The 112,757-nt window shown below is 63.8% G+C and carries 103 protein-coding genes, 4 tRNA genes, 1 pseudogene and 2 riboswitches (2 of these 110 running past the window's edge); of the genes and pseudogenes, 56 read left to right on the plus strand and 52 right to left on the minus strand.

The genetic code is table 11. From position 1 onward, the window contains the following. A protein-coding gene (locus AC2T3R_RS09235) for an HPP family protein (RefSeq protein ID WP_041506157.1) crosses the window boundary here: on the plus strand, positions 1–1,019 show its 3' portion. The gene continues 136 nt to the left of window position 1, outside the view; only the last 1,019 of its 1,155 coding nucleotides appear in the window; its start codon lies off the left edge, out of view; it ends in the stop codon at positions 1,017–1,019. Here the strand turns inward: AC2T3R_RS09235 and AC2T3R_RS09240 are convergent. Continuing rightward, the gene (locus AC2T3R_RS09240; protein WP_023663489.1) at positions 993–1,859 is read right to left on the minus strand and encodes a LysR family transcriptional regulator; all 867 of its coding nucleotides are present in this window, start codon (positions 1,857–1,859) and stop codon (positions 993–995) included. The two genes, AC2T3R_RS09235 and AC2T3R_RS09240, sit on opposite strands and share 27 nt — an antisense overlap. 180 nt (positions 1,860–2,039) lie before the next feature. On the opposite strand from AC2T3R_RS09240, the gene AC2T3R_RS09245 reads away from it, so the two are divergent. Continuing rightward, on the plus strand, positions 2,040–3,929 hold the full coding sequence (locus AC2T3R_RS09245; protein WP_486744960.1) for a propionyl-CoA synthetase: 1,890 nt from the start codon (positions 2,040–2,042) through the stop codon (positions 3,927–3,929). A gap of 127 nt (positions 3,930–4,056) precedes the next feature. Here AC2T3R_RS09245 and zapE read toward each other — a convergent pair whose 3' ends face one another. Next, positions 4,057–5,127: a cell division protein ZapE gene (zapE, locus tag AC2T3R_RS09250; RefSeq protein WP_015269727.1), complete on the minus strand. Its 1,071-nt coding sequence runs from the start codon at positions 5,125–5,127 to the stop codon at positions 4,057–4,059. Between the two features lie 158 nt (positions 5,128–5,285). Here zapE and AC2T3R_RS09255 point away from each other — a divergent pair, with 158 nt between their 5' ends. Next, positions 5,286–5,711 carry a DUF1810 domain-containing protein gene (locus AC2T3R_RS09255; protein ID WP_003256418.1) on the plus strand — a complete coding sequence of 142 codons (426 nt, stop codon included), beginning with the start codon at positions 5,286–5,288 and terminating at the stop codon, positions 5,709–5,711. Position 5,712: 1 nt separating this feature from the next. On the opposite strand, the gene AC2T3R_RS09260 is transcribed toward AC2T3R_RS09255, so the two are convergent. Then, positions 5,713–5,955, minus strand: coding sequence for a DUF465 domain-containing protein (locus AC2T3R_RS09260; RefSeq protein ID WP_013971925.1), 243 nt, complete (start codon positions 5,953–5,955; stop codon positions 5,713–5,715). Between the two features lie 260 nt (positions 5,956–6,215). Here AC2T3R_RS09260 and AC2T3R_RS09265 point away from each other — a divergent pair. Beyond that, a tRNA-Gln gene (locus AC2T3R_RS09265) sits at positions 6,216–6,290 on the plus strand. A gap of 93 nt (positions 6,291–6,383) precedes the next feature. On the opposite strand, the gene AC2T3R_RS09270 is transcribed toward AC2T3R_RS09265, so the two are convergent. Genes AC2T3R_RS09270 through AC2T3R_RS09280 form a run of 3 tightly spaced genes read right to left on the minus strand, consistent with a single transcriptional unit; the run spans position 6,384 to position 11,511 of the window. After that, on the minus strand, positions 6,384–8,771 hold the full coding sequence (locus AC2T3R_RS09270; protein ID WP_100413134.1) for a hybrid sensor histidine kinase/response regulator: 2,388 nt from the start codon (positions 8,769–8,771) through the stop codon (positions 6,384–6,386). Positions 8,772–8,784: 13 nt separating this feature from the next. Continuing rightward, positions 8,785–9,246: a response regulator gene (locus AC2T3R_RS09275; protein WP_015269730.1), complete on the minus strand. Its 462-nt coding sequence runs from the start codon at positions 9,244–9,246 to the stop codon at positions 8,785–8,787. 15 nt (positions 9,247–9,261) lie between these two features. Next, on the minus strand, positions 9,262–11,511 hold the full coding sequence (locus AC2T3R_RS09280; RefSeq protein WP_410952165.1) for an ATP-binding protein: 2,250 nt from the start codon (positions 11,509–11,511) through the stop codon (positions 9,262–9,264). A 263-nt stretch (positions 11,512–11,774) separates the two neighbouring features. Here AC2T3R_RS09280 and AC2T3R_RS09285 point away from each other — a divergent pair, with 263 nt between their 5' ends. The 7 genes from AC2T3R_RS09285 (at position 11,775) to AC2T3R_RS09315 (ending at position 18,103) form a co-directional block, all read left to right on the plus strand. Further along, positions 11,775–12,302, plus strand: coding sequence for a Csu type fimbrial protein (locus AC2T3R_RS09285; RefSeq protein WP_405047146.1), 528 nt, complete (start codon positions 11,775–11,777; stop codon positions 12,300–12,302). 30 nt (positions 12,303–12,332) lie between these two features. Next, a complete protein-coding gene (locus AC2T3R_RS09290) occupies positions 12,333–12,869 on the plus strand; it encodes a Csu type fimbrial protein (protein WP_410952164.1) in 537 nt (178 codons plus the stop codon). An 18-nt stretch (positions 12,870–12,887) separates the two neighbouring features. After that, a complete protein-coding gene (locus AC2T3R_RS09295) occupies positions 12,888–13,418 on the plus strand; it encodes a Csu type fimbrial protein (protein WP_054573133.1) in 531 nt (176 codons plus the stop codon). A 3-nt stretch (positions 13,419–13,421) separates the two neighbouring features. Then, positions 13,422–13,925 (plus strand): Csu type fimbrial protein, encoded by a 504-nt coding sequence (locus AC2T3R_RS09300; RefSeq protein ID WP_486744961.1) that lies wholly within the window; start codon positions 13,422–13,424, stop codon positions 13,923–13,925. A gap of 39 nt (positions 13,926–13,964) precedes the next feature. Continuing rightward, positions 13,965–14,741 carry a fimbrial biogenesis chaperone gene (locus tag AC2T3R_RS09305; RefSeq protein ID WP_023662546.1) on the plus strand — a complete coding sequence of 259 codons (777 nt, stop codon included), beginning with the start codon at positions 13,965–13,967 and terminating at the stop codon, positions 14,739–14,741. A 99-nt stretch (positions 14,742–14,840) separates the two neighbouring features. Further along, positions 14,841–17,138 carry a fimbria/pilus outer membrane usher protein gene (locus AC2T3R_RS09310; protein WP_486745270.1) on the plus strand — a complete coding sequence of 766 codons (2,298 nt, stop codon included), beginning with the start codon at positions 14,841–14,843 and terminating at the stop codon, positions 17,136–17,138. Next, positions 17,135–18,103, plus strand: coding sequence for a Csu type fimbrial protein (locus AC2T3R_RS09315; protein WP_486744962.1), 969 nt, complete (start codon positions 17,135–17,137; stop codon positions 18,101–18,103). The genes AC2T3R_RS09310 and AC2T3R_RS09315 overlap by 4 nt, the downstream gene beginning before the upstream one ends. A 193-nt stretch (positions 18,104–18,296) precedes the next feature. On the opposite strand, the gene AC2T3R_RS09320 is transcribed toward AC2T3R_RS09315, so the two are convergent. The 5 genes from AC2T3R_RS09320 to AC2T3R_RS09340 form a co-directional block, all read right to left on the minus strand. Further along, positions 18,297–19,445 carry a M14 family metallopeptidase gene (locus tag AC2T3R_RS09320; protein ID WP_024086645.1) on the minus strand — a complete coding sequence of 383 codons (1,149 nt, stop codon included), beginning with the start codon at positions 19,443–19,445 and terminating at the stop codon, positions 18,297–18,299. 109 nt (positions 19,446–19,554) lie between these two features. Continuing rightward, entirely contained in the window at positions 19,555–20,328 is a 774-nt protein-coding gene (locus AC2T3R_RS09325; RefSeq protein ID WP_023662542.1) for an AraC family transcriptional regulator, read from the minus strand. Positions 20,329–20,364: 36 nt separating this feature from the next. After that, positions 20,365–21,597 (minus strand): MFS transporter, encoded by a 1,233-nt coding sequence (locus AC2T3R_RS09330; protein WP_486744963.1) that lies wholly within the window; start codon positions 21,595–21,597, stop codon positions 20,365–20,367. Positions 21,598–21,834: 237 nt separating this feature from the next. Beyond that, complete coding sequence (locus AC2T3R_RS09335; protein ID WP_085721258.1) at positions 21,835–22,068, minus strand: hypothetical protein; 234 nt, start codon at positions 22,066–22,068, stop codon at positions 21,835–21,837. Continuing rightward, positions 22,058–22,840 (minus strand): MlaA family lipoprotein, encoded by a 783-nt coding sequence (locus AC2T3R_RS09340; RefSeq protein WP_191472933.1) that lies wholly within the window; start codon positions 22,838–22,840, stop codon positions 22,058–22,060. Before AC2T3R_RS09340 ends, AC2T3R_RS09335 begins: the two co-directional genes overlap by 11 nt. Positions 22,841–23,008: 168 nt before the next feature. On the opposite strand from AC2T3R_RS09340, the gene AC2T3R_RS09345 reads away from it, so the two are divergent. Both AC2T3R_RS09345 and AC2T3R_RS09350 read left to right on the plus strand, forming a co-directional pair. Then, positions 23,009–23,719: a response regulator gene (locus AC2T3R_RS09345; protein ID WP_003256403.1), complete on the plus strand. Its 711-nt coding sequence runs from the start codon at positions 23,009–23,011 to the stop codon at positions 23,717–23,719. Beyond that, complete coding sequence (locus AC2T3R_RS09350; protein ID WP_486744964.1) at positions 23,716–25,071, plus strand: ATP-binding protein; 1,356 nt, start codon at positions 23,716–23,718, stop codon at positions 25,069–25,071. Before AC2T3R_RS09345 ends, AC2T3R_RS09350 begins: the two co-directional genes overlap by 4 nt. Here AC2T3R_RS09350 and AC2T3R_RS09355 read toward each other — a convergent pair whose 3' ends face one another. From AC2T3R_RS09355 to AC2T3R_RS09375, 5 genes and pseudogenes are all read right to left on the minus strand, one after another. Beyond that, positions 25,072–25,536, minus strand: coding sequence for a nuclear transport factor 2 family protein (locus tag AC2T3R_RS09355; RefSeq protein WP_486744966.1), 465 nt, complete (start codon positions 25,534–25,536; stop codon positions 25,072–25,074). A 96-nt stretch (positions 25,537–25,632) separates the two neighbouring features. Next, positions 25,633–26,118, minus strand: a pseudogene (locus tag AC2T3R_RS09360) (LLM class flavin-dependent oxidoreductase); the annotation flags it as partial. A 4-nt stretch (positions 26,119–26,122) separates the two neighbouring features. Beyond that, entirely contained in the window at positions 26,123–26,926 is an 804-nt protein-coding gene (dkgB, locus tag AC2T3R_RS09365) for a 2,5-didehydrogluconate reductase DkgB (RefSeq protein ID WP_253152919.1), read from the minus strand. 355 nt (positions 26,927–27,281) lie between these two features. Next, positions 27,282–27,776 (minus strand): DUF934 domain-containing protein, encoded by a 495-nt coding sequence (locus tag AC2T3R_RS09370; RefSeq protein ID WP_013971943.1) that lies wholly within the window; start codon positions 27,774–27,776, stop codon positions 27,282–27,284. Next, the gene (locus AC2T3R_RS09375) at positions 27,760–29,412 is read right to left on the minus strand and encodes a nitrite/sulfite reductase (RefSeq protein ID WP_013971944.1); all 1,653 of its coding nucleotides are present in this window, start codon (positions 29,410–29,412) and stop codon (positions 27,760–27,762) included. Before AC2T3R_RS09375 ends, AC2T3R_RS09370 begins: the two co-directional genes overlap by 17 nt. Positions 29,413–29,625: 213 nt before the next feature. Here AC2T3R_RS09375 and AC2T3R_RS09380 point away from each other — a divergent pair, with 213 nt between their 5' ends. Further along, complete coding sequence (locus AC2T3R_RS09380; RefSeq protein WP_015269746.1) at positions 29,626–30,702, plus strand: ABC transporter substrate-binding protein; 1,077 nt, start codon at positions 29,626–29,628, stop codon at positions 30,700–30,702. Between the two features lie 263 nt (positions 30,703–30,965). Here the strand turns inward: AC2T3R_RS09380 and AC2T3R_RS09385 are convergent, their stop codons facing one another. Next, positions 30,966–31,181 (minus strand): DUF2970 domain-containing protein, encoded by a 216-nt coding sequence (locus tag AC2T3R_RS09385; protein ID WP_003256398.1) that lies wholly within the window; start codon positions 31,179–31,181, stop codon positions 30,966–30,968. Between the two features lie 160 nt (positions 31,182–31,341). Further along, complete coding sequence (gene metH / locus AC2T3R_RS09390) at positions 31,342–35,049, minus strand: methionine synthase (protein ID WP_061302708.1); 3,708 nt, start codon at positions 35,047–35,049, stop codon at positions 31,342–31,344. Positions 35,050–35,232: 183 nt separating this feature from the next. On the opposite strand from metH, the gene AC2T3R_RS09395 reads away from it, so the two are divergent. The 5 genes from AC2T3R_RS09395 (at position 35,233) to AC2T3R_RS09415 (ending at position 40,733) form a co-directional block, all read left to right on the plus strand. Next, a complete protein-coding gene (locus AC2T3R_RS09395) occupies positions 35,233–37,533 on the plus strand; it encodes a fatty acid cis/trans isomerase (protein ID WP_486745271.1) in 2,301 nt (766 codons plus the stop codon). A 209-nt stretch (positions 37,534–37,742) separates the two neighbouring features. After that, a complete protein-coding gene (locus AC2T3R_RS09400; protein ID WP_100413124.1) occupies positions 37,743–38,777 on the plus strand; it encodes an acyltransferase family protein in 1,035 nt (344 codons plus the stop codon). Positions 38,778–38,835: 58 nt separating this feature from the next. Then, complete coding sequence (nfuA, locus tag AC2T3R_RS09405) at positions 38,836–39,420, plus strand: Fe-S biogenesis protein NfuA (RefSeq protein WP_003250416.1); 585 nt, start codon at positions 38,836–38,838, stop codon at positions 39,418–39,420. 221 nt (positions 39,421–39,641) lie between these two features. Continuing rightward, positions 39,642–40,250 (plus strand): SCO family protein, encoded by a 609-nt coding sequence (locus tag AC2T3R_RS09410; RefSeq protein WP_024086651.1) that lies wholly within the window; start codon positions 39,642–39,644, stop codon positions 40,248–40,250. Then, a complete protein-coding gene (locus AC2T3R_RS09415) occupies positions 40,251–40,733 on the plus strand; it encodes a copper chaperone PCu(A)C (protein WP_015269749.1) in 483 nt (160 codons plus the stop codon). It begins immediately after the preceding gene. Between the two features lie 44 nt (positions 40,734–40,777). Here AC2T3R_RS09415 and AC2T3R_RS09420 read toward each other — a convergent pair whose 3' ends face one another. From AC2T3R_RS09420 to AC2T3R_RS09455, 8 genes are all read right to left on the minus strand, one after another. After that, positions 40,778–41,005 (minus strand): hypothetical protein, encoded by a 228-nt coding sequence (locus tag AC2T3R_RS09420; protein ID WP_003260451.1) that lies wholly within the window; start codon positions 41,003–41,005, stop codon positions 40,778–40,780. Positions 41,006–41,077: 72 nt separating this feature from the next. Continuing rightward, positions 41,078–41,911: an AraC family transcriptional regulator gene (locus AC2T3R_RS09425; RefSeq protein WP_015269750.1), complete on the minus strand. Its 834-nt coding sequence runs from the start codon at positions 41,909–41,911 to the stop codon at positions 41,078–41,080. Then, a complete protein-coding gene (locus tag AC2T3R_RS09430) occupies positions 41,908–42,222 on the minus strand; it encodes an AzlD domain-containing protein (RefSeq protein ID WP_003260448.1) in 315 nt (104 codons plus the stop codon). The genes AC2T3R_RS09425 and AC2T3R_RS09430 overlap by 4 nt, the downstream gene beginning before the upstream one ends. Continuing rightward, positions 42,219–42,911, minus strand: coding sequence for an AzlC family ABC transporter permease (locus tag AC2T3R_RS09435; protein ID WP_013971958.1), 693 nt, complete (start codon positions 42,909–42,911; stop codon positions 42,219–42,221). Before AC2T3R_RS09435 ends, AC2T3R_RS09430 begins: the two co-directional genes overlap by 4 nt. Positions 42,912–43,133: 222 nt before the next feature. Continuing rightward, entirely contained in the window at positions 43,134–43,829 is a 696-nt protein-coding gene (locus tag AC2T3R_RS09440; protein ID WP_015269752.1) for an SEL1-like repeat protein, read from the minus strand. A gap of 138 nt (positions 43,830–43,967) precedes the next feature. Beyond that, entirely contained in the window at positions 43,968–45,050 is a 1,083-nt protein-coding gene (locus tag AC2T3R_RS09445) for a hypothetical protein (RefSeq protein ID WP_137137323.1), read from the minus strand. Between the two features lie 39 nt (positions 45,051–45,089). Further along, entirely contained in the window at positions 45,090–45,716 is a 627-nt protein-coding gene (locus AC2T3R_RS09450; protein ID WP_015269754.1) for a LysE family translocator, read from the minus strand. Between the two features lie 2 nt (positions 45,717–45,718). Next, positions 45,719–46,507: a YqcI/YcgG family protein gene (locus tag AC2T3R_RS09455; RefSeq protein ID WP_015269755.1), complete on the minus strand. Its 789-nt coding sequence runs from the start codon at positions 46,505–46,507 to the stop codon at positions 45,719–45,721. A 159-nt stretch (positions 46,508–46,666) separates the two neighbouring features. Here AC2T3R_RS09455 and AC2T3R_RS09460 point away from each other — a divergent pair, with 159 nt between their 5' ends. The 7 genes from AC2T3R_RS09460 to AC2T3R_RS09490 all read left to right on the plus strand — a co-directional run bounded on the left by AC2T3R_RS09460 (position 46,667) and on the right by AC2T3R_RS09490 (position 57,696). Then, positions 46,667–47,587, plus strand: a complete 921-nt coding sequence (locus tag AC2T3R_RS09460) for a LysR substrate-binding domain-containing protein (protein WP_003260436.1) — start codon at positions 46,667–46,669, stop codon at positions 47,585–47,587. 154 nt (positions 47,588–47,741) lie between these two features. After that, positions 47,742–50,102: a DNA polymerase II gene (locus AC2T3R_RS09465; RefSeq protein ID WP_253153198.1), complete on the plus strand. Its 2,361-nt coding sequence runs from the start codon at positions 47,742–47,744 to the stop codon at positions 50,100–50,102. Positions 50,103–50,183: 81 nt separating this feature from the next. Then, positions 50,184–54,671, plus strand: a complete 4,488-nt coding sequence (locus AC2T3R_RS09470; RefSeq protein ID WP_486744967.1) for an NEL-type E3 ubiquitin ligase domain-containing protein — start codon at positions 50,184–50,186, stop codon at positions 54,669–54,671. Between the two features lie 199 nt (positions 54,672–54,870). Then, complete coding sequence (locus tag AC2T3R_RS09475; protein ID WP_015269758.1) at positions 54,871–55,425, plus strand: DUF4174 domain-containing protein; 555 nt, start codon at positions 54,871–54,873, stop codon at positions 55,423–55,425. Positions 55,426–55,588: 163 nt separating this feature from the next. Continuing rightward, positions 55,589–56,080, plus strand: coding sequence for an HvfA family oxazolone/thioamide-modified RiPP metallophore (locus AC2T3R_RS09480; RefSeq protein WP_013971966.1), 492 nt, complete (start codon positions 55,589–55,591; stop codon positions 56,078–56,080). A gap of 76 nt (positions 56,081–56,156) precedes the next feature. Continuing rightward, positions 56,157–57,005, plus strand: coding sequence for an HvfB family MNIO-type RiPP peptide maturase (locus AC2T3R_RS09485; protein ID WP_486744969.1), 849 nt, complete (start codon positions 56,157–56,159; stop codon positions 57,003–57,005). Further along, positions 56,998–57,696: an HvfC family RiPP maturation protein gene (locus AC2T3R_RS09490; protein WP_486744970.1), complete on the plus strand. Its 699-nt coding sequence runs from the start codon at positions 56,998–57,000 to the stop codon at positions 57,694–57,696. The genes AC2T3R_RS09485 and AC2T3R_RS09490 overlap by 8 nt, the downstream gene beginning before the upstream one ends. 135 nt (positions 57,697–57,831) lie before the next feature. Here the strand turns inward: AC2T3R_RS09490 and AC2T3R_RS09495 are convergent, their stop codons facing one another. The 4 genes from AC2T3R_RS09495 to AC2T3R_RS09510 all read right to left on the minus strand — a co-directional run bounded on the left by AC2T3R_RS09495 (position 57,832) and on the right by AC2T3R_RS09510 (position 61,224). Continuing rightward, on the minus strand, positions 57,832–58,320 hold the full coding sequence (locus AC2T3R_RS09495; RefSeq protein WP_061550506.1) for an HvfX family Cu-binding RiPP maturation protein: 489 nt from the start codon (positions 58,318–58,320) through the stop codon (positions 57,832–57,834). Between the two features lie 14 nt (positions 58,321–58,334). Continuing rightward, the gene (locus tag AC2T3R_RS09500; protein ID WP_486744971.1) at positions 58,335–58,952 is read right to left on the minus strand and encodes a ferric reductase-like transmembrane domain-containing protein; all 618 of its coding nucleotides are present in this window, start codon (positions 58,950–58,952) and stop codon (positions 58,335–58,337) included. Between the two features lie 248 nt (positions 58,953–59,200). Beyond that, positions 59,201–60,487: a sensor histidine kinase gene (locus AC2T3R_RS09505; RefSeq protein WP_410952147.1), complete on the minus strand. Its 1,287-nt coding sequence runs from the start codon at positions 60,485–60,487 to the stop codon at positions 59,201–59,203. Continuing rightward, positions 60,484–61,224, minus strand: a complete 741-nt coding sequence (locus AC2T3R_RS09510; RefSeq protein WP_003250463.1) for a response regulator — start codon at positions 61,222–61,224, stop codon at positions 60,484–60,486. The genes AC2T3R_RS09505 and AC2T3R_RS09510 overlap by 4 nt, the downstream gene beginning before the upstream one ends. Positions 61,225–61,444: 220 nt before the next feature. Between AC2T3R_RS09510 and AC2T3R_RS09515 the strand changes: the two genes are divergently transcribed. Further along, complete coding sequence (locus AC2T3R_RS09515) at positions 61,445–61,720, plus strand: DUF2790 domain-containing protein (protein ID WP_410952146.1); 276 nt, start codon at positions 61,445–61,447, stop codon at positions 61,718–61,720. Beyond that, positions 61,710–62,246: a thioredoxin family protein gene (locus tag AC2T3R_RS09520; protein WP_013971973.1), complete on the plus strand. Its 537-nt coding sequence runs from the start codon at positions 61,710–61,712 to the stop codon at positions 62,244–62,246. The genes AC2T3R_RS09515 and AC2T3R_RS09520 overlap by 11 nt, the downstream gene beginning before the upstream one ends. Positions 62,247–62,365: 119 nt before the next feature. On the opposite strand, the gene AC2T3R_RS09525 is transcribed toward AC2T3R_RS09520, so the two are convergent. Further along, positions 62,366–63,214, minus strand: coding sequence for a shikimate dehydrogenase (locus tag AC2T3R_RS09525; RefSeq protein ID WP_486744972.1), 849 nt, complete (start codon positions 63,212–63,214; stop codon positions 62,366–62,368). Beyond that, complete coding sequence (gene aroQ, locus AC2T3R_RS09530; protein WP_013971975.1) at positions 63,211–63,660, minus strand: type II 3-dehydroquinate dehydratase; 450 nt, start codon at positions 63,658–63,660, stop codon at positions 63,211–63,213. The genes AC2T3R_RS09525 and aroQ overlap by 4 nt, the downstream gene beginning before the upstream one ends. Positions 63,661–63,942: 282 nt before the next feature. Between aroQ and AC2T3R_RS09535 the strand changes: the two genes are divergently transcribed. The 3 genes from AC2T3R_RS09535 to AC2T3R_RS09545 all read left to right on the plus strand — a co-directional run bounded on the left by AC2T3R_RS09535 (position 63,943) and on the right by AC2T3R_RS09545 (position 69,685). Then, positions 63,943–65,163 (plus strand): TolC family protein, encoded by a 1,221-nt coding sequence (locus tag AC2T3R_RS09535; RefSeq protein WP_410952145.1) that lies wholly within the window; start codon positions 63,943–63,945, stop codon positions 65,161–65,163. Positions 65,164–65,322: 159 nt separating this feature from the next. Next, a complete protein-coding gene (locus tag AC2T3R_RS09540; protein ID WP_410952144.1) occupies positions 65,323–66,522 on the plus strand; it encodes an efflux RND transporter periplasmic adaptor subunit in 1,200 nt (399 codons plus the stop codon). A gap of 16 nt (positions 66,523–66,538) precedes the next feature. Continuing rightward, positions 66,539–69,685 carry an efflux RND transporter permease subunit gene (locus AC2T3R_RS09545; protein WP_486744973.1) on the plus strand — a complete coding sequence of 1,049 codons (3,147 nt, stop codon included), beginning with the start codon at positions 66,539–66,541 and terminating at the stop codon, positions 69,683–69,685. 113 nt (positions 69,686–69,798) lie between these two features. Here AC2T3R_RS09545 and AC2T3R_RS09550 read toward each other — a convergent pair whose 3' ends face one another. The 13 genes from AC2T3R_RS09550 to nhaR all read right to left on the minus strand — a co-directional run bounded on the left by AC2T3R_RS09550 (position 69,799) and on the right by nhaR (position 86,706). Beyond that, positions 69,799–71,136 (minus strand): MFS transporter, encoded by a 1,338-nt coding sequence (locus AC2T3R_RS09550; RefSeq protein ID WP_023662525.1) that lies wholly within the window; start codon positions 71,134–71,136, stop codon positions 69,799–69,801. A 263-nt stretch (positions 71,137–71,399) separates the two neighbouring features. Further along, a complete protein-coding gene (locus tag AC2T3R_RS09555; RefSeq protein ID WP_208209259.1) occupies positions 71,400–73,550 on the minus strand; it encodes a TonB-dependent receptor in 2,151 nt (716 codons plus the stop codon). 70 nt (positions 73,551–73,620) lie between these two features. Then, complete coding sequence (locus tag AC2T3R_RS09560) at positions 73,621–74,031, minus strand: DUF2946 family protein (RefSeq protein WP_322492200.1); 411 nt, start codon at positions 74,029–74,031, stop codon at positions 73,621–73,623. Positions 74,032–74,115: 84 nt separating this feature from the next. Then, positions 74,116–74,892, minus strand: coding sequence for a ParA family protein (locus AC2T3R_RS09565; RefSeq protein WP_486744975.1), 777 nt, complete (start codon positions 74,890–74,892; stop codon positions 74,116–74,118). Between the two features lie 228 nt (positions 74,893–75,120). Next, positions 75,121–76,692 (minus strand): sensor domain-containing diguanylate cyclase, encoded by a 1,572-nt coding sequence (locus AC2T3R_RS09570; protein WP_486744976.1) that lies wholly within the window; start codon positions 76,690–76,692, stop codon positions 75,121–75,123. A gap of 78 nt (positions 76,693–76,770) precedes the next feature. Then, positions 76,771–77,250 (minus strand): hypothetical protein, encoded by a 480-nt coding sequence (locus AC2T3R_RS09575; RefSeq protein WP_486744977.1) that lies wholly within the window; start codon positions 77,248–77,250, stop codon positions 76,771–76,773. A 208-nt stretch (positions 77,251–77,458) separates the two neighbouring features. Further along, complete coding sequence (locus tag AC2T3R_RS09580; RefSeq protein WP_486744978.1) at positions 77,459–78,799, minus strand: OprD family porin; 1,341 nt, start codon at positions 78,797–78,799, stop codon at positions 77,459–77,461. A gap of 16 nt (positions 78,800–78,815) precedes the next feature. After that, positions 78,816–79,604: an ABC transporter ATP-binding protein gene (locus tag AC2T3R_RS09585; RefSeq protein WP_486744979.1), complete on the minus strand. Its 789-nt coding sequence runs from the start codon at positions 79,602–79,604 to the stop codon at positions 78,816–78,818. Then, the gene (locus AC2T3R_RS09590; RefSeq protein ID WP_486744980.1) at positions 79,601–80,617 is read right to left on the minus strand and encodes a FecCD family ABC transporter permease; all 1,017 of its coding nucleotides are present in this window, start codon (positions 80,615–80,617) and stop codon (positions 79,601–79,603) included. The genes AC2T3R_RS09585 and AC2T3R_RS09590 overlap by 4 nt, the downstream gene beginning before the upstream one ends. Then, positions 80,617–81,627: an ABC transporter substrate-binding protein gene (locus tag AC2T3R_RS09595; RefSeq protein WP_410952133.1), complete on the minus strand. Its 1,011-nt coding sequence runs from the start codon at positions 81,625–81,627 to the stop codon at positions 80,617–80,619. The genes AC2T3R_RS09590 and AC2T3R_RS09595 overlap by 1 nt, the downstream gene beginning before the upstream one ends. A 111-nt stretch (positions 81,628–81,738) precedes the next feature. Further along, positions 81,739–81,936: riboswitch (cobalamin riboswitch) on the minus strand. Positions 81,937–81,964: 28 nt separating this feature from the next. Continuing rightward, positions 81,965–83,131: an acetyltransferase domain-containing protein gene (locus AC2T3R_RS09600; protein ID WP_486744981.1), complete on the minus strand. Its 1,167-nt coding sequence runs from the start codon at positions 83,129–83,131 to the stop codon at positions 81,965–81,967. 203 nt (positions 83,132–83,334) lie between these two features. After that, positions 83,335–85,461: a TonB-dependent receptor gene (locus AC2T3R_RS09605; RefSeq protein WP_486744982.1), complete on the minus strand. Its 2,127-nt coding sequence runs from the start codon at positions 85,459–85,461 to the stop codon at positions 83,335–83,337. A gap of 109 nt (positions 85,462–85,570) precedes the next feature. Next, positions 85,571–85,778, minus strand: a riboswitch (cobalamin riboswitch). 34 nt (positions 85,779–85,812) lie between these two features. Beyond that, positions 85,813–86,706: a transcriptional activator NhaR gene (gene nhaR, locus AC2T3R_RS09610; RefSeq protein ID WP_013971990.1), complete on the minus strand. Its 894-nt coding sequence runs from the start codon at positions 86,704–86,706 to the stop codon at positions 85,813–85,815. Positions 86,707–86,840: 134 nt separating this feature from the next. Here nhaR and AC2T3R_RS09615 point away from each other — a divergent pair, with 134 nt between their 5' ends. Beyond that, positions 86,841–87,080, plus strand: a complete 240-nt coding sequence (locus tag AC2T3R_RS09615) for a hypothetical protein (protein ID WP_085663444.1) — start codon at positions 86,841–86,843, stop codon at positions 87,078–87,080. Between the two features lie 29 nt (positions 87,081–87,109). Continuing rightward, entirely contained in the window at positions 87,110–87,862 is a 753-nt protein-coding gene (locus tag AC2T3R_RS09620) for a TerC family protein (RefSeq protein WP_003260907.1), read from the plus strand. A 132-nt stretch (positions 87,863–87,994) separates the two neighbouring features. On the opposite strand, the gene AC2T3R_RS09625 is transcribed toward AC2T3R_RS09620, so the two are convergent. Beyond that, positions 87,995–88,171: a hypothetical protein gene (locus AC2T3R_RS09625; RefSeq protein ID WP_015269782.1), complete on the minus strand. Its 177-nt coding sequence runs from the start codon at positions 88,169–88,171 to the stop codon at positions 87,995–87,997. Positions 88,172–88,336: 165 nt separating this feature from the next. On the opposite strand from AC2T3R_RS09625, the gene AC2T3R_RS09630 reads away from it, so the two are divergent. Continuing rightward, positions 88,337–89,071, plus strand: a complete 735-nt coding sequence (locus tag AC2T3R_RS09630) for a peptidase C39 family protein (RefSeq protein WP_013971993.1) — start codon at positions 88,337–88,339, stop codon at positions 89,069–89,071. Between the two features lie 111 nt (positions 89,072–89,182). On the opposite strand, the gene AC2T3R_RS09635 is transcribed toward AC2T3R_RS09630, so the two are convergent. Then, on the minus strand, positions 89,183–90,466 hold the full coding sequence (locus AC2T3R_RS09635; protein WP_486744983.1) for an NAD(P)/FAD-dependent oxidoreductase: 1,284 nt from the start codon (positions 90,464–90,466) through the stop codon (positions 89,183–89,185). A 203-nt stretch (positions 90,467–90,669) separates the two neighbouring features. Here AC2T3R_RS09635 and AC2T3R_RS09640 point away from each other — a divergent pair. The 4 genes from AC2T3R_RS09640 to AC2T3R_RS09655 all read left to right on the plus strand — a co-directional run bounded on the left by AC2T3R_RS09640 (position 90,670) and on the right by AC2T3R_RS09655 (position 92,356). Beyond that, positions 90,670–90,746, plus strand: a tRNA-Val gene (locus tag AC2T3R_RS09640). Positions 90,747–90,912: 166 nt separating this feature from the next. After that, positions 90,913–90,989: transfer RNA gene (locus tag AC2T3R_RS09645), tRNA-Val, on the plus strand. A gap of 131 nt (positions 90,990–91,120) precedes the next feature. Further along, positions 91,121–91,690, plus strand: coding sequence for an SPOR domain-containing protein (locus AC2T3R_RS09650; protein WP_003260952.1), 570 nt, complete (start codon positions 91,121–91,123; stop codon positions 91,688–91,690). A gap of 240 nt (positions 91,691–91,930) precedes the next feature. After that, complete coding sequence (locus AC2T3R_RS09655; RefSeq protein WP_061302673.1) at positions 91,931–92,356, plus strand: HD domain-containing protein; 426 nt, start codon at positions 91,931–91,933, stop codon at positions 92,354–92,356. 12 nt (positions 92,357–92,368) lie between these two features. Here AC2T3R_RS09655 and AC2T3R_RS09660 read toward each other — a convergent pair whose 3' ends face one another. Together AC2T3R_RS09660 and AC2T3R_RS09665 are read right to left on the minus strand one after the other, a co-directional pair. After that, positions 92,369–92,611 carry a DUF1654 domain-containing protein gene (locus AC2T3R_RS09660; RefSeq protein ID WP_003260955.1) on the minus strand — a complete coding sequence of 81 codons (243 nt, stop codon included), beginning with the start codon at positions 92,609–92,611 and terminating at the stop codon, positions 92,369–92,371. 125 nt (positions 92,612–92,736) lie between these two features. Beyond that, positions 92,737–93,825 carry an asparaginase gene (locus AC2T3R_RS09665; RefSeq protein WP_024086733.1) on the minus strand — a complete coding sequence of 363 codons (1,089 nt, stop codon included), beginning with the start codon at positions 93,823–93,825 and terminating at the stop codon, positions 92,737–92,739. Between the two features lie 406 nt (positions 93,826–94,231). On the opposite strand from AC2T3R_RS09665, the gene AC2T3R_RS09670 reads away from it, so the two are divergent. The 7 genes from AC2T3R_RS09670 to AC2T3R_RS09700 all read left to right on the plus strand — a co-directional run bounded on the left by AC2T3R_RS09670 (position 94,232) and on the right by AC2T3R_RS09700 (position 101,259). Beyond that, positions 94,232–95,188, plus strand: a complete 957-nt coding sequence (locus tag AC2T3R_RS09670) for a substrate-binding domain-containing protein (RefSeq protein ID WP_486744984.1) — start codon at positions 94,232–94,234, stop codon at positions 95,186–95,188. 21 nt (positions 95,189–95,209) lie between these two features. Continuing rightward, positions 95,210–96,763, plus strand: a complete 1,554-nt coding sequence (locus AC2T3R_RS09675; RefSeq protein ID WP_054572715.1) for a sugar ABC transporter ATP-binding protein — start codon at positions 95,210–95,212, stop codon at positions 96,761–96,763. Then, the gene (locus AC2T3R_RS09680) at positions 96,760–97,755 is read left to right on the plus strand and encodes an ABC transporter permease (RefSeq protein ID WP_015269786.1); all 996 of its coding nucleotides are present in this window, start codon (positions 96,760–96,762) and stop codon (positions 97,753–97,755) included. Before AC2T3R_RS09675 ends, AC2T3R_RS09680 begins: the two co-directional genes overlap by 4 nt. A 4-nt stretch (positions 97,756–97,759) precedes the next feature. Then, positions 97,760–98,782 (plus strand): LacI family DNA-binding transcriptional regulator, encoded by a 1,023-nt coding sequence (locus tag AC2T3R_RS09685; RefSeq protein WP_486744985.1) that lies wholly within the window; start codon positions 97,760–97,762, stop codon positions 98,780–98,782. A gap of 15 nt (positions 98,783–98,797) precedes the next feature. Continuing rightward, the gene (gene rbsK / locus AC2T3R_RS09690) at positions 98,798–99,706 is read left to right on the plus strand and encodes a ribokinase (RefSeq protein ID WP_486744986.1); all 909 of its coding nucleotides are present in this window, start codon (positions 98,798–98,800) and stop codon (positions 99,704–99,706) included. Then, a complete protein-coding gene (rbsD, locus tag AC2T3R_RS09695) occupies positions 99,703–100,101 on the plus strand; it encodes a D-ribose pyranase (RefSeq protein WP_486744987.1) in 399 nt (132 codons plus the stop codon). The genes rbsK and rbsD overlap by 4 nt, the downstream gene beginning before the upstream one ends. Positions 100,102–100,257: 156 nt before the next feature. Continuing rightward, positions 100,258–101,259, plus strand: coding sequence for a nucleoside hydrolase (locus AC2T3R_RS09700; protein WP_486744988.1), 1,002 nt, complete (start codon positions 100,258–100,260; stop codon positions 101,257–101,259). On the opposite strand, the gene AC2T3R_RS09705 is transcribed toward AC2T3R_RS09700, so the two are convergent. Next, positions 101,231–101,443, minus strand: a complete 213-nt coding sequence (locus tag AC2T3R_RS09705) for a hypothetical protein (protein WP_003260960.1) — start codon at positions 101,441–101,443, stop codon at positions 101,231–101,233. The two genes, AC2T3R_RS09700 and AC2T3R_RS09705, sit on opposite strands and share 29 nt — an antisense overlap. A 276-nt stretch (positions 101,444–101,719) precedes the next feature. On the opposite strand from AC2T3R_RS09705, the gene AC2T3R_RS09710 reads away from it, so the two are divergent. Next, positions 101,720–102,040: an I78 family peptidase inhibitor gene (locus tag AC2T3R_RS09710; protein ID WP_486744989.1), complete on the plus strand. Its 321-nt coding sequence runs from the start codon at positions 101,720–101,722 to the stop codon at positions 102,038–102,040. 223 nt (positions 102,041–102,263) lie between these two features. Here the strand turns inward: AC2T3R_RS09710 and AC2T3R_RS09715 are convergent, their stop codons facing one another. Next, the gene (locus AC2T3R_RS09715) at positions 102,264–102,476 is read right to left on the minus strand and encodes a cold-shock protein (RefSeq protein WP_003250656.1); all 213 of its coding nucleotides are present in this window, start codon (positions 102,474–102,476) and stop codon (positions 102,264–102,266) included. A 154-nt stretch (positions 102,477–102,630) separates the two neighbouring features. Beyond that, positions 102,631–102,945, minus strand: coding sequence for a hypothetical protein (locus AC2T3R_RS09720; protein WP_486744990.1), 315 nt, complete (start codon positions 102,943–102,945; stop codon positions 102,631–102,633). A gap of 338 nt (positions 102,946–103,283) precedes the next feature. Here AC2T3R_RS09720 and thrS point away from each other — a divergent pair, with 338 nt between their 5' ends. From thrS to AC2T3R_RS09770, 10 genes are all read left to right on the plus strand, one after another. Next, positions 103,284–105,206 (plus strand): threonine--tRNA ligase, encoded by a 1,923-nt coding sequence (gene thrS / locus AC2T3R_RS09725; RefSeq protein WP_023662468.1) that lies wholly within the window; start codon positions 103,284–103,286, stop codon positions 105,204–105,206. Beyond that, positions 105,206–105,757: a translation initiation factor IF-3 gene (gene infC / locus AC2T3R_RS09730; protein ID WP_013972005.1), complete on the plus strand. Its 552-nt coding sequence runs from the start codon at positions 105,206–105,208 to the stop codon at positions 105,755–105,757. Before thrS ends, infC begins: the two co-directional genes overlap by 1 nt. Positions 105,758–105,818: 61 nt before the next feature. Continuing rightward, on the plus strand, positions 105,819–106,013 hold the full coding sequence (rpmI, locus tag AC2T3R_RS09735; protein WP_003250667.1) for a 50S ribosomal protein L35: 195 nt from the start codon (positions 105,819–105,821) through the stop codon (positions 106,011–106,013). Positions 106,014–106,040: 27 nt separating this feature from the next. After that, entirely contained in the window at positions 106,041–106,397 is a 357-nt protein-coding gene (gene rplT / locus AC2T3R_RS09740; RefSeq protein WP_003250671.1) for a 50S ribosomal protein L20, read from the plus strand. Between the two features lie 109 nt (positions 106,398–106,506). Further along, positions 106,507–107,523, plus strand: a complete 1,017-nt coding sequence (gene pheS / locus AC2T3R_RS09745) for a phenylalanine--tRNA ligase subunit alpha (protein WP_013972006.1) — start codon at positions 106,507–106,509, stop codon at positions 107,521–107,523. 31 nt (positions 107,524–107,554) lie between these two features. After that, positions 107,555–109,936, plus strand: a complete 2,382-nt coding sequence (pheT, locus tag AC2T3R_RS09750) for a phenylalanine--tRNA ligase subunit beta (RefSeq protein WP_102083871.1) — start codon at positions 107,555–107,557, stop codon at positions 109,934–109,936. 4 nt (positions 109,937–109,940) lie between these two features. After that, a complete protein-coding gene (ihfA, locus tag AC2T3R_RS09755) occupies positions 109,941–110,243 on the plus strand; it encodes an integration host factor subunit alpha (RefSeq protein WP_003250679.1) in 303 nt (100 codons plus the stop codon). Further along, complete coding sequence (locus tag AC2T3R_RS09760) at positions 110,224–110,580, plus strand: MerR family transcriptional regulator (protein WP_003250681.1); 357 nt, start codon at positions 110,224–110,226, stop codon at positions 110,578–110,580. Before ihfA ends, AC2T3R_RS09760 begins: the two co-directional genes overlap by 20 nt. Before the next feature lie 114 nt (positions 110,581–110,694). Beyond that, a tRNA-Pro gene (locus AC2T3R_RS09765) sits at positions 110,695–110,771 on the plus strand. Between the two features lie 857 nt (positions 110,772–111,628). Next, positions 111,629–112,757 carry the 5' portion of a type II restriction endonuclease gene (locus AC2T3R_RS09770; RefSeq protein ID WP_486744991.1) on the plus strand. 104 nt of this gene lie beyond the right edge of the window, so 1,129 of the gene's 1,233 nt are visible here — the first part of the coding sequence; its start codon is at positions 111,629–111,631; its stop codon lies beyond the right edge, outside the window.

The raw sequence follows: 112,757 nt of genomic DNA on the forward strand, positions 1-112,757 counted from the left end.
CCTACGGCCCCAGCATTGCCTTGCACCTGCTCGGCCCGCTGGCGGCTTCGGCCGTGCTGGTGTTCGCCGTGCACTCCGGCCCATTGGCCCAGCCCTGGCCTGTGCTGGGCAGCTACGCCTTGGCCGGTGCGGTCGGCCTGGCCATGCGCCAGGGCTTCGGCCCGCAGCTGTGGGTTGCCGCTGCAGCCCTGGGTATCTCGATTCTGGTGATGTGCCTGCTGCGCTGCCTGCACCCGCCAGGCGGCGGGGTGGCGGTGAGCGCGGTGCTGGCCGACCCCGGGCTTACCGCCATGGGCGACCACCTGCTGGAGCCGGTGCTGCTCAACGCGTTGATCCTGGTAGCGGTGGCGATCCTCTACAACCACCTCACCGGCGTGCGCTACCCGAAAGGCGCGGTGCCGCGCAAGGACCTGCACCACACCCATGACCCGCTGCCCAGCGAGCGGGTCGGCATCCGTGGGGAAGACCTGGATCAGGCTCTGGAAGAACTGGGCGAGTTCGTCGATGTCACCCGTGACGAACTGGAGCGCATCATCCTGGCCACCGAGCAACACGCCCTGCAGCGCAGCCTCGGCGGCATCACCGCGGCCTCGGTGATGTCCCGCGACGTGCAGTTCGCCACGCCCGACACCACTCTGGAGCAGGCCTGGAAACTGCTGGCCAGCCACCACCTGAAAACCCTGCCGGTACTGCAGCAGGGCAAGTTGGTGGGAATAGTCAGCCTCAGCGACCTGGTCGGCCCGGCCATGCAGCGTGGCCGCTTCAGTTGGCGCGGGTTGTTCGGCCGCAAGGCGGTGCGCATGGAGCAGGTGATGAGCCGCCGGGTAATCAGCGTCAGCAGCCAGCACCCGCTGGAGCGCTTGCTGCCATTGCTGTGCGAACAGGGCCTGCATTGCCTGCCAGTGCTCGATGCCGACCAGTTGGTGGGGGTGATCACCCAGACCGACCTGATCGCCGGCCTCAAGCGCCAGCTGCTCAGCAACGCCGAGGTTTCAGATAAGCGGGTCCCAGCGTTGTGACCAGTCGCTGGCGCCGGCGGCTACCAGCCGGCGCAGGATGGCAAAGGCCTGTTGCAGGGCTTCGCTGTCGCGCTTGCGCGGGTACACCAGGAAGGTCGGGTAGGTGAATTCCGGCGCCTGCGGTACCCGCTCGAACACCCCGCTGTCCAGATAGGCCTGCACTACCCGCGTGCGGAAGTAGCCACTGCCGCCCTGGTCGAGTATGAACTGCAAGGCCAGCGGGCCCAGGTTGAAACTCAGCGCCGGGCGCGCGCAGTCGGGCAGGGCGGCATCGTGCTGGCGACGGAAGGCTTCGCCCCAGTCGATATAGATGTACGGGTCTGGCTGGGCGACCCGGCGCACACGGATCAGCTTTTCCTCCATCAGCTGCTCCACCTGCAGGCCCGGGCCGTAGGTCGGCTGGTAGACCAGCGCGGCATCCAGCAGGCCCATCTCGACCTTGCGCAGCAGCGATTCGCCGTCGCTCACCTCGCTGCGGATGGCATGGCTGGGCAGCTCGCGATGCAGGGCACTGACCCAGTCGAGCAGCATCGGGTTGCCCAGGCTCACCTCAGCGCCCACGTGCAGCACTTGCTGGCAGCCTTCGGGCAGCGGCAGGTCGCGACGCGCCGCTTCCCAGGTTTGCACCATCTGGTTGGCGTAACTGACGAATGCCTCGCCGTCGCTGGTCAGGCTGGCGCCGTTGCGGCTGCGCACGAACAGCTGGCAGCCCAGTTGCTGCTCCAGGCGCTGCACCCGCGCGGTGATCGCCGTTTGTGACACGAACAGGCGTTCGGCGGCGGCGACCAGGCTGCCGCAACGCACGATTTCCAGAAAGGTACGGGCCTGATCGATGTCCATGAGCTGCTCGGTGGCTGAAGGGGTGGCCTATTCTAGAGGCTTTGCACCGTTATGGGGCGTTTTTGCGTTGTCTGCAAATTTGCAGGTCGGTTGTGACTTTAGTCCCATGGCGGCGCGGGTGTAGCGGTCCATACTCAAGTTTCGCCCTTCAATAACAACAAGTACCGGGTTTCTTTCGATATGAGCTACCAGCACAGCTACGCCCATTCCATTTCCGACCCTGCCGCTTTCTGGGCGGAGCAGGCCGCGCACCTGGCCTGGCACCGCAAGCCGGCCCTCACGCTGCAAGAAAATGCCGACGGTACCCACCGCTGGTTTGCCGATGGCCGCCTGAACAGCTGCTACCTGGCCCTCGATCACCAGATCGAGCAGGGCCGTGGCGAGCAGCTGGCGCTGATTTACGACTCGCCGGTGACCGGTGTGCAACAGGCCTACACCTACCACCAACTGCGTGACGAGGTGGCGCGCCTGGCCGGTTTGTTACGCCAGTTGGGGGTGAACAAGGGCGATGGCGTGATCATCTACATGCCCATGGTGCCGCAGGCGGCCATGGCCATGCTTGCCTGCGCGCGGATTGGCGCAGTGCACTCGGTGGTGTTCGGTGGCTTTGCCGCCAACGAGCTGGCCTTGCGCATCGACGATGCCCGGCCGACGCTGCTGCTGACGGCGTCCTGCGGGCTGGAGTTCGACCGGGTGATCGAATACAAGCCGCTGGTCGATCGTGCCCTGCAACTGGCCCGCCACCAGCCGCGCAACGTGCTGGTGCTGCAGCGCCCGCAGGCGCGTGCCCAGCTGCAGCCAGGCCGCGACCTGGACTGGCAGGCGGCATTGGCCAAAGCCGAGCCGGTGCCACCGGTGGAACTGGATGCGGGTGATCCGCTTTACATCATGTACACCTCTGGCACCACCGGCAAACCCAAGGGCATCGTGCGGGAAAACGGCGGCAATGCCGTCGCGCTGTGCTACGCCATGCGCCATATCTACGGCATGCAGGCCGGCGATGTGTGGTGGGGCATATCCGACGTGGGCTGGGTGGTTGGCCATTCGCTGATCGTCTATGGGCCGCTGATGAGCGGCTGCACCACGGTGTTCTACGAAGGCAAGCCGATCCGCACCCCGGATGCCTCGGCCTACTGGCGGGTGGTGGAGCAATACAAGGTCAATGCATTGTTCTGCGCGCCCACGGCCATGCGCGCCATCCGCAAGGAAGACCCCGAGGGGGAGCTGATCCGCAAGCACGACCTGAGCTCGCTGCGCCAGTTGTTCCTGGCTGGCGAGAAACTGGATTCCAGCACTCACGAATGGCTGGAACGGGTCAGTGGCAAGCCGGTGCATGATCATTGGTGGCAGACCGAGACCGGCTGGCCGGTCACCGCGCCCTGCGTAGGGCTGGAAGGCAGCGCGGCGAAGCCCGGGTCGAGCAACCGGGCGGTGCCGGGCTATCACGTGCGCGTGCTGGATGACGAGGGCAACCTGCTGGGGCCGAACCACCAGGGCTCGATCGTCATCGCCCTGCCATTGCCGCCCGGGTGCAGCCAGACGCTTTGGGGCGACCACGAGCGTTACCTGCAGGCTTACCTGCGGACTTACCCGGGGTATTACCACACGGGTGACGGTGGCTACCTGGACGATGACGGCTTCGTCTACATCATGGGGCGCACCGATGACGTGATCAATGTGTCCGGGCACCGGCTGTCCACCGGCGAGATGGAAGACCTGGTGGCACGCCACCCGGCAGTGGCCGAGTGCGCGGTGATTGGCGTGCATGACGAGATCAAGGGGCAGGTGCCGTTGGCGCTGGTGGTGCTCAAGGACGGCGAGGGCATTGCCGAGGCGCAGTTGCTGGTGGACCTGGTGGGCAGCGTGCGCGAGGAGATTGGCGCGTTGGCGTGTTTCAACCGGGTGCGGTTGGTGAAGCGACTGCCCAAGACCCGCTCCGGGAAGATTCTGCGGGCGGTGCTGCGCAAGATTGCCGACGGGCAGGACTATTTGCCGCCTTCGACCCTGGATGACCCGGCGGTGCTGGGGGAGATCGAGGCGGTGCTGGGGGATTTGCCCAGGGCTGGCTGAGGGTTTGACCTTGCTGGCCTCTTCGCGGGTAAACCCGCTCCTACAGGGATGTCACAGGCCTTGAGAACTGTGCAATACCTGTGGGAGCGGGCGTGCCCGCGAAGAGGCCGGCCCGGGCAAAGCAGTTCTAGGGTCCTACCTGATGCAGCTGCCCCAACCGGCTGCGCGTACGCATCAGGTCGGCAAGCGGCCCGCCCAGGCTTTCTTCCAGTGGCCGCTTGCCGATCACCAGCACCTGCCGGTCCTGGTCATACAGCACATCCACCAGGTTGACGAAGCGCTGCTGCGCCGCCAGGGAACATTCCGACAAGTCATCCAGCCCATCGATGATCCACTCATCGTATTGCCCGGCCAGCACCAGGTAGTCGATCACTGCCGTGGCCTTTTCGCACAGGTCGTCGAAGCCCAGCACCACCCGCCGGCCGTCCACCGCCAGTGCGCGCAGCGGGCGCTTGTTCACTTCCAGCATCACCGGCTGCGGCTCGGGCACATTCAGCGCCTGGCGCTGCGCTGCATTGCCCGGCCAGACATAGTGGCCCCGGGTAAAGCGCTGATGTTCGCGGTTGGCCGGCAGGCTGCGGAAATCGGTATCGCCCCCCACTTCCAGCACTTCCATCGCGCTGTTGATCAGGCGGATCACCGGCAGGAAGCGCTCGTGGTACAGCGGGTTGGGCAGCAGCCCTTCGGGTGCATAGTTGGACGTCACCAGCAGGAATACGCCACGGCTGAACAACGCATTGAACAGCCGCGTGAGCAGCATGGCATCGCCAATGTCGTGCACATGGAATTCGTCGAAGCACAGCACCTGGCAATCACCCACCAGCTCGTCGAGGGTCGCGCCCAGTGCATCATCCAGCGCCCGGTGGCGGTGCATGCCCTGGTGCAGGCGGGCAAAGAAGTCATGGAAGTGCAGGCGCAGCTTGGCCTGCACCGGCACGGCCTGGAAAAAGCCGTCGAGCAGCCAACTCTTGCCACGGCCCACCGAACCGTACAGGTACAGGCTGCGTGGCTGGCCTTGTTCGAGCTGCGCCAGCTGTTCGGCCATGCAGTGGATTACCCGGCGTTGGCCGTCGCTGAGTTGGTAACCGCGGCTGTGCGCCTTGTCCTCGAACCAGCCGAGCAGTTCGCTCTGGTTGGCGGCGGCGCCGCGCAGGCGTTGGCCAAGCTGGCGTAGCGGGGTAGGGATCCAGGCAGGCAAAAGCAAAGCTCCTTGGGCGATGGCAGGGCAGGGTGCAGCTTGCCCGAGGGCGGCCATTTTGACTAATACAGAAAGTGCGCGGCAATCATCGCCTGACGAGATAGGTTCGCCATGCAGGCGTACAGTAAAGGCTGGAACCGGTGCGAGGAGGGGCGAGCATGCACGCCGACTTTGATCTGCAGCGCTTCGTAGAGGCGCAGAACCCTGTGTATGACCAGGTGATGCAAGAGCTGCAGGCCGGGCGCAAGCGCAGCCACTGGATGTGGTACGTGTTTCCGCAGCTCGATGGCCTGGGCCACAGCGCCATGGCCGAACGCTATGCGCTGGCCGGTATCGACGAAGCCCGTGCCTACCTGGCTCATCCGCTGCTCGGCCCGCGCCTGCAAGCGTGCGTGACTGCGCTGCTGCAGCACCATGACAAGAGTGCCCGTGAAATGCTCGGCAGCCCTGACTACCTCAAGCTGCGCTCGTGCCTGACCCTGTTCGCCCAGGCCGCGCCCGGCAACCCGTTGTTCCAGCTGGCGCTGGTGCAGTTCTACGACGGTGAGCCGGACGCCCTGACGCTGGCCATGTTGCAGGGTTAGTTCAGGCCTTTTGCTCCAGTTGGCGCTCGATCATGTACTTCACTGCCAGCCGACGTTCTTTCAGGCGGCGCAAGTCTTCATCCTCGAAGTTGCCCGCCGAAATCGACTCGGCGGCCAGCACCTGGTTGTCGATGTCCATGTATTCGTCCAGCAGACGGTCCAGTGCCTTGTCCTGCTGTCGGCGCTGCTGGACGATTTCGCGCGGGTAGTGCAAGTCCTGGTAAAGATCGTGGGAGACAGGCATGGGGTCCTCCTTGGTCAATGCAGATGGTTCATCTGATTGGAAGGGAGGAATGCGATTGTGTTGAAGCCAAGCGGGCGGAAAGCGACGGATGGTCGCCTCGCCAACCGCGAAAATGACTAACTCGCTGTTTTTTGGTAATTTTTTTTCATCAGGGGGTTCACAGACCGAAAGTTTGTTGTTAAAGTGCCGCGCATTCCAAGACAACAACCCAGTTGTCACTCAGTTGGAATTGTCAGAGCAGCAGATGCTGCATCCGATACAGGGGCGTCGCCAAGCGGTAAGGCAGCAGGTTTTGATCCTGCCATGCGTTGGTTCGAATCCAGCCGCCCCTGCCATTTTCTTGCTTCAAACGTATCTCGGTCCGGTGCTTGGAAATACAAGCGCTGGGCTTTGTCGTTTCCACAGGTTTTGCCGAAGGCTCTGTTCGGTCACCTGGCCGTTCCAAGCATCTCGTTCAGCAAGCGGGCCAGTTCATCGGCCTGTACCGGCTTCTGGATCACCAGGCTGCCCGGCAACTCCAGTCCCTGCAACTCTGCATAACCGGTAAGAAGCACCACCGGCAGGTGCGGGTAGCGCTCGCGCGCCGCCAGGGCCAGTTGCGCACCGTTGAACTCAGGCATGGCGAAATCGCTCAGTAGCAGGTCGATCTGCTCATCCAGCAAGGCCAAAGCCTGTTCGCCACTGTGCGCCTGGCGTACCTGGTAGCCGTACTGGCGCAACACATCACCAAGCATGTCGCGTACCAGATGGTCGTCATCCACCAGCAGCACGGTGCGATTACAACCGCTTTCGCTAGTCGAGTGGCTGAGCAGCGACGGCATCGGTTCGTTGACGGCTTCACCCTTGACTGCCGGCAGATACACGGCCACCTGCGTACCACGCCCCGGCGTGGTGTCGATGCGCACGCCACCCCCGGACTGTTTGGCGAAGCCGAATACCTGGGCCAGGCCCAGGCCCGAACCCTTGCCGATATCCTTGGTGGTGAAGAACGGTTCGAACACCTTGGCCAACACCTCTTCGCTCATGCCGCAGCCGGTATCGCGGATACTCAGCATCACGTACTCGCCCGGGTCCGGGTCTTCCGGGCGCTGTGGACGTGCGTCGATCCGGGTGTTGCGGGTCGACAGCGTCAGCTGGCCACCGTCGGGCATGGCATCGCGGGCATTGATCGCCAGGTTGAGAATGATCATTTCGGTCTGGGTCGGATCGGTCAAGGCCTGCCACAGGGTTGGTTCCAGGTCCAGGCGCACCGAGACATTGCCGCCCAAGGTGCGGCGCAGCAACTCTTCCAGCCCGGCCAGGGTGCGGTTGAGGTTCAGCGCCACCGGCTCCAGGCGCTGGCGGCGGGAGAAAGCCAGCAACTGCGAGGTCAGCTTGGCGCCGCGCTCGCCGGCTTCGCGGATGTGCTTGAGCCGCGCACTGGCCTTTTCCAGGTCGGCTTTGGCCAGGTCGCGCTCAAGGAAGCTGGCGCCGGTGAGGATTACCGTCAGCAGGTTGTTGAAGTCGTGAGCCACACCGGCGGTCAGCTGGCCGACCGCTTCCAGGCGCTGCATCTGCTGCAGCGCGGCCTCGATGCGTTCGCGTTCGGCGATCTGCTCGCGCAGGCGGGCGTTGGCTTCGGCCAGGCCCAGGGCGGCCTCGCGCTCGCTGGTGATGTCGCGTGCCACCACATACAGCAGGGTGTCTTCCGGCACCACCACCCAAGACAACCAGCGCTGCTGACCACCGGCATCCAGGATGCGCCCGACAAAGCGGGCGCTGGTGCGCCCATGGGCGAGGGCGGCCAGTTCGGTGAGCATCAGTTCCTGGTCATGCTCGGGCAGCAGGTGCAGCAAGGACGACTGGCTCAGACGTTCGCGGGACAAGCCCAGGCTGGCTTCCCAGGCGGGGTTCAGCGCGACTGGGGTCAGGTCCTTGTTGAGCACGGCCAGCAAGTCTTGCGACAGCTCCCAGGCACGGTCGCGTTCGCGGGTGCGGCGCTCGACCCTTTCCCCCAGCATTTCGTTGAGCTGGCGCAGTGCCTGGGTGGCCAGGCGTTGGGTGTGGATGTCCTGCAACACCCCGGAAAAGCGCACGCACTGGTCGTTGACGAACCGGCTCTGGCCGCTGCTGAGCAACCAGCGCGGTTCCAGGCCGTCGGGTTGGGCGATGCGGAATTCGACCCGATACAGGCCGCCACCTTCCGGGCACATGGCCTGTTCCACCGCCTCGCGCACCTGCGGCAGGTCGTCGGGGTAGATGCCGGCGTAAAACACCTCGAGGCTCATTTCAGTATCGGTGGGTAGACCGAACAGGGTCTTGCAGCGGTCATCCCACAACAACAGGCCTTCCTGCGGGCGCATGTCCCATGTGCCCATGCCGGCAGCGTCGATGGCAATACGTGCACGTGCCTCGACGTCTGCCAGGGCCTCTTCGGCGCGGCGCCGGCGCTGGCGCTCCTGCACTTCGGTCAGGGCCCGGCGCACGGCCTTGGGCAGCAGCGGCAGGTTCTTCTTCAGCACATAGTCGGTGGCGCCCAGGCGGATCATTTCCACCGCATGTTCTTCGCCATAGATACCAGACAGGAAAATGAACGGAATGTCGGGTGCCAGGCGCTGGGCGATGGCCAGCACATCGGTGCCGGACGAGCCCGGCAGCACGCAGTCGCACAAGATCAGGTCGTAGTGGGCCTCGCTCAGGGCTTGCTCGACACCGGCATGGTCGAACACCAGCTGCGCCTGCACCTGCAACCCGCTGCGTTCCAGGCGCATCAGGGTCAGCTCGGCGTCCATCGAGTTGTCTTCGACCATCAGCAGTTTCAGCGGCGTTGGCTGCATCGTCGCGGCCACCTCAGATGCTGCCACGCCGGTTCAGGCGCAGCGAGCCGGGTGGCGGTTCGTTGAGTACCGCCCAGAACACCCCCAGGTCGGAAATGGCGGCGACGAATTCCTTGAACTCCACCGGCTTGACCACGTACGCGTTCACCCCCAGCTCGTACGCGCGCAGCAGGTCGGGCTCCTCGCGCGAGGACGTCAGCATCACCGTCGGGATACTGCGCAGCTCGGCGGTGGCGCGCACTTCCTTCAGCACCTCCAGGCCGTCGACCTTTGGCAGTTTCAGGTCCAGCAGCAACACGGCGGGGTTGCCATCGTCACGTTCGGCATAGGCATTGCGCCGAAGCAGGTAGTCGAGTGCCTCGGCACCGTCACGCAGCACGATGACCTCGTTGGCCAACTGGCTGCGCTCCAGCGCCAGGAGCGTCAGCTCCAGGTCCCGTGGGTTGTCTTCGACCAGCAGGATGGGTTTGAGCATGATGGTAGCGGTGCCTCAGGTAGTTGCGGGATGGCGCGGGAGGGTGAAGTGGAAGGTTGCACCCTGGCCAACCTTGCCATGGGCCCAGACCCGGCCGTCATGGCGTTCGATGATGCGACGCACGCTGGCCAGGCCGATCCCGGTGCCTTCGAAGTCTTCCATGCGGTGCAGGCGCTGGAACACGCCGAACAGTTTGTTGGCGTAGGCCATGTCGAAGCCCACGCCGTTGTCGCGAATACAGATCTCGGTTTCGCCCGGATGTTGCACGGCGCTGATGCCGATGCGCGCCGGGGTGCGCCCACGTGTGTATTTGATGGCGTTGGCCAGCAGGTTGTGCAAGGCCATGTTGATGAACGCCGGGTCACCGACCACCTTGGGCAGTTGGGCGATGTCCCAGACAATTTCGCGGTTTTGGTAGTCGGGCGCCAGTTCGCTGCGAATGGCCTCGACCAGGGCGTTGAGGTCGACCTCGGACAGGCGCAGGGCCGAGCGGCCCATTTGCGAGAAGTTGAGCAGGTTGTCGACCAGGCTTCCGGCAAAATGCGCGGCTTCCTCGATGTGCTGCAAAAAACGCCTGCCGCGCTCGCTGAGGCTCTGGCCCTCGATTTCGCCGAGCAGTTCGGAGTAGCCGGCAATATGGCGCAGGGGGGCGCGCAGGTCATGGGACACGCTGTAGGAAAACGCTTCGAGCTCCTTGTTCGAGCGGCGCAGCTCCCCAGCCAGCTGCGCCAGTTCCTCGGCCTTGCGCAGGACAATGCCGAGCACTGCCGTGCGCAACTCCTGCACGCCTTCGATGACCAGCGGGTGCCAGGGTTCACAGTAGCCGCGCAGTTTTTCCTGCCAGCTTTCGAAACTGTGCCGCGGGTCGAGGTTGCCCTGCGGCCCGACCTGTTTGTTCGGCTGCCCGGCCCAGTTCACCGTGCGCACCTGCTCGGGACGGAACCACAGCAGGTAGTGCGAGTGGATCTGCGAAATGGCCACTGCCAGCACACCGCCTGCATGGGCCGCGAGCTCGGGCAGTTCATCGATGTCGCGGCACAGGTTGTCGCTGTGGAACACGCTGTCTTCGCCACGCTGGGAGAGCCAGTGCACCAGGGCGTTTACCTGCGCGGCCGGAGGGGTCTTGCCGATCAGGTCGCAACGTTCGGCGGATATGACCGCGGCACCTTGGGCGCCGGCGAAGGCCAGCAGTACTTCGGGCAAGTCGCGCAGGCCGTCGCCGACACTGTCATGGTCGGCCATGGACGAGATCATGCGCACGATGTGCTGGCGCAGCTCCAGCAACTGGCGAGTGTTGGCGTGGGACTCGCGCGACTCGATCTGCAGCGACAGCACACTGGCCAGCAGTTCGCAGGCGGTACGGGTGCGCAGGTCCACCGGGCGTGGCTGTTCGTGGTGACAGGACACCAGCCCCCAGAGTTGCCCGTCGACCACGATCGACAGCGACATCGATGCCAGGGTACCCATGTTGCGCATGTACTGCAGGTGCACTGGCGACACGCTGCGCAGCGCGGCAAAGCTCAGGTCCAGCGGCTTGCCGGTGCGTGGGTTGGCAGCGGGCAGCAACGGCGAGGCCTGGTAGTTGGCGTCCTCGATCACGCGGATGCGGTTGATTCGGTACAGCTCGCGCGCCTGGCGCGGTATGTCCGAAGCGGGGAAACACAGGCCCAGGTAGCTCGGGTAGCCCGGGTCGGCCACCTCGGCCAGCACCTGGCCGTTGCCTTCGGCATCGAAGCGATAGGCCTTGACCCTGCCAAAGCCGGTGATGCGCTTGAGCTGCAGCACTGCTTGCTGCAGCAGTTCCTCGAGGCTGCCGGCCTGGTGCAGGCGGCCTACGAAGCTGCGCACCAGCGGGTAGTAGTCGCCTTGCCCGACAAGATCGGCCGGCAGGCGAGGGGGTTCGAATTCGGTGATCAGCACCTGGTCGTGACGATGGACCAGCAGGTGCAGGTTGCCACGATATGGAGCGTCCTGGCGCAGGTGTACATCGCTGATGTGGAACGGAAAGACCTCGTCCTGCGGCAGGCGGGCCAGGTGCAGGCGCAAGTCGAAGGCCCCGCTGACCAGTTCGGCGAACTCGCGACCTATCAGTTCACTGGCCGGTATGCCCAGCCAATGCTCGACATTTTCACTGGCCTGGAGTACCCGCATGTCGGTTTCGTCCAGCACCAGCAGAAAACCGTGGGGCTGGATGCTGCCAGGTAGCTGGATCGGCTCCTGGGCGCAGCGCTCGAGGGCTTGGGTGAGCGTGCTGTCTGCAATCATCTATGAAAACGCTCCTGTCGTGTCCGTCCATGCATGCCGCATGAGTCTAGGCAGGATGAAGGGAATACACCTTAACAGAATACCCGCCGGGATAACGGCCCTTGGCCATTTGAGGAGAATGCCGGCGATGCGTTCTGTGTCGTGTGGTTTTTTTTTCAGGTGGTAGCGCTTTTTGGCTAATACAAAAAAATGGCTCGATGCCAGTACCGTGATGTCGCGTCGCTGCTACGCTCAGCTCAGCAGACATCGACAAGGATAATAAGGTGACGGACCGCTACCTGGCCGCCCTGTTGGGCCTTATGTTGAGCAGCAGCGCAATGGCGGCGGACTTCCTGGTGGAAGTGCGGGTGCTGGTGCAGCGTGGCTGCATGCTGGTCAACCAGCCCCGCGATGCTGGGGCGCAGGCGCTGGGGCGCATCGATCTGGGCGCTGCTGCACGGCTGGATGGCCCTGGTGCGCCGCTCACCGGCGCGCTGCTGAGCCAGCGCCCGCCACGCCTGGAATGCAATCCCCACACCCCCTATCAGGTCCGCGTCGATGGTGGGCAGCATGGCGGCGTCGGCGAGTTGCGCTTTCTGGCCAGTGACGATGACACGGCCCGGCTCATCCCTTATCGCCTCTACCGCGACGCTGCCTGGCGCGAGCCGCTGGCGGTGAATGTGGCGCATTCGGCGCGGGTGCCGGACAGCGGCTCGGTCGAGCTGCCGTTGTACGCACGGATCGACAAGCTGGCCTGGGTACCGCCTGCCGGCCTGTACGCCGACCTGCTCAAAATCACGGTCACCTGGTAGGGATGCAACCATGTTCAAGGACGCGACGCCATGAACCGCACCTCGATCCTGCTGCTTTCCCTGGGCCCGCTGCTGGTGCCTGGCGGTGCCGCGCATGGCACCAGCACCGGTTTCATCCAGGCGCGGCTGGTGATCAGCACCGCTTGCCAGATCAGCAGCAACGAGACGCAACCGGCAACGGTGGGTAACCCGGGAGTGCTGGACTTCGGCGAGCGCGGTCCGAGCTGGCGCCAGCCGCTGCGCAGCCGGGTTGACGATGTGAGCGGCGAAGGCAGCCTGCAGATCAGTTGCACGCCCGAGGTGCGGGCGTTCAACGTGCGCATCAACGGCGGCCTGAATGGCAGTGACGGCATACGGCGGCTGAGCAACGGCCGCGAGCTGATCCCCTACCAACTGGCGATCGACCCAGGTGGTAACAGCCGCTACGGCATCGGCCAGGCGCGTGCCTTCACCATCAGCAGTACCCGGCAGATACCGATCCCCATCTACGGTGTGGTAGTGGCGCAACCGCGTGCGCTGCCAGCCGGCCTGTACCGTGACACCCTGAGGGTGACCCTGGACTGGTAACGACACAAGGAGACTTCGATGCGAACGAACCTTTCACGCTGCATCCTCGCCGGTCTGGGGCTGATGCTGACTTACCAGGCGCAGGCCGCCACCACCGGGACTATCGAGTCGACGCTGACCTTGACCGCAGCGTGTCAGGTCAACGGCAGCTCAGCCACATCGGGGACCGACTTCGGTACCTTGGACTTCGGCACTCACGATGCCTTGTTCAACACCGCCGACGGCCAGGTAATCGGCGGCGGCGGTGGGGCGATCAGCATTCTCTGTTCGGCTGGCACGGTACCAGTCATCCGCGTGGGTGCAGGTTCCCACGATGGCCAGTCGGCCGGGGGCAGCCGTGCGCTGGCGGATGGCGTCGGCAACTTCGTGCCGTACGACTTCTACACCGATGCCGGGCGTACGCAGGTGTTGGCCATCAACGGCACCATCACCTTGCCGCTCAGCAGTGGTGTGGCCCAGACCGTCAACCTGTATGGCCAGGCGCGCGGCAAGGTCGGCCTGCCGGCGGGGGAGTACACCGACACAGTGTCCGTCGAGCTGTCGTTCTGAACCATGCGCAGCTGGCTGGCGGGCAGCATGAGCGTCCTTGGCGTACTGCTGGCCGCGCCTCTGGATGCGGCGACCACCAGCAGCTTCCTGGTAACGGCGCAGATCGTCGCCGGGTGCCTGGTGGTGGGCGGCGTGACCAGCTACGGGACGCTCGACTACGGCTCGCAGTCGGCACTGGCCACCGGAACTCTCGGCACCTCGTTGGGCGGTACCACGGTGACCTTCCAGTGCACCCCGGGCGTGGCCTTGAGCATGAGCGTGGATGGCGGGCAGAACAGTGCCAGTGGCACACGCAACCTCAAACGCACGGGCGGCACGCAGGTGCTGGCCTACCAGTTGTACCGGGACGCGGCATACAGTCAGAGCCTGGGGATCGGCCAGAGCGTGGCCGTGGGCTATACCGACCCGACGGCGATCAAGCTGCCGGTGTACGGGCGGGTTCAGCTGACCGGCACGATGCCGGCGGGGACTTACACCGATGTGGTGCAAGTGACGGTGACCTGGTGAATGCATCGGCACCAATGACCAGTATCCAAGGAGAGCTTCATGGGGGCAGGCGCGAAGTGGGCGCGAGGATTGATCGGAGTATCGTGGCTGGCGAGCCTGCCAGCCTGGGCGGCCACCTCGGTGCTGATCTGGCCGATCGACCCGGTATTGGAGGCTGACCAGAAGGCTGGCGCACTGTGGCTGGAAAACCGCGGAACCGCACCGGCCAACCTGCAGGTGCGGGTGTTCGCCTGGCGCCAAGGTGATTACCAGGAACAGTACCAGGCACAGCGCGAGATCATTGGCAGCCCGCCGGTGGCCAACGTCGCCCCCGGGCAGAAGCAATTGATCCGCCTGACCCGCACCGGCCCCTCGCCAGTCGGCCAGGAGCAGGCCTACCGCATCATCATCGACGAAATCCCGCCCGCCATCCCGGTTGACAAGGCCGAGCCCGGCACCACCGCGGCGATCCGCCTGCAGATGCGCTACTCGGTACCCCTGTTCGTCTACGGCGAAGGCCTGTGGGGCAAGGCAGGCCCTGAGGGCAAGGGCAATGCCGAGGGCGTCGGCAAGCCGCAACTCAGCTGGCGCGCAGTGACCGTGCAGGGCAAGCCGTACGTGGAACTGCGCAACACCGGCCCGGTGCATGCACGCCTGACTGATGTGGTGGTGCAGCAGGGCAGCCAGAGCAAACCACTGGCCGATGGCTTGCTGGGTTATGTGCTGCCAGGGGCCAGCATGCGCTGGCCGGCACCGTTGGCACCGAGTGCCGGCAGTGTGCTGAAGGGGAGGGTAAACGGCCAGAGCAGCGCGGACGCCATCCGCCAAAGCCAATGAGCCTGCGCCTGAATGCCGCGCAGAGGCCGTGGAGAACCCGGCAATGGTTGGACACCGTGTGTGAGGTGGCTGACCCACCGTTGGTGCCTGGGGCTCGCCCTGGTCGGCCCAGGCCTGGTGCTGGCCGACGACCTGCCGCCACCACCTACGGAGATGTCCGCTATCGCCGATGCCACGTTGTACCTCGAGTTGCTGGTGAACCAGGTGCCCAGGGCTGAGCTGGTACCGGTGCAGCAGCGCGCCGGGCAGTTGTACCTGGACAGCGAGGTGTTGCGGGCGGCCGGCGTCTCGCTGCCGGGCAACCCCCAGGGCGAGGTGGCGCTTGAGGCCATCGTGGGGATGCATGCCGACTACGACAGCCAGAACCAGCGCCTGCTGCTGCAAGTGCCGCCGGCCTGGCTGCCCGACCAGCAACTGGGCGAACGCAACCTGTACCCGGCCAGCGATGCACGCAGTAGTTTTGGCGCCTTGTTCAACTACGACCTGTACCTGAACGACACCGATGACGGCGGCAGCTACCTGGCGGCCTGGAACGAACTGCGCCTGTTCGACAGCTGGGGAACGTTCTCCAGCAGCGGGCAGTGGCGCCAGTCGTTCAATGGTGCGCCGACCGACGATATGCGCCAAGGCTTCTTGCGCTACGACACTACCTGGCGCTTCACCGACGAGCAGCGCCTGCTGACCTACGAAGCTGGTGACCTGGTAACCGGGGCCTTGCCCTGGACCAGCTCGGTGCGGGTCGGTGGCCTGCAGTTGTCGCGCGATTTCGCTGTACGCCCCGACCTGGTCACCTATCCGCTGCCGGCGTTCTCCGGTGAAGCGGCGGTACCGACCTCGCTGGACCTGTTCATCAATGGCTACAAGTCCAGCACCAGCGAATTGCAGCCGGGTCCCTACACCTTGACCAACGTGCCGTTCATCAACGGCGCCGGGGAGGCGGTGGTGGTCACCACCGATGCCCTTGGCCGGCAGGTGTCGACCACCTTGCCGTTCTACGTCACCAGCAGCCTGCTGCAGCAGGGCCTGGCGGATTATTCGGTAGCGGCCGGCAGCCTGCGGCGTGACTACGGGGTGCGCGATTTTGCCTACGGCCCCGGGGTTGCTTCGGCCAGCCTGCGCTACGGGGTCAGCGACGTCTTCACCTTGGAGACCCATGCCGAAAGCGCCGAATCGCTGATGCTGGGAGGCCTGGGTGGCAACATGCGGCTGGGCAACTTCGGCGTGCTAAATGCGGCGCTGGCGCAGAGCCGGTTCGACGGCGACAAGGGCCACCAGGTCGCCCTCGGCTACCAGTACAACAGCCAGCGCATCGGCTTCAGCTACCAGCGCCTGCAACGCCATGGCGACTATGCCGACCTGACCCGGGTCGACAGCCGGGACATACAGCTGAGCCAGCGCAGCGAGCAGGTCACGCTGAGCCTGAACCTGAACGAATACGGCAACATCGGCGCCGGCTATTTCGATGTGCGTGCCGGCGACGGCACACGTACCCGGCTGATCAACCTGAGCTACAGCAGGCCGCTGTGGGGCAACAGCAGCGTTTATCTGTCGGCCAACCGTGAAGTGGGGGACAGCCAGTGGGCAGTGCAGGCGCAACTGGTGATCCCGTTCGACCTGCACGGCACCCTGGCCCTGGGCATGGAGCGCAGCCAGCAAGGCGAAACCCTGCAGCGGGTCAACTACAGCCGCGCGACGCCTGTGGGGGGTGGTGTCGGTTACAACCTGGGCTACGCCGCCGGTAGCGAGCGCGATGCCTACCGCCAGGCCGATGTCACCTGGCGCCTGCAGTCGGTGCAGTTGCAGGCCGGTTTGTATGGCAGCAGTGGAGAGATGACCCGCTGGGCCGACGCCAGTGGCTCGCTGGTTTGGATGGATGCCGGGCTGTTCGCTGCCAACCGTATCGACGATGCCTTCGTGTTAGTCAGCACCAGTGGTTACGCCGACGTGCCGGTGCGCTATGAAAACCAGGAGGTCGGCCGTACCGATGCCGATGGTCACCTGCTGGTGCCGTACAGCAGCGGTTACTACCGCGGCAAGTACGAGATCGACCCCATGGGCTTGCCGCCGGACATCCTCGCGCCGGAAGTGGAACAGCGGGTGGCGGTGCGCCGAGGCAGCGGCTACTTGCTGGAGTTCCCGCTCAGGCGCGTGCTGGCGGCCAGCCTCGAACTGGTGGACGCCGAACAGCAGGTACTCAAGCTGGGCAGCCGTGTCACCCATGCAGAAAGTGGCAGCCAGGCGGTGGTCGGTTGGGATGGCCTGGTTTATCTGGAGAACCTGACGCCGCATAACCGACTGCTGGTTGAGTTGCAGGGGGGCGGGCATTGCCAGGTGGCGTTCGATCTGCCTGAGTCGCAAGGTTCGATCCCGTTGATTGGCCCGTTGGTGTGCAAGTGAAGGCCTGCTGGCGTGGTTTGTGGGCATGCGCCTTGTTGTTGTGGGCGGGCTCGGCCTGGGCCAAGTGCACGTCAGTGTTGACTGCGCCGGCGGCGTTTGGTTCGCTCAACTCGACTCAGGTACGTGGCACGGTCCAGACAGCTTCCAGCACCAACTCGGGCCTGCAATGCAACGGTTCGGTGATCAGCGTGCTCAGTAGCACCGACTCCTTCAAGATCAAGATCACCTCCACCACCAGCGGCCTGGTAGGGCCTACCGGGGATGTGATCCCCTACACCCTCTATGCCGACGCCACAACCAACTATCCGATCACCCGTGGCACCCCCTTCGAATTCAGGACCACCGGCATCCTCGACTTGCTCGGGTTGCTTAACGGTACACCGAAGAATGTGCCTATCTACATGCGCACGCAGGTGGGCAGCAACGTATCGGCGGGGCTATATCAGGAAATCCTCGATGTCGAGTGGACCTGGGACTATTGCGACGGGATTGGTGTTGGCGGGCTTTGCATAGGGCGAGACCAGGGCTCCGGTACCAGGACCCTGCTGGTAAGCATGACGGTGACCAACGACTGCCAGATCACCACGCCCAGCATCAACTTCGCCAGCGCGCCGGTGGTGGCGGGGTTCGGCACGGTGAGCCAGAGCCTGAGCGTGTCGTGCACCAAGGGCAGCAACTACACGGTGGGCCTGGATGACGGGCAGAACGTGGCCAATGGTCGACGGCGGATGAAGTCGGCGGCCAACAACTACCTGGCCTATGACATTTTCAAGGGCGCCGGGGCGGTGCGCTGGGGTTCGACAGGGGCTGCGCGGCGGGCCAGTGCCGATGCCGATGTGAACCCCAACACGGGGACCGGCACCGGTAGCCAGGTGTTCAACTACAACGCCAAGGTCTACACCGACCAGGCTACACCACCGGCTGCGACCTATACCGACAGCGTGATTCTGGATGTGCAGTTCTGAGCGCAGGGACCTTGTGGGAGCGGCGGTTAGCGTAACCTGTGGGAGCGGCTTTAGCCGCGAAGAATCCAACGCGGTGCATGGCACCGGCTACGCCGGTGTTCGCGGCTAAAGCCGCTCCCACAGGGTCCCTGCTAATTCCATGAGTCATGTGCAGTCCTGTGAGAGCCGACTTGCCGGCGATGGGCCGTTTCAGTCAGCGCAAATCGCCAACCATCTTCGCCAAGGTCTCAAGCACCGCCCCGGCCAACGCCTTCGAGCGCGCCCCCGACCACCCGGTGACGGCATCCGGCGCGTCGTCATGGTCCTTGAACGGCATTTCCAGGGTCAGTGACAGGCAGTCATGCGCCATCCCCACCGCATTGCAGGCCAGCGTCGTGTTGGCTTGCCCCGGTTCGTCGCGGGTATAGCCATGCACGGTCTGGAAGTCGCGGGTCAGGCTGCACAGGGTGCTGCGGAACTGCTCCTCCAGTTTGGCCAGACGCGGTGTGTAGCCCGGGTTGCCCTCGCAGGCCGCGGTGAACACATGGGGAATTTCTTCGTCGCCATGCACGTCGATGAACGCATCCACGCCGTGTTGCTTCATCTGTGCCTGGGCGAAGAAGACCTCGGGGCTGAGCTCGACGCTGGCGTCCTGCCAGGCACGGTTGAGGTCCTTGCCCTTGAAGTTGGTGCGCAGGTGGCCGAGGAAGGCACCGTCGGGGTTCATGTTGGGGATCAGGTACAGGTCGGCCTTGGCCAGCAACTGCCGGATCACCTCGTCGTTGGCCTGCAAGCGGTCGATCACGCCCTCCATGAACCATTCGGCCATGTGTTCGCCCGGGTGTTGCTGGGCAATCAGCCACAGCTTGCGCTTGCCTGCGGCACCATCACCGGCACGCAGCAGGGGAATGTCGCGGCCCTGTACGCTGCGGCCACTGGCGAGCAATTCCACCCCCGGCAGTTGCCGTGCACGTTCGATCAGCTGGTTGTGACGAGCGCGCGGGTAGGGCTCGAAGTAGGCGAACCAGATGTGCGGCTGTTCGGCCTTTATCTCGAACGACAGCGCCGTGCCGTCGAACTGGCTGGGGACGCGGAACCAGGTTTGCTGGTCGTAGGAGGCCACGGCGTTGTAGCCGCTCCAGGCGTTCTTGTAGGAGGAACCGGAGGCATTGTCGAGGCTGAAGCGATGGACCTGGCCTGGCGTCAGCCCGCTGACCTTGAAGTGGAACCACTGGTAGTGGCCACTGTGGGTGTCCGGGCGGATGGCCAGGTGCACCCGGGCCGGGTTGCTGGCATCCAGCACCTGGATGTTGCCGGAGTCGAAATCGCAGTCGATCTGCAGGGGGGACAGCGTCACGGTCATGTGCCGGGCTCCTTCTGGGGGCTTTGTTGTGAGGGTACTGTACACGGCTTGACAGGGTTGCTGTGCGAGATCAGGCGACGCGGGGGCGATCTCATATGTTTCCTACAGGCTATTTGAAGAACTGACTCGGCGTGATACCGAACTGGCGCTTGAACATGCTGGCGAAGGCACTGGGGCTGTCATACCCCAGCGTCCCCGCCACATCGATGATCCGCTCGCCCAGGGCGATCAGCTCCAGTGCCTGCATCAGCCGCGCCTGCTGGCGCCACTGGCCGAAGGTCATGCCGGTTTCCTTGCGGAACAGGCGCTGGATGGTCTTTTCGTCCACTCCCAGCTGCTGGCCCCAGTCGGCCACGGTGGCGTTATCGTCAGGCCGCTCGTGCAGCGCGGAGCAGATCGCCTGCAGGCGCTTGTCGCCGGGCTGCGACAGCTTCAGCGGCAAGGTCGGCAGCACGCAGATCTCGTCGAGGATCAGGCGCATCACCCGGGCTTCACGCGAGTCTTCGGCAAACGGCGCGGTAAAGCCTACGGAGGCCTTGATCAGTTCGCTGAGCAACGGCGAGATGCTGATCGCCTTGCTCTGCAGGGGCAACTGCACTGCCGCGTCGGCGCGCACGAACACACTGCGCATCTTCACCTCGCCCACGCAGCGTATCGCGTGCACCTGGCCGCAAGGCATCCATACGCCGCGGCTGGGAGGCACGGTCCAGCGTTCGTTACCGGACTCGACGATCATCAGGCCTTTGGTGGCATAGATCAGTTGATGCTTGGCATGGCTGTGGGGCTCGATGAACCAGTCGGTCGGGTAGTCCGTCGCACGGCTGCCCACCTCCCAGCTCCACTCATCCACCTCCACCAGCAATTCGTGCTGCGGCTTCAGCATTTCGACCTCTTGTACGGGCAGCCTGGCACGCCCACTTTAACAGCAGCGGCTGGGGCGGGCTTGCGAGCGGGTTGCCGGCAGCAGCGCGGTGGCCAGCCCCAGCAGCGGCAGGAACGAGATGATCTGGTACACCCACTCGATGCCATGCCGGTCGGCCAGTTCGCCAAGCCCGGCGGCGCCGATGCCGCTGATACCGAACATCAACCCGAACATCACCCCCGACACCATGCCGACCCGGCCCGGCGCGGCCTCCTGGGCATACACCACCAGGGCGGCGAAGGCCGAGGACATCACCAGACCGATGGCCACCGCCAGTACCGCCGTCCAGGCCAGGTTGGCGTAGGGCAGGGCGAGGGCGAAGGGCGCCACGCCGAGGAACGAGACCCAGATCACCGCCTTGCGCCCGATACGGTCACCCACCGGGCCACCAGCGAAGGTGCCCAGGGCCACGGCCGCGAGGAACACGAACAGGTACAGCTGGCTGTGCTGCACGCTCAGGCCGAAATGCTCGATCAGGTAGAAGGTGAAATAGTTGGTGAACGAGGCGATGTAGACGAACTTGGCGAACATCAGCACGGCGATGACCGCCACGGCGCGCCACATGGCGCCACGCGACAGGCCGGGGGCCTGCTGGCCGGCGAAGGTCTTGAGCCGGGTCTGGCCGTGACGCACGGTCCAGCCGGTCACCCGCAGCAGCACGAATACCGCCAGCGCGGCCGCCAGCATGAACCAGGCGATGGCCGGCTGGCCGTGCGGAATGACGATGGCAGCGGTCAACAGCGGGCCGAGGGCCGAGCCGGTGTTGCCACCGACCTGGAAGGTCGATTGCGCGGTGCCAAAGCGCCCGCCGGAGGCCATCCTGGCCACTCGCGAGGCTTCGGGGTGGAAGGTCGCCGAGCCCACGCCGACCACCGCGGCGGCCACCAGCAGCATTTCATAGCTGCTGGCGAAGGCGAGCAGGGCGATGCCCACCAGCGTCACCAGCATGCCGGCCGGCAGCAGGTAGGGCTGCGGGCGCTTGTCGGTGTACAGGCCGACCCAGGGTTGCAGCAAGGACGCGGTCACCTGGTAGATGAGGGCGATCCAGCCGATCTGGGCAAAGCTGAGTGCGAAATCGCTCTTGAGCATCGGGTAGATGGACGGCAGCACGGCCTGGATCAGGTCGTTGAGCAGGTGGGCGAATGCCGCAGCGCCGACGATGCGGACCAGAAAGCCCTGGGGTTGGTCGGCAGGTGTGGTGGCGGCCATGGAGGCGGTGGAGGTCGTCATGGGCGATCTTCTTCTGGCGAAAGGGAACAAGGCATTTGCCGAAGAAGGGTAGCCAGTGCCCGGTTTGCCTGTCTCACGCCGAACAGGCAGCCACTGTCGCGTTTCGGACATATCCGTTGAGGCTGGGGCTTTATAGGGGCTGCTTTGCAGCCCTTCGCGGGCACGCCCGCTCCCACCGGAACCACGTATTCCGTGGGAGCGGGCGTGCCCGCGAAGGGCCGCAAAGCGGCCCCAATTTCACTGTCCCTGCCGCGCCACCCAGCGCAGCAATGCTGCAATCGGTACGCTGCGGTGAGCCTCGTGTCGGTAGGGCTTGCCCTCGGCGGTAAAGCGTTCGCGATAGCGGCTCAGCACCAGGCTCCGGCCATCGGCCGAAACCCGGGCCTCCAGTTCATGCAGCAACAGCGGTTGCCGGGCAGCGCCTTCCAGGCGCCTGAACAGCAGCATGGCGCCTTGGGCATCATTCTTCATGGGCACCCCCTGCGCAATCCACTGGCCAGGTGCCCGGCTCGCCGGCCTTGCCTTCTGCCACCCGGTTGCTGCGCCGCTGCGCGGTGTAGTCACGCATCGCAACGTAGTAGTCAGGCCAGGTGCGCAGCAGGTCGGTCAGTGGCAGTGCTTCGGCCCGTGCATCGACGATGCCGCCGGCCGTGGCTACGTTGCCCATGGTTTCGACGGTATCGCTGTTGCCGCCAAACGGGTCCAGTGCCAGGCCCAGCAGCGTGCCGGTGGCATCGCGCAGGTTGTGGGTGCCCAGCAGCGGCAGCTCGACGATGGGGCCAGAGGCGATGTTCCACACCCCGAAAGTCTGGCCAAAGTCCGAGCGATGCTGGCTCAGCCCCATCTTGCCAGACACGTCGACCAGCCCTGCCACACCCAGAGTGGTGTTGAAGATGAAGCGGGAGAGGCTGGTCATCGCCCGTTCGCCATTGCCCTGCAGCAGGTCGTTGACGAACACCTTCGGCTCACCGAAGTTGCTGGCAAAGTTGTGCATGCCCTGCCGGGCAAAACCGGGCAGCGCGGTGTAGCCCCGTGCGACGGGGGCCAGCAGATAGTCGTCGACCGTGCGGTTGAAAGCGAATACGGCGCGGTTGGCGGGCTCCGCCGGGTCACTGACCTGATAGGCGACATTGCCGCAGGCCGCCGTGGCCGGTGCACGTTGGCTGCAGCCTCCCGCCGCAAGCAGCGACAAGGCCAGCGCGGCTGAGCGCGCTGAGCGGGAGGCGGATGATGAACGGGACATAGAGACATTCCTGGCAAGAACTGGCAGCGATGCTGCGCAGTTTTCTTTGCCTGGTAATGTCCGGATTGTCTCGGCGTCGACACTTTGTTTCCGGGTTGAAATATATGACGGCTACATGGGGATGGCCTTAAAGTACGGCCTGATAACCTTGTTTTGCGGTGCTTTTTTGTGAGCCATTTGCTGATAGTCGACGATGATGTCGAGGTGCTCGACCTGCTGCAGAAGTTTCTCTGCCAACATGGCTACGAGGTTGATGTGGCCAGGGATGGCAAGGCGCTGTGGCAGGCCGTCGAGCGGCGGGTGCCGGACCTGGTCATCCTGGATGTGATGCTGCCTGGCGACAGTGGCCTGGTGTTGTGCCAGCGCTTGCTGGCCGAGCACAAGGTGGCAGTGATCATGCTCACCGCCATGGGCGAGTTGAGTGACCGGGTGGTTGGCCTGGAGCTGGGGGCAGACGACTACCTGACGAAGCCGTTCGCCGCCCGTGAACTGCTGGCCCGGGTGAGGGCAGTGCTGCGCCGTGCCGGCGAAGCGGCCGGGAGCGCGGCGGGCCATGCCTGCGCGACCCTGGAGTTTGCCGGCTGGCGGCTGGATGTGGTGCGGCGCGAGCTGCGTTCGCCGGACAACGTCATGATCCCCTTGTCCAACGGTGAGTTCGAGCTGCTGCTGGTGTTCGCCGAACATCCGCGGCGGGTGCTCAGCCGCCAGCAGTTGCTGGACATGGCCCGTGGCGATGCCTACGACGCCTATGATCGCAGCATCGACGTCCAGGTCAGCCGGCTGCGCCGCAAGCTTGAAACCGACAACGGCAACGAGCCCTTGATCCGTACCCTGCGCAACGCCGGTTACCTGTTCACGCCCACGGTCGCGAAGCGATGAAGCTGCTCGCCTGGGTTCGCCAGGCCCTGCCACGGCCCAGGATCACCATTGCCCGCTGGATCGCGCTGACCACCCTGACGGCGATGCTGTTCCTGTTGCTGCTCAAGGGGCTGTTCAGCCTGTTGCTGAGTGTCTGGGCCCAGCCACCGCTGCTGGAGAGCGGGGTGATCGAGAAGGTTGCAGCGGTCACTCGCATCCTCGACGTCGCGCCCATGGCGCAGCGCGCCAACATCGCCAGTGCGGCGGGCGACGGCTCATACTCCGTGCGCTGGCTGCGCCGCCATGACGAAGCGGGCGTACCCGTGCTGGTCGATGCCGAGTTCAGCGAGGGCACGCCTATCCTGCGCGCATTGCTCAAGCGCCCGGATGCCAGGGTCGAGGCCTTCGCACCGTCCGACATGCCGGAGTACGCACCTGAACGTGGTTATGCGCTGATGATCGAGCTGACCGACAAGTCCTGGGTGCTGTTCCGTGCCACCAGCCGTAGCTGGGGCCTGGACGAACTGCCGCGCAACCTGATCATCCTCGGGCTGATGCTGGTTTCCAGCCTTGTCGTCGCGCTGCTGGCCACCCGCTACCTGGCCAAGCCGCTGGAACGCTTTGCCGAAGGTGCGCGGCGTTTTGGCAAGGACTTCAACGCCCCGCCCATTCCGGTGGTTGGCCCGCACGACCTGCGTCAGACCATTCTTGCGTTCAATGCCACCCAGGCGCAGCTCAAGCATTTTCTCAACGACCGCACCCAGATGCTCGCGGCCATCTCCCATGACCTGCGTGCACCGCTGACGCGCATGCGCTTGCGCGCCGAGTTCATCGACGATGCCCAGCTACAGGCCAAGTTGTTCAAGGACGTCGACGAGATGCAGGCGATGGTCGATGCGGCGTTGGGGTTCTTCCGTGATGACGCGCGGCTGGAACAGACGACCGTATTCGATCTGGGCGAGCTGCTGCTGACCGTTGTGGACGACTTCAAGGACGCGGGGGTCGAGGTCGGCCTCAGCGGGCCGCGTCGCTGTGTGTATACGGGGCGGCCGGTGGGTATCAAGCGGGTGCTGGTCAACTTGATCGACAATGCAGCGAAATACGGCTGCGAGCCCACGGTGGTGTTGGCGGTAAACGCCAGGCAGATCGAGATTACCGTGCAGGATCGCGGGCCGGGCATCGCGCCGGAGCTGCACGAGCAGGTATTCGCGCCGTTCTACCGTATCGAAGGTTCACGCAACCGCAATACCGGTGGCGTGGGGCTGGGCCTGCCCGCAGCACGTGCCATCGTGCTGGAGCAGGGGGGCAGCATGTCCCTGGGCAACCGCCCGGGTGGCGGGCTGGAAGTCAGGATCATGCTGCCGCAGGGCTGATCAGAGCCCCAGTTCGCTGAGCCCGGGGTGATCATCCGGGCGCCGGCCCAGCGGCCAGTGGAACTTGCGCTCGGCTTCACTGATAGGGTGCTCGTTGATGCTCGAATGGCGGTTCTGCATCAACCCGTCCTCGGCAAACTCCCAGTTCTCATTGCCATAGGCGCGGTACCACTGGCCACTGTCGTCGTGGTACTCGTAGGCATAGCGCACGGCAATGCGGTTGCCGGTGAAGGCCCAAAGCTCCTTGATCAGGCGGTACTCCAGTTCATGGTTCCATTTACGCGTCAGGAACGCCTCGACCTCGGCACGACCGCGCGGGAACTCGGCGCGGTTGCGCCACATGGTGTCGATGGTATAGGCAAGCGCGACCTTGGCCGGGTCGCGGCTGTTCCAGCCATCCTCGGCCAGGCGGACCTTTTCGATGGCGCTTTCGCGGGTGAAGGGCGGCAGGGGTGGGCGGGACATCGCGATACTCCTCAGTTCGATTGGCTGGTAGGAGAGTAGTTGCCGCTGGCCGAACAGAGAATGGGTGTGCCTGGCACATCATAATTGCAGTGCGTGGAACAATGAAGACCGCTGGAGATGGGACAAGGGGGCTCTATCAGGCTGCGTCGGCTGGTACTCCACCGGCCGGTCACCACTGGCCACGCCCAGCAGCAGGCGGTTGCCACTGAGGCGCTGCACGCTGTTGGCCGATTTCAGGGTCAGCAGCGGTTCGCGAATCGGCAGCACCACGGCGGCCGTGCCAAGCAGGATGTCGCGGGTTACCCCGGCCAGGTAGCCGAGGTAGGCAAACACCTCGAACACCTGGGCGGCATCGCCGAACGACGGGTCGTACAGCGGCACATCGCGGACCCACAGGGCGCGGTAGCCCAGGCGATCAGCCAGTTGTGCCAGTTCTGCGTGGCGGGCCAGGTCAGGCTCGCCGAACTGGCGGCCATCGCGGCGCCGCGCCTGGTCGCCGGCGGGCGTCCAGTCGTGGTCCAGCGGTGCTTCCAGGCCGATGCTGAAACCGCCAGCGGTCAGGCGTTCGAGGGGCGTGGTCATGGTATCAATCCCAGTTTGGCGCCAGGCCGTCAGGGCTGACTTCACGGCCGTTGCGCTCGAGCTTGGCGATGCGTGCCATGTCGTCAGCGTCCAGCTTCAGGTCACGTGCGAGCAGGTTGCTGGCCAGGTTTTCCCGCTTGGTCGACGACGGGATCACCGCGTAGCCCAGCTGCAGGGCCCAGGCCAGGGCAACCTGGGCCACGGTGGCCTTGTGCTTGGCGGCGATGTCGGCCAGTACCGGGTCTTTCAGCACCTTGCCGTAGGCCAGGGTCATGTACGAGGTGACGGTGATGCCTTGCTCCTTGAGGAACGCGGTCAGCTTGCCGTTCTGCAGGTAGGGGCTGAGTTCGATCTGGTTGGTGGCGATCTCGCCTTCGCCGACCACTTCGATGGCCTGGCGGGTCAGTTCGATGTTGAAGTTGGACACACCGATCTGGCGGGCCAGGCCCAGCTTCTTGGCTTCGGCCAGGGCGGCCATGTACTCGGGCAGCGCAACGCCGTTGCCTGGGGCCGGCCAGTGGATCAGCAGCAGGTCGACGTAGTCGGTGCCCAGTTTTTGCAGGCTGTCGCGCAGGCTGGGGACCAGCTTGTCGGCGGCGTAGTTTTCGACCCAGATCTTGGTGGTGATGAACAGCTCGCCGCGCTTGACGCCGCTTTCGGCGATGGCCTGGCCGACGTCGGCTTCGTTCTTGTAGATCTGCGCGGTGTCGATGACGCGGTAGCCAAGTTCCAGGGCCGACTTGACCGAATCGATGACGGCTTGGCCGGTTAGGCGAAAGGTGCCGAGGCCGAAGGATGGAACGCTCATGGATCTGCTCCTGGTGAGTGAGGGGGGGAGCCGAATCGAGCTTGGTCGCTCGGGTTCGATCGCTCTTCGTGTGGGGAGCAGTGTGCGGCTTTGAGGGGGATTGATTAAGGTGGGGCGGGGCCAAGGTCATTTGACCGGGAGGCAAGAATAGGTCGCTGTGCCTTGACTGTTGCTGAGGGAATGCAGGGTAAACCTGTACCGGCCTCTTCGCGGGTGAACCCGCTCCCACAGGTACTGCACCGTTCTTGAATGCGGCGCGGTCCCTGTGGGAGCGGGTTCACCCGCGAAGAGGCCGGTACAGGAAAATGAAACGGCCCGCCATATAGGCGGGCCGTCTGGCATTGCAAGGTGACGATCAGCGGCGGCGGAACAGCGGCAGCGGCTCGTCGGTGGCGGCCTGGTAGGTCACCGAGAAGTCCTTCAGGCTTTGCAGCGCGTCTTCCGGGTCCTTGTCGGCGCGGATGGCGAACGCGTCAAAGCCGCAACGGGCCATGAAGAACAGCTGGTCGCGCAGCACGTCGCCAATGGCGCGCAGTTCGCCCTTGAACTTGTAGCGGTCACGCAGCAGGCGCGCATTGGAGTAGTTGCGCCCGTCGGTGAACGCCGGGAAGTTCAGTGCGATGACCTGGAAGTGCTGCACGTCTTCGCCGATTTCTTCGGCTTCTTCGTCACTGTCCAGCCATATGCCCAGCCCGCCGTCACGGGCTTTGAGCGCATGGGCATGGTCGCGCCACATCTGCAGCGGGACGATGTAGTCGTCGCAGTTGGTCAGCTCGTCAAAGGACGTTTCCTTGGGCAGCAGATGCCAGGTTTCGTCGACGATCTGGTTGTTCTTAATGATTCGCTGCATAGACGCGTTCCTTGAAGGGGTCGATGCCGATACGCTGGTAGGTGTCGATGAAACGCTCTTCCTCGGTACGTTGCTCGACGTACACGGCGATCAGCTTCTCGATCACATCGGCCATGTCATCCTGGGCGAAGGACGGGCCGAGGATCTTGCCAAGGCTCGCGCCACGCGCGGCATTGCCGCCCAGCGACACCTGGTAGAACTCCTCACCCTTCTTGTCCACGCCGAGGATGCCGATGTGGCCCACGTGGTGGTGGCCGCAGGCGTTCATGCAGCCGGAGATGTTCAGGTCGATCTCGCCGATGTCGAACAGGTAGTCCAGGTCGTCGAAGCGGCGCTGGATGGATTCGGCAATCGGGATCGACTTGGCGTTGGCCAGCGAGCAGTAGTCACCGCCCGGGCAGCAGATGATGTCGGTCAGCAGGCCGATGTTCGGCGTAGCGAAGCCGTTTTCGCGCAGTTCCAGCCACAGTGCATGCAGCTGACGCTGCTCGACGTCGGCAAGAATGATGTTCTGCTCGTGCGACGTGCGCAGGAAACCGAAGCTGTAGCGCTCTGCCAGGTCGGCCACGGCGTCCAGCTGCTTGTCGGTGACATCGCCAGGTGCAACGCCGGTGGGCTTCAGCGACAGGGTCACGGCCACGTAGCCAGGGCGCTTGTGGGCGCGGGTGTTGCGCGAGCGCCAGCGGGCGAAGCCTGGGTACTCGGCGTCCTGCGCGGCGTAGTCGACGTTGTCCAGGGCCAGGTAGGCCGGGTCGACGAAGTGGCGCGATACACGCTGCACTTCGGCTTCGGTCAGGGTGGTGCTGCCGCCGCGCAGGTGGACCATTTCGGCCTCGACCTTCTCGGCGAACACTTCCGGGGTAAGGGCCTTGACCAGGATCTTGATCCGCGCCTTGTACTTGTTGTCACGGCGACCGTAACGGTTGTACACGCGCAGGATGGCGTCAAGGTAGCTGATCAGGTCCTGCCACGGCAGGAACTCGTTGATGAACGAGCCCACCACCGGGGTACGGCCCAGGCCGCCACCGACCAGTACCCGGAAGCCCAGCTCGCCAGCGGCATTGCGCACCGGCTCCAGGCCGATGTCGTGCACTTCGATGGCGGCGCGGTCTTCCTGCGAGCCGTTGATGGCAATCTTGAATTTGCGCGGCAGGTAGGCGAATTCCGGGTGGAAGGTGGTCCACTGACGGACGATTTCGCACCACGGGCGCGGATCGACGATTTCGTCTGCGGCCACACCGGCGAACTGGTCGGTGGTGGTGTTGCGCAGGCAGTTGCCGCTGGTCTGGATCGCGTGCATCTGCACGGTGGCCAGTTCGGCGAGGATGTCCGGGATGTCCTCCAGGGCCGGCCAGTTGAACTGCACGTTCTGGCGGGTGGAGATGTGGGCGTAGCCCTTGTCGTAGTCGCGGGCGATCCTGGCCAGGGTGCGGACCTGGGTGGCGTTCAGCTGGCCGTACGGCACGGCGACGCGCAGCATCGGCGCGAAACGTTGGATGTAAAGGCCGTTCTGCAGGCGCAGAGGGCGGAATTCTTCTTCGCTCAGCTCACCGGCCAGATAGCGGCGGGTCTGATCACGGAACTGCTTGACGCGGTCCTCGATGATCCGCTGATCGTACTCGTCGTATACGTACATAAAAGTCCTGTCTCAGGCATGCAGCTATTCGCGCGCACGGCCGCGCACTCCGCTTCGGAGCCGGGGAACGATAGCAGGTTGCGTTTATGCGCTAAAGTGATGTTTTTGCATATGAAAAGAACCAAATGGACTATGTGAGACTGACTGCCATTTGTGCGCTGGGCGTGGCTTGGCGTTTATAATCCGGCGTTTGCTTCGCAGGGATGTCAGCCCATGCTCAAGGCGTTGTGCCAAAGCTTGTGTCTTGCCTTGCCGCTGGCGGCAAGTGCGCAACCGGCTTCGGTGGTTTTCCTCAACCCGGGGCTGTCCACCGAGACGTTCTGGACCAGTTATACCCGCTTCATGCAGGCCGCTGCAGACGATCTGGGCATGACCCTGCACGTGGAATACAGCGAACGCCGCGCCGACCTGGCGCTGACCCAGGCCAGGGCTATCCTGGGCGGACCGCAGCGGCCGGATTACCTGGTCCTGGTCAATGAGCGGTACGTGGCGCCGGAGATCATCCGGCTGTCGCGTGGCACCGGCGTCAAACTGTTCCTGGTCAACAACGGCCTGACTGCCAGCCAGGCCCGTAGCATCGAGGCCCAGCCGGACAAGTATGCCGAGCTGCTGGGCACCTTGACGGCCAACGACGAGCAGGCGGGTTTTGAGATGTTGCACCAGATGGTCGCGCAATTGCCCCGCGACAGTGGGCCGGTGGACCTGCTGGCGTTTGCCGGGGTTAAGACCACCCCGGCCTCGCAGCTGCGCGAGGAGGGCATGCGCCGCGCCCTGGCCGACTTCCCCCAGGTGCGCCTGCGCCAGGTGGTATATGGTGGTTGGAGCCGCCAGCGCGCCTACGAGCAGGCGCAGCAACTGGTGGAGCGCTACCCGGCCACCCGCCTGGTATGGTCGGCCAACGACGAAATGGCCTTTGGTGCCATGCAGGCGTTCGAGGAGGCAGGGCGCAAGCCGGGGCGCGATGTGCTGTTCAGCGCCATCAACAGCTCGCCCGAGGCCCTGCATGCCCGAATCGACGGGCGTCTTAGCGTGCTGATGGGCGGGCATTTCACCCTCGGCGGCTGGGCCATGGTGATGCTGCACGATGATGCCCAGGGACTGACGGTGAACCGCGATGGCCTGCGCGAGCATCGCATCCCGGTGTTGCAGTCGATTGACCAGGCCAAGGCAACCCGTTGGCTGAAACTACTGGAACGGCCCGACTACGGTATCGATTTCCAGCATTACAGTGCCGAAGGGCGGCCGCCCGACTACCAGTACCCATTTCTGACATCACCGATCAATTATTGAAAGACCCTGCTTGAGGGAAGGGCATTGCTCGTCTTAACTGCTGGTGGTGAAGTGCATTCCCATAACCACTACAAGAGGCAATGCAATGGGAAACTCAACCAAGGTCCGCAAAGCTGACAGCAGCGTCGATGCCTGGGCGATCCTCTGCCTGATCGTTCTGGTGGTGGTCACTGCCGTGTATTGGGTCAGCCACCAGTAGACTTGTATTCAAGACCGTGATGCAGCCAGAGCGCCTGCGGGAGGGAGTCCCGCAGGCGTTTTCGCTAGCGCGCAAGGTGCAGGGCCAATTGCACCAGGCCGATCAGTACGGCAATGAACACCAGGGTGAACAGCGTCCCCAGCGCAATGAAATGGCTGGCCTTGCCGTGGGTGAAGTCGCGGGCGCGGTTCTTGCCGCTTTGCACGCCGAAGGCGGCAGCGAGGATGCTGTGCAGCATCTGCCAGAAGGTAGGGGGCTTGCCCTGGCTGGAATCGTCCATGGTGGCTCCTGAGGAAATCAGAGGCAATCAGGGACAGTGTAGGTGGCTATTGGGGCTGCTGTGCAGCCCATCGCGACACAAGGCCGCTCCTACAAGGGATTGCATTCTCCTGTAGGAGCGGCCTTGTGTCGCGATGGGCCGCAAAGCGGCCCCAAGGGTCTTAGCTGTCGTAACCCAGGTTAGGCGCCAACCAGCGCTCGCTGACACTCACATCCTGGCCCTTGCGCGCGCTGTAGCGCTCGATCTGGTCCTTGTCGACCTTGCCCACCGCAAAGTACTGCGCCTGCGGGTGGGCAAAGTACCAGCCGCTGACCGCCGCTGCCGGGAACATCGCAAAGTGGTCGGTGAGGAACACGCCGCTCGGCCCGGTCTCACCGATGGCAGTGCCATCAAGCAGGCGGAACAGGGTTTCCTTCTCTGTGTGGTCCGGGCAGGCCGGGTAGCCGGGGGCCGGGCGGATGCCGCGGTACTGCTCCTTGATCAGCGCCTCGTTGTCGAGGTGTTCGTCGCGGGCATAACCCCAGTGCTCTTTACGCACCTGCTCGTGCAGCCATTCGGCACAGGCCTCGGCCAGGCGGTCGGCCAGGGCCTTGACCATGATCGAACTGTAGTCGTCGCCCTTGTCCTGGTAGGCCTTGGCCACTTCCTCGGCACCGATGCCGGCGGTAGTGATGAAACCGCCCACGTAGTCGGTAACGCCACTGGCCTTCGGCGCGACGAAGTCGGCCAGCGACCAGTTGGGCTTGCCGTCCGGCTTGATGGTCTGCTGGCGCAGGTGGTGCAGGGTAGCCAGGGCCTGGCCGTCCTCGCCGTACACTTCGATATCGTCATCGGCTACCTGGTTGGCCGGCCAGAAGCCGAACACTGCGCGGGCGCTGATGAGTTTTTCGTCGATCAGTTTGTCGAGCATCTCGCGGGCATCTTTGTACAGCGCCGTCGCCGCTTCGCCGACCACTTCGTCGGTGAGGATGCGCGGGAACTTGCCGGCCAGGTCCCAGGAGATGAAGAACGGGGTCCAGTCGATGTACTCGGCCAGCGTGCGCAGGTCGATGTCTTCCAGCACCTTGACGCCGGTGAAGGAGGGCACCGCTGGCTGGTAGCCAGCCCAGTCGTACTGCGGCTTGGCGGCGATAGCCTGGGCGTAGCTCAGGCGCTCGGTGCGGGCACTGCGGTTGGCGGTGCGCTCGCGTACTTCTTCGTATTCCTGGCGGGTCTTCTCGACGAAGCCGGCTTTCAGCTCCTTGGACAGCAACTGGGTGGCAACACCTACCGCGCGCGAGGCGTCGGTGACGTAGACCACGGCGTCATTGCTGTACTTGGGCTCGATCTTGACTGCCGTGTGCGCCTTGGAGGTGGTGGCGCCGCCGATCATCAGCGGCAACTGGAAGCCCTGGCGCTGCATTTCGCGGGCCACGTGGACCATCTCGTCCAGCGACGGCGTGATCAGGCCGGACAGGCCGATGATGTCGCACTTCTCGTCGCGGGCGGTTTGCAGGATCTTCTCGGCCGGCACCATCACGCCGAGGTCGACGATGTCGTAGCCGTTGCAGCCCAGCACCACGCCGACGATGTTCTTGCCGATGTCGTGCACGTCGCCTTTTACCGTGGCCATCAGGATCTTGCCCTTGGCTTCCGGCTTGTCGCCTTTCTCGGCTTCGATGAACGGAATCAGGTGCGCTACCGCCTGTTTCATCACGCGGGCCGACTTGACCACCTGAGGCAGGAACATCTTGCCCGCGCCGAACAGGTCGCCGACCACGTTCATGCCATTCATCAGCGGGCCTTCGATCACTTCGATCGGGCGGGCGCACTGTTGGCGGCATTCTTCGGTGTCTTCGACGATGAACGCTGTAATGCCCTTGACCAGCGCGTGCTCCAGGCGTTTTTCCACCGGCAGCGAGCGCCACTCTTCGTTTTCCACTTCCCTGGTTGCGCCGCCGCCCTTGTAGTCGTCGGCAATGGCCAGCAGTGCGTCGGTGCCATGCGGGGTGCGGTTGAGCACCACGTCCTCGACCTTTTCACGCAGTGCAGGCGGGATCTCGTCGTAGATCTCCAGCTGGCCGGCGTTGACGATACCCATGGTCAGGCCGTTCTGGATCGCGTGGTACAGGAACACCGAGTGGATGGCTTCCCGCACCGGGTTGTTGCCACGGAACGAGAACGACACGTTGGACACACCGCCCGAGCTCAGGGCGTGCGGCAGGTGGTCGCGGATGTAGGCGCAGGCCTCGATGAAATCGACGGCGTAGTTGTTGTGCTCTTCGATGCCGGTGGCGACGGCGAAGATGTTCGGGTCGAAGATGATGTCTTCCGGCGGGAAGCCCACTTCATTGACCAGGATGTCGTAACTGCGTTGGCAGATCTCTTTCTTGCGCGCGGCCGTGTCGGCCTGGCCGACCTCGTCAAAGGCCATCACCACCACGGCAGCGCCATAGCGCTTGCACAGGCGGGCGTGGTGCTTGAACTGCTCGACGCCTTCCTTCATGGAAATGGAGTTGACGATGCCCTTGCCCTGAATGCACTTGAGGCCCGCTTCGATCACTTCCCACTTGGACGAGTCGATCATGATCGGCACGCGCGAGATGTCCGGCTCGCCGGCGATCAGGTTGAGGAAGCGGACCATGGCGGCCTGGGAGTCGAGCATCCCTTCGTCCATGTTGATGTCGATCACCTGGGCGCCGGCCTCTACCTGCTGCAGGGCGACTTCCAGGGCTTCGGTGTAGTTCTCTTCACGGATCAGCCGGGCGAACTTGGCAGAGCCCGTGATGTTGGTGCGCTCGCCGACGTTGACGAACAACGACTGGCGGTCGATGGTGAACGGCTCCAGGCCCGACAGGCGGCAGGCCTTGGCGATTTCCGGAATCTCGCGCGGCTTGTACTTGGCCACGGCCTCGGCAATGGCCTGGATGTGGCCCGGCGTGGTGCCGCAGCAGCCGCCGATGATGTTGAGGAAGCCGCTGGCGGCGAATTCCTCGACCACCACGGCCATTTCGGCCGGGGTTTCGTCGTATTCACCAAAGGCGTTTGGCAGGCCGGCGTTGGGGTGGGCCGAGACATGGGTGTCGGCCTTGGTCGCCAGCTCTTCCAGGTACGGGCGCAGGTCCTTGGCGCCGAGGGCGCAGTTCAGTCCCACGGAAATCGGCTTGGCGTGGCGTACCGAGTTCCAGAACGCTTCGGTGGTCTGGCCCGACAGGGTACGGCCCGAGGCGTCGGTGATGGTGCCGGAGATCATGATCGGCAGTTCGACGCCGTCTTCCTCGAACACCTGCTGCACGGCGAAGATCGCCGCCTTGGCGTTGAGGGTGTCGAAGATGGTCTCGATCAGCAGCAGGTCGGCGCCGCCCTCGATCAGGCCGCGGGTGGCCTCGATGTAGTTCGTTACCAGCTCATCGAAAGTGACGTTGCGGTAGCCTGGGTCGTTGACGTCCGGGGAAATCGAGCAGGTGCGGCTGGTAGGGCCGAGCACGCCAGCGACGAAGCGCGGCTTGTGCGGGGTTTCCAGGGTCTTGGCATCGGCCACCTGGCGGGCGATGCGCGCGCCCTCGACGTTCAGCTCGTAGACCAGCGACTCCATGCCGTAGTCGGCCTGGGAAATCTGCGTGGCGTTGAAGGTGTTGGTTTCGAGGATATCGGCGCCGGCATCCAGGTAGGCCTTTTCGATGGCGGCGATCACATCCGGGCGGCTGAGCAGCAACAGGTCGTTGTTACCTTTGACATCGCTTGGCCAATCGGCGAAACGCGTGCCACGATAGTCGTGTTCCTCGAGCCGGTAGCTTTGGATCATAGTACCCATGCCGCCGTCGAGGATCAGGATGCGCTCCTTGAGTGCGTTCTGGAGTGCTTGGAGACGAGCGCTGCGGTCGGACATAGGAACTACCTGGTCGGGCAAATTTCAGAAGGTGCAGAATCATAACAAAGCTGCGCGGTTTTTAGGCGCATCGCCCATTTGCATGAAAATGGCTCATGTTGGGCGGGCGTCGGCGAAGCAGGGCACCCAAGGACGACCAGGCAACAAATCGTGATGGCTTTCAATACCCAGGACTTTCCGCACATGGTGCATCGTATTCTTGCCGGCGTTTTCGCCCTGCTCATCAGCAGTATGGCGTTCGGGCAAGCCCCCCAGTCGAGCCCGGCTATTTCCTACACCCGGGACATTCAACCGATCTTCACCGAGAAATGCGTGGCCTGCCACGCCTGCAACGACGCCGCCTGCCAGCTGAAGCTGGAAAGCCCCGAAGGCGCGGTGCGCGGCGCCACCAAGGTGCCGGTGTATCAGGGCGAGCGCAGCAAGGCAGTGCCCACCACGCGGCTGTTCTACGACGCCCACAGCGAGGGCGAGTGGCGCAAGAAGGGCTTTTACTCGGTCCTCGACAACCAGGGTAGCCAGGCCGCGCTGATGGCGCGCATGCTGGAGCTCGGGCACAAGACCCCGCTCACGCCCAATGCCAAGCTGCCCGAAGAAATCGTCCTGGGCCTGAACCGCAACAACATGTGCCCGTTGCCGCAAGAATTCGATGCCTATGCCGGCGCCCATCCCAAGGAAGGCATGCCACTGGCGGTGACCGGCCTGACCGACAAGGAATACGACACCATGCGCCGCTGGCTGGCCGCCGGTGCGCCGGTCGAGTACCAGCCGATCAAGCCAAGTGCGGCCGAAGCCAAGCAGATTGCCGACTGGGAAGAGCTGCTCAACCGCCCGGGTTCCACCGAGGCGCTGGTCGGCCGCTGGCTGTACGAGCACCTGTTCCTGGCGCACATCTATTTCGTCGGTGGCGAGCAGGGCCACTTCTTCCAATGGGTACGTTCGCGTACACCGAGCGGCCAGCCGGTCGACCTGATCGCCACGCGCCGCCCCAATGACCCGCCGGGCACCGATTTCTACTACCGGTTGATCCCGGTGCAGGGCGTGATCGTGCACAAGACGCACATCACCTACCCGATGGGGCCGCAGAAGCTCAAGCGGGTCAAGCAACTGTTCTATGCCGGCGACTGGCATGCCGCCGCACTGCCAGGCTACGGCCCGCGCCACCGGGCCAACCCGTTCGAAACCTTCGAAGCGATACCGGCAGTGGCGCGCTACCAGTTCATGCTGGATAACGCCGAATACTTCGTGCGCACCTTCATCCGTGGTCCGGTATGCCGTGGGCAGATTGCCACCGACGTGATCCGCGACAACTTCTGGGCGTTGTTCCAGGAGCCGGCCCACGACCGCTACATCACCGATGCCAAGTACCGTGGCGAGGCCACGCCGCTGCTGGCCATGCCTGGGCAGATCGATGACGTGGGCAGCGTGCTGAGCCTGTGGCACGCCTACCGTGACAAGCGCAACGAGTACGAAAAACTGCGCCGCGAAGCCTATGCCGACATGCCGGCCCCGGGCTGGGCGACGCTATGGGCCGGTAACGACAACGCGTTGCTGAGCATTTTCCGCCACTTCGACAGCGCCTCGGTGACCAAGGGCCTGATCGGTGATGTGCCGCTGACCGTGTGGCTGTTCGACTACCCGTTGTTCGAGCGCACCTATTACCAGCTGGCGGTCAACTTCGATGTGTTCGGCAACGTCTCGCACCAGTTGCAGACGCGCCTGTACTTCGACCTGATCCGCAACGGCGCCGAGGTCAACTTCCTGCGCCTGATGCCGGCCGACCAGCGCAAGGCGATCCTCGGCGACTGGTACCAGAACAGCGGCAAGGTAAAGATGTGGATGGATTATGAAGACATCGACACCGACACCCCGAGCGGCATCCAGCTCGACCCGCGCAACCCCAAGCGCGACTTCGGCCTGAAGCTTCTGCAGCGTACCGGCAGCCTGAATGCCGCGCCTGACCCCATCAACCGCTGCCAGGGCGCGTTCTGTTCTCGGCCGCAGGTCAGCGAAGAGTTCCGCAATGCCGAGCAGTCGCTCAGCCGCCTGGTGTCGCGCCCGGCTGCCGGGTTGAAGGTGATCAACCAGTTGCCCGAGGCAACCATGCTGCGCATCGAAGGGCAGGGCGGCCAGCGCCAGGTGTACAGCCTGCTGCGCAACCGCGCGCACAGCAACGTGGCGTTCCTGCTGGGCGAGGCGTACCGCTACCAGCCGGGGCTGGATACCCTGACCCTGTACCCGGGTGTGCTCAGCAGCTACCCCAACTTCATCTTCAACATCCCGACCAGGGATGTGCCGGAGTTCGTCGAGGATATGGAGTATGCGAAAGATGACCCGGCCAGGTTCGAGCGCATCGTCATGCGCTGGGGTGTGCGTCGCAGTCACCCAGAGTTCTGGCACTACTTCCATGACCTGAACAGCTTCATCAAGGAGACCGAGCCGGTCGAGGCGGGCGTGCTGGACATGAACCGCTACGAGAACCTCTGATCGGTTGGGCTGACCTTTCCGATTACCCTGCGGTCGGAATCGGTGGGTGGTCCGGGGGCTGCTGTGCAGCCCCATTCGCGGGCTTGCCCGCTCCCACAGGATATGTGGTGCTTTCGGGCATGGCATGAACCCTGTGGGAGCGGGCAAGCCCGCGATCGAGCGCGGTGCGCTCGCCGGGCCTCAATGCACCGGCAATTGCAGGGTTCTCCATGCTGTATTCGCTTCAGGCACTGCGGGCGTTCGCCGCCTGGGTGGTGGTCTGCCACCATTTCATGCAGATCTTCTTCGACTTCCAAGCCTCCGGCCCCATCGGGCAACTGCTCACCGACCGCGGCGCCGCAGGCGTCGACATCTTCTTCGTCATCAGCGGGCTGGTCATCTACCTGTCGACTTGCGACAAGGCCATTGAGACCCGCCAGTTCTTGCTCAACCGGGCGCTGCGTATCGTCCCGGCCTACTGGTTCTACACGGCGCTGATGGCAACCCTGCTGTTGGCCTTCAGCCAATGGATGCCGCACCAGGCATTCACCTGGCACCACCTGCTGCTGTCGCTGCTGTTCATCCCGGCGGAAAACCCCGGTGGCTACGGCTTGTACCCGACCCTGAACGTGGGCTGGACGCTGAACTTCGAGATGTTCTTCTACCTGCTGTTCGGCCTGGCCTTCCTGGTGCGCCAGCGTCATCACCAGTTGCTGGTCACCGCCGCGCTGCTGCTGGCCAGCGAGATACTGGGCGGGCTGGGCGTGCTCAGTCGCTTCTATAGCAACGACATCATCTACGAATTCCTGCTAGGCATCGGCCTGGGCGTGCTGCACCGTCGCGGGCTGATTCACCAGGGCCGCTGGCTGCCGTTGGCGTTGCTGGCGGTGGCAGGCCTTGCCATCTACCACCTGGACGCTTCCCGGCGCTTGCTGCACTGGGGCGTGCCGAGCGCAATGATCGTGCTGGCCTTCGTCGCCCTGGAGCCGGTGTTCCGCGGCAACCGGGTGCTCAAGGCGCTGGGCGACTGTTCGTATTCGGTGTACCTGGTCCATGTGCTGGTGCTGTACGCCGGCTGGTTCGCCAGCCAGCGCCTGCAGTTGAACCCGTACCTGGTGTTCGCCCTGTGCGTGCCGTCCATTGGACTAATGTCGTGGTTCAGCTACCAGTGGCTGGAGCGCGGCCTGTACCGGCGCATGCAGGCCTGGCTGGCGGCGCCACGGGGGCAGGCCCCTGAATATGCGCTTTCCCGAGTCAAATACTAGGACTTTGTTCGAAGGCCGGGTTGGCGTACACTTGGCCGCAAGTCTGTGAGGAACCTACATGAGCGCTATAACCATTACCGACGCCGCCCATGACTACCTGGCCGATCTGCTCTCCAAGCAGAACACGCCTGGCATCGGCATTCGCATTTTCATCACCCAGCCGGGCACCCAGTACGCCGAAACCTGCATCGCCTACTGCAAGCCGGGCGAAGAGAAGCCTGACGACACCGCCGTGGGTCTGAAGAGCTTCACCGCTTACCTGGACGCGGTCAGCGTGCCGTTCCTGGAAGACGCACTGGTCGATTATGCCACCGACCGCATGGGTGGCCAGCTGACCATCAAGGCGCCGAATGCCAAGGTGCCGATGGTCAACGAAGACAGCCCGATCAACGAGCGCATCAACTATTACCTGCAGACCGAGATCAACCCCGGCCTGGCCAGCCACGGCGGCCAGGTGAGCCTGGTGGATGTTGTCGACGACGGTATTGCCGTGCTGCAGTTCGGTGGTGGTTGCCAAGGCTGTGGCCAGGCCGACGTGACCCTGAAGGAAGGCATCGAGCGCACCCTGCTCGAGCGTATTCCCGAACTCAAGGGCGTGCGTGACGTGACTGACCACAGTCAGAAAGAGAACGCCTACTACTGAGGTTGACGCGCTCCTACAGGGATCGCGTTGAACCCTCTTCCTTAGCAACAAAGTGTTACTGTTTCAACCCCTGCGACAACAGGCCGCAGCCCGTATTCAAAGGGCTGCAGCCGATCCTTGCCTTCGTCGGGTAGAACCCCTCGGGGTGTCGTGCCAGAATGCCCCGGTTTTTCGACCGGCCCGTCCCGAGGGCCGGCACCTTCCCTGTAAAGGATGGTTTCATGAATGATCTATATACCCGGCGCGCAGTTGTCGCCGGGATGGGCGTTCTCGGGCTTGGCCTGCTGGCAGGCTGCAGCCCGGCCCGGGGGCTCGAGTTCAAGTACGGCAAGAACATGAGCAACGAAATCCTTGGGCGCAAGTTCAGCCTCAAGGACACCCAAGGCAATGTGCGCACCCTGTCGAGTTTCTACGGCAGCATGCCGATGATCTTCTTCGGCTTCACCCAGTGCCCGGCCGTGTGCCCGACCACCCTGGCGCGCGCGGCGCAAATCCGCAAGCTGCTGCGCGGCCGCGATCGCGACCTGTTCCAGGTGGTGTTGATTACCCTGGACCCGGAACGTGACACCCCCGAGGTGCTCGATGCCTACGTGAAGGCGTTCGACCCGTCGTTCACCGCGCTGACCGGCACCCCCGAGGAAATCGCCGCGGTGGCCAAGGAATTCAAGGTGTTCTACGAGAAAGTCCCGGCCGGTGATACCTATACCGTCTCTCACTCGTCCACAAGCTACGTCTACGATACGCGTGGCACCCTGCGCCTGAGCCTGGGCCATTCCCTTACCGCCCAGGAATGCGCCGAAGACCTGGTCACCCTGATGGAGATCTGCTGAATGTCGATGCAACCGATCAAGCGCGGCCTGGCTGCCCTGGTCCTGATGGGCCTGGCGCTGCCGGCCCTGGCCCAGACCACCGTAAGTGACGCCTGGGTGCGGGCAACCGTGCCGCACCAGCAGTCCACCGGTGCCTTCATGACCCTGACCGCCAGCAGCGACAGCAAGCTGGTGGGCGTGGCTTCGCCTGTGGCCAAGACCGTGCAGGTGCACGAGATGACCATGAACGGCGATGTGATGGGCATGCGTGAGGTCAAGGCGGTCGAGTTACCGGCCGGCAAGGCGGTGACCCTCGACCCGAATAGCCTGCATGTGATGCTGATGGGCCTGAACAACCAGGTGAAGGAAGGCGAGAAAGTGCCGCTGACCCTGACCATCGAAGATGCCAAGGGGGCCAAGGAAACCCTGGACGTGCAGGCCGAAGTGCGTGCGCTCAACGCCGAGGCGGGCGGCGGGCATGATCACATGCACATGAAGCACTGATCAGGCTGAACCCTTTGGGGGCTGCCAGGCAGCCCCCGGTTCAATCAGCTGCGAAACTTGGGCAGCGGTCTGTCCAGGGTCAGCGAGGTCAGGGTCTTGCGGACCTGGGCCTCATCAGCCTCCAGAGCCTTGAGGCTTGCGCGGATCTTGCCGGCGGCGGGCACGTCGCCCTGCCGGTCGATCCAGTCGGCTATCTCCTTGCAGGCACTGCTCAGGCAGGCCTGGCGCTGGTTCATCAGCGACAGGAGGGTGGTGAGCTCTCTTTCGGACATGGCAGGATCCTCCATTCAGCCTTGTCAGTGTAGCAGTGGCTGGCCGGCCTGCCTGAGGCCGGCTGTCGCAGCTCAGCCTTGCAGGCAGGCGCTGCGATAAGCCCCTGGCGTTACCCCGTAGGCCTGCTTGAACTGCCGGCTCAAATGGCTCTGGTCGGCAAAGCCCAGGTCGAACGCCACTTCCGAGGCCACCCAGCCACGCTTGAGCATTTCCCGCGCACGGGCCAGGCGCCGCTGTTTCAACCAGGCATGTGGCGGCAGGCCAGTGGCCTGGCGGAACACCCGGGCGAAGTGGAACGGTGACAGGTTGACCGCCGCCGCCAGGGCTTCGAGCGAGGGTGGGTCGGCCAGTTGGCTTTCCAGCAGCTCACGGGCGCGGGCCACTGCCAGCGGTTCGTGGCCAGGGGTGGCAGGATCGGCGCATTGCCCGTGCCGTTGCACCAGGGCCAGCACCGCCTGGCGCCAGGCGGTCTGCTGCTGCAGGGCACTGGCGCCGGCTTCGGACAGCTGGTGCAACTGGCTGAAGGCAAGCGCCAGGGCCGGGTCGTGGATCACGCTGTCCTTGAAGCTGGGCATGCCGTGGCGGCCCAGTTCCAGTTCGTCGAGCACCCCGGTTACCCGTTCATGTTCCGGGTAGAACCCACGGTAGCGCCAGCCCGCTTCGTGGGCGGTGGCACCGGTGTGCAGCTCGTCGGGGTTGATCAGCACCATGCTGCCGACCGGCGCCAGGTGCTCACTGCCGCGATGCCAGAAGCGCTGTGCGCCCGACTCGATCACGGTGAACACATAGCCTTCATGCACATGCGGGGCGAAGCGCTGCTGGAAATAACGCGCGTGCAGCATCTCGACGTCGCCCAGTGCCGGCGCCTGCCAGAGGTGTGTCTGTTCGCGCAGGGGCGTGCTCATGCCAGCCAGCTGCGCAAGAGGAAGAAGATCAACATGCTCACCAGCATGCTCAGCAACACGCTGCGGGTCAACAGCACCAGGGCGATGGCCACCAGCGAACCCAGCAGGTAAGGGTTGAGCAGGCTCAGGTCCAGCTGGTGCTCGGGCATGAATATGATCGGGCCGCAAATCGCGGTGAGCATGCCTGGCACGGCAAAGCCGAGGAACTGCCTGGCGTTGGAGCTCAGGCGCAAGGGCAGGCGCGGCTCCAGGAACGCATAGCGGTTGAGGAACACGATGGCGCCCATGGCAAGAATCAGGACCCAGGTCATGCGCGGGCTCCGGCGAATTTCTGGCAGACGAAACCGGCGCTCATGCCCAGCAGGCCTGCGGCCACCAGGGCGGTTTCCCAGTGCCAGTAGCTGAACAGCACCGAACAGAACAGCGACACCGCCACGCACACCAGCGTGGCCAGGTTGCGCACCAGCGGCGCGATCAGGGCGACGAAGGTGGCGACAATGGAAAAGTCCAGGCCGAGCTGGTCCAGGTGCGGAATGTTCTGCCCCAGCAGGATGCCGGCCAGGGTGAACAGGTTCCAGGCGACGTAGAAGGTCAGGCCCACGCCCAGGGCGTACCAGCGGTTGAACTGCTGCTGGTCGTACTGGCTGGTCAGGGCGAAGAACTCGTCGGTGAGCAGGAAGCCCAGGCCCAGCCGCCAGCGCAGCGGCTGGCTGGACAGCACCGGGCGCATCGTCAGGCCATACAGCAGGTGCTGCGAGGTCAGCAGCAGGGTAGTCAACAGGATCGACGCCAGGTTGGCGCCGCCCTTGAGCATGCCGATCGCCACCAGTTGCGCGGCACCGGCGAAGACGATGGCCGAAAGCCCTTGCCCCTCCCAGGCGCTGAGGTTGGCCTCGATGGCCATGGAGCCGGCCAGCAGGCCCCAGGGGGCGACGGCCAGGGACAACGGGAGAATGGCGATGGCGCCGTGGAGAAAGGCTTGGCGGGCGATGTGGGGCATGGTGGCTGCAGTGCGTGTACGTGGCAGGCCAGCATGCCAGACGGGGCGGGGGATGGCTTGAACGATCTTGCTATGCCTGGCACGGTCCCTTGTAGGAGCGGCCTTGTGTCGCGATGGGGCGCGCAGCGGCCCCAGGATTTCAGCTTCGCCCCAGATATTGCCGGGGCCGCTGCGCGCCCCATCGCGACACAAGGCCGCTCCTACACGGAAACCGTGTCCGTGTTACGGATGGCTGGTCAGGTGCTGCTGCGCTGTCACGCAGCCGTTGGTGTCCACGGCCTTCTGCAGCAGGCTCTGGCGGTGCTGCGGGTCCAGGTCGCCGAGCAGGCGGTATACCTCGGCCTGGTAGTCACGCTGGCGCCCCCACTGCATTTCCAGGCCTTGTGGCCGGTTGCGGTTGCAGGCCAGGTGCGTGGCCGGTTGCGGGTAGTAGGGCGCATACACGGTGGCCATGTTGGGGATGGCCTCCAGCGCAGTACGGTACTCGTTGCTGGCGTTGTAGGGAGGGCACCAGGTGGCGATGGCCGGTGCCGGTGCGGCAAAGCCCTGCCTGAGGCTGGCTTCGAGCAACGGGCAGGCGGCATCCGGGATTTGCGCGGCGGGCAGGTAGGTCATGTAGTACAGCGCCAGGCGGTACTGTGCGACCGGGTGGCCCAGCTCCACGGACTTTTTCAGCAAGGCGACCGCGGTCGGCAGGGTGTGGGCCATTGCCTGGCCCTGGCGGCTGAGCTCCGGGTCGCCGCCGATGGCCGTGCGCAGCGTGCTGGCGCCGTCGTCCTGGTTGTCGGCCTGCTCCAGCAGGGGCAAGGCCTGGCGGTAGAGCAGGTCGGCATGAGGGTCGATGCGCACCTCCAGCGCGTGCGCAGCCAGTGGCATCAGGGCGATCAACAGCGGGGGCAAGCGAAGCATGCGGCTCACAGGCAAGCTCCAGAGGGTGCCAGGTACTGATGGAAGGCTTCGATGTTCATGGCGGTCAAGCGTGCGCCTCGGGCAGATCGGAACGACGGCCTATTCTAGCCACCCAAGGGGCCTGGCCGAAAGACCACCCGGCAATTCTCAGACGAGCTTGATCGGCGTGACCTTGCGCTGGGCATGTTTTTCCTGGGCCAGGCCAAGCTTGGCGGTAATGACCTTGGCAAGGGCATTGTTGCCCAGGTCGTTCAGATGCAGGCGGTCGATGAACAGGTCGGCGCCGAACACCGGCGAGCTGCTGAGCATGCAATTCATGTCGTAGCAAGGCACCGGGTCGGCCTGGCTCTTGATACGGCGGAAGAAGGCCGAGTGCAATTGGCTGTCGAATGCGCCGTCCAGCAGCCGGTCGAAATTCGCCGGTTGCCGCTGAAGCGCATCCAGCATCGCCTCCTCGCCAGCGGGCACGCTATCCCGGCACCAGGGCAGCAACGGCTGCAGGATGAAGGTGAGGGTGGAGTGGCTGTCTGCCAGCAGCCGGTCCCATTGGCGCAAGGTCCGGCCAATGTTGTCGGCGGCTCGGGTGAGGCGCTTTTCCGGAGGCGACAGCGACCAGGTGGCAGATATCGCGGCCGGGGGCGTGACCAACGCCTGACCGATGCGCCGCCACAGCGATTGCCGACGTGGCGTTGTCGTGGGCTGCATGCCTTCGCTGAAACTGTTGAGAAAGTCCTGATAGGCCTTGGCGTGCCGCGGGTCGTTCAGGTTTTCGAGGACTTCGCAGAGGGCTTCGTGTGCCAGGGTGTTGAGGCCGCTGAGCACCACCACATGGCCAAGCTGGCCAAGGCGGTGCTGGTGGGTCAGGAACATCAGCAGCTCCTGGCTCGCATTGAGCCCGCAGCCGGCCAGGCTCAGCCAGACTTCGCCAGTAAGCATCGACATGTGCGAGGCCACCGTGTGTTCGTCGGAGCTGGCACCGATGCCCAGCGCCGCGGAACCGCCGACCAGCAGGTTGACACGTGATGCACCACCGCGTTCGGCCACCGAAAAACGCTTGCCGGCGCAATGGCTGTATCGCAGGCCCAGGGCATCGGTATTGATGGTGCCGGAGCGGTAGCCGGTTTCGTGCACACGCACGGTGTGCGGTGCACGCCGGCTGCCCAGCAGCAGAAAGCGCTGGTAGTCCTGTTGCAACGGCGAAGGTGAAGGGCTCGTGTCAATCGCAGTCATGGGTTCTCCTTCTCTCGCAGCGGGCACCGTGCATCACATTCAGGCCGCCAGCTCCCTGACGTTGTACAGCAGGCCGCCGGCGGCAATCAGCAGCAGGGCGACCCCCGAGGCCAGGCTGATCATGCGGTTGCTGCGTTGCGAGGCGATCTTGCCGATGGCGAAGATGTAAAGGCTGAGCACGGCAAAATCGATGGCCACCCACAGCAACGACAGCACCACCATGCTCTTGCCGAATGACTCGGTGATCTGGATGAACTGCGGGAAGAAGGCGATGAAGAAGATGATGTCCTTCGGGTTGGAGATGCCCACCATGAAACCTTGCAGCAGCCCGCCGCGGCCAGGCTTGGCGAGGTCGCTTGGCGCCTCGGTTGCAGGCGCCTGCAGGGCTTCCCGCAACGTGCCGACGGCGATGTAGCCGATGAACAGGCAACCCAGGAGGCTCATGGCGCTGAGCCAGGCCTTGTCGATGGCGGCGCTGGTGAGAATGATCCAGGCCGCTGCGCCGATCAGCACCAGTGATGCCCAGTTGGTGCCGACAGCGGTGAACATGGCCTTGCGTGAGCCGGAGGCGGCCGCGGTGTTGACGATCAGTGCCACCACCGGGCCGGGGGTGGCGATCAGTAGCAGGACAGTCAGGGCGTAGGTAGCGGTGAGTGCGGTATTCACGGTCAGGTCTCGATCAGTATGTCGGGTGTTGCCGGCTGTACGGCATGGGCGTGGAACGGGCAGCGGGACGGGTTGAGCGACCCTGCCTCCTGCAGTTGGTACTGCTTCCACTCGTAGTTGTCGGCATCGCCGAAGAAGCCAAGGGTGTCGGGCATGACGCCGTCGTTGTAGTGGTGCACGCGCTCGCGGATGCGTTCGCGGATACGATGGCCGCTTTCGGTGTTGACGTTGGCCACTTCGTCGAAGTTCGCCCGCGGGTTGATGACGAAGGTAATGTGTGGCCCCAGGTTGCGGCTTTTCATCTGCTGGTGGCCGGGGAAGTTCATGTTGATGAACAGCGGCATGCCGGCAAAGCAGAACGACCAGGCATTGTCGTCGGGGTCGGTCGGGATGCCCTGCGGCCAGGGATGCGGGTCGCGCGCGTGCACACCACGCAACACCTTCCAGGCCAGCGCCTGTTGCTCGGCCAGTGTGTAGTCGGCGGCGGTTTCGAGAAACACCACCAGTGGGCTGCCGATACGCTGCTTGGGTGGGATAGGTGCGACGGTGCGCACGTAGTCGGCCAGGCCCATGGCGATGTCATCGGCCAGTTGCCCGGCTCGGGCGAAGAGGATGTGGCAGGTTGCGCCGTTTACCGCCTTGCGGCCGAACAGGCAGGGAAACTCGGGGTTGGCGAGGACACTGCGAAAATGTTCTACGGCTTTGTAGGTCCAATGTCGCGTGTTGCGCACATGGTCAGCGGCCAGCTCTAGCGCATCCAGGCGATAGCAAGTTCCATAACCCGTCGACATGATTTCCCCAGGCGTAAATTTGATGAACGTTCAAGTCACATGCAGGCAGGATCTTGGTTATGTTTATTATTTACCTGCATTTTCCGAGACGTCCTTGACGTTGTAAAACGCGTGGAACTATGACCTACTATTAGTCTTACTCATGCTCGGGGCGTCGCCATGTCGGAACGGATTCAGGCTTTGCACGCGCTGCGTGCCTTCGAGGTAGCCTCTCGCTATGGCTCATTTACCCGTGCCGCGGAAGAGCTGGCCCTGACCCAGGGCGCCGTCAGCCACCACATCAAGACCCTCGAAGCCATGTTCGGCTGCGACCTGTTCGAACGCCGCGGGCCGAAGCTGGCCCTGACCGAGCACGGCCGCCTGCTGGCGCAGGAACTCAAGGTTGGCTTCAAGATCATCGAAAATGCCTGCGCCCTGTTGCGCCAGGACCGCTACGGCCTGCGTCTGAAGGCACCGTCCACGCTGACCGTGCGCTGGCTGCTGCGTGCGCTGGATGCGTTCAAGAAGACCGAGGACAACTGCAGCGTGCAGCTGTCCAGCGTGTGGATGGACATCGACAGCGTGGACTTCTATTCCGAGCCCTACGACTGTGCGATCCTCCTGGCCAACGGGCGTTTTCCCGCCGATATCGAGAGTTTCAAGCTGTTCGATGAATGGCTGATCCCGGTGTGCCACCCGGATTACATGGCCCAGGCGCAACCGGACCTTGCCGATCTGGCCCAGTGCGAATTCCTGCACCCGTCCCCTGACCGGCGCGACTGGCGGCGCTGGCTGGCTCGCATGGACGCGCTGGACATCAGCATCGACCACGGGCAAGTGTTCGATACCCTCGACCAGGGCATCTCGGCCGCACAGCAAGGCCTGGGTATTTCGGTGGTCGACCTGGTGCTGGCCAGTGCCGACCTGCTGGCCGGGCGCCTGGTTACGCCGTTCAAGCACGCGGTGGCCACCGGCGACGGCTATTACATGACCTGGCTCAAGGCCAGCCCCAAGGCGCGGCAGATGCACAAGCTGCGCGAGTTCCTGCTTGGCCAGGTGCCACCGCTGCCCTGCAAGGACATCAATTACCTGTACGGCTGAACACGCGTTCGAGCATGCGCCCGGCCGTCGGCAAGCGCCCGGCGCTGAAAATATTTCGGCAAACACCTGCTGGCCCCAACAAAATGCGCTGCGACGGTGCGTCAGCGGTAGAATCGCCGCAATCAGCACAACAAACGATTCAGAGGTCGACGCGGTGGAGTTGCAGCAGGGCTTTGTCCTGACCCGACATTGGCATGACGCGCCCGAAGGCACCTTCGTGGAGTTCTGGCTGGCCACCGACCAGGGGCCACGGCAGCTGCGCCTGGCGCCACAGGCATCGGTGGCATTCATCCCCCAGGCGCAGGAAGCGCACGCACGGGTGCTGCTGGCCAACGAAGCCGGTGTCGAGCTGCGGCCGCTGCAGCTGAAGGACTTTGACCACCGCCCGGTGCTGGGCCTGTACTGCCGCCAGCACCGGCAACTGATGCAGTTGGAGCAACGCCTGCGCACGGCCGGTATCGAGGTGTTCGAAGCCGATATTCGCCCGCCCGAGCGCTACCTGATGGAGCGCTTCATCACCGCCCCGGTGCAGTTCACCGGCCAACCGGATGCCCAAGGCGTGCTCTGCGATGCCCAGCTCAAGCCCCTGCCGGGTTATCGCCCGCCGCTGCGCCTGGTGTCGCTGGACATCGAGACCAGCGAGCGGGGCGAGCTGTACAGCATTGCCCTGGAAGGCTGTGGCCAGCGCCAGGTGTACATGCTCGGGCCGGCCAACGGCACGGCTGATGGCCTGGACTTCGACCTGCACTACTGCGCCGACCGCGCCGATATACTGGCCTGCCTCAACCTGTGGATGGCCGAGCACGACCCGGATGCAATCATCGGCTGGAACCTGATCCAGTTCGACCTGCGCCTGCTGCACGAGCACGCCAAGCTGCTGCAGGTACCACTGGCACTGGGACGCAATGGCGCGCCGATGACCTTGCGCAGCCATGCCGGTGGTGGCCACGTGTTCGCCGATGCCCCGGGGCGGCTGCTGATCGACGGCATCGAGGCGCTGCGCTCGGCGACCTGGAGCTTCCCGTCGTTCAGCCTCGAAAGTGTCGCCCAGACCTTGCTCGGTGAAGGCAAGGCCATCGATACGCCGTACCAGCGCATGGATGAAATCAACCGCCGCTTCGCCGAGGACAAGCCGGCGCTGGCGCGCTACAACCTCAAGGATTGCGAGCTGGTGACGCGCATCTTCGCCCACACCCGCCTGCTCGAATTCTTGCTGGAGCGGGCCTCGGTCACCGGCCTTGCGGTGGACCGCAGCGGTGGCTCGGTGGCTGCGTTCTGCCACTTGTACATTCCGCAGATGCACCGCCTTGGCTTTGTTGCGCCCAACCTCGGTAGCCGCCCCGACGAAGCCAGCCCCGGTGGCTTCGTCATGGATTCGCGCCCGGGCCTGTACGACTCGGTGTTGGTGCTGGACTACAAGAGCCTGTACCCGTCGATCATTCGTACCTTCCTGATCGACCCGGTGGGGCTGGTCGAAGGTTTGCGCCTGCCCGACGATGAACACTCGGTGGAAGGCTTCCGGGGTGGGCGTTTTTCCCGTAGCGAGCATTGCCTGCCGGCCATCGTCGAGCGGGTATGGCAGGGCCGGGAAGCAGCCAAGCGCGAGGGCAACGCGCCGCTTTCGCAGGCGCTGAAGATCATCATGAATGCCTTCTACGGGGTGTTGGGTTCGAGCGGCTGCCGCTTCTTCGACCCGCGCCTGGCTTCCTCGATCACCATGCGCGGCCACCAGATCATGCGCCAGACCCGTGCGCTGATCGAAGCCAGGGGCTACGAGGTGATCTACGGCGATACCGACTCCACTTTCGTCTGGCTCAAGGGCGCCCACTGCGAGGAGACTGCAGCACGCATCGGCCGTGAGCTGGTGGCCGAGGTCAACCAGTGGTGGCGCGAACACCTGCGCGAGCAGATGAACCTGGATAGCGCGCTGGAGCTGCAGTTCGAGGTGCATTACCGGCGCTTCCTGATGCCCACCATCCGCGGTACGGACGAAGGCAGCAAGAAGCGCTACGCCGGGCTGGTGCAGCGGGCCGATGGCAGCGAGCAGATGGTCTACAAGGGCCTGGAGTCGGTGCGTACCGACTGGTCGCCGCTGGCCCGGGAGTTCCAGCAGGAGCTTTATGGCCGGATATTCCGCGGGGAGCCTTACCAGGCGTATGTGCGCGATTATGTACGGCGCACCCTGGCGGGCGAGCTGAATGAGCTGATGGTGTACCGCAAGCGTTTGCGCCGGCCGCTAGTCGATTACCAGCGCAATGTGCCACCGCACGTGCGTGCGGCCCGGCTGGCCGATGACTACAACCGCCGCCTTGGCCGCCCGTTGCAATACCAGCGCGGCGGCTGGATCAGCTATCTGATCACCCTGGCGGGCCCCGAACCCCTGGAAAACCTGCAAGCGCCGGTGGACTACGAGCATTACCTGACGCGGCAGCTGCAGCCGGTGGCCGATGCCATCCTGCCTTTTGTTGGCGACAGTTTCGAAGGGTTGACCGGCCAGCAGCTGGCGCTGTTCTGAAGAGGTGGTACCTATCTAGCTTATCGCTTGGCAAGCCTGCGTCTAGTGTCGGGCCTTTTGATCAGCCCGAGGCGCAACAACGTGACTACACCCAGCCAGGAACAACCGCCAACTGCCGATACGCTGGCCATGGAGCAGGCCTATCAGGACAACCTCATCGTCAAGCGACTGCCCAGATGGATTCGCCGGCTGCGAATCGTATCGCTGACCGAGCAGAACATCCCGGCCAACGGTCTGTATGAATCGCAGCATGCTGCATTACGCGACGCGTTGAAAGACAGCCTGGCCTGTCGACAGTGGCTGGAAAAGGAGCTTGCGCGAATCGAGGGCATCGACCGTTTCGTCAAGCCGCTGCTTCGACACGCCATGCAGGAAGAATTCGGCACCACGGAAAATGTCGATGGCCTGTATTTCAGGCGCTGGTACACCTACACCGCTCCCAGCCAGGGCACCGTGTGGGGGCGCTACCCGGTGGTGGAAAAGGACTATTTCGACGTACCGCTGATCGAGGCGGCACTGGACAACTTCACGCCGGGCGAGGGGCGGAACGAACAGCACAAGGACAACTGCATCGTCGACAGCCTGTCGCAACGGCTCCCCTCACCAACCGCGCCAGCCTTCGCACGCTTGTGCCGCAAGCTGGATCTGGGCAGGCGCTATCAACAGCACCTGGACAGTGTACTCAAAGCGCCGAGCAGCCAGGCAAGCGGCTGGCGCAGCATGGCTTCGACGCTTGCCCAGCTTTACAGCTCGGTCATGCTGATCGATGCGTGCAAGGCCAAGAGTGATGGCGTACTGAACGCCGCTGAACTGGAACTGGTGGTGGACCTGTGCAAGCACGGACGCCCCGGCACGCTCTACGAATCGAAAGTGGTGGCCCGGCAACTGAAGGCGTTCGGCTGCGACTTGCAACAGATCGTGATACTCGATGTATTTCATGACAAGGTCAGCCGCAAGATCATTGTCTATATTCCCGATGACCCCCACGGTCCCTGGACCGCAAGCCCCGACCTGGAAAGCTTCACCCGCAAGGTCTTGGGCAAGCGTCTGCGAGACAAGCGCTATCAGGATTTCTTCAAACGCTTCGTACGCCGGCGCGACAGCCAGCAGTTCTTCTCCAGGGTTGTCAAGGAACTGGTGGGCGTCGCCGATTGGGCAACTCGGGAAATGGACCAGCACATGCGGGACTACCCGCTGCCGTTGTTCGCCCAACTTGCCGCCGCGCGCATTGCCCATATCAAGGACGATGCTGCGCTGATTGCAACGCCGGTGTCAGACCTTGACCGCAAGGCCCAGGAAGCCCATCGGCAAAGGTTGGTTGCCGAGGGTTGGACCCTGGCCACGGTGGCGGGCGTGTTCATCCCCGCACTCAATGCACTGCTGCTGGCGGTAATGGTCTGGGACCTGCTGGGCGAGCTGTTCCAGGCCGTTGAAGACTGGCGCGAGGGCGATACCAGCGCCGCAATGGAGCATGTGCTCAACGTGACCAAAGACCTGGCCGTGATCGGTGTCACCGCCGTGGTATGGCGGGAAGCGAGCCGGGCCTGGGCCGCATTGGACCAGTGGGTGCCAGCGCGCCTGGAAGACGGCAGCGAGAAGCTCTGGAATGGAGACCTGGTGCCGTTTCGCAGCGCTGCACCTCCCGCTGGGGAAGTGGCCGATGCAATGGGCATCTACCGTGCCCAGGACAGAAGCTGGATGATCATGGACGGCCACAACTACGAAATCGTCCAGCGCGCAGATGAAGAGTGGCAACTGGCACCACGAGGTGGTCATGGACCTTTGTTGCGTCACAATGACGCCGGTGCCTGGCGGCTATGGACCGAGCAACCGGCCAGCTGGACAGACAAGCACAGGATGTTCCGCCGCCTTGGTGAGCGTTTCGCTCGCCTGGATGATGAACAGATTGACCAGGCCATGGCCGTCCATGCTCTGGATGCAGACCATCTACGGGCGCTGCATGTGTACGGCCGGCCACCTGAGGCCGAGCTGGTCGATACCGTAGAGCGCCTGCTGATCGATCGCCGGCTGCAAACCCTGCTGGACGATTTGAAGCTCGGGCGGGTGCCGGAGGACGCGCCGTTGCTGGCGAAGGCCCGCGCCCTGCCTGGCGTCACCGAGCAGGGCGGGCCAGCATTGGCGGCGCAGGTCTCGGCAAGGCGGCGCCAGCTGTTTCAACAGGTGTATGACGGGCAGCAGGAGCCAGACGATGCGGCGGTGGCAACCTTGCGCAAGGCGTTCCCGAGCCTGCATTGCCGAGCGGCGCGCGAGCTTGTGGGCGAGCTGTCGGCAGAAGGTGCGGAATTTCAGGCACTGGTCGGCGGCACAGTGCCGCTCCGGTTGGTCGAAAGGGCCAGGCTGAGCGTACTGCGCATACGCGTTGCGCGTGCCTGCGAGGCGCTGTTCATCGAGACGCCCCAGACCCTGGACCAGGCCAAGGTCGCGCTGACACTGTTGGAGACTCTGGATGTCAGGGAGACCAGGCCGCGCTGGCGGCTGTACGATGGCGGTAGCCCGCAGCCGATAATGACTACTGCTGGCGACGGGCAGAACTACAGGCTTGTGCATGACAACGGGCGGTTCGAGCTTGAGGACGCGTTAGGCCTCGAGCTGCGCGGCCCCGGCGAGCTGTTCGAGACCTTGGCGGAAGCGTTTGCCCCGGCCGATCATGCGGCACTCGGTATCACTGAACCCTACGCCCCGAGTTTGAGAGCAGTGTTGGCTCGGCAAATGCCCGGGCACAGCAGGGTACTCGCCCAGGTGTTGGGCAAAAACCCTCGACAGCCATGGATGCTGGCGCCAGTGCGCCTGGAGGATGGCAGGGTCGGATACCCGCTGGGCGGCTGCCAGGGATGCTTTGCCCGGTCTGCGTCTCGACCCCGGGCGTTCGAGGCGCGCCTGCGCGACCTTTACCCAGCGTACAGTGATGAGCAGATCGAAGATTGGCTGACCACCTTGCATGCTTCGGGGCGTGATACCGACACCGAACTCGGTGTGCTCGAAGAGCAGGCCCGCAGGTTGAACGACCACCTGAAAAGCTGGGAGTGGCGAGGGTTGCTGAATCGCGATCGACCCGAGCGCAAGCGGTTTCGCAAAGCACTCATGCAATGCTGGCGGGAACGGGTGCCCGCTCAGGTTCTCGCTCAGCATGAACGTCTGACGGTAACTTGGCAGTTCAGCGCGTATGACCTGCGCTCATTGCCTGAATTGGGCCCACTCTTCAGCTTCCCGCACGTTACCGAGCTTTCCCTGCGCAGCCTGTTGCTGAAGGAGGTACCAGAGCAATTCCTGCTTTCATTCCCCAATCTGAGCTCGCTGGAACTGAGCTACAACAAGTTGCAACGTCTGCCAGAGAGCCTGTCGTTGCTCAATGACTTGCGCATACTCGACTTGTCCGGCAATCGCATCTCTCTGGACGAGTCCCAGGCTCAAGTGCTGGCGCAATGCAGCCGGTTACGCTACCTGAACCTTTCGCACAATCGCTTGAACATGACCTTTTCTGTGGCGCAGATGAACCAGTTGGCCGAACTGCGTTTGCGCAATGCCGGGTTGGTATTGCTGCCCGAGGGCATCACGGATTGTCAGACGTTGTACATGCTCGATGCTTCCAACAACTTCATCAATCTGTTGCCCCCTAACTTCATCCAGTCCCGGTTGTGGCGGGAAGGCTACGTGGCGCTGTCAGGCAATCCTGTGCTGCTGCAACAGGCTGAAGATGTGCAGGAGGCCTGGAACATTCCGGAGGACAGTTCAGTCCCTCACAGGTTTCGTTGGATGGACCGCCTGGACGGTGTGGAACGCGAAAATCTGGGTATCCGCTGGAGCACTATCGAGCAAATGGATGGGGTGACGAACTTCATGCAACTGCTGAAACAGCTTACGCGCTCGCAAGACTTCACCCATCCTCGATATGGGGAAATGCTGGCCTCACGCGTTCTGGCCATGATGGAAAAGGTGGACAACTCAGCAGCACTGGCCAATGAAATTTTCGCCCATGCACTGGTCGAGAACTGCGCCGACAATGCCACGGTGGTCTTCCAGCAGCTTGAAATCCGATGCCTTGTGTGGGACGCCGAGCAGGCTGCCCCCTCTGGCAGCCAGGAACAAGCCCTGGTGAAACTGGCGCGGCAGTTGTGGAGGCAACAGGAGGTTGACTTCATCGCCTTGCGCGAGGCTGAGGCTGCAGGTGCGGGCAATGAGTCGATCGAATGGGCGCTGGCCTACTCGATCCGCTTGCGCGATGACCTGGGCCTCCCTGGCAACGCGCGGAGCATGCTACACGCGGGCATCCCGGACCTGGATGACGCTTCGGTGATGCGCGCGGCTGATCAAGTCAGGCGTAACGAGACAGACCAATCGGTGGCAGTGTGGATGGTCCAGCAACCGTTCTGGAGAAATTATCTCGAGAAACGCTACGTGCGCGAACTGGAAGTGCCGGCCAGTTTTCAGAACCAGTTGGCAGAGGATGCAGATGCCGAGGACGCCGCCAGGTTGATGGCGGAAATCAGGCTTTGGACCGAGAAGACCGAACTCCAACTGACCATCGAGGCTCTGCAACGGCCGGTATGACCAGGGCGCATTGGACTATGCTCAAGCTACAAGTGATAGAGGTACTTTTTCGGGCTCGGGACGGGGAGCGACCGCACTTGGTAACCGCCGGTTACTGTTCATTCAAACATGGAGGCCTTTTGCTGGTTTACGCTCGCTTGTCGGATCTTTCGCCCTGATCTGTAGTCTTCTGGTTTATCGAGAGAATAAGGAGATACGCATGCTCGTCCGGTCACTGACCCTCGCCACCTTGCTCGCGCTCGTCGGCCCTGTGTTTGCTGCCGACAGTGACGCGCCGCTGGCCAAGGAACTGGGCAAGGCCAGGCCCTTGGTCGTCATTGCGCCCAGCAGCGCCGACCCGACGTTGCGTGGGTTGAACGAGGCTCTCAAGGATCCGGCCACCCAGGCCGCCTTCAAGGAGCGAAACCTGGTGCTCTACAGCGTTGCCAACATGATGGGCAAGCGTGAGGACAAGAACCTGGAGCAGCAGACTACCATGGCCTTGATCCGCGAGTTGAAGCTGGGTGCCAGCAAAGGCACCAAGGTGATCCTGGTGGGCAAGGACGGTGAACGGCACATGCTCAAGGACGATGAGGAGGGCGGGGCCATTGACCCGCAGGTTATTTTCAAGGCGGTCGATGAGCTGCCTGCCAGCGAAAAAGCCATGACGGCGCCCGAACCTGTGGCTGCAGCGGCACCGGAAGCCAAGGCCAAGGACAGCAAGCCCGCCAAGCCCGCCAAACCTGCCGCGCCGCCCAAGCCGCTGGAAGACTGACCCTGCACGACGGCCCCGAGGCACCTTGGGGCCGTTGTGTATCCCACTGTATCTGCCCACGCTGCAGACCCATTCCCATACAAAACCGCACCCCGCGCGATACATCCACGACATACCGCAACGGCCTAATGGCTCCACATTCCAACCACAGTGGAGCGACACCATGACTCAAGTACGAAACACCCTCGGCCTGCTCGGCGCTGCCCTGATCGGCAGCATGGCTTTGAGCAGCAGCGCTTTTGCCGTCGAGCCGTTGGCCCAGGGTTACCAGCTGGCTTCGGCCAAGGTGGCAGGCGAGGGCAAGTGTGGTGAAGGCAAATGTGGTGGCAGCGCAAAGGCCACCCAAGGCGAAGGCAAATGCGGTGAGGGCAAGTGCGGCGCCAGCGCCAAGGCCGGGGCCGAAGGCAAGTGTGGCGAGGGCAAGTGTGGTGATGCCTCGTTCGCCAAGACCGACAGCAACCACGACGGCAAGGTCTCTCGCGACGAGTTCCTGGCGGTGGCCAAGGACCGTGCCGGCGACTTCGACAAGATCGACAGCAACCATGATGGCTTCATCTCCGAACAGGAGGCGGCGGATCACCTCAAGGCGATCTACCAGGCTAATGGCAAGGCCATGCCCGAAGGATTGTTCAGCCACCTGACCGGCAAGTCCTGACCTTCTGCCCCATGAACCGCGCAACGCCCCTCCTGCTGGTCAGGCGGGGCGTTGTGCCTGTTGCGGAGACCTGTTCATGCACCCCACATCTTTGCCCCCTGCACCGTTACAGACCGGGCTTGGCCTGCGCCGCGGCCTGTTGCCGGAACTGCTGGCCATGGAGGCTGGCGCCGTGGACTTCCTGGAATGCGCACCGGAAAACTGGATTGCCGTGGGTGGTGCCTATGGCAAGGGCCTGGCGCAGTTGGCCGAGCGTTTTGCCATTACCTGCCACGGGCTGTCGTTGTCGCTGGGTGGCAGCGAGCCGCTGGACCGCCATTTCCTTGGCCAGACCCGCCAGTTTCTCGATCGCCACCAGGTGCGCCTGTACAGCGAGCACCTGAGCTACTGCAGTGATGACGGGCACCTGTATGACCTGATGCCCATTCCGTTCACCGACGAAGCGGTGCACCATGTGGCCGCGCGGATTCGCCAGGCCCAGGAACACCTGGAGCGGCGTATTGCCGTGGAAAACATCAGCTACTACGCGGCGCCGTACCAGGCGATGAGCGAACTCGATTTCATCTGTGCGGTCCTCGAGGAGGCCGACTGCGACCTGCTGCTGGACGTCAACAACGTATTCGTCAACGCCTGCAACCACGGTTACGACGCCCGCGAGTTCCTTGCGGGCTTGCCCCAGGCGCGGGTGACCGGCATGCACGTGGCTGGCCATTACGATGAAGCGCCGGACCTCAAGGTAGACACCCATGGGGCTGCGGTGAAGGAAGATGTGTGGGCGCTGTACGCGGTCGCCTGTGCGCGCTTCGGTGTGCGACCGACCGTGCTCGAGCGTGATTTCAACTACCCGCCGCTGGCCGAACTGCTCGCCGAAGCGGCGCGCATCCGCACTGTGCAGCATACTGCGGGAGGGCATGCAAATGAATGAGACTTTGCGTGAGCAGCAGTACACCTTGGCCCGACACCTGCGTGACCCGCAGCGCCATGCGCCGCCGCCGGGCGTGGAGGCCCGGCGCCTGAAGGTTTACCGCGAGCTGTTCTATGGCGCTATCGAAGGTTTGCTGGCCGGCAGTTTTCCGGTGATGCGCCAGGCGTTGGGTGAACCGCGCTGGCATGCCCGAGTGCGAGACTTCTATGCCAACTATCGCAGTCAGACCCCGTTGTTCACCGAGATTGCCGAGGCGTTCGTCGACTACCTGCAGGGTGTCGAGCTGGATGCACCCTGGCAGCTTGAGCTGGCGCACTATGAGTGGGTCGAGGCACAGTTGTATTTGAGCGATGCGCAGGACCCGCCCCATGACCCGGCAGGCGACCTGCTGGAAGGGGAGCCACTGTTGTCGTGTGTGGCGCGGGTGCTGGCCTATCGCTGGCCGGTGGAGCGGATCGGGGCGGATTACCAGCCAGCGGTCGTGCCAGAGGCGCCGACCTTGTTACTGGTTTATCGCGATGCAGGGCTGAAGGTGCGCTTCGCGCGCCTGGCGCCGCTGGCGTACCGGTTGCTGGCGCTGGAGCAGGGCAGTGGGCGGGCGCGGTTGCAGGCGTTGGGCGGTGCTGTGGAGGAGGGGTTGGCGTTGCTGGAGGGATTGCGCGAGCAGGGGGTCATCATCGGTACATGTTGAATTGTGGTATTGGGGCGCTTTGCGCCCAATCGCCGGCAAGCCAGCTCCCACAGGTACAGCGCATGCCCAGAATCTTGCGCAGTACCTGTGGGAGCTGGCTTGCCGGCGATGGGCTGCAACGCAGCCCCGGCGATATCACCTGCAGAACCGCCCTCTGAGCCAATGATCCAGGCTCAACCGCCCAGCCCCTTTCAGCAGCAGTGGCAGCAACGCCACCAGGTAGATCAGCGGCAGCTTGTAATTGCCAAAGCCCTGGTCGGTAATGGCATAACCTTGGGCCAGTTCGGCCAGGCTCGACCAGTGCGCCGGCCAATGCACCGCGGCAATCGCCACCACGGTCACCACCATCAGCCCCAACGAGGCCAGCCGGGTACCCAGCCCCAACAATAGCAGTAACGGCAGGATCAGCTCCGCCCACATCGACAGCTGCCAGTTCAGCTCTGCAGGCAGCAGGTTGAAGGGGAACGGGAAGTTCGCCTGCAGGTCGGCGAACCAGTTGCTGCCATTGAATTTCTCCCAGCCGGATTCAAAAAACTCCCAGGCCAGAAACAGCCGCAACGGCAGGTCGGCGCTCCAGGTACCGAAGCGGTCGAAGGTGGTCAGGGTGCGGGTCAAGGTGGTCATGCTGGTTTCTCTCTTCAGGAAAGGGCACGGGCGTTACGGCGTTGCTGACGGGCCAGCTTGGCGGTGAGCTTGACGGCGATGGCGCTGAACATCAGGGCGAACGCCAGCGGGTACCAGCCGCCCATGGGAATGCGTTTGTAGAACGACAGGCAGAACACCGCGGCCAGTACCCACATGCCGGTGCTGTGCAGGGCCTGCCAGGCACGGCCACCCAGCAGGCGCATCGGGGCCTTGAACGAGGTGATGGTGAGCAGCAGCAGGAACAGGTAGCCGAGGGTGCCGGGCAGGCTGGAAGTGAGCGTGCGGCCGGCCCAGAACAGCTCGGGGAATTGCTGGGCATAGCGGTAGATCAGTACGCCGTGCACGGTGTGGGAAAAGGCGAATGCCAACCCCAGATAGCGCCGTTCCTGGAGGATGCGGCGGCTGCTGGTGCCAGGCAGCAAGGTCACCAGCGACGAGGCCAGAAAGGCCAGCAGGAATAGCGCGAAGGAGCTGCGCGCGGTGGCACGGATCGCGCTGCGCAGGCCGTCCGGATCAGGTTGGCCGGCCAGGACCACGGCGGTCATCGCCAGAGTCAGGCCGGCGAGCGTGGCGAACAGCTTCCAGCCGGAGGGAAGGGTAAGGGGTTTCATCAGGGCGGCTCCCGGGGTGTGGTTGTGTGACCGGGAGTGTGTCGGGGTGGGGTATCTGCAGTGTGTCGGCGGTGGTGGGGTTGTGTATCGGATTGTAGAAGTCGCTCAAGCGCCGCAGTCCCTGTAGGAGCGGCCTTGTGTCGCGATGGGCTGCGAAGCAGCCCCAGGTTTTCAGCTTCGCCGCATGAATTGCCGGGGCCGCTTTGCGGCCCGATCGCGACACAAGGCCGCTCCTACCTGAGATTGCCTTACTTCAGCTCGATCTGCGCGCACAGCCCGCCGCCTGCGCGGTTGCTCAGGGTCAGTCGGCCACCCATGGCCTGGATCAGCTGATGGGCAATCGCCAACCCCAGCCCGGTGCCGCCGGTGCTGCGGTTGCGTGAACCTTCCACGCGATAGAACGGCTTGAGCACTTCATCCAGTTCGCCACCGGGTATGCCCGGCCCGTTGTCGAGCACGCGGATCACGGTCCTGTCGCCCTCGCGGCACACCTCCAGCTCGGCAGCACCGGCAAACTTGAGGGCGTTGTCCACCAGGTTCACCAGCACTCGGCGCAGGGCATGCGGGCGGGTTTCCAGCAGGCTGCCGCTACTGCCATGGCGCTGCACCTGGGCGCCACTGTCCTGGTAGTCGAACACCAGGCTGTCGAGAAAGGCATCGAGGTTGACCCGGCACGGTGCTTCGGTGCTGGTGTCCATACTACGGGCATAGGCCACGCCTTCGCGCACCAGGTGTTCCATTTCACCCAGGTCGCTCCACAGCTTGTCCTTTTCCACCCCTTCGTCCATCACTTCGACACGCAGTTTCATGCGCGTGATCGGTGTTTGCAGGTCGTGGGAAATGGCCGCCAGCAACTGCATGCGTTCTTTGAGGTAGGCAGCGATGCGCGCCTGCAGGGCGTTGAAGGCCACGGCGGCGTAGCGCACCTCGCGCGGGCCGCTTTCATCCAGCTGCACGCCAGGCTTGTCCGGGTCGAGATTGTCCACCGCGCGGGCCAGGCGGGTCAGCGGGCCGATCGCCAGGCGTACCGCCAGCCAGGTGCACAGCAACAGCACGGCCAACTGGATCAGCAGCACCACGGGCAGCCAACGTGCCACCGGGAGCGGCGACGGGGTTACGTCGATGGTCAGCGGAGCGCCATCGGCGAGGGTCAGGTGGGCCTGGAAGTGCGCATTCGGGCCGGGGATTTCCTGGAAGGAAAGGCGATAGTCGGCGCCAATGGCCTTGACGATCGAGTCCGCGGCCATGGGCGGGTCGCTGGTCGGCATGGCTTCGCCCGCCAGGCCCTGGTCCAGCCGGTAGCGGTAGGTACGCCGCTCCAGACGCGGCAGCCAGGCGGGGCGCTCGGCCGCGGGCAGGCGGTCGAGGATGGCCACCGAGGTGGCCACGTCCTGCTCCAGGGTGCTGAGCATCATCGAGCGGCTGCTGATGTAGCGCTCGTAGGCCTGCAGGCCGAACGACAGGCCGTAGGCCAGCACCAGGCCGGTGAAGAAGATCAGTGCCAGGCGCGAGGCCAGGGTACGTGGCCACTTCATGATGGCGACTCGAGCAGTTGCACCGGCAGCGAGAACACGTAGCCCTCGCTGCGCACGGTCTTGATGCAGCTGGGTTCGCGGGCGTCGTCACCCAGGCGCTGGCGCAGGCGGCTGACCAGCAGGTCGATGGAGCGGTCGAAGATGTCGGCTTCGCGGCCCTGGGTCAGGTTGAGCAACTGCTCACGGCTGAGCACCCGCTGCGGGTGGTCGAGAAACACCCGCAGCAGGCGGTATTCGGCACCGCTCAGGGCTACCAGGGTGCCTTCGCTGTCGAGCAGGTGGCGCGCGGTGGTGTCCAGCCGCCACTGGCCGAAGCCGAGCAGGCGGCTGCTTTCGCTGATGGTCAGGTTGGGCGGCAGCATGCGCGTGCGGCGCAGCACGGCGTTGATGCGGGCCAGCAGTTCGCGGGCCGAGAACGGCTTGGTCAGGTAATCGTCGGCGCCCATTTCCAGGCCGATGATGCGGTCGGTTTCGTCGTTGCGGGCGGTCAGCATCAGCACCGGGGTGTTGCGGTGCTTGCCGGCGCGCAGCTCGCGGCACAACAGCAGGCCGTCGTCGCCGGGCATCATGATGTCCAGGACGATCAGGTCGACGCTGTTGGCTTCGAGAAAGGCGCGCATCTGCCGGCCGTCGGCGACGATGCTGGTGCGCAGGCCGTTCTTCTTCAGGTAGTTGCCGACCAGTTCGCGGATTTCGCGGTCGTCGTCGACGATCAGGATGTGATCGACGTGTTCCATGCGCTGCGTTCCTGTGCAAGAGGGGATGGGCGCAGTGTACCGAGCGCGTTGGCGCTTGCCTGCGGGGGTTTGTATTGCAGTGTATCTGCCATGCGTACAGACACAGGAGGAAGCACATCACAGCTTCGGGCGACACATACGGGATACCTGGCCGGCGTGAAATGGCTCTCGACCGGGGAGCGCAACTCCCCACCCTCAAGCGTTACACAGGAGAGATGCCATGAACTTCAATACCTTCGCCCGTGCCAGCCTGCTTGCCGTGCTCAGCTTCGGCGCCATTGCCGCCCACGCCTCCACCATGCCGATGGACGACACCGGGGTCATGCAGTACCGCTACGGTGACCACCTGGATGTGAAGAAAGTGCTGTCGATACAGGATGACCAGAGCGACGCCTGCGGCCTGGTGAACACCCGCATGGACTACCTCGACTCCAAGGGCCAGCGGCAGAGCGTGCAGTACCGCACCTATGCCACCGGCGGTTGCCATGAGAATTGATCGCCGCTTGTTGTTGAAGGTTGGCGGCATTGCCCTGGCGCTGGCCGGCCTGGGTCTGGGCGGGCACCTGATGGCCCGCGACAGCTACGGTGCCATGCCGTCGCTGTCCGGCGCCAGCCAGTGGCTTAACTCGGCGCCGCTGGATGGCCCCGGGCTCAAGGGCAAGGTGGTGCTGGTGGACTTCTGGACCTGGGACTGCATCAACTGCCGGCGCAGCCTGCCGCATGTGAACGAATGGGCGCGGCGCTATGCCGACCAGGGCCTGGTGGTGGTCGGTGTGCACACTCCGGAGTACGACTACGAGCACGATGTAGGCACCTTGCGTGACAAGGTAGCCAGCCTGGGGATCGCTTACCCGGTGGCGGTGGATAACGACTACAAGGTGTGGAATGCCTGGGGCAACCAGTTCTGGCCGGCACACTACTTTGTCGACCGCAAGGGGCAGGTGCGCCATGTGCACTTTGGCGAGGGGGATTATGGTGGGCAGGAGCAGGTGATACAGGCGTTGCTGGATGAGAAAGGGTGAGTTGTCTGCGCCGGCCTCTTCGCGGGCTTGCCCGCTCCCACAGGGATTTGCGTAATCAGTGAAATTTGCGCAGTACCTGTGGGAGCGGGCAAGCCCGCGAAGAAGCCGACACCTGTCTGTCAGGTGAAACTGGCAAAGTGCGCCTGCATCCGCGCCGCATCCGCTTGGCGCCCGCTGAACAGCTCGAACGCCTTCACCGCCTGGAACACGGCCATGTTGCTGCCATCCAGGGTGCGGCAGCCCAGTGCCCGGGCGGCGCGCAGCAGTTCGGTCTCCAGCGGGAAGTAGATGATCTCCGCCACCCACAGGCGAGCATGCAGCAGCTCCACCGGCAGCGGCGTGCCCGGCAGCTTGGCCATGCCCACCGGCGTGGTGTTGACCAGCCCGTCCGCCTCGGCCAGGGCCGTGGCCAGGTCGGTGCCGACAACGGCGCGCCCGGCACCGAAATGGGCATTCAGGTTGTCCACCAGGGCCTGTGCACGGGCCACGTCCACTTCGAACAGTACCAGCCGCTCGACCCCTTCACCCAGCAGGGCATGGGCCACGGCCGAACCTGCGCCACCGGCACCCATCTGCACCACCTGGTGCCGTGCCACATCCGGCAGGCCACGGCGCAAGCCTTCGGCAAAGCCCAGGCAGTCGGTGTTGTGGCCGACCCGCTTGCCGTCCTTGAGCACCACGGTGTTCACCGCACCGATGCCGCGGGCTTCGTCCGACAGTTCGTCGAGCAGCGGCAGGATCGCCTGCTTGAACGGGTAGGTGATGTTTAGCCCGGTGAAACCGGTGTGCTGGGCAGCGTCGAGCAAGCCGGGCAGGGCGCTGTCGTCCAGTTGCAACTGGTCGGCATCGATCAGCCGGTACAGGTAGCGCAGCGCCTGGGCATCACCTTCGTGTTCGTGCAGGGCAGGGGTGCGCGACAGCTGGATGCCACGGCCGATCAGGCCGGCGAGGATGGCTTGCTGGCTCATGCGCTGCGCTCCTGCAACATTTCGGCAAAGTGGCTGATGGCCATGCGATAGCCATGGCTGCCCAGGCCGCAGATGACCCCGACGGCGATGGACGATATGAACGACAGGTGACGGAACGGTTCGCGCTTGTGCACGTTGGACAGGTGCACTTCGATAACCGGCACTTCGCCGGCCACCAGGGCATCGCGGATGGCCACCGAGGTGTGGGTCCAGGCGCCGGGGTTGATCACGATGCCGGCGCAGCGGCCACGGGCGGCATGGATCCAGTCGATCAGTTCGCCTTCGTGGTTGGTTTGGCGGAATTCGATTTCCAGGCCGAGGGAATGGGCGGTGTCGGCACAACCCTGGGCCAGGTCGGCGAGGGTTTCGTGGCCGTACTGGGCAGGCTCGCGGGTGCCCAGCATGTTCAGGTTGGGGCCGTTGAGTACGAGAATAAGGGGCTTCATGACGGGCATCGCTTTGTTGTTGTTGGATGCTTCCTAGTTTTGTACCGCCTGGTTAGTTTAGTCAATTGGACTAAACCGCTGTTCCGGGAAAGTGGGCGATTATCGAACTTGATATCGCCTGTACCGGCCCTATCGCCGGCAAGCCAGCTCCCACAGGAACTCCATAGGGCTCCAGCTTTGTCGCCTGCAGCTTGATTACAAAATTGTAATTTTCCCGCCACCGCCCCGATAAGCGCGGCTTTCTACAGTCCCTCGGCAAATCTCGCCGACGAGGACTGTTTCGTGCCCATCCCCCGCAAGACCGCCTTGCTCTGCCTGTTGCTGGCTGGCGCCGGCACTGCCCAGGCCAGCCAGAGCCTGAGCCTGCCCCAGGCGCTAGACGCCGCCTTTGCTCAGAACCCGGAGCTGGCCGCAGCCGGACGGGAAATCGGCATTGCCGATGGCGAACGGCGCCAGGCCGGGCTGATCCCCAACCCGGAGCTGTCCTGGGAGGTCGAGGACACCCGCCGTGACACCAGCACCACCACTGTCACCCTCAGCCAACCGCTGGAGTTGGGCGGCAAGCGCGGCGCACGCATCGCCGTGGCCGGTGCTGGCCAGGCCATTGCCCAGCTGGACCTGGAACGCCAGCGCAACGGCCTGCGCGCCGATGTGATACAGGCCTTCCACGCGGCCCTGCGCGCACAGACCGCGCTGGATTTGGCGCAGCAATCGCAGGCGTTGACCGAGCGTGGGCTGCGAGTGGTGCAGGGGCGGGTGACCGCTGGCCAGTCATCGCCCGTTGAGGCCACCCGGGCCCAGGTGCAGTTGGCCCAGGCCCAGGCTGAAGTGCGCCGTGCGCAAACCCAGCGCAGTGTGGCCTACCAGGCCCTGGCACGGTTGACCGGCAGCCCGCTGGCAAGCTTCGACCAGTTGCAGGCAACCAACCTGTCCCCCGGTGATGCACCCAGCGCCGATGCCCTGCTCGACCAGGTCGAGCAAACGGCCGAATGGCGCCTGGCCGCCGCCCAGGTCGAGCGCGGCGAAGCGTCCCTGGGATCGGAAAAGGCCCTGCGTATTCCCAACCTCACCGTCAGCCTTGGCAGCCAATACAGCCGCGAAGACCGCGAGCGGGTCAATGTGGTGGGCCTGTCGATGCCCTTGCCGCTGTTCGACCGCAACCAGGGCAACGTGCTGGCCGCGGCCCGCCGTGCCGACCAGGCGCGTGACCTGCGCAACGCCGTGGAGCTGCGCCTGCGCAGTGAAACCCGCAGCGCCGTCAGCCAGTGGACCACGGCCATGCAGGAAGTGCAGGCCTATGACCGCACCATCCTGCCTTCTGCCCAGCAGGCCGTGGACACCGCCACACGCGGTTTCGAAATGGGCAAGTTCGCCTTTCTCGATGTACTCGACGCCCAGCGCACGCTGATCGAGGCACGCGGGCTGTACCTCGAGGCGCTGGCCTCGGCGACCGACGCGCGGGCACAGGTCGAGCGGATCTATGGCGACCTCGGTTCACTGTAGGAGCGGCCTTGTGTCGCGATCGGGCCGCAAAGCGGCCCCAGGTTCTCGACGGCATGCATACATTGCCGGGGCCGCTCTGCGGCCCGATCGCGACACAAGGCCGCTCCTACAGGCGATGGCATCAGCGCAAGACCTTTGCATTCAACAGCAGGAGCAACAATGAACAACCCACGCAAGATCGCCCTCCTGGCCGTGGCCATTGCCGCGCTTGGCCTCGGTGGCCTGGCCTGGACCGGCAACCTCGGCAACGCATCGAGCACTGAAGCCCGGCACGACGACCACGGCGAAGACACCCATGGCCACGGCGAGGAACAGGCCGGCGAAGGTCACGAAGAAGAGGCGGGCAAGCTGCACCTGTCCATCGCCCAGATCGAAGCTGCCGGTGTGCAACTGGCCGATGCCGGCCCTCGTGAACTGGGCACCGCCATCAGCTTCCCGGGTGAAATCCGCTTCGACGAGGATCGCACTGCCCACGTCGTGCCACGCGTGCCCGGTGTGGTCGAGTCGGTGCAAGCCGAACTGGGCCAGGCGGTCAAGCGTGGTCAGGTGCTGGCGGTAATCGCCAGCCAGCAGATTTCCGAGCTGCGCAGCGAACAACAGGCTGCCCAGCGCCGCCTGGAACTGGCGCGCCTGACCTTCCAGCGCGAACAGCAGCTGTGGCAGGAGCGGATCAGCGCCGAGCAGGATTACCTGCAGGCCCGTCAGGCGTTGCAGGAAGCAGAGATTGCCTTGGCCAACGCCCGGCAGAAGGTCGCCGCCGTGGGCCCGGCCGGTGCCGGCAACCGCTATGAACTGCGCGCGCCGTTCGATGCAGTGGTGGTGGAAAAGCACCTGACCGTGGGTGAGGTGGTCGATGAGACCAGCAATGCCTTCACCCTGTCTGACCTGAGCCGGGTCTGGGCCACCTTCGCCGTCGCCCCGCGCGACCTGGACAAGGTGACCACCGGCCGCAATGTCACGGTCAGCGCGCCGGACCTGGGTGCCCGGGTCGAGGGCAAGGTCAACTACGTCGGCAGCCTGCTCGGCGAGCAGAACCGTGCCGCCACTGTCCGCGCCACGCTGGCCAACCCCAACGGCGCCTGGCGCCCCGGGTTATTCGTCAACGTCGCGGTCAGCGTCGAACGCTTCAACGCCGCCGTGGTGGTACCAGAAAGCGCATTGCAATCCTGGGAAGAGCAGACCGTGGTGTTTGCCCGTACCGAGGAAGGCTTCGAGGCCCGCCCGGTGAAGGCCGGTCGCCGCGACGCCGGCCTGGTGGAAATCACCACCGGCCTTGCCGCCGGAACCCAGGTGGCCGCTGCCGGCAGCTTTGTCCTCAAGTCCGAGCTGGGCAAGGGCTCGGCCGAGCACAGCCATTGATCACGGGGACGCCTGCATGTTCGAACGCCTGATCCAATTCGCCATCGAGCAGCGCCTGGTGGTGATGCTGGCCGTGGTCCTGATGGCCGCGGTGGGTATCCACAGCTACCAGAAACTGCCGATCGACGCTGTACCGGACATCACCAACGTCCAGGTGCAGATCAATACCGCCGCTCCCGGCTATTCGCCGCTGGAGACCGAGCAGCGCATCACCTTCGCCATCGAGACCGCCATGGCCGGCCTGCCCGGGCTCAAGCAGACCCGCTCGCTGTCGCGCTCGGGCCTGTCGCAGGTCACGGTCATTTTCGATGACGGCACCGACCTGTTCTTCGCCCGCCAACTGGTCAACGAGCGCCTGCAAGTGGCGCGTGAGCAGTTGCCCGATGGCATCGAAGCGGGCATGGGGCCGATTTCCACCGGGCTGGGTGAAATCTTCCTGTGGACGGTGGAAGCCGAGCAGGGCGCGCTGAAGGAAGACGGCACGCCCTACACCCCGACCGACCTGCGGGTGATCCAGGACTGGATCATCAAGCCGCAGTTGCGCAACGTGCCCGGGGTGGCCGAGGTCAACAGCATCGGCGGCCATGCCAAGCAGTACCTGATTGCGCCGGAGCCCAAGCGCCTGGCGGCCTACAAACTCACCCTCAACGACCTGATCGCGGCGCTGGAGCGCAACAACGCCAACGTCGGCGCCGGCTACATCGAGCGCAATGGCGAGCAGTTGCTGATTCGCGCACCAGGCCAGGTGGCCTCAGCCGAGGACATCGCCAATATCGTCATCTCCAGTGTCGATGGCACGCCAATCCGCGTCAGCCATGTTGCCCAGGTCGGCCTGGGCGAAGAACTGCGCTCGGGCGCGGCCACCGAAAACGGTCGGGAAGTGGTGCTGGGCACGGTGTTCATGCTGATTGGCGAGAACAGCCGCACGGTGTCCCAGGCGGTCGCCGCCAAGCTGGTCGAGATCAACCGCAATCTGCCCAAGGGCGTGGTCGCGGTGACGGTGTACGACCGCACCAACCTGGTGGAAAAGGCCATCGCCACGGTGAAGAAGAACCTGGTCGAAGGCGCCATCCTGGTCATCGCCGTGTTGTTCCTGTTCCTGGGCAACATCCGCGCTGCGCTGATCACCGCCATGGTCATTCCGTTGTCGATGTTGTTCACCTTCACCGGCATGTTCAGCAACAAGGTCAGCGCCAACCTGATGAGCCTGGGCGCACTGGACTTCGGCATCATCGTCGACGGCGCGGTGGTGATCGTGGAGAACGCCATCCGCCGCCTGGCCCACGCCCAGCAACACCATGGCCGCATGCTGACCCGCACCGAGCGCTTCCATGAAGTGTTCGCTGCCGCCCGTGAGGCGCGTCGGCCGCTGATCTATGGCCAGCTGATCATCATGGTGGTGTACCTGCCGATCTTTGCCCTGACCGGGGTGGAGGGCAAGATGTTCCACCCTATGGCCTTTACCGTGGTCATCGCCCTGCTCGGTGCCATGATCCTCTCGGTTACCTTCGTGCCGGCGGCCATTGCCCTGTTCGTCACCGGCAAGGTCAAGGAAGAGGAAGGCCTGGTAATGCGCACGGCGCGTCAGCGCTATGCCCCGGTGCTGGCCTGGGTGCTGGGCCGGCGCAAGCTGGCGTTCGCTGCCGCCGCTACCCTGGTGTTGTTGTCCGGGGTTATGGCCAGCCGCATGGGCAGCGAGTTCATCCCCAGCCTCAGCGAAGGCGACTTTGCCCTGCAGGCTTTGCGCGTGCCGGGCACCAGCCTGTCGCAGTCGGTCGACATGCAGCAGCGCCTGGAACAGGCGATCATCGCCCAGGTGCCGGAAGTGGAGCGGGTGTTTGCCCGCACCGGCACCGCCGAGATCGCCTCCGACCCGATGCCGCCGAACATTTCCGACGCCTATGTGATGCTGCGTCCGCGTGAGCAATGGGTCGACCCGGGCAAGCCGCGTGATGAGCTGATCGCCGAGGTACAACGTGCCGCCGCCAGCGTGCCGGGCAGCAACCACGAGCTGTCGCAGCCGATCCAGCTGCGCTTCAACGAGCTGATTTCCGGGGTGCGCAGCGATGTGGCGGTGAAGCTGTTTGGTGATGACATGGACGTGCTCAACCGCACCGCAGCGCAGATCGCCAGCAGCCTGCAAGGCGTGCCGGGCGCGTCCGAGGTAAAGGTCGAGCAGACTACCGGCCTGCCGGTGCTGACCATCGATATCGACCGCGACAAGGCGGCCCGCCATGGCCTGAACGTGGGCGATGTGCAGGACGCCATTGCCATTGCCGTGGGTGGCCGCACGGCCGGCACGCTGTACGAAGGTGACCGCCGTTTCGACATGGTGGTGCGCCTTTCGGAAACCCTGCGCACCGATGTCGACGGGCTGGCCAGCCTGCTGATTCCGGTGCCGGCCAGTGCTGCTGCGGGTGCCGGGCAAATCGGCTTCATTCCGCTGTCGCAGGTAGCCACGCTGAACCTGCAGCTGGGGCCGAACCAGATCAGCCGCGAGGATGGCAAGCGGGTGGTGGTGGTCAGTGCCAACGTGCGCGGGCGTGACCTGGGCTCGTTCGTCGAGGAGGCAGAACAGACGCTGATCCAGCAGGTGCAGATACCGCCGGGTTACTGGACCCGCTGGGGTGGCCAGTTCGAGCAGCTGCAGTCGGCGGCCGAGCGCCTGCAGGTGGTGGTGCCGGTGGCCTTGCTGTTGGTCATGGCGCTGTTGCTGATGATGTTCAACAACCTCAGGGATGGCCTGCTGGTGTTCACCGGCATCCCGTTCGCCCTTACCGGCGGGGTGCTGGCGCTGTGGTTGCGCGACATTCCGTTGTCCATATCCGCTGGCGTGGGGTTCATTGCCTTGTCGGGGGTGGCGGTGCTCAACGGGCTGGTGATGATCGCCTTTATACGTGGCCTGCGGGAAGAAGGGCGCACGCTGCGGGCGGCAGTCGAGGAGGGTGCGCTGACGCGCTTGCGGCCGGTGCTGATGACGGCACTGGTGGCGTCGCTGGGGTTCATCCCGATGGCCTTGGCTACCGGGACCGGGGCCGAGGTGCAAAGGCCGCTGGCGACCGTTGTGATTGGCGGGATTCTGTCGTCCACCGCACTGACCTTGCTGGTGTTGCCTGCGTTGTATCAGTGGGCGTATCGGCGGGAAGAGGTGCAGGAGGGTTGAGAATCCTGGGGCTGCTTTGCAGCCCATCGCCGGCAAGCCAGCTCCCACAGGGGCGATGCGGTCGAGGTGGGAGCTGGCTTGCCGGCGATGGGCCGCACAGCGGCCCCAAAATCCTAAACGGTACGACGAGCCCCAGCCCTTGCACCGTCGCCCCCAGCCTCATCATGCAACGAAATCCGCGAAGTTTCCGGCAAGGCCAACCCACCCACCAACGCCACCAGCGCAATCACCACCAGGTAGAACGCCGGTGCCAGGCTGCTGCCGGTCTGCCCGATCAGCCAGGTCGCCACCAGCGGCGCAGTGCCGCCAAACAGCGTATAGGCCACGTTGTAGGTAATTGCCGAAGCGGTATAGCGGGTGCGGGTGGGGAAGCTTTCCGACAGCAATGCCGCCGTGACCACGCCACTGCACAGCGCTCCCACCGCCAGCAGGATCACTCCCAGCAGTGCACCGGGCATCGAGCCGGAACTGGCCAGCCAGTACGCGGGGAACACGCACAGCATCACCCACAGGCAGGTAAAGCCGATGGTCTTGCGTCGCCCCACGCGGTCCGAGAACGCTCCGGCCAGCGGGCAGCCGACTGCGGCGAACAGCAGGGCCACGGTGGTTACCAGCAGCGATTGCGCGCGGGTCAGGTTGCCGACCAGTTGCAGGTAGGTGGCGAAGTAGGTGGTGAACATGTAGAACGACAGCGCGGTCAGCGAAATGAAAGCCCCCAGGTTGCGGATAGCCCGGCCATGGTTGCGCAGGGTTTCCTTGAGCGGCGAATGTTCATGCTCCTTGCCTTGGGCGATGGCTTCGCGGAACGCCGGTGTTTCTTCCATGCGCCAGCGCAGGTACAGGCCGACCAGCCCCAACGGCGCAGCGATCAGGAACGGGATGCGCCAACCCCACGCATTCATCGCCTCGGCCGACAGGCTGGCTTCCAGGCCATAAGCGATCACCGCCGCGCAGGCAAAGGCGGAAAAGGTCGACACCGGCACGAAGCTGCCGTAGAAGGCGCGCTTGTCGTTGGGCGCGTGCTCCATCAGGTAGGCGCAGGCCCCGGCATACTCGCCACCGGCAGAAAAGCCCTGCAGGCAGCGCGCCAGGGTCAGCAGCGCGGGGGCTGCCAGGCCGATGCTGGCGTAGGTCGGCAGCAGGCCGATGAGGGTAGTGGAGCCGGCCATCAGCAGGATGGTCAGCGACAGGATGCGCTTGCGCCCCAGGCGGTCACCCAGCGCGCCGAACACGATGCCGCCCAGCGGGCGCAGGGCGAAGGCCACGGCGAACACCGCAAAGGTCTTCAGCAAGGCCACGCTGGCGTCTTCGCTGGCGAAGAACTGGCTGGCGATCAGGGTTGCGAGAAAGCCGTAGACGGCGAAGTCGAACCATTCGACGAAATTGCCGATGGCCGAGGCGGCGATCACCCGGCGCAGGGTGGCGGGGGATACCTCGTGAGGTGTGGGCATGCGAGTGCTCTCCGGTTCCATTGGCAGGCATGATGAAAGTGGCGCTGTCGTGCAGCGCCATCATTGTTGTGCTTGCCAGTAGATCGCCGGGTGCTGGAGGACGCTTTGTCGAGGGCGACCTCGGGATACCTGATTCAACCGAACGTGATGGGCTGCCCCTGGTGGCCCTATCGCCGGCAAGCCAGCTCCCACAGAATTTGCACCGCACTCTAGGCTTGTGCAGTAACTCTGGGAGCTGGCTTGCCGGCGATAGGGCCATGCGCTTAGAAACGCATGTCCAGCGCCAGTTCGAAGGTGCGCGGCGGCCCCATGTAGTACTGGCTGTTGTAGGCCTGCTTGGCATACACCTCGTCGGTCAGGTTGCGTACCCGACCGGTGAGCGTGGTGTGTTCATCCAGCCGGTAGCGGGCGAACGCGCCGAACAGGGTGTAGGCCGGGGCCTTGAGGCTGTTGGCGTTGTCGGCATACACCGAGCCCACGTAGCGCCCGTCTGCCCCCACCGACCACGCCGGGGTCAGGCTGTAGGTCAGCCACAGGTTGGCGACGTTGGCCGGTACGTTCACCGGTGCGTTGCCCTTGCGCGATACCGACACGCCGTTGACCGCCTCGTTGAACTCGTCGTACTGCGCATCGACATAGGCATAGTTGGCCTCGGCCAGCAGCTTCGGCGTCACCTGCAGGCGCCCGGACAGCTCGACGCCGCGGGAGGTCTGCTGCCCTGCCTGGACCGTGAGGTTGGCGTCGTTGGAGTCGCGCACGGCAAAGTCCTTGCGCACGATCTGGTACAGCGCCAGCGTGGCCGCACCGCGCCCGTCGAGAAAGTCGAACTTGCTGCCCACTTCCCACTGCTCGCCCTTGGACAGGTCGAACATCCCGACGTTGGAATAGGTCGCCGCCGCCAGCGAGCCTGCCGGCAGGTCGGCAGAGGTACTGTACTGCGCATAGACGCTGGCGGACGGGGTCAGTGCATACGTCAGGCCGATACGCCCGGAAAGCGGTTCCCAGCGGCGTTCGAAGAACGCCGGCGAGGTTGGCGTCACCGCGCCGTAGTTGGTCACCTGCATGTCCAGGTAGTCGTAGCGCAGGGCGGTCAGCAGGGCCAGGCGTTCGGTGAGTTGCAGGCGGTTTTCGGCAAACACCGCGCGGTTGGTCACCTCGTGACGGCGTTGCTTGGTCAGGCCGGCATTCACCCCGGGGATGTCGTCGAAGCTGCCGGGGGCGAAGTGCTCGGCATCGACCACGTCGCTCCAGCTGCTTGAGGTGGGGTAGAGGGTCTGGCGCATGCGCGAGTACTCCAGCCCCAGCGACCACTGGCTGGCCAGGCCGAACAGCTGGTTGTCGTGGCGCAGCTCGATGCGGTCGCCCAGCAGGTTCTGGTCGTGGCGCTGCAGGTAAGGGCTGCTGCGTCGTACCTTGCCATCGCTGGTGTAGCTGTAGCGTTCGAGGTTGCGGTAGTCGCGCTGGGCGTTGTAGTGGTACAGCGTGTTCTGCACGCTGGTGCTGTCGCTGAGCTGGTAGTCGAGGATCGAGCGTAGCCAGCGTACCCGCTGCTCATAGCGCCCGTCGCCGACGTTGTAGTTTTCGAAGCGACGGCTGTTGTCGATCTTCATCGTGCTGCGCCCGGGCAGGATCGGCGAGCCCCAGTAAGGGCTGTCTTCGCGGTCTTCCTGGTATTCCAGGGCCAGGGTGTGGGTGAGGTTGGGCGTAAGGTCGCTCAGCAACGAAAAAGCCAGGCTGTCTGTGTGCCGTTCGTTGCGGTCGATGTAGCCGTTGCCATGCCCGCGGCTGAAGTCCAGGCGCATGAAGTGGTGGGCATCGGCGGGGTTGCTGGCCAGAGCCTGGTTGATGCCGAACGCCACTTCGCTGTCGTCGAAGCTGCCATGGCGGATACGGCCGTCGATGGTCTGCTGATCGCGGCTGGCCAACTTGGTGATGTAGTTGATCGAGCCGCCGACAGCACCGGCACCATGCAGGAACGACGACGGGCCGCCAATCAATTCGACGCGGTCGAGTACCCAGGCATCCACTGGCCGGGTGGCGCTGCTATAGCCCAGGTTGATGCCGTTGTACAACTGGGTGACCTGGTTCTGGGTGAAGCCGCGGTAGGCGACGAAGCCGCCAAAGCCCGGGTTGGCCGAGGCGTTGACGCCGGTCATGGCGTTGATCACGTCCTGGCTGTCCTTGGCGCCGCGCTCTTCGATCAGGCGGCGGTCCGAGACACTGACCGAGGCTGGCGTTTCCCGCGCAGTGAGGCCCAGGCGCGAGCCAGTGCGGATCGGCTCGTCCAGTTGCACGCCGCTGGCGGCGTCGCGTTCACCGTCGATGGTGGTGGCGCTCAGTTCTACCGGGGCAGCATCCGCCCAGGCAAGGTTGCAGGTGCCCATGAGGAGCACCAGGGAGGTTTTGCGAAGCATGTTGGTGTGTCTTCCACGCAAAGGTCATGGCTGACCGCGAACGCGCACAGTCAGGCGCGCCCGGCTGAGGTCAGGCGAAATGAGGTACGGCTGCGGGGAAGGTGGCAGGGGAGGCGCGGGGGGTGAGGGCGGGGCGTTGATAACGCGGCGGCGGTTGCGCCCAGCTGCGCACCACGATGGGCGAGGTGGCCACGGCTTGCGCCGGGGTGAACGACCAGCCGCTGCTGCTGAGCGGCACGGCCAGGCCGAACGAGGAGCACACCGGGCAATCGAGCTGGGCCATGTGCTGGTCGCCGCCAGCGCCTTCCAGGTCGATGGCTACGCCGTGTTCGCTGTTGATCGAGCAGAAACCGCCTTCCAGGCCGGCCAGGCGCAGGCCACCCATCTGGCCATGGTGCAGGCCACACAGAACCAGGCTGAACAGGACGCTGGCGTAGAGCGTCCAGGCGGTCAGCGTGCGGGTGTGCCGGGTGGTTTTCATGGCGGCGAATCTACCACCCGGACGAACGGTCGGGTAGTGCTTCGGCCTTGATATTTTTGCGGCGCTTTGCGCCCCGGGGTTCTGTCAGGCCGCACGCTCCAGTACATCCAGCAAATCGACGAACTCCAGCGCCAATTTGTGCCGCGGCGCCATGTGCACTAGCGGCACCGAGGCATGGTGCGACTCACGCATCTTGATCGAATGGCTAAGGTATACCGGCAGCACCGGCATGCCCTCGCTGCGCAATTGCTCGACCAGGGTCTGGTGCAGTGCGGTGCGCTCGGCGAACTGGTTGACCACAACACCTTCCACCAGCAGCGCCGGGTTGTGGTCCTGGCGCAGTTCTTCGACCTCGGCCATGACGTTGTGCAGGGCCTGGCGCGAGAAACTGTCGCAGTCGAACGGAATCAACAGCCGCTCGGCTGCTACCAGCGCGCTGAAGGTATAGAAGTTGAGCGCCGGTGGTGTGTCGATGTAGATCCGCTCGTAGTCCTCGCCCAGCTCCACCAGCAGCTTGCGCAGCTTGTTGATCTTGAACTTGCGATCCAGCTTGCCTTGCAGGTCGCTGAGGTCGGGGCTGGCGGTGACCAGGTGCAGGTTGCGGTAGCGGGTCTCGGTGATCGCCACCCGGTGCTTCTTGCCGGCAGCGGTGACCGGCGACAAGGTCTGGCGGAAGAAATCGGCGATGCCGGAAGGAATGGCGTCATTGACCAGCCCGGTCAGGTAGTAGGTGGCATTGGCCTGCGGGTCGAGGTCAACCAGCAAGGTCCGATAGCCTTCGGCGGCACTGGCTGCGGCCAGGTTGCAGGCGATGCTGGACTTGCCGACGCCACCTTTCTGATTGAAAACCACACGACGCATCAGACGTTCATCCATGAAGTGAAAATGTCAGGTTGGGGTCAATCCTATGACTGAAACAAGACAGTTTCATGACAATGAATGTTACAACCTGCCCATTCATTATTGTTTGTTCCGGCCCTTTCGCGGGCATGCCCGCTCCCACAGGAACTCTGTTGCCCCCAAGGGTGGCGCATCATCTGTGGGAGCGGGCGTGCCCGCGAAAGGGCCGGAACAGGCAAGCAAGGGCGTTCAGGCAACAACCACCCGATTGCGCCCCTCCTGCTTGGCCCGGTAAAGCGCCCGGTCAGCCTCGCTGAACGCATCCCCCGGTTCGCTCTCGGCCTCGCCATCCCAATGCGCCACCCCCAGCGACACCGTCACCGCGCCCACCGGCTCCACCGGCGTATCCTGCACCGTTAGCCGCAGCCGCTCGGCCACCGCTGCCGCAACGTCCAGGCTAGCCCCTGGCAGCAGCATCAGGAACTCCTCGCCGCCGGTGCGGCACAGCAGGTCACCCTCGCGGCAGCAGCGGCGCATCAGCTCCGCCAACCGGCGCAACACCTGATCACCCACCTCGTGCCCGTGGCAGTCGTTTACCCGCTTGAAATGGTCGACATCCAGCACGATGGCCGCAAACGCCCGGCCCTCGGCTTCCAGCAGCGAAAGGCTGAACTCCAGGCTGCGGCGGTTGCCCAGGCCGGTCAGCGGGTCGGTCTGGGCGTCGCGGTTGAGCCGACCGATGCGCTCATGCAGCAGGTTCAGCCCGAACAGCAGCGCACGCTTCAACTCGGCCGCCTCGAAATACCAGGCCGGTACCCGATGCAGGCGTTCGGCAGTGCCGGCCCGATCCATCGAGCGGGCGCCGGCGGCCAGCTGCCACAGCGGCCGAGCGATGGTCATGGCCAGCCACCACAGCAGCATGCTGCCCACGAGTGCCAACGGCGCGGAGGTGCCGACCACGTTGAGGATCAGATGGCTCAGTGGCATCACCGTCTGGGTCAGCGGCTGCTGCGCCACCACGCCCCAACCGGCGCTGGGCACGGTGGCGTATCCGGCGAGCATTTCCACGCCGAGGCTGTTGGTCAATTGCCGGGTACCATTGCCCAGGCCCGCCAGCTGGTCGATCAGTGCATTGCCCTCAACCACCGTACCCACCCGCTGACTGTCGGGGTGGTAAAGCAGACGGCGGTTGCGGTCGACCACGTACAGGTAGGAACCGTCCTTGTAGAAATGCTCGCCCAGCAGGCTGTTGAGAATGTTGTGTTCACGCAGGTACAGGCTGCCGCCGACATACCCCAGGTAGCGGCCGTTGCTGTCGTAAATGGGTTGCGACAGCGCCACCACCAGGTTGTTGGCCGCCGAAATGTAGGGCGTCGACACCAGTGGGCGGCGCGCCTGTAGCGCCTCCTGGACACCGGGAGAATGCATGTGCCTGCCGACCAGGTGCCGCAAGGGGGCGGGAGAAACCGCCAGCAGCACCCCGTTGGCATCGATCACGAACGTGGAATTGAAGGCCATGCTCTGGCTCAGGACACGCTCGGCCTCCGCCTGCAGGGCGACGGCGTCACCCAGCTGGCGGCCTTGCACGCCCGCGCTGAACGACAGCTGTTGCAAGGCGTTGCCGATAAAAGTCTCGGTAATGCTGGCCAGCTTCATCGCATACACCCGGTTGGCTTCCAGGGCGTGGTCGATCAGCAATTGGCGTTGCACCCGGTAGCTGGCGAAATAGCTGGCGCACAGCATCACCACGGCGGTAAGGGCGCAAAGCACCAGAATGAGTGTGCGTAGATCCAGGCGCAGTCCGTGCTTGGTGTGTGGCAATCCTGACCTCGAGTGATCAAAAACCGGCTACGAAATGTTGGCAACATTACGCGTTATGGGCGCAGTGGGGAACTGCGTTCAGGAGCCTGCGTTTTCCAGCGCGTCCAGCTCGTCTTCAACCTGTTGCATGCGCTGCTGCGCCAAGGCCTGCACCTTTGCGTCGCGGGCCGATTCGCGCATCAGGGCAGTGAGCTTCTCGCTCAGGCGTTTGCCGGCCTCGGTGTCTTCCAGGGCGCGGGCCTTCGCCGGGTCCTGGGTGGCCTCGATGATGGTGGCGAACTCGGTATCGCTGAAGTTCTTTTCGCTGTACAGGCGGAACAGGTCCTGGCGCTGGTCCTCGACCGTCAGGTGCTTGCGCAGCACGCCCTGGATGGTCGCCTGCGACAGCTGCGGGTGCGTGCGGCCGAGCAGCGCGGCCATGCGCTCGATGTTGTGCGTGTAGGCATCCTGCAGCGGCAGCTGGGCCAGGATCTGTTCTTCGCGGGAGGGTTTCTGGTCGCAGGCGGTGAGGGCTGTAGTCAGCAGCAGGGGCAACAGCAACTTCTGGAGGCGAGGCATGGTGTGGCCTGGTTGGGCAGTGAGTGCTGCCGATTATACGGCAGTTGTGGTCGCCTGATGGATTTTGCGGGCCGCTGTGCGGCCCGTCGCGACACAAGGCCGCTCCTACAGGGAGCGCGCCTGGCCGGATCTTTGCGCGAATCCCCTGTAGGAGCGGCCTTGTGTCGCGATGGGCTGCAAAGCAGCCCCATTCAGGCAACGCGGAGCATCAGAACCCACCCCCCAACGGCCATTCCACCGCCAAGCGTATCTGGTCCCCATCCAGCTCCGCCTGTGCCATATTGCCCCGATGCACGTTATGCCGCAGCGAAAACGCGGTGCCTTTGGCCTTGCCGCTCTGCACCACATAGCGTGCCTCCAGGTCGCGCTCCCAATGCTTGCCCCCCTTGCCATACCCCAGGTAGGCATACCCTCCCGCAGGGTCGACATGGGTACCGTCGATATCGAACCCGCGCACGTACAACGCCGTCAGGTTCAACCCCGGCACGCCGTAGGCGCCCATGTTCAGGTCATAGCGCGCCTGCCACGACTTTTCGTTCGGCGCGTTGAAGTCCGACATCTGCACCGCGTTGGCAATGAAGATCGCCCCTCGCGTCACGTAGTCGAATGGCGTGTTGCCGTCCACCTGCTGCCAGCCCAGGCTGAAACCGTGCGGCCCATGGTCGTAACGCGAGACGAGGCTCCAGGTGGTGTTGTCGATGCGCCCGGACAGCGCCTTGCCGGTGTCGGTGGTGCGGTAAAGGTTGAGGTCGAGGGTGAGGCTGCGGCGCTCATCCAGGGCATGGCTTAGGGTGCTGCCCAGGTAATGCTGGTTCCAGCTGTCCTGGTAACGTGAGGTGTACAGGCTGCCGCTGAAGGCGGCGCCGGGGTTCCACACCACGCCGGCCAGGTCGAAGCTGTTGCCTTGGCGGCCATTGGAGTAGTTCACCACGAAGCCTTGGTCGTGGCTGGAAGCATTGCGGTCGGCGTTTTCGTTGAAGTGCCCGGCCACCAGCCTGAGGTGGTCGAACTCGGTGCTGTCAAGGAAGAACCCGGTCGCTGTCTCGGGTAGCAGGCGGCTATCGGATGAACTGAACACCGGGGTCTTGACCCGTTGCTCGCCGTAGGACAGCACGGTATTGGACATGCGCAGTTTCAATGCCGCGCCGGCACGGCTGTATTCGTTCTTCGGGTGCCCCTCGTTATCCACCCCGAGCAAGCGTGCCTTGCCCACGCGCCCGCCGCCGCTGTCGAGTTGCACGCCCAGGTAGGCGTGGGCGTCGACCCCGACACCGATCAGGCCCTGGGTGAAACCGGACCGGAAGGTGCCCATCAGGCCATAGGCCCATTCCTCGGCCTTGCCGCTACGTTCATCGCGCGGCTTGTAGGCGTTACGCCCGGCACTGTTGCGCCCGCCATGCTTGTAGTCGCGCTGGTCGAATACGCTGCGGTTGAGCAGGCTCCAGCGGCCATCCTCGACAAAACCGTTGCTTTGCGACTGGGCGGAGTCGGCCAGCGCAGGGGGCGCGAGCAGGGCGCTGGCGAGCAGCAGGGCGACAGGGCGCGGCATGGGCAGAACTTCCTGTTCAGGGGGCGCGCAAACGCAGGATGTGCGCGCCGTCGAAGGGGTCGATGAGGTAGTGGGCGTGCACGCCGAAAGTGTTCAGCAGGCGCTCGGGGGTGAGCACCTCGAGCGGTTTGCCGAGGGCGACCAGGCGGCCCTTGTCGAGCACCGCGACGCGGTCGCAGGTGAGCGCCTGATTGAGGTCGTGCAGGGCCACCAGGGTGGTTACCGGCAGGGCCTGGACCTGTTGCAACAGGCTCAGCTGGTGCTGGATATCCAGGTGGTTGGTCGGCTCGTCCAGCAGCAGCACCTGCGGCCGCTGTGCCAGGGCTCGGGCGATGTGCACCCGCTGGCGCTCGCCCCCGGACAGCGACCCCCAAAGGCGTGCGCGCAGGTGCAAAGCGTCGAGGTCGGCCAAGGCCTGCTCGACGATCGCACGGTCTTCCCGGGAGAACGGCGCCAGCACCGACAGCCAGGGGGTGCGGCCCAGGGCAACGGCATCGAACACGCTGATCGCATCGAGGGTGTCAGCCTGCTGTTCGACCAGCGCCAAGGCCTGGGCGACACGGCGGCGGGGCAACTGTGCCAGCGGTTCGCCCAGCAACTGCACGCTGCCGTTGCCTGGCTTGCGCAGCCCGGCCAGCACCTTCAGCAGCGAGGACTTGCCGGAACCGTTGGGGCCGACGACGCCCAGGGTTTCACCGGCGACAACGCTCAGTTCGATATCGCTGAGCACGGTATTGCCGGCCAGTTGCAGCCCCAGGTTCTGGCAACTCAAGGGGGCCAGCTGTAGCGCCGTCATGACCGTCATGGGCGCCCCCGGCGGCTGACCAGGATCAGCGCGAAGACCGGTGCGCCGAGCAGCGCCGTGACTACGCCCACGGGGATCACCTGGCCAGGGATCAAGATGCGCGACAGGATGTCGGCGGCAATCAGGAACAGTGCCCCGCCCAGTGCGCTGGCGGGCAGCAGGCGGCTGTGCCCGGGGCCGAGCAGCAGGCGCAGGGCATGGGGGATCACCAGCCCGACAAAACCGATGGCGCCGACGATGGACACCATCACCGCGGTCACCAGCGCCGCGCAGCTGATCAGCAGCAACTGGGTACGCCGCACCGGGATGCCCAGCGACGCCGCCGAGTCGGCACCGAAGGTGAAGGCATCCAAGGCACGGCGATGCCACAGGCACACCAACAGCCCGAACAGTACAACTGGCACGGCCAGCCACACCGAAGGCCAACGTACGCCACTGAGGTTGCCCAGCAGCCAGAACAGGATGCCGCGCGCCTGCTCGGCGGTGGCCGACATGGTGATGAGGAAGGCGGTAAGGGCGTTGAACAGTTGCGAGCCGGCGATCCCGGCAAGGATCACCTGGGCATTGTTGCTGCTGGGGCCGGCTGCCCGGGCCAGCAACAGTACCAAAGCGAACGCTGCCAGGGCACCGATGAACGCACCGCCGGACATGCTCAGCGCCAGGCTGCCGAAGCCCAGCAGGCCCACCAGCACCGCACCGGTCGAGGCGCCGGCAGACAGCCCCAGCAGGTAAGGCTCGGCCAACGGGTTGCGCAACAGTGCCTGGAGGATCACGCCGCAGGTGGCCAGGCCGGCGCCGCAGGCCGCGGCAACCAGGGTGCGGGGCAGGCGGTAGTTCCAGACGATGCCGGCGTCGATCGGGTCGGCCGGGTAGCCGGCCTGCCACAGGTGGTTGGCCAGTACCTGGCCGACCACGCCGGGCGACAGGTTGGTTTCGCCGATGGCGGTGCCGGCCAGCAGGGCCGCCAACAGGGCGGCCAGGGCAACGGCGATGCAGGGTAGCAGGCGCATCATCACGGGGCTGCTTTGCCGCTGGCGAAGGCGGCGGCCAGCGTCTGCAGGCCGCTGAACAAGCGAATGCCGGCCTGCATGGCGTCGGCGTCGAGGATTATGATGCGGTCGTGCTTCACCGCGTCCATGTTGCGCGTCACCGGGTCGCTACGCAGGAATGCCAGCTTCTTCTGGTAGTCGTCGGCGGGGTAGCGGCGGCGGTCCATGCGGGCAATGATCAGCCAGGTGGGGTTGGCCTTGGCCAGGGTTTCCCAGCCTACGGTCGGCCATTCTTCGCTGGACTCGACCACGTTGCGCACGCCAAGGGTGCGCAGCATGAAATCGGCGACCCCCTGGCGGCCCGCCACATAGGGGTCGATGTGCAGATCGGCGCTGGAGAACCAGAACAGCGCCGAGGTGGCGGACAGGTCCTTGTCGGCCAGTTGCGCCTTGGCACTGTCCAGGCGGCCTCTGAGCTCGGCATTCAGGGCCGTGCCACGGTCCTGCACGTCGAAGATTGCCGCCAGCTGGCTGACGCTCTTGTAGAGGGTGTCGACCTGAAACGCCTGCAGGCGAGTACCGTCGGCACCCACCAGGTTGTCCTTGCCTTCGCAGTCCGATGGCAGCAGGTAGGTGGGGATGCCCAGTTCATCGAACTGTTCGCGGGTGGCGACCGCCCCCTGGGCACCGACCATCCATTCGAACTGCACCGTCACCAGTTGCGGGCGCTTGCCCACTACCGCCTCGAAGCTGGGCTCGTTGTCGGCCAGGCGCGGCACCTTGGCGTTCTGCACCTGATACTCGGGCAGCACATTGTTGAACCACAGCGAGGTGGCCGCCAGTTTGTCGCCCAGCCCCAGCGCGTAGAGCATCTCGGTACTGGCCTGGCCAATGGTGACCGCGCGTTGCGGTGCCTGGGCGAAGGTTTGCGGCTTGCCGCAGTTGTCGACCGTAAGCGGGTAGTGGGTGGCAGCAGCCTGGGCCAGGCCGGTAAGGCCGAGGCCGGCGAGCAGGGTGGCAAAACGGGGCAGCATGCTGGGCGATCTCCTATCGGACAGTTCGGGTGAGGAACGCACGGACAGGCATCGCCGAGCCCCAGCTGGCGGCAGGGGCAACAATGATGGCCAATCCCGGACACCCCGCCGGTTGGTGAATGTGGGCCGGCAGGTCTCCTGACTGGTGCGTCATGGCCTGGCTCCGGCCTTCCCGGGTTCGTGGCCCAGTGGCATTGATGGAGCAGGCTCGGCACCTACAGTTGCGGGGGCAGTTCCGTTTGGCCCGAATTGGCGGGCCTGGGATTCCCTATTGATTCCGTGGTGGAAACCGGCGGCCGGCATGGTAGACCATCGTGCCGCCGGGTGAAAACGCTTTTCAGAAGTACTTCAGCCAGGTGATGTCGCGCCGCCGCGCCTTCAGGCGGGCGAACCAGCGCACCGGCAGGTACAGCGAAACTGCCAGCAGCACTGCCCCCAGCCACACCGCGGCGATGCCATCGAAGCCGAAGTAGTCGCCATGGTTGCGGCCGAACAGCGCCACGCTGGCCAGGTACAGCAGCTTCAGTACATACAGGTGCAGCAGGTAGAAGAACATCGGTGCCGCGCCGAACACTGCCAGGGCACTGATCCAGCGGGCCTGGCCGGCGCGTTCGAAGGCGCGCAGCAACAGCAGGCCACAGCCCAGGGTCAGGGCCAGGAACAGCAGCGATGGCGGGTACTTGGTGATGTTGAAGAAGCTCATCAGGGTTTGCGTGACGGCCGGGTAAACGCTCCACGGCGCCTCGCCGTAGCCGTTGACCAGGCGCAGCACGACAAAGCCCAGCAGCGCGATCAGCCCGGCCAGCAGCAGGCGATGCTGACGCTGGCCGGCCTCGCTGCCACGGGCGAACCAAGGGCCCAGGCCGTAGCCCAGGGCGATGACCCCGATCCACGGCAGCACCGGGTAGGAGGTGCGCAGGCGCAGGTTTTCGGAGAGCTCCAGCCAACCCCGGTCATGCAGGATCGCCCATGGCACATGCAGGGCGGATTCGACGCCGAAGTGCAGGCCATCGAGCAGGTTGTGGCCGGCGATGATGATTGCGCCCACGGCGATCAGGGCGGCACGTGGCAACCACACCAGCAGCGACAGGGCGATCATGCTCACGCCGATGGCCCAGATCACTTGCAGGTAGATGACGCTGGGCGGCAGCTGGAAGGTCCAGGCGAAGTTGACCAGGGTGAACTCCAGCACCACCAGGAACAGCCCGCGCTTGAACAGGAACGCCGAGACATCGCCGCGGCCCTGGTGTTTCTCGCCGTACAGCCAGGCCGACAGGCCGGTCAGCAAGACGAACACCGGCGCGCACAGGTGGGCCAGGGTGCGGCTGAAGAACAGCGTGGGCTCGGTGGTATCAATGGCCATCGGGTCACTGACCTGGCGGTGCAGGAAGAAGGTTTCGCGGACGTGGTCCAGGAGCATGAACAGGATTACCAGGCCGCGCAGGGCGTCGATGCTCTGCAGGCGCTGGGTGAGCAGGGTGGGGGTGGCACTGGCGCTTGTCATGGGAGGTCGCTGATAGGAATGGATGTCAACTGAAACGTTATCTTATAACTAAATGGTGGTGAGTTGGTAACTGTTTTTGTGGGGCCTGTACCGGCCCTTTCGCGGGCTTGCCCGCTCCCACAGGAAGTTCACCCATTCTGAAATCTGTGCAGTACCTGTGGGAGCGGGCAAGCCCGCGAAGAGGCCGGTGCAGGCAGTGCAGGTCAGAAGCTGTAATCCACCGTCGCAAAGTACGACCGTGGCATCCCCATCAGCCACTGCTGGCCACTGAACGCCGACTGCACATACTCACGGTCGAACAGGTTGTTCAACTGCAACCCCAGCCGCACATCCGGCAACACCTGCCAGCCGATGTCGGCATCCACCACGGTGTAGCCGGGGGCGCTCTGGGTGTTGGCGGTATTGGCGTAGCGCTCGTCCACATAACGCGCGCCAATGCCGGCCTTCAGCCGCTGGCCGAAGCCTTTGCTCAGCCACAGGTTGGCGGTACGGCGCGGGACATTGGCCGGGCGATTGCCCGCACGGTCCTGCGCCATGCCGCCGACGATTTCGTCGAAGTCGTCGTACCTTGCGCGCACGATCGCCGCGTTGGCCGACACCTGCCACTGGTGCGCCAGCGCCAGTTCCAGGGTTGCCTCCAGGCCGTCGGACGTCTGCTGGCCAGCCTGCTGCTTCTCGTGGGTGACCGGGTCATCCACCAGCAGCTTCTTCTTGACGATGTGGTAGGCCGCCAATGTCCATTCGCCACGCCCTTCCCAGAAGCGCTGCTTCAGGCCCACTTCGGTCTGCCTGGCCTCGGTCAGGTCGTAGTGCATCTGGTTGGCGCTGAGGCTGATGAGGTTGTCGACCCCATCCTCGCTGGTGGAGTACTGGCCATACAGCGACAGGTCGTCGCTGACCGCGAGCACCAGCCCGGCACGCCAGTTGCCGCCTTGCAGGCTGCGGTCGCTGCGGCTGTCGGTGGTCAGTTTTTCCTGGTCGATGTGGTTCTGGTCGCGGCGCACGCCGGTGACCAGCGACAGGCGATCGCTCAACTGCAGGCGGTTTTCGGCAAACAGGGCAAAGGTGTGGGTGGTGGACAGCGTTTGCGGGCGCAGCGGCGAGGCGCTGTGGAACCAACCCGGTTGTGGCTGCCACGGGTCGACGTAGTCACCGCCCACATCGTTGTAGGGCGCGTTGCTGTCAACGTTGAAGCGGACCTTGTTGTACTCGGCGCCGACCACGGTCTTGCTGGCCAGGCCAAACAGCCTGTGGTCGAGGGTGAAGGCCTGTCGGTCGCCGAACTGTTCCTGGTTGTGCTTGATCTGCAGATAGCTGCCGCGCAGCAGCTGCTGGCGCCCGGCATCCCAGCTGTACTCCTCGGCATTGCGCCAGTGACGGCGGCTCTTGATGTAGTACAGCTGGTTGCTGGCGCTGAGGTGATCGTTCAACGTCCAGTCGGTATTCAGGCGTGTCCATTCATCGACGTAATGCTGCACGTCGTCCTGCACGTTGTAGTTCTTCTTGCGCAGGCTGCTGCGGTAGTGGCCGTCGATCAGCGGGGTGCCGTAGTAGTTGGCAGGCTGCGCATCGCCACGGTCGTGAGCGAGGGTGAAGCTGAGGTCGTCGCTGGCATCGAAGCGCAGCGCGGCGCTCAGCGCCAGGCTGCGTGACGGGGTGCGGTCGACCCAACCGTTACCGGTTTGCTGGTTCAGGGCCAGGCGGTAGCTCAGGCGCTCACCGAGGCTGCCGCCGCTGTCCAGGCCGAGCTGCTGGCGGTCCCACGAACCGTAGCCCAGGCGCAGGTGGTTGCGTACCTCGCCGGCAAACGGCTTTTTCGGGATCACGTTGACCACCGCCCCGGTGGCGCCTTCGCCATACAGCACCGAAGCCGGGCCGCGAATGACATCGATGCGCTCGACCATCCACGGGTCGACCGGGAACGTCTGGGTGCCGGCACCGGTGTACAGGCGTGCGCCGTCGAACAAAGTCATCACCGAGCCGTGCCCGGTAAAACCGCGGGCGGACAGGCCCGTGCCGCCGTCGCCCGGGGAGCCGATGTAGCTGATGCCCGGTGAGCGGGTCACCGCGTCCTGCACAGTGAGGTTGTTGCGCTGCTGGATCTGCTCGGCGCTGATGCTGCTGGTGCTGGCCGGTGTCTCCAGGGCGCTGAGGCCCAGGCGCGAGCCAGCCTGGGTCGGGGTGGCCAGGTCGATGGCGTGGCTGTCGAGCGTGTCGGTGATGGCCGTGGAGGGCAGGGCCAGTGGTTGTCGCTCGAGGTCATCGGCCAGGGCCGGCAGGGAAACGGCCAGGCAGGCCGCCAAGGGGTGAAGCTTGAAGATACGGGACATGTCGTTCCACTACTGCAGGAATGAATGGATCCCGGTGGAAAACACGCAAAGGCGCACCGTGCACGCAGGCGCACGCACGGATACCGGCCTGCGCCCGCCCACCGCGGGTTGCCAAGTGAAGCTCCAGGCCGGTCTCCGGGCTTGCGAGGGGCATGAAACCTTCACCTTCCCATGCAAGTGCACAGTGGTATCTCGAAGGGTTCGCTCGCTTACCGTTGCGGGGGCAGCGCCGGACTTGTCGTGGGCAACACGACGCACCGGCTTCCCGTTTCACCCTGCGCGCGGCGGCGCAGGGCACCTGAAACTGGCGGGCATATGACCATTGAAACGCGGGGGCGTCAATTCTGCCTGTTACCAGTGAAACAACTCTCGTCGTGCCCCCTCGGTAATCGCCACGATTCCCGGGTGCTTGACCTTGCGCTCCACCGAAATGGCATAGAACGACTCATGCACCGCCTCGGTCTGCCCGATCAGCTCCACGCCATATTGGCGGCACACCTCCTCGGCGATCACGCTGGGCGCGACGAAGATGCCGCTGCCCGACTGCCCGAATGCCTGCATCAAGGCACTGTCATCGAACTCGCCCACGATGCGTGGCTGCACCTGCTGCTCACCCAGCCAGCGCAGCAGGCGGCTGCGTACCACGGTCTCCTGCCCGGGGATAAGCAATGGCGCATCCTGCAGGCAGGCGGGGAAGGGGCCTTCCAGGCGGTGTGCCAGCGCCGGGGTGGCGAAGAAGCTCAACCCACACTCGCCCAATTTCTGGCTATAACCCTTGATGTCCAGGTGGCTGGGCATGGGGCTGTCGGAAATCACCAGGTCCAGGCGCTGGATCGCCAGGTCGGCCAGCAGCCGTTCGAGCTTGTCTTCGCGGCAGTTGATACGCAGCACGTCGTCCAGCTCCATGGTCGGTGCCAGCAGGCGGTAGACGATGGACTTGGGTACCACGTCCGCCACGCCCACGCGGAACAGGATCTGCTCCTGCGGGCCGGCCCGCAGCATGGCCTCCAGCTCGCTTCCCAGCTGGAACATCTGCTCGGCATAGATCAGCGTCTGGCGCCCGGTTTCGGTCAGTTCCAGCTGGCGCCCCACGCGCTGGAACAGCTCCAGGCCATAGGTCTGCTCGAACAGGCTGATCTGACCGCTGATGGTTTGCGGGGTCAGGTTCAACTGTTCGCTGGCGCGGGCGATGCTGCCGGTCTTGGCCACGGCCCAGAAGTAGTGCAACTGCCGATAGTTGAGCATCGGTATCGTTCCGGATTCGTAAAAACCGAAGTATAACCGCTGAAAATACGAATTTTCCGGATGTGTTGCGCTCTTTAGAATGCGACTCCATCAGGCGCCGTGTGCGCCGCCGGAACATGAAAAGCGAGGAACCCATGCTGCAACTAAAATCCATCGGCACGCCGCTGGTGCTGGCCTTGGCCCTGTTCACCCTGGCCGGTTGCGAGCAGGCCGAGAAATCCGCCCAGCAGATGCTCGACCAGGCCGCGCAGTCGGCCAAGCAGGCCATCGACGACACCAACAAGGCCGCACAGCAGGCGTTGAGCGAGGCCATCGGCAGCGAAGGGCAAAAGCCCAAGGACGCCGACAAGAAAGAAGACACCCAGGAAATCTGACCCCCAACCGCTGCTGCAGGATTTGAACAATGGAATACTTGCTGGAACTCGTCGCTAGCCCTACCGCCTGGGTTGCCCTGGCTACGCTGGTGGCCATGGAAGTCGTGCTGGGCATCGACAACCTGATTTTCATCTCCATCCTGACCAACAAGCTGCCGGTGGAGTACCGCTCCAAGGCGCGCCGTATCGGTATCAGCATGGCCCTGGTCATGCGCCTGGCCTTGCTCAGCACGGTGGCCTGGATCGTCCAGCTGACGGACCCGGTGTTTGAAGTATTCGGCAATGCCTTCTCCTGGAAGGACGTGATCCTGATTGCCGGTGGCCTGTTCCTGCTGTGGAAGGCGACCAAGGAAATCCACGAGAACGTCGACCCGCACGGGGCCAAGGAAGAAGCCAAGGTGTCGTCGACGGTTACCCTGGGCTTTGCCGCGGCGATCTTCCAGATCCTGCTGCTGGACATCGTCTTCTCGGTCGACAGCATCATCACCGCCGTGGGCATGACCGAGCACCTGCCTATCATGATCATTGCCGTTATCACTGCCGTGATCGTCATGATGGTGGCCGCCGACCCGTTGGCCAACTTCATCAACGACAACCCGACCGTGGTGATGCTGGCCCTGGGCTTCCTGATCATGATCGGCATGACGCTGATCGCCGAAGGTTTCGGCGCCCATGTACCGAAGGGGTATGTGTACGCGGCCATGGCCTTCTCGACGGCGATCGAGATCCTCAACATCCTGGCCCGTCGGGCACGGTTGAAGCGTGAGGCGGCTGAAGGTTGATGTAAAAAATGCGGGGCGCTCGCGCCCCGTTCGCGGGCTTGCCCGCTCCCACAGGTGCCGCGTCAGCCAGATAGCTACGCGGCCCCAGTGGGAGCGGGCAAGCCCGCGAATGGGGGTAGGGAAAATCTTTAGTCAGTGCACCCCGGCATGCCGCCGCGACCGGCGCACAGGCTGTGGCTTGGCGGGGGCCTGCGGTGGCAGGTGGTGGTGGGAATGACGCCGCACGATACGCAGTACACCCCATAGCATGGCGGCTGCAACGCTCAGCCACATGCCAACCAGCATGAGGATTGCCATGGTCAGGCTCATCTGTGCCTCCATCTCTACGGGCCGCGCTCGGTCGCCGACGCTGGCCTTCCAGACACTGCTTTAGTCTAGTCTTTCGCCTGTGACGTTCCATTGACCAAAGGTCTATTGCTTGGTCCGATTTGCTCCTAAGCGGTGTCGGACTATACCCGCGCCGCTGTCCGACCTATGATCGGTGGCCAGAGCCGGGCGCTGCCTGCCCGGCGTTGGAGCAAGCGAGTGTCCATGCAGCAACCTTCCTTCAAGACCATCCCTCGTCGGCTGCTGGCTGCCTGCCTGGTTGCAGCCAGCCTGGCCGGTTGCGCCAGCGCACCCTCCGGCAACCTCAAGGGCCTGCCGCAGCGGGTCGAAATCAGCAGCGTGCCGTTCTACCGTGGCAACGCCAACCACAGCGGGGCCATGGCATTGGCGGCGGTGCTGTCGCAACAGGGGGCTCCGATCACGCCGGGGCTGCTGGACAAGCCGCTGAACCTGCCGCAGGGCGCCGAGGCCCTGGACACCGGCATCCCCCGGGTGGCGCGCGACTACGGCATGGTGGTGTATCCGCTGGACAAGCAGCTGGACGCGCTGTTGACCCAGGTGGCGGCGGGCAACCCGGTGCTGCTGCGTTACGAGGATGGTTCGGCCTGGTGGAGCGAGCCACGCTACGCCGTGCTGATCGGCTACGACCGCTACAAGCAGCGGGTGCTGTTGCGTTCGGGCATGCACCGGCGGCAGTTGATGGCGTTCGATGACTTTGCCTCGGCGTGGGCGAAGCTTGGGAGCTGGGCGGTGCTGGTGCAGCCACCTCGGCAGCTGCCAGCCCAGGTGGACCGCCAGCGCTGGTTGCAGGCTGCCGATGAACTGGCCCGGGCGGGGCAGGAGATTGCGGCGAAGCAGGCTGTGAGTAGCCTGAACAAATAGCTTTGTCTGTACCGGCCCTTTCGCGGGCACCCCCGCTCCCACAGGGACCGTGCAACCAGCACAAATCCTGTGGGAGCGGGCGTGCCCGCGAAGAGGCCAAGCCTGCCTACATCAGAAGCCCAGGCGATCGCGCAGGCTGTAGTACCAGGCGCCAATGGCGCTGAACGGCACGCGCAGCATCTGGCCACCCGGGAACGGGTAGTGCGGCAGCCCGGCGAAGGCGTCGAAACGCTCGGCCTGGCCACGCATGGCCTCGGCCAGCACCTTGCCCGCCAGGTGGGTGTAGGTCACGCCGTGACCCGAGCAGCCCTGGGAGTAGTAGATATTGTCGCCGATACGGCCAACCTGTGGCAGACGCGACAGGGTCAGCAGGAAGTTGCCGGTCCAGGCGTAGTCGATCTTCACGTTCTTCAGTTGCGGGAAGGCCTTGAGCATCTTCGGACGGATGATCGCCTCGATGTTGGCCGGGTCACGCGCGCCGTACACCACGCCACCACCGAAGATCAGGCGCTTGTCGCTGGTCAGGCGGTAGTAGTCGAGCAGGTAGTTGCAATCCTCGACGCAGTAGTCCTGCGGCAGCAGGGTGCGCGCCAGCTCGTCGCCCAGCGGTTCGGTGGTGATCACCTGGGTGCCGCATGGCATGGACTTGCTGGCCAGCTCCGGCACCAGGTTGCCCAGGTAGGCGTTGCCGGCGACGATGATGAACTTGGCGCGGACCTTGCCCTGCGGGGTGTGCACCACCGGGTTGGCGCTGCGCTCGATGCGTACGGCCGGGGTTTGCTCATAGATGATGCCGCCCAGCGACTCGACCGCAGCGGCTTCGCCCAGGGCCAGGTTCAGCGGGTGGATGTGGCCGCCGCTCATGTCCAGCATGCCGCCCACATAGTTGTCGCAGGCGACCACTTCGCGGATGCGCTTCTGGTCCATCAGCTCCAGCTGGTTGTGACCGAAGCGTTCCCACAGGCGCTTTTGCGACTCCAGGTGGCCCATCTGCTTGCTGGTGAGGGCAGCGAACACGCCACCGTCCTTCAGGTCGCACTGGATGTTGTACTTGGCCACGCGCTCACGAATGATGCGCCCGCCTTCGAAGGCCATGTGGCCCAGCAGCTGAGCCTGCTTGGGGCCGACGGTGCGCTCGATGACGTCGATGTCGCGGCTGTAGCTGTTGACGATCTGGCCGCCGTTGCGGCCCGATGCGCCGAAGCCGACCTTGGCTGCTTCGACGATGCTCACCTTGAAGCCGTTCTCCAGCAGGAACAGGGCGCTGGACAGGCCGGTGTAGCCGGCGCCGATGATGCACACATCGGTTTCCACCTCACCCTGCAGCGCCGGACGTGGCGGCACCGGGTTGGCCGAGGCGGCGTAGTAGGACTGGGGGTAGGGGGTGTTAGCCATGCTGCAGGAACCTCGTGTTTTATATTTTTAACGAATGTACCGATGCTATCAATAATAATAAACACCCGCTAGTCGTCCGTTGAAAATCCTTTACTCGGTCCCCGCCAGCGCACTTTTCTATAAAGAGTTTAAGATTCAGTAGGTTAGCGCGAAAAAAAGTGTTGACAGGGTTTTTGGAATGGGTAGAATGCGCACCACACGACAGGCACATAGCTCAGTTGGTTAGAGCACCACCTTGACATGGTGGGGGTCGTTGGTTCGAGTCCAATTGTGCCTACCAAATCGAAGAAGGGGTGATCCGCAAGGGTCACCCCTTTTTTCATTGGGTTCTCGCGGCCTGGTGCTGCACAGCAGGCCCTTATGCACGAACTCGCAAAGTTTTTGATTTTTCTGAAAAAAACGCTTTACAGGTACGCATTTGATCACTAATATGCGCACCACACGACAGGCACATAGCTCAGTTGGTTAGAGCACCACCTTGACATGGTGGGGGTCGTTGGTTCGAGTCCAATTGTGCCTACCAAATCGAAAAAGGGCGATCAGCAATGATCGCCCTTTTTGCTGTGCGCATGAAGAAGCGTGTAACGTTTGGTCGCGGTTCGGGGCATTGCCCGGCGTGCTAGAATCCGCCCCTTCGAATCTGGAGGTACACGCGTGCGCAAACTGGCTGTGGTAATGGCAGTGCTCGCCCTGGCGGGCTGTGAGAACGAGGTCGAAGGCGTGCACAAACAGGTGGCCGAACACCTGCACAACCCCAAGACCGCCAAGTTCGGCAACGTGCGGATCGACACCCAGGGCACCATCTGCGGCCAGGTCCGTGGCAAGGATGATGCCGGGCAGTACGAGGCCTACCGCAGCTACGTGGCCATCAAGCGCGATGGCCAGTACGAAATCATCGTCGACGACAGCGGCAACAACCTGCGCATCCGCGAGATGTGCGGCGGCGCCGAGCTGCAGCGCCGCGCCGAGGCCCTGGCTGGCCAGCCGGCCCCGCAAGGCTGGGATGTGGAAGTGATCCAGGGTGCAAACATGGGCGCGCTCAGCGACATGACCGCACGCCTGATCGAAAAGGGCATCCCGTCCTCGGTGGAGTACCGCGACGGCAAGCCGGTGGTGCTGATGGGGCCGTTCCCCACCCGTGAGGAAGCCGAAGCGCGCAAGGCCGAGGTGATGGCCAAGCTGGGTACCGATTCGGTGGTGATCCAGCACGGCGCAGCGCGCTGAAAACTCTGTGTGAGTGGGGGCTGTAGGAGCGGCCTTGTGTCGCGACGGGCTGCGAAGCAGTCCCGGGATTTCGGCATCACAGCAGATTCTTTGGGGCTGCTTTGCAGCCCGTCGCGACGCAAGGCCGCTCCTACAGGGCGTGCGCCAGCTTCCGGGTTTCGAGCAGTCACACGCGCGCTAGACATTGTCCGCACAGTTTTGGCTATGCTTGTCAGGAAGAAGCCGAACGGGGAGGGCCTCATGTCTACACTGGAGCGGGCCATTGCCGTGGCCGCCAGGGCGCATGAAGGGCAATACGACAAGGGTGGGGCCGCTTATATCCTCCACCCGCTACGTGTGATGATGCGGGTTTCCACAACCGAACAACGGATTGTCGCGGTGCTGCACGATGTGATCGAAGACACCCCGCTGACCCTGTCCGACCTGGCGCGCGAGGGTTTCGCGCTGAAAATCCTTGCCGCCTTGCTGGCGCTCAGCCGCCGTGAGGGCGAGGCCTACCAGGACTTCGTGGTGCGCCTGGGCGGTGACCCGCTGGCGCGCACCGTCAAGCTGGCCGATCTGGCCGACAACAGCGACCTTTCGCGCATCCCGTGCCCAAGCCCCACCGACCTGGCGCGGCTGGCGCGTTACCGCGAAGCCAGCGCCTACCTGCAGGCCTTGGCTTGAGGCTGAATGCAGTCAGTCTTCCTTCGGTACCGTCCAGAAAATCTGCACGCCGCCATCGTCGCGGTGGGCGAGGGTGACGTTATCGTTTTCGGCGATTTCCTCTAGCAGGGTTTCCCAATCTTCCGGGGTTTCCTGCTCCAGACGGAAAATCAACGCCGCACGGCTGCGCTGGGCAGTGGGGCTGTTGATGATTTTCTGAATGCGCATACCCAGTTGTTCATAGCTGCTTGGGGTGGCGGAGGCGGTGCTGGACACAAGTGTTTCCTTGTTTTTGCTGTATGCGCATACAGTATTTCACTGTAAGTAATTTCGCAACAGTCAGACAGCAAACGCCCCGCCTGGGCAGCGGGGCTGTTTGCATTTCAGGGGGCGGCTGGCGATCAGTACTCCCAGAAGATGCGCTGCAGCTCCTTGCTGTCCTGGGTCCTGGTCATCGCTACCATCGCCAGAATCCGCGCTTTCTGTGGGTTCAGGTCATGGGCCACGACCCAGTCGTTCTTGTCATCCGGCTGCTCGGCGTTGCGCAGCACGAAGCCACCCTGGTTGACGTGCGACGAGCGAATGATCTGCACGCCGTTCTTGCGCAGCTCCTGCAGCGCCGGCACCACCCGCGACGACACCGACCCGTTGCCGGTACCGGCATGGATCAGGGCCTTGGCGCCATTCTGTGCCAGTGCCTTGTAGGCGGTGTCGGTGACGTTGCCATAGCCATAGGCGATATCCACCTGCGGCAGGCTGCTGATCTGCTTGATGTCGAACTCGGAGTTGACCGTGTGGCGCTTGGCCGGCAGGCGGAACCAGTACGACTTGCCTTCCACCACCATGCCCATCGGGCCCCAGGCGCTCTTGAAGGCTTCGGTCTTGATGTTCACTGCCTTGCTGACATCGCGCCCGGACTGGATCTCGTCATTCATGGTCACCAGCACGCCCTTGCCGCGCGACTGCTTGTCGCTGGCCACGGCCACGGCGTTGTAAAGGTTGAGCATGCCGTCGGCGGACATGGCGGTACCCGGGCGCATCGAACCGACGACCACGATCGGCTTGTCGGTCTTTTCCACCAGGTTGAGGAAGTAGGCGGTCTCTTCCAGGGTGTCGGTGCCGTGGGTGATGACGATGCCGTCGACGTCCTTGCTTTCGGCGAGTTCGGCAACGCGTTTGCCCAACTTGAGCAGGTCGTCGTTGGAGATGCTCTCAGAGGCGATCTGCATGACCTGCTCGCCGCGTACGTTGGCCAGGTCGGCCAGCTCCGGTACGCCTGCGATCAGCTTGTCGACGCCCACCTTGGCGGCCTGGTAGGTGGCGCTGTTGGCGGCGCTGGCGCCAGCGCCGGCAATGGTGCCGCCGGTGGCGAGGATGACCACGTTGGCCAGCTTCTGCTGGGTTTCAGCCTCTTTGGCCGAAACGGTGGCTGGAATGGCCAGCAGCACGGCGAGTGCGCTGGGGGCGAAGATTTTCAGTGCGGCATTCATCGTTATTGTTCTCTCTCTTCCTAATGAGATGGTTGTTTTGTCGCACAGGGTGCAAGGCAGGTTTCGTACCAGTTGCGCGCACGGCCCTTGTGGGAGCGGCCTTGCGTCGCGAAAGGGGCGCGTAGCGGCCCCGGATTCCGGCGCAACAACACACATTGCCGGGGCCGCCTTGCGGCCCTTTCGCGACACAAGGCCGCCCCCACATGAAGGTGCGTTCCATTCGAGATTCCGAACAAACGTAGGAAAAGACGTTCGGCTTTTCGGAAAAAATCCGGATAAACTGCGCCAAGCTCGACTTGACCTCCGACAGCCAAACGGATTTGACAAACCCCGGTCCTGTTTCCATAGTTAGGCAACGCAAACGTTTGCGATCCGACAAAAAACACAAGATTCGGAGTCATCGTCCATGAAACTGCCGTTCCCCGGTCGTCTGCTGGCCCTCGCGGTCATTTCCTCGCTGTCCTTGGTCCTGCCATTTTCCCCCGCCCACGCCGAAGACAAGCCCAAGGTCGCCCTGGTCATGAAGTCGCTGGCCAACGAGTTCTTCCGCACCATGGAAGACGGCGCCAAGGACTACCAGAAAGCCCACGCCGATGAATTCGAGCTGATCGCCAACGGCATCAAGAACGAGACCGACACCGGCGAGCAGATCCGCATCGTCGAGCAGATGGTCAACGCGGGCGCCAAGGCCCTGGTCATTGCCCCGGCCGACTCCAAGGCGCTGGTATCGGCGGTGAAGAAGGCCATGGACCAGGGCGTTGTGGTGATCAACATCGACAACCGCCTGGACCCTGAACTGCTCAAGAGCAAAGGCATCAGCGTACCCTTCGTGGGCCCCGACAACCGCAAGGGCGCGCGCCTGGTCGGTGACTACCTGGCCAACGAGAAGCTCAAGGCCGGCGACCAGGTCGGCATCATCGAAGGCGTGCCGACCACCACCAACGCCCAGCAGCGTACCGCCGGCTTCAAGGACGCCATGGACGCCGCGCAGATCAAGATCGTTTCGGTGCAGAGCGGCAACTGGGAAATCGACAAAGGCAACGCCGTCGCCGCCTCCATGCTCAACGAATACCCCGACCTGAAAGCCCTGCTGGCCGGCAACGACAGCATGGCCCTGGGCGCGGTGTCGGCCGTGCGTGCCGCCGGCAAGACCGGCCAGGTGCAAGTGGTGGGCTACGACAACATCAACGCCATCAAGCCGATGCTCGCCGATGGCCGTGTGCTTGCCACCCTCGACCAGGCGGCCAGCCAGCAGGCGGTGTACGGCATCCAGGCGGCGCTGAAAATGGTCAAGGGCGAGAAACCCGACGTGGATGCCGACAACGTCATCCAGACCCCGGTCCAACTCATCACCAAGCCCTGATCGCTGGCAGGAGAAACGGCCATGCCTGCATCGGCCAACGAAGTAGTGCTCGCCGCCAGTGGCCTGGGCAAGACCTACGCCCAGCCCGTGCTCGGCGAGGTCAGCCTGAACCTGCGTGCCGGCGAAGTGCTGGCCCTGACCGGCGAGAACGGCGCCGGCAAAAGCACCCTGTCCAAGCTCATCAGTGGGCTGGAAACCCCCACCACCGGGCACATGCGCTACCGCGGCCAGGCCTACGCGCCTGGCAGCCGCAGCGAGGCTGAGCGCCTTGGCGTGCGCATGGTCATGCAGGAGCTCAACCTGCTGCCCACGCTGACCGTCGCGGAAAACCTGTTCCTCGACAACCTGCCCGGCCGCTTCGGCTGGATCAGCCAGAAGCGCCTGCGCCAACTGGCCACGGCCGCCATGGCCCAGGTCGGCCTCGACGCCATCGACCCGGACACCCCGGTCGGCGAGCTGGGCATCGGCCATCAGCAGATGGTCGAGATCGCCCGCAACCTGATTGGCGACTGCCATGTGCTGATCTTCGATGAACCCACCGCCATGCTCACCGCGCGCGAAGTGGAGCTGCTGTTCACCCAGATCGAGCGCCTGCGCCAACGTGGCGTGGCCATCGTCTACATCTCCCATCGCCTGGAAGAACTGCAGCGCGTGGCCCAGCGCATCGTCGTGCTGCGCGACGGCAAACTGGTGTGCGATGAGCCGATCCAGCGCTATAGCAGCGCCGAACTGGTCAACCTGATGGTCGGCCGCGAGCTGGGCGAGCATATCGACCTGGGCCGCCGGCAGATCGGCGCGCCGCTGCTCAAGGTCGACAGGCTCAGCCGTGCCGACAAGGTGCGTGAAGTGTCGTTCGAGGTCAGGGCAGGGGAGATCTTCGGCATTTCCGGCCTGATCGGTGCCGGCCGTACCGAACTGCTGCGCCTGATCTACGGCGCCGACCGTGCCGACAGCGGCAGCATCGCCCTCGGCCAGCCGCCCAAGGCTGTCACCATCGACTCGCCCAAGGCTGCGGTGCAGGCCGGTATCGCGCTGATCACCGAAGACCGCAAAGGCGAGGGCCTGCTGCTGACGCAGTCGATCAGCGCGAATATCGCCCTGGGCAACCTCGGCGCGGTATCACGGGCCGGGGTGCTCGATGGCGAAGCCGAAGCGGCATTGGCCGAACGCCAGATCCAGGCCATGCGCATTCGCAGTGCCGGCCCGCAGCAGGTGGTAGGCGAGCTGTCTGGCGGCAACCAGCAGAAGGTGGTGATCGGCCGCTGGCTGGAGCGCGACTGCCAGGTGCTGCTGTTCGACGAGCCCACCCGTGGCATCGACGTCGGCGCCAAGTTCGACATCTATGGCCTGCTGGCCGAGCTGGCGCGCCAGGGCAAGGCCCTGGTGGTGGTGTCCAGTGACCTGCGCGAGCTGATGCTGATATGCGACCGCATCGCCGTGCTGTCGGCCGGTCGCCTGATCGACACCTTCGAGCGGGACCATTGGAGCCAGGACCAGTTGCTGGCCGCGGCCTTTGCCGGTTATCAGAAACGTGACGCACTGCTGCATGAAGCAGCTCCCAGGATGGATGCATGAAAACCACCCCGCTCGACAGCCAAGGCGCCGCACCGGTGCGCCGCAGTGGCACCTATCTTGGCCTGGGTACCTACCTGGGCCTGGCCGGCGCCTTGCTGGCGATGATCGTGCTGTTCTCGTTCCTCAGCAGCCACTTCTGGTCGTACAACACCTTCAGTACCCTGGCCAACCAGATCCCCGACCTGATGGTACTGGCGGTGGGCATGACCTTCGTGCTGATCATCGGCGGCATCGACCTGTCGGTGGGCTCGGTACTGGCACTGGCGGCGTCCACGGTCAGCGTGGCGATCCTCGGCTGGGGCTGGGGCGTGCTGCCTTCGGCCCTGCTGGGCATGGCCGTGGCCGCGCTGGCCGGCAGCATCACCGGCGGCGTCACCGTGGCCTGGCGCATTCCGTCGTTCATCGTTTCGCTCGGGGTGCTGGAAATGGCCCGCGGCCTGGCCTACCAGTTCACCGACTCGCGCACCGCCTATATCGGCGATGCCTATGCCTGGTTCTCCAACCCCATCGCATTCGGCATCTCGCCGGCGTTCATCATCGCCTTGCTGGTGATCGTGCTGGCCCAGTTGGTGCTGACCCGCACGGTGTTCGGCCGCTACCTGATCGGCATTGGTACCAACGAAGAGGCCGTGCGCCTGGCTGGCATCGACCCGCGCCCGTACAAGGTGCTGGTGTTCGCCCTGATGGGCCTGCTCGCCGGCCTGGCCGCGCTGTTCCAGATCTCGCGCCTGGAAGCCGCCGACCCCAATGCCGGCTCCGGCCTGGAGCTGCAGGTAATCGCCGCCGTGGTGATTGGCGGCACCAGCCTGATGGGCGGGCGCGGCTCGGTCATCAGCACCTTCTTTGGCGTGCTGATCATTTCGGTGCTGGCCGCAGGGCTGGCGCAGATCGGTGCCAGCGAACCGACCAAACGCATCATCACCGGGGCGGTGATCGTCATCGCCGTGGTGCTCGACACCTACCGTAGCCGGCGTGCAGGCCGGCGGAACTGAAAACATGGCAACCATCAAAGACGTCGCGGCACTGGCGGGCATTTCCTACACCACAGTGTCCCATGTGCTGAACAAGACCCGGCCGGTCAGCGAGCAGGTGCGGCTGAAAGTCGAAGCCGCCATCGCCGAGCTCGACTACGTGCCCAGCGCCGTGGCCCGCTCGCTGAAAGCGCGCAGCACGGCCACCATCGGCTTGCTGGTGCCCAACAGCGTCAACCCGTACTTCGCCGAACTGGCGCGGGGCATCGAAGACGCCTGCGAGCGCAACGGCTACTGCGTGATCCTGTGCAACTCCGACGACAACCCGCAAAAGCAGCGCAGCTACCTGCGCGTGCTGCTGGAAAAGCGCATCGACGGCCTGGTAGTGGCTTCGGTAGGACAGGACAGCGACCTGCTGCAAAGCCTGGCTGGCGTGCGCACGCCCATGGTGATCGTCGACCGCGAACTGGACGGTGTCGATGCCGACCTGGTGCGCATCGACCACGAGCAGGGCGCCTTCCTGGCCACCCAGCACCTGCTGGAACTTGGTCACCATGACATCGCCTACATCGGCGGCCCCGCCGAGACCGGTGTGACCCAGCTGCGCCTGAGCGGCTTCCGCCGCGCCATGGCCGAAGCCGGTGTGCCGGTGCGCAACGACCGCGTGCTGCACTGCGATTTCACCAGCCCCGGCGGCCATGCAGCCGCGGGCCGGCTGCTGGAGGGCAAGCGACCTACGGCGATTTTTGCCGGCAACGACATGATCGGCTTCGGTGTGTTGCGTGCCGCGGCCGAACGCAATATCAACGTGCCCGGCGAGCTGTCGGTGATCGGCTTCGACGACATCGAGCTAAGCCGTTATGTGTACCCGCCGTTGACCACGGTGGGCCAATCGATTCGCGAGCTGGGCGAGAGCGCCGCGTCGCTGTTGCTGGCGCGTATCGGCACCCCCCGGCAGGGCGCGGCAGAGCAACGCATCGTCGCCCCGCGCATGGTGCTGCGCGAGTCCACCGGGCCGCGCCCGGACCTGTTCAACGATTACCGCTGATGCTAAGGAAATGTCATGAATGCCAAGGTTGTGGTAGTCGGTAGCCTCAACATGGACCTGGTGGCCCGCGCGCAGCGCCTGCCCCGGGCCGGCGAAACACTCCCCGGCGAAAGCTTTTTCACCGTGCCGGGCGGCAAGGGGGCCAACCAGGCAGTGGCCGTGGCGCGCCTGGGCGGCAGCGTGGCGATGATCGGCAACGTCGGCGACGATGACTATGGTCGACAACTGCACCGGGCCCTGTATGTGGAAGGCATCGACTGCCAGGGCGTCACCACCTGCCAGGGCGTGTCCAGCGGGGTGGCGCTGATCACCGTGGATGCCGCCAGCCAGAACTGCATCGTCATCATCCCCGGTGGCAACGGCCTGCTGACGCCGCAGTCGGTGCAGCGGTTCGATGCGCTGCTGCAGGCGGCCGAGGTGATCATCTGCCAGCTGGAAGTACCGGCCGACACCGTGGCCTGGACCTTGGCCCGGGGGCATGAACTGGGCAAGCGGGTAATCCTGAACCCGGCGCCGGCGACCGGCCCCTTGCCGGCGGACTGGTTCGCCCACATCGACTACCTGACGCCCAACGAAAGCGAGGCCGAAGCCCTGACCGGCGTGGCGGTGGCTGATCTGGACAGCGCCCGGCGCGCCGGCGAGCGCTTGCTGCAACTGGGCGCGGGCAAAGTGATCATCACCCTGGGCGCGCAAGGGGCCTTGCTGGTCACCCCTCAGGGCCACCAGCACTTCCCCGCGCCGGTGGTGCAGCCGCTGGACACCACGGCAGCCGGCGATACCTTTATTGGCGGCTTTGCCGCTGGCCTGGTGCGCGGCCTGGAGGAGGGCGAAGCCATCGCCTTCGGCCAGCGCGCCGCAGCCCTGTCGGTTACCCGCGCCGGTGCCCAGCCGTCGATTCCCTACCTGGCGGAGCTTGCGCCATGAAGAAAGCCCCGCTGCTGAACGTTGCCCTGTCGCGGACCATCGCCGGCATGGGGCATGGTGACATCCTGGTGATCGGCGATGCCGGGCTGCCGGTGCCGCCGGGCGTCGAACTGATCGACCTGGCCGTCACGCCTGGCCTGCCGGATTTCGCCAGCGTGTTGCGGGCTGTGCTGAGCGAGTTGCAGGTAGAGCGCCATGTGCTGGCCGAAGAGATGCAGAAAGTGGTGCCGCCGGCGCTGGTCGAAATCGAGCGGCTGAAGGGCAAGCTGGGCAAGCGCGAATGGCTGAGCCATGAAGATTTCAAGACATTGTCACGCAGTGCCCGTGCGGTAGTGCGTACTGGCGAGTGCCAGCCCTACAGCAACATCGCGCTGATTTCCGGCGTGACTTTCTGAAGGCGGGGGCTGCGCCCCCGAATCGCCGGCAAGCCAGCTCCCACAGGTACTGCACAATGCTTGAGGCCGATGCAGTACCTGTGGGAGCTGGCTTGCCGGCGATTGGGCCGCAAAGCGGCCCCAGAAACCACCACCCAGGCAACAGGAGTGCCACCCATGCTCAAACCCTTGTTACAAGGAATCGCCCTCATGGCCGCAGCCACCACCCTCCAGGCCGCCCCTATCGACCTGATCATCGACACCGACCCCGGCGCCGACGACGTGGTCGCGCTGTTCCTGGCCATGGCCTCGCCCGACGAACTGAACATCCGCGCCATCACCACTGTGGCCGGCAACGTGCGCCTGGAAAAGACCTCGCGCAACGCCCGCCTGGCCCGCGAATGGGCCGGCCGCGAAGACATCCCCGTGTACGCCGGCGCCGCCCGCCCGCTGGTGCGCAAGCCGATCTACGCCGCCGACGTGCACGGCGAAGAAGGCCTCACCGGCATCCAGGTTCACGAACCGAAAGCGCCGCTGGCCCGGGGCAATGCCGTGCAATACCTGGTCGACACCCTGGGCGCCGCCAAGCCCCACAGCATCACCATCGCCATGCTCGGCCCGCAAACCAACCTGGCCCTGGCGCTGATCCAGCGCCCGGACATCGCCAAAGGCATCAAGCAAGTGGTGGTCATGGGCGGTGCCCATTTCAATGGTGGCAACATCACCCCGGCGGCGGAGTTCAACCTATACGCCGACCCGCATGCCGCCGAAGTGGTGCTGGCCAGCGGCGTGCAGCTGACCTACCTGCCGCTGGACGTCACTCACAAGCTGCTGACCAGCGACGCCCGCCTCAAGCAACTGGCGGCGGTGAACAACCAGGCCAGCAAGCGGGTGGTGGATATCCTCAACGCCTACATCACCCACGACATGGACCTGTACGGCATGCCCGGCGGCCCGGTGCACGACGCCAGCGTCATCGCCTACCTGCTCAAGCCCGAGCTGTTCAGCGGCCGGCGTATCCACATGAGCATCGACAGCCGCGAAGGCCCCAGCTTCGGCCAGACCCTTGCCGACTGGTATGGCGTGCTCAAGCAGCCGGCCAACGTGATGTGGGTGGACGAGGGCGATGCCCAGGGCCTGTTCGACCTGCTCAGCGCCCGTTTGGCGCGATTGGAATAGCCGTGTGCGGCGCGTAGCGCTCGAACACCTGGTCGAAGAAGCTGCGTGCCGCCTCGGCGCCGCGATCGCGCACCAGCAGGTCGATGGCAATCAGCAGCAACTCCTCCGGCGTGCCAGGGCTGTACGCGCTCTGGCCTTCGGCCCATTTGACCTTGATATCGGCTTCGATGCTGTGGCTGCTCATGAAAGGCTCTCGCTTGGGGCCCGGGACGAAGGGGCGAACACCTGACCCTGGTGTTCGATGGAGGCGGGGTGCGCTCCACTTCTTGCACTAAATCATGACTTTGCGTCAGTGACCTTGCGGCTTAAGCATATGGCAAACGCAGCGGCTTGTGCAAAATCCGGTCACGATTGCGTTTTCGCCTCGGCTGGCGAGTTCAGGCAGACTTGACCGGTTTTGCAACAAAAGATCAGCGGAACTGTCGGATCAGACAGTTCCCGGACCGATTTAGGAGGCTTCATGTTCCGTACCCGTGCTTACCTGGCAACCCTGGCGGTGGCTGCTGCCCTGGCTGGTTGCAGCACTGGTGGCAATTCTGCTGGTGGCGCTGCGCCAGCCACGCCGGCAGGCAACGATGGCCGCTGCGAAGCCAGCGGCGCCGATTTCGCCATTGGCAAGCTTGCCAGCGCCGAGCTGCTGGAGCAGGCGCGCAAGGCCAGTGGCTCGCAGATGGCCCGCATTCTCAAGCCGCACGACGTGGTTACCCTCGAGTACCGTTCCGAGCGCTTGAGCCTGAATGTGGACGAGCAGGGCAAGGTGGTTCGCGTCAACTGCGGCTGATACGCGGTCCTTGTGGGAGCGGCCTTGTGTCGCGAAAGGGCCGCAAAGCGGCCCCGACCATTGATGCTGCGAAGCTGAAACCCTGGGGCCGCTACGCGCCCCTTTCGCGACACAAGGCCGCTCCCACAAAAAAAGCCGCGCCCGCATGGGCCAACCCCTTCAGCCCATGCAGCACCCATAAAAAAACCCGCCACAAGGGCGGGTTTTTTTACAGCTATCCGAATTACTCCGGACGAACCTGTGCAGCCTGCATGCCCTTCTGGCCGCGCTCGGCGACGAAGGAAACAGTCTGGCCTTCTTTCAGGCTCTTGAAGCCGTCAGATTCGATGGCCTTGAAGTGAACGAACAGGTCGTCGCCGCCGCCTGCTGGGGTGATGAAGCCGTAGCCTTTCTCATCATTGAACCATTTGACGGTGCCTTGTTGGCGATTGGACATGGGTGAATCTCCAGAACATTTAGTTTTTTCAGTGGTGCAATGCGGCCGAGGCTACGGAGCACGGAACACATCATAGTCTAATTCTGCGCATCTAGCGCCTTTTACCTTCGCAGGATGTTGATCCAGCTCAAAGAATGGCTGGTCTGCTCTGGCTTTAAGGTTTCAGCATCTTCGATGCGCAGGCCTGTTTCACGACCATCTGGGCCTTCTGCATCAGCTTGGCGTCCACGCCATCGTTGCTGTCGAGGTCGGCAATTTCCGCGTCGGTGAAATTCTCTTTGATGGTTTGCGCGCCACAGTCGCAGTGTTTTTTCGCGGTTGCAGCGTCAACGCCTTGGCCTTGAGCCACTTGCGTGCACTGGGTCATGTAGGCAGCTTCCTTCCCGGCCGGGAAGTTGCCGGCGTTCGCAGCCATGGGCAGCAGCAGGGCCCCAGCGGCCGCCAGGGCCAGAAGAGACGGAACTCGCATAACCAGTTACTCCTTGGGTTAAGGTCTCATCAAGAGTAGGTTGCTTCCCAAAGTCTGATAGGAATTTTTCCGCGTTAGTTCACCGCAGCGGCGTAATTTCCAAATATTTCTGCCTGGCGTGCAACCCGCGTGCTAGCATGCCCGGCTTGCAGCTGACAACTTGCAGCTTGCAGCTATCTTTTTTCTTTCCAGTCACTCTGGTTCGTCCCTGGCAAGCCGAAAGGCTTCTGCCACTGTGAGGCAGGCTTCCCGTTGCGGGAAGGCAGGTCGGATCTTGTACTGGCTCATCCCAACCCACGTGACCTTTGGTAGGGGTCACCACTAGGAGAGGAGGCGCCATGCCCATTATTACTCTTCCCGATGGCAGTCAACGTTCGTTCGATCATGCCGTATCCGTAGCCGAAGTAGCCGCTTCCATCGGCGCCGGCCTGGCCAAGGCCACCGTGGCCGGCAAGGTCGACGGCAAACTGGTCGATGCCTGCGACCTGATCAGCAACGACGCCACCCTGCAGATCATCACCCCTAAAGATGAAGAGGGACTGGAGATCATCCGTCACTCGTGCGCCCACCTGGTCGGCCACGCGGTGAAACAGTTGTACCCGACCGCCAAGATGGTGATCGGCCCGGTCATCGACGAAGGCTTCTACTACGACATCGCCTACGAGCGCCCCTTCACCCCTGAAGACATGGCCGCCATCGAAAAGCGCATGATGGAGCTGATCGACAAGGACTACGACGTCATCAAGAAGGTGACCCCGCGCGCCGAAGTGATCGACGTGTTCAAGGCCCGTGGCGAAGACTACAAGCTGCGCCTGGTCGAAGACATGCCGGACGAGCAGGCCATGGGCCTGTACTACCACGAAGAATACGTCGACATGTGCCGCGGCCCGCACGTGCCGAACACCCGCTTCCTCAAGGCATTCAAGCTGACCAAGCTGTCCGGCGCCTACTGGCGCGGCGATGCCAAGAACGAACAGCTGCAACGCGTGTACGGCACCGCCTGGGCCGACAAGAAGCAGCTGGCTGCGTACATCCAGCGCATCGAAGAAGCCGAAAAACGCGACCACCGCAAGATCGGCAAGCAGCTCGACCTGTTCCACCTGCAGGAAGAAGCCCCGGGCATGGTGTTCTGGCACGCCAACGGCTGGACCGTGTACCAGGTACTCGAGCAGTACATGCGCCAGGTCCAGCGCGTCAACGGCTACCAGGAAATCAAGACCCCGCAGGTTGTCGACCGCATTCTCTGGGAACGTTCCGGCCACTGGTCCAACTACGCCGAGAACATGTTCACCACTTCGTCGGAAAGCCGTGACTACGCGGTCAAGCCGATGAACTGCCCGTGCCACGTGCAGGTGTTCAACCAGGGCCTGAAGAGCTACCGCGACCTGCCGCTGCGCCTGGCCGAGTTCGGTGCCTGCCACCGTAACGAGCCGTCCGGCGCCCTGCACGGCATCATGCGCGTGCGTGGCTTCGTGCAGGACGACGCGCACATCTTCTGCACCGAAGAACAGGTGAAGAAAGAAGCCGCCGACTTCATCAAGCTGACCCTGGACGTGTACAAGGACTTCGGCTTCACCGACATCGCCATGAAGCTGTCGACCCGCCCGGCCAAGCGTGTGGGTTCCGAAGAGCTGTGGGACCGTGCCGAAGGCGCACTGGCCGACGCCTTGAACGAATCGGGCCTGGAGTGGGAATACCAGCCAGGCGAGGGCGCCTTCTACGGCCCGAAGATCGAGTTCACCCTGCGCGACTGCCTCGGCCGTAACTGGCAGTGCGGTACCCTGCAGTACGACCCGAACCTGCCAGAACGCCTGGATGCCAGCTATATCGCCGAAGATAACAGCCGAGTTCGCCCGGTCATGCTGCACCGCGCCATCCTCGGTTCGTTCGAGCGCTTCATCGGCATGCTGATCGAGCACTACGCTGGCGTGTTCCCGGCCTGGCTGGCCCCAACCCAGGCCGTGATCATGAACATCACCGACAAGCAGGCCGATTTCGCCCTCGAGGTGGAAAATACCCTGAACGGTAGCGGTTTCCGTGCCAAGTCGGACTTGAGAAATGAGAAGATCGGCTTTAAAATCCGCGAGCATACTTTGCTCAAGGTCCCGTACCTTTTGGTTATAGGGGATCGCGAAGTCGAAACGCAGACCGTCGCCGTACGCACCCGTGAAGGCAAAGACCTCGGCTCCATGCCGGTGGCTGAATTCACGCAGCTGCTCAACAGCGCTGTTGCCCAGCGCGGTCGCCTAGAATCGGAGTAATGACTATTAAGCGTGAAATGAGAAACGATAAACGAACTGCACCGAAAGCCCCGATCAACGAGAATATCTCGGCACGCGAGGTTCGGTTAATTGGCGCTGACGGCGAGCAGATTGGCATCGTCTCGATTGATGAAGCGCTTCGTATCGCTGATGAAGCGAAGCTGGATCTGGTGGAAATCTCCGCCGACGCGCAACCGCCCGTCTGCAAGGTGATGGACTACGGCAAGCACCTCTTCGAGAAGAAGAAGCAGGCCAACGAAGCCAAGAAAAACCAGAAGCAGATCCAGATCAAAGAAATCAAGTTTCGTCCAGGGACGGAAGAAGGGGATTACCAGGTAAAACTACGCAACCTGGTACGTTTCCTTACCGATGGGGACAAGGCCAAGATCTCTCTGAGATTCCGCGGCCGTGAGATGGCCCACCAGGAGCTGGGCATGGAGCTGTTGAAGCGGGTCGAAGCCGACCTCGCCGAATACGGCTCCGTTGAGCAGCATCCGAAGATGGAAGGACGCCAGCTTATGATGGTCATCGCCCCCAAAAAGAAGAAGTAATCTCCCGGGCACGGCAGGCCTGATGATTATTGTGTAATTTTATCGAATGCGGAGTTCCAACATGCCAAAAATGAAAACCAAGAGCGGTGCTGCGAAGCGCTTCCTGAAGACCGCTTCCGGCTTCAAGCACAAGCACGCTTTCAAGAGCCACATCCTGACCAAAATGTCGACCAAGCGTAAGCGTCAACTGCGCGGTGCCAGCCTGCTGCACCCGTCTGACGTGGCAAAAGTCGAGCGCATGCTGCGCGTACGTTAATTCTGGTTTAGATAGAGGAAGTTACTCATGGCTCGTGTTAAGCGTGGCGTCATCGCTCGTAAGCGTCACAAGAAAATTCTGAAACTGGCTAAAGGCTACTACGGTGCACGCTCGCGCGTATTCCGCGTTGCCAAGCAGGCTGTCATCAAGGCAGGTCAATATGCCTACCGTGACCGTCGTCAGAAGAAGCGTCAGTTCCGCGCACTGTGGATCGCTCGTATCAACGCCGGTGCCCGCACCAACGGTCTGTCCTACAGCCGTCTGATTGCTGGCCTGAAAAAGGCTTCGATCGAAATCGACCGTAAGGTTCTGGCCGATCTGGCAGTGAACGAAAAAGCGGCGTTTGCTGCGATTGTCGAGAAAGCTAAAGCCGTTCTGGCTTAAGTACCCGCGACAATCACCCGGCGGCGCTAGCGCCGTCGGGCATTGAACGTCATCGATAGGGGAAGAGCCTTCAAAGCTCTTCCCCTATTTTCGTATCTGGAGTCTGTACATGGAAAACCTGGATGCGTTGGTCTCCCAAGCCCTAGAGGCCGTGGAGCGCGCTGAAGACATCAATACCCTGGAACAGATCCGGGTGAATTATCTCGGCAAGAAAGGCGAGCTGACCCAGGTGATGAAGACCCTGGGCAACCTGCCAGCCGAAGAGCGGCCGAAAGTCGGCGCGCTGATCAACGACGCCAAAGAGCGCGTTACCGTTGTGCTCAATGCCCGCAAGGCCGCCTTCGAAGAAGCCGAGCTCAGCGCTCGCCTGGCTGCCGAATGCATTGACGTCACCCTGCCAGGCCGCGGCCAGGCCACCGGTGGCCTGCACCCGATCACCCGTACACTCGAGCGCATCGAGCAGTTCTTCACCCACATCGGCTACGGCATCGCCGAAGGCCCAGAGGTGGAAGACGACTACCACAACTTCGAAGCGCTCAACATCCCTGGCCACCACCCGGCCCGGGCGATGCACGACACCTTCTACTTCAATGCCAACATGCTGCTGCGCACCCACACCTCGCCGGTGCAGGTGCGGACCATGGAGTCCACCCAGCCGCCAATCCGCATTGTCTGCCCGGGCCGCGTATACCGCTGCGACTCGGATATCACCCACTCGCCGATGTTCCACCAGGTCGAAGGCCTGCTGATCGATCGCGATATCAACTTCGCCGACCTCAAGGGCACCATCGAAGAATTCCTGCGCGTGTTCTTCGAAAAAGAACTGGCGGTACGTTTCCGCCCATCGTTCTTCCCCTTCACCGAGCCGTCCGCCGAAGTCGACATCCAGTGCGTGATGTGTTCCGGCAAAGGCTGCCGCGTGTGCAAGCAGACCGGCTGGCTGGAAGTGATGGGCTGCGGCATGGTGCACCCGAACGTGCTGCGCATGTCCGGCATCGACCCTGAAGAGTTCCAGGGCTTCGCCTTCGGCATGGGCGCCGAGCGCCTGGCCATGCTGCGTTACGGCGTCAACGATTTGCGTCTGTTCTTCGATAACGACCTGCGGTTCCTTGCCCAATTCCGCTAGGCCCAATCGACGCACATTCTAGGAGAACAGCATGAAATTCAGTGAACAGTGGCTGCGCGGTTGGGTAAACCCGCAAGTCTCCCGTGACGAACTGGTCGCCCGCCTGTCCATGGCCGGCCTCGAAGTCGACAGCGTTACCCCCGCTGCCGGCCAGTTCAGCGGCATCGTCGTGGGCGAAATCCTCGCCACCGAACAACACCCGGACGCCGACAAGCTGCGCGTGTGCCAGGTAAGCAACGGCCAGGAAACCTTCCAGGTCGTGTGCGGCGCCCCTAACGCCCGCCCAGGCATCAAGATCCCGTTCGCCATGATCGGCGCCGAACTGCCAGGCGACTTCAAGATCAAGAAGGCCAAGCTGCGCGGCGTCGAGTCCTTCGGCATGCTGTGCTCGGCTGCCGAGCTGCAAATCAGCGAAGAGAACGACGGCCTGCTGGAACTGGCTGCCGACGCCCCGGTTGGTGAAGACATTCGCCAGTACCTGAGCCTGGACGACGCCAGCATCGAAATCGGCCTCACCCCCAACCGCGGCGACTGCCTGTCCATCGCAGGCCTCGCCCGCGACGTCAGCGCCCTGTACGACACCCCGGTCACCCGCCCGGTAGTGCCAGCCGTACCGGCTGCCCACGACGAAGTGCGCCCGGTCGAAGTCAGCGCCCCGGCTGCCTGCCCACGCTACCTGGGCCGCGTCATCCGCAACGTCGACCTGAGCAAGCCGACCCCGCTGTGGATGGTCGAACGCCTGCGCCGCAGCGACGTGCGCAGCATCGACGCCGCCGTCGACATCACCAACTACGTGATGCTCGAACTCGGCCAGCCGATGCACGCCTTCGACCTGGCAGAAATCAACGGCGGCATCCGCGTACGCATGGCTGAAGAGGGCGAGAAGCTCGTCCTGCTCGACGGCCAGGAAGTTGCCCTGCGCGCCGACACCCTGGTAATCGCCGACCACACCCGCGCCCTGGCCATCGCCGGCGTCATGGGTGGCGAGCACAGCGGTGTGAACACCGAAAAAACCCGCGACCTGTTCCTGGAAAGCGCCTTCTTCGAGCCGATCTCCGTCGCCGGTAAAGCCCGTTCCTACGGTCTGCACACCGACGCCTCGCACCGCTACGAGCGCGGCGTAGACTCGCAGCTGGCCCGCGAAGCCATGGAGCGCGCCACCCAGCTGCTGCTGGACATCGTTGGCGGCGAAGCCGGCCCGGTCGTCGAAGCCGTCAGCGAACAGCACCTGCCGCAAGTGGCCCCGGTCACCCTGCGCGCCGAACGCATCACCCAGATGCTCGGCATGGAAATGGACCCAGCCCAGGTCGAGCAGCTGCTCAACGCCTTGGAGCTGACCACCACCAAGAGCGGGGAAGGGCAGTGGACGGTGAACGTGCCGAGCCACCGCTTCGACATCAGCCTGGAAGTGGACCTGATCGAAGAGCTGGCCCGCCTGTACGGCTACAACAACCTGCCGGTTCGCTACCCGCAAGCCCGCCTGGCCCCCCAGGGCAAGCCGGAAACCCGCGGTGACCTGCCGACCCTGCGCCGCCTGCTGGTTGCCCGCGGCTACCAGGAAGCCATCACCTACAGCTTCATCGACCCGAAACTGTTCGAACTGTTCAGCCCGGGCGTAGAGCCGCTGCTGCTGGCCAACCCCATCTCCAGCGACATGGCCGCCATGCGCGCGTCCCTGTGGCCGGGCCTGGTCAAGGCACTGCAGCACAACCTGAACCGCCAGCAAGACCGCGTGCGCTTGTTCGAAAGCGGCCTGCGCTTTGTCGGCCAGCTCGGCGACCTGAAGCAGCAGCCGATGATCGCTGGTGTAGTCACCGGCAGCCGCCTGCCAGAAGGCTGGGCCAACGGCCGCGACGGCGTCGACTTCTTTGACGTGAAGGCCGACGTGGAAGCCCTGCTGGGCTACTCCGGCGCCCTGAGCGACTTCACCTTCAGCGCCGGCAAGCACCCAGCCCTGCACCCAGGCCAGACCGCCGCCATCGAGCGTGACGGCAAGCTGGTCGGCTACCTCGGCGCCATCCACCCAGAGCTGGCAAAAGCCCTGGACCTGGACCGCCCGGTGTTCCTGTTCGAGCTGGTGCTGGGCGACGTGGTCGAAGGCCGCCTGCCGAAATTCAGCGAGCTGTCCAAGTTCCCGGAAACCCGCCGCGACCTGGCTTTGATCGCAGGACGTGATGTAGCTTCTAGCTCGGTGCTTGAAGTAATTCGTGACAATGCAGGCGAATGGCTCACAGACCTCAGGCTGTTTGATGTCTACCAAGGTAAAGGCATTGATCCTGATAGAAAAAGCCTTGCCGTCGGCTTGACCTGGCAGCATCCATCGCGCACTCTTAACGACGATGAGGTGAACGCCGCACTGCAAAACATCCTCACCTCGCTCGAACAAAGGTTGAACACCACGTTAAGGAAATAACGGCATGGGTGCTCTGACGAAAGCTGAGATGGCCGAAAGGCTGTACGAGGAGCTGGGGCTTAACAAGCGTGAGGCCAAGGAGCTGGTCGAGCTGTTTTTTGAAGAAATTCGGCACGCACTTGAAGAGAACGAGCAGGTCAAGCTGTCCGGGTTCGGCAACTTCGACCTTCGCGACAAACGCCAGCGGCCGGGCCGCAACCCCAAGACAGGGGAAGAAATCCCGATTACTGCACGGCGCGTCGTCACCTTTCGTCCAGGGCAGAAGTTGAAGGCCCGGGTTGAGGCCTATGCTGGAACCAAGCCATAACGACGAACTGCCCCCCATACCGGGCAAAAGGTACTTCACCATTGGTGAAGTGAGTGAGCTTTGTGCGGTAAAACCGCACGTGCTGCGGTATTGGGAGCAGGAGTTCGATCAGCTCAATCCCGTGAAGCGGCGGGGGAACCGGCGGTATTATCAGCGGCAGGATGTGCTGATGATTCGCCAGATTCGCGCGCTGCTTTATGACCAGGGGTTCACCATTGGTGGGGCTCGGTTGAGGCTTTCCAGTGATGAGGCCAAGGATGAGTCGAGCCAGTACAAGCAGCTGATTCGGCAGATGATTGTCGAGTTGGAGGATGTGTTGGTGGTGTTGAAGAAGTGACCTGGGTTGCTGGTGAATGGAAATTTTTTTGAGAAAAAGCTTTCATTTATCAGGAGGTTAGGGTACATTCTTCAACGTTCTCGGTAGCATTGAGAACATGCTTCAAAGCCCAGTCGGGGCGTAGCGCAGCCCGGTAGCGCACTTGCATGGGGTGCAAGGGGTCGAGTGTTCGAATCACTCCGTCCCGACCATTATTGATACAAAAAAGCCCAATCGGTGACGATTGGGTTTTTTTGTATCTGAATTTTTGTTCGGTTGCATCAATTGGTAGCACAGCTGATTGATTACGATGGGTTGATATAGCGCTAGTTTTTGTCCCTTCTTCAGAAACCAGAACTTGCTGCCACTCTGGTAACTCAGTCGCGGCTAGCGTGCCCTGGGAATGTTGCCAAGTCGACCAAAGCCCGTATCTTGAAAGTCAAGCTCAAGGCTGGGGTGGAAAGTCAGTCAAGGCTGGAATTGCGCCTCGCAGATGATGGCCACTTGATGCTATCTTTATTTAGGTATGCGGTGCGCACACAGAAAAATTGCGGCAGGAAGGCATCAGATTTTTGGGTGGACCGGATTGGCTGCGGGGGCGGTTAGATCGGAAGATCTCCACGCTGATCGAGACAGAAAGTTTGGCTCCGCACCGGCATAGATATTTCAAGGGTAAGCCAGTCTTTCTCAGTTTCGAGCTGAATACAGGAGCTTATCTCGGTTATGGGTCGGCGTGGTGACTTCGGATATTAGATCCGGACGCTGTCCGGTATCCAACCCAAAAAATGCCAATCTAACACCCGTATTCCACAAGCGCCTTAATGTACCGCAGGTGCCATTCGGATTTATACGCTTACGGCATCCGGCAGGCCAGTCTGTGTGGGGTGAAATGCGGGTCCAAGAGTACTGTGAGCAATGCCGAGCAGGCCGCCGGTGACTTGGGCTGCGTACTCTGGCGTGAGGCACTTGTAAGTCGTAGAGAATCTGGCTGCGAGCGGTTGGGTGATGCTGAGGTTGCGTCTACCAATTTGGGAGCACGCATAAGGTATTTTTCACAATTTTTTAATTGGTGAATGATTTGTTCGAAAAGCTAAAGGACGTTTTTGCTGCTGCAGCGCTGAAGTACCTGACGCCTGTAGATGCGAATCCGAAGAAGTCCAACCAGCACGAAATTGGTGGATTGATCAAGGCGGGTCTGGGTGTGCATTTACCTTGTCCGGAGGACGGTAGCAAAACTACCTTGCAAGCTACGATGTTTTACCTCGATGATTATAGCGATGAACCCGTTCTGGCTGAGGATGAGGTCTCGTGGTACGACTGTCGTCACAAAGACGTCAATCGAAAGCCGGAGTGGCGTCTCTACTACAAGAGGAACTCAGTCACCGAAAGAATTCGGGAGACCGATTTTATGCTGGTTGCAGTGACCCGTGAGGGGGGGGTGCTTATCATGTTCTGCCCTCAGGGCAGCCATACAGAAGTTCAGTTGCGTAGCATCTTTGGAGTCATCGGGATTAAAGTTGGAACCGAGCTGACTTCGGCCAAGGTTGGCACTTCGAGCATTGTGGCCCCAGTTCGGCTCATGCTTGCCCAGTATGGCATCGAACTTGATGTTCCCAGGCTGAAAGATGAGTTGCTACAGAAGCGGGTGATCAAGAAGTTTGGATCAGAATTCCCATCTACTCGGAAATTCTCCGATTTCGCTCGAACTTTGAGTAAGGATCTATCTGCAGTCGAGGCCCCGGATGAGACATTGTTGCAATGGATGAATGATGAAGAGCATATCTTTCGCATGCTCGAGCGGCATATTGTAAAGCAGAGGCTGCTGGAAGGCTTTGGCGAAGATGTGGATGCTTTCATACGCGTGTCACTCAGTGTTCAGAATCGCCGCAAATCTCGCGTGGGCCATGCCTTCGAAAATCACATTGAAGAGTGCCTTCGATTGAATGGTGTCGCATATGAGCGCGGAGTGCGCACAGAAGGAAAACAGAAGCCCGACTTCCTGTTTCCTGGGCGTGTTGCATATCTTGACTCGGATTACTCTGAGTCGGAGCTGCACATCCTCGGAGCGAAGACGACCTGCAAGGAACGATGGAGGCAGGTGCTAGCGGAAGCTGCGCGAGTGAAGCAAAAGCACTTGATCACGATGGAACCATCTGTTTCGGTAGATCAGACAGCGGAGATGAAAGAGAAGGGAGTGC

This window comes from Pseudomonas sp. PVC-5-1 (assembly GCF_057444345.1).

Bases quoted from the DNA above. Each gene is read 5' to 3' on its own strand.
- aroQ (WP_013971975.1), bottom strand. From the start codon at position 63,660: ATGAAGCCCCTTATTCTCGTACTCAACGGCCCCAACCTGAACATGCTG.
- AC2T3R_RS09565 (WP_486744975.1), bottom strand. From the start codon at position 74,892: ATGCGTCGTGTGGTTTTCAATCAGAAAGGTGGCGTCGGCAAGTCCAGC.
- AC2T3R_RS09455 (WP_015269755.1), bottom strand. From the start codon at position 46,507: ATGTCGACGGGTTATGGAACTTGCTATCGCCTGGATGCGCTAGAGCTG.
- AC2T3R_RS09490 (WP_486744970.1), top strand. From the start codon at position 56,998: ATGAATGAGACTTTGCGTGAGCAGCAGTACACCTTGGCCCGACACCTG.
- AC2T3R_RS09500 (WP_486744971.1), bottom strand. From the start codon at position 58,952: ATGAAACCCCTTACCCTTCCCTCCGGCTGGAAGCTGTTCGCCACGCTC.
- AC2T3R_RS09425 (WP_015269750.1), bottom strand. From the start codon at position 41,911: ATGAGCACGCCCCTGCGCGAACAGACACACCTCTGGCAGGCGCCGGCA.
- AC2T3R_RS09675 (WP_054572715.1), top strand. From the start codon at position 95,210: ATGCCTGCATCGGCCAACGAAGTAGTGCTCGCCGCCAGTGGCCTGGGC.
- nfuA (WP_003250416.1), top strand. From the start codon at position 38,836: ATGAGCGCTATAACCATTACCGACGCCGCCCATGACTACCTGGCCGAT.
- AC2T3R_RS09375 (WP_013971944.1), bottom strand. From the start codon at position 29,412: ATGTACGTATACGACGAGTACGATCAGCGGATCATCGAGGACCGCGTC.
- AC2T3R_RS09245 (WP_486744960.1), top strand. From the start codon at position 2,040: ATGAGCTACCAGCACAGCTACGCCCATTCCATTTCCGACCCTGCCGCT.
- AC2T3R_RS09255 (WP_003256418.1), top strand. From the start codon at position 5,286: ATGCACGCCGACTTTGATCTGCAGCGCTTCGTAGAGGCGCAGAACCCT.
- AC2T3R_RS09275 (WP_015269730.1), bottom strand. From the start codon at position 9,246: ATGCTCAAACCCATCCTGCTGGTCGAAGACAACCCACGGGACCTGGAG.
- thrS (WP_023662468.1), top strand. From the start codon at position 103,284: ATGCCCATTATTACTCTTCCCGATGGCAGTCAACGTTCGTTCGATCAT.
- AC2T3R_RS09240 (WP_023663489.1), bottom strand. From the start codon at position 1,859: ATGGACATCGATCAGGCCCGTACCTTTCTGGAAATCGTGCGTTGCGGC.
- AC2T3R_RS09700 (WP_486744988.1), top strand. From the start codon at position 100,258: ATGCTCAAACCCTTGTTACAAGGAATCGCCCTCATGGCCGCAGCCACC.
- AC2T3R_RS09350 (WP_486744964.1), top strand. From the start codon at position 23,716: ATGAAGCTGCTCGCCTGGGTTCGCCAGGCCCTGCCACGGCCCAGGATC.
- AC2T3R_RS09410 (WP_024086651.1), top strand. From the start codon at position 39,642: ATGAATGATCTATATACCCGGCGCGCAGTTGTCGCCGGGATGGGCGTT.
- AC2T3R_RS09355 (WP_486744966.1), bottom strand. From the start codon at position 25,536: ATGTCCCGCCCACCCCTGCCGCCCTTCACCCGCGAAAGCGCCATCGAA.
- AC2T3R_RS09525 (WP_486744972.1), bottom strand. From the start codon at position 63,214: ATGAGCCAGCAAGCCATCCTCGCCGGCCTGATCGGCCGTGGCATCCAG.
- AC2T3R_RS09520 (WP_013971973.1), top strand. From the start codon at position 61,710: ATGAGAATTGATCGCCGCTTGTTGTTGAAGGTTGGCGGCATTGCCCTG.
- AC2T3R_RS09590 (WP_486744980.1), bottom strand. From the start codon at position 80,617: ATGATGCGCCTGCTACCCTGCATCGCCGTTGCCCTGGCCGCCCTGTTG.
- AC2T3R_RS09380 (WP_015269746.1), top strand. From the start codon at position 29,626: ATGCTCAAGGCGTTGTGCCAAAGCTTGTGTCTTGCCTTGCCGCTGGCG.
- AC2T3R_RS09605 (WP_486744982.1), bottom strand. From the start codon at position 85,461: ATGTCCCGTATCTTCAAGCTTCACCCCTTGGCGGCCTGCCTGGCCGTT.
- AC2T3R_RS09630 (WP_013971993.1), top strand. From the start codon at position 88,337: ATGATCGGTGGCCAGAGCCGGGCGCTGCCTGCCCGGCGTTGGAGCAAG.
- AC2T3R_RS09665 (WP_024086733.1), bottom strand. From the start codon at position 93,825: ATGAATGCCGCACTGAAAATCTTCGCCCCCAGCGCACTCGCCGTGCTG.
- AC2T3R_RS09625 (WP_015269782.1), bottom strand. From the start codon at position 88,171: ATGAGCCTGACCATGGCAATCCTCATGCTGGTTGGCATGTGGCTGAGC.
- AC2T3R_RS09485 (WP_486744969.1), top strand. From the start codon at position 56,157: ATGCACCCCACATCTTTGCCCCCTGCACCGTTACAGACCGGGCTTGGC.
- AC2T3R_RS09435 (WP_013971958.1), bottom strand. From the start codon at position 42,911: ATGCCCCACATCGCCCGCCAAGCCTTTCTCCACGGCGCCATCGCCATT.
- AC2T3R_RS09580 (WP_486744978.1), bottom strand. From the start codon at position 78,799: ATGCCGCGCCCTGTCGCCCTGCTGCTCGCCAGCGCCCTGCTCGCGCCC.
- metH (WP_061302708.1), bottom strand. From the start codon at position 35,049: ATGTCCGACCGCAGCGCTCGTCTCCAAGCACTCCAGAACGCACTCAAG.
- AC2T3R_RS09575 (WP_486744977.1), bottom strand. From the start codon at position 77,250: ATGCCTCGCCTCCAGAAGTTGCTGTTGCCCCTGCTGCTGACTACAGCC.
- rbsK (WP_486744986.1), top strand. From the start codon at position 98,798: ATGAATGCCAAGGTTGTGGTAGTCGGTAGCCTCAACATGGACCTGGTG.
- AC2T3R_RS09270 (WP_100413134.1), bottom strand. From the start codon at position 8,771: ATGCAGCCAACGCCGCTGAAACTGCTGATGGTCGAAGACAACTCGATG.
- AC2T3R_RS09415 (WP_015269749.1), top strand. From the start codon at position 40,251: ATGTCGATGCAACCGATCAAGCGCGGCCTGGCTGCCCTGGTCCTGATG.
- AC2T3R_RS09305 (WP_023662546.1), top strand. From the start codon at position 13,965: ATGGGGGCAGGCGCGAAGTGGGCGCGAGGATTGATCGGAGTATCGTGG.
- AC2T3R_RS09760 (WP_003250681.1), top strand. From the start codon at position 110,224: ATGCTGGAACCAAGCCATAACGACGAACTGCCCCCCATACCGGGCAAA.
- AC2T3R_RS09395 (WP_486745271.1), top strand. From the start codon at position 35,233: ATGGTGCATCGTATTCTTGCCGGCGTTTTCGCCCTGCTCATCAGCAGT.
- infC (WP_013972005.1), top strand. From the start codon at position 105,206: ATGACTATTAAGCGTGAAATGAGAAACGATAAACGAACTGCACCGAAA.
- AC2T3R_RS09615 (WP_085663444.1), top strand. From the start codon at position 86,841: ATGCTGCAACTAAAATCCATCGGCACGCCGCTGGTGCTGGCCTTGGCC.
- AC2T3R_RS09430 (WP_003260448.1), bottom strand. From the start codon at position 42,222: ATGACCTGGGTCCTGATTCTTGCCATGGGCGCCATCGTGTTCCTCAAC.
- dkgB (WP_253152919.1), bottom strand. From the start codon at position 26,926: ATGAGCGTTCCATCCTTCGGCCTCGGCACCTTTCGCCTAACCGGCCAA.
- AC2T3R_RS09540 (WP_410952144.1), top strand. From the start codon at position 65,323: ATGAACAACCCACGCAAGATCGCCCTCCTGGCCGTGGCCATTGCCGCG.
- ihfA (WP_003250679.1), top strand. From the start codon at position 109,941: ATGGGTGCTCTGACGAAAGCTGAGATGGCCGAAAGGCTGTACGAGGAG.
- AC2T3R_RS09710 (WP_486744989.1), top strand. From the start codon at position 101,720: ATGTTCCGTACCCGTGCTTACCTGGCAACCCTGGCGGTGGCTGCTGCC.
- rplT (WP_003250671.1), top strand. From the start codon at position 106,041: ATGGCTCGTGTTAAGCGTGGCGTCATCGCTCGTAAGCGTCACAAGAAA.
- AC2T3R_RS09280 (WP_410952165.1), bottom strand. From the start codon at position 11,511: ATGATTGCAGACAGCACGCTCACCCAAGCCCTCGAGCGCTGCGCCCAG.
- AC2T3R_RS09300 (WP_486744961.1), top strand. From the start codon at position 13,422: ATGCGCAGCTGGCTGGCGGGCAGCATGAGCGTCCTTGGCGTACTGCTG.
- AC2T3R_RS09550 (WP_023662525.1), bottom strand. From the start codon at position 71,136: ATGCCCACACCTCACGAGGTATCCCCCGCCACCCTGCGCCGGGTGATC.
- AC2T3R_RS09505 (WP_410952147.1), bottom strand. From the start codon at position 60,487: ATGAAGTGGCCACGTACCCTGGCCTCGCGCCTGGCACTGATCTTCTTC.
- AC2T3R_RS09335 (WP_085721258.1), bottom strand. From the start codon at position 22,068: ATGAAGAATGATGCCCAAGGCGCCATGCTGCTGTTCAGGCGCCTGGAA.
- AC2T3R_RS09480 (WP_013971966.1), top strand. From the start codon at position 55,589: ATGACTCAAGTACGAAACACCCTCGGCCTGCTCGGCGCTGCCCTGATC.
- AC2T3R_RS09705 (WP_003260960.1), bottom strand. From the start codon at position 101,443: ATGAGCAGCCACAGCATCGAAGCCGATATCAAGGTCAAATGGGCCGAA.
- AC2T3R_RS09370 (WP_013971943.1), bottom strand. From the start codon at position 27,776: ATGCAGCGAATCATTAAGAACAACCAGATCGTCGACGAAACCTGGCAT.
- AC2T3R_RS09340 (WP_191472933.1), bottom strand. From the start codon at position 22,840: ATGTCCCGTTCATCATCCGCCTCCCGCTCAGCGCGCTCAGCCGCGCTG.
- AC2T3R_RS09515 (WP_410952146.1), top strand. From the start codon at position 61,445: ATGAACTTCAATACCTTCGCCCGTGCCAGCCTGCTTGCCGTGCTCAGC.
- AC2T3R_RS09445 (WP_137137323.1), bottom strand. From the start codon at position 45,050: ATGACTGCGATTGACACGAGCCCTTCACCTTCGCCGTTGCAACAGGAC.
- AC2T3R_RS09680 (WP_015269786.1), top strand. From the start codon at position 96,760: ATGAAAACCACCCCGCTCGACAGCCAAGGCGCCGCACCGGTGCGCCGC.
- AC2T3R_RS09600 (WP_486744981.1), bottom strand. From the start codon at position 83,131: ATGACAAGCGCCAGTGCCACCCCCACCCTGCTCACCCAGCGCCTGCAG.
- rpmI (WP_003250667.1), top strand. From the start codon at position 105,819: ATGCCAAAAATGAAAACCAAGAGCGGTGCTGCGAAGCGCTTCCTGAAG.
- AC2T3R_RS09385 (WP_003256398.1), bottom strand. From the start codon at position 31,181: ATGGACGATTCCAGCCAGGGCAAGCCCCCTACCTTCTGGCAGATGCTG.
- AC2T3R_RS09595 (WP_410952133.1), bottom strand. From the start codon at position 81,627: ATGCTGCCCCGTTTTGCCACCCTGCTCGCCGGCCTCGGCCTTACCGGC.
- AC2T3R_RS09330 (WP_486744963.1), bottom strand. From the start codon at position 21,597: ATGACGACCTCCACCGCCTCCATGGCCGCCACCACACCTGCCGACCAA.
- AC2T3R_RS09655 (WP_061302673.1), top strand. From the start codon at position 91,931: ATGTCTACACTGGAGCGGGCCATTGCCGTGGCCGCCAGGGCGCATGAA.
- AC2T3R_RS09620 (WP_003260907.1), top strand. From the start codon at position 87,110: ATGGAATACTTGCTGGAACTCGTCGCTAGCCCTACCGCCTGGGTTGCC.
- AC2T3R_RS09670 (WP_486744984.1), top strand. From the start codon at position 94,232: ATGAAACTGCCGTTCCCCGGTCGTCTGCTGGCCCTCGCGGTCATTTCC.
- AC2T3R_RS09320 (WP_024086645.1), bottom strand. From the start codon at position 19,445: ATGACCGTGACGCTGTCCCCCCTGCAGATCGACTGCGATTTCGACTCC.
- AC2T3R_RS09290 (WP_410952164.1), top strand. From the start codon at position 12,333: ATGAACCGCACCTCGATCCTGCTGCTTTCCCTGGGCCCGCTGCTGGTG.
- AC2T3R_RS09400 (WP_100413124.1), top strand. From the start codon at position 37,743: ATGCTGTATTCGCTTCAGGCACTGCGGGCGTTCGCCGCCTGGGTGGTG.
- AC2T3R_RS09635 (WP_486744983.1), bottom strand. From the start codon at position 90,466: ATGGCTAACACCCCCTACCCCCAGTCCTACTACGCCGCCTCGGCCAAC.
- AC2T3R_RS09475 (WP_015269758.1), top strand. From the start codon at position 54,871: ATGCTCGTCCGGTCACTGACCCTCGCCACCTTGCTCGCGCTCGTCGGC.
- AC2T3R_RS09325 (WP_023662542.1), bottom strand. From the start codon at position 20,328: ATGCTGAAGCCGCAGCACGAATTGCTGGTGGAGGTGGATGAGTGGAGC.
- AC2T3R_RS09460 (WP_003260436.1), top strand. From the start codon at position 46,667: ATGTCGGAACGGATTCAGGCTTTGCACGCGCTGCGTGCCTTCGAGGTA.
- AC2T3R_RS09420 (WP_003260451.1), bottom strand. From the start codon at position 41,005: ATGTCCGAAAGAGAGCTCACCACCCTCCTGTCGCTGATGAACCAGCGC.
- AC2T3R_RS09715 (WP_003250656.1), bottom strand. From the start codon at position 102,476: ATGTCCAATCGCCAACAAGGCACCGTCAAATGGTTCAATGATGAGAAA.
- AC2T3R_RS09260 (WP_013971925.1), bottom strand. From the start codon at position 5,955: ATGCCTGTCTCCCACGATCTTTACCAGGACTTGCACTACCCGCGCGAA.
- rbsD (WP_486744987.1), top strand. From the start codon at position 99,703: ATGAAGAAAGCCCCGCTGCTGAACGTTGCCCTGTCGCGGACCATCGCC.
- AC2T3R_RS09495 (WP_061550506.1), bottom strand. From the start codon at position 58,320: ATGACCACCTTGACCCGCACCCTGACCACCTTCGACCGCTTCGGTACC.
- AC2T3R_RS09555 (WP_208209259.1), bottom strand. From the start codon at position 73,550: ATGCTTCGCAAAACCTCCCTGGTGCTCCTCATGGGCACCTGCAACCTT.
- AC2T3R_RS09560 (WP_322492200.1), bottom strand. From the start codon at position 74,031: ATGAAAACCACCCGGCACACCCGCACGCTGACCGCCTGGACGCTCTAC.
- AC2T3R_RS09720 (WP_486744990.1), bottom strand. From the start codon at position 102,945: ATGCGAGTTCCGTCTCTTCTGGCCCTGGCGGCCGCTGGGGCCCTGCTG.
- AC2T3R_RS09545 (WP_486744973.1), top strand. From the start codon at position 66,539: ATGTTCGAACGCCTGATCCAATTCGCCATCGAGCAGCGCCTGGTGGTG.
- pheT (WP_102083871.1), top strand. From the start codon at position 107,555: ATGAAATTCAGTGAACAGTGGCTGCGCGGTTGGGTAAACCCGCAAGTC.
- AC2T3R_RS09510 (WP_003250463.1), bottom strand. From the start codon at position 61,224: ATGGAACACGTCGATCACATCCTGATCGTCGACGACGACCGCGAAATC.
- AC2T3R_RS09295 (WP_054573133.1), top strand. From the start codon at position 12,888: ATGCGAACGAACCTTTCACGCTGCATCCTCGCCGGTCTGGGGCTGATG.
- AC2T3R_RS09685 (WP_486744985.1), top strand. From the start codon at position 97,760: ATGGCAACCATCAAAGACGTCGCGGCACTGGCGGGCATTTCCTACACC.
- nhaR (WP_013971990.1), bottom strand. From the start codon at position 86,706: ATGCTCAACTATCGGCAGTTGCACTACTTCTGGGCCGTGGCCAAGACC.
- pheS (WP_013972006.1), top strand. From the start codon at position 106,507: ATGGAAAACCTGGATGCGTTGGTCTCCCAAGCCCTAGAGGCCGTGGAG.
- AC2T3R_RS09585 (WP_486744979.1), bottom strand. From the start codon at position 79,604: ATGACGGTCATGACGGCGCTACAGCTGGCCCCCTTGAGTTGCCAGAAC.